The organism is Microbacterium commune, assembly GCF_014836945.1.
In the GTDB taxonomy this organism is placed as follows: domain Bacteria; phylum Actinomycetota; class Actinomycetes; order Actinomycetales; family Microbacteriaceae; genus Microbacterium; species Microbacterium commune.
Genome location: NZ_JACSPX010000003.1, coordinates 295,079 through 409,083, shown reverse-complemented (window position 1 = coordinate 409,083; position 114,005 = coordinate 295,079). Strand labels below are relative to the sequence as shown.

Genomic DNA, 114,005 nt, shown 5'->3' with positions numbered 1-114,005 from the left:
ATCAGGTGCTCACGGCACTGCGTCAGCACCTGGATCGTGACGTCGTCGGGGATGAGGTCCTCTTCGATCAGCTGCCGCACGAAGTCGAAGTCGGTCTGGCTGGCCGACGGGAAGCCGACCTCGATCTCCTTGTACCCCATGCTCACGAGCAGCTCGAACATCACGCGCTTGCGCTCGGGCGACATGGGGTCGATGAGCGCCTGATTACCGTCGCGCAGATCCACCGCGCACCAGCGCGGCGCTTCGGTGATCCGCTTCGACGGCCAGGTGCGGTCTTCGAGATCGATGCGGATCTGCTCGTGGAAGGGACGGTACTTGTGCACCGGCATCGAGGAGGGCTTCTGGTTGTTCTTCATGATGGGGCTGCTTCTCTTCGTCGGAAAACGTGCTCGGGCCAACACAAGCGCCGCGACGAGAGAGGCCCGATTGTCAGGACTCGTCGCGGCAGCTAAGAAGAAGCAGACCGCCCAGAGGCATGCATCGATGCTAACACCCCGCTTGGCAGGATGCTCACCCGGGAGGCGATTCAGGCGATCGACGCGAGCTGCCCGCCCGGATGCCCCTCAGAACCCGAGCCGCCCCAGCTGCTTCGGATCGCGCTGCCACTCCTTCGCGACCTTCACATGCAGCTTCAAGAACACGCGCGTGCCGAGGAGCTCCTCGATCCCCGCGCGTGCAGCCGCGCCGACGTCGCGCAGGCGAGCGCCCTTGCGCCCGATGATGATCGCCTTCTGGCTGTCGCGTTCGACGACGATCGATGCGTGGATGTCGGTGAGGTCGCTGTCCTCCCGGGCTGCCACGTCATCGACGACGACCGCGATCGAGTGCGGCAGCTCGTCGCGCACGCCCTCCAGCGCCGCCTCGCGGATGATCTCGGCGATGCGGTCCTCATCCGACTCGTCGGTGACGATCCCCTCGTCGTAGAGGCGCGGACCGATGGGCATCAGCTGCAGCATCTCGTCGGCCAGCACGTCGAGCTGCTCGCGGGTCAGTGCCGACAGCGGGATCACGGCGGCCCAGTCCTCGCGCAGCGAGTCGACCTCCATGAGCCGCTCGACGATGTCGTCGCGGTGCGCGGCATCGGTCTTGGTCACGATCGCGACCTTCTTCGCACGAGAGTAGCCGTCCAACGACGCGGCGATGCGCCGGTCTCCTGGGCCGACCTTCTCGGTGGCCGGCACGCAGAATCCGATCACGTCGACGTCGCCGAGCACCTGCTCGACCAGGTCGTTCAGCCGCTCGCCGAGGAGCGTGCGGGGCTTGTGGATGCCGGGTGTGTCGACGATCACGAGCTGACCGTCGGGGCGGTTCAGGATGCCCCGGATCGCCCGTCGCGTGGTCTGCGGCTTCTCGCTCGTGATCGCGATCTTCTCACCCACCAGGGCGTTCGTCAGCGTCGACTTGCCGACGTTCGGTCGCCCGACGAAGGTCACGAATCCGCTGCGCGTCTTCTCTCGATCAGTCATCGCCCTGTCCTCCATCGCGTTCATCATCCCAACCCGCCGCCGCCCGCTCGACGAACACCGTCGCGATCCCGCGCCCGCGGCCGCGCGACGCCCCGCCGGTGAGCACGAGGCCCTGCACGGTCACCGTGGCACCCGGCTGCGGGATCCGACCGAGCTCCTTCGCCAGCAGGCCGCCGATCGAATCGACGTCGTCGTCTTCGAGCTCGAGCCCGAACAGGTCGCCCACGTCTTCCAGACCGAGGCGGGAGTTGACGCGGTAGCGGCCGTCGGGCAGCTCCACCACCTCGGCCGGTCCCCGGTCGTACTCGTCCGCGATCTCGCCGACGAGCTCCTCGATGAGATCCTCGAGCGTGACCAGGCCCGAGATACCGCCGTGCTCGTCGATGACCATGCACACGTGCACCGCGTCGCGCTTCATCTGCTGAAGCAGCGTCTCGGCGCGCATCGACTCGGGCACGTAGACCGCCGGTCGCGCGATCGGCCGCACGGGCCGCCCACGCCACGCGCTCTCGTCGCGGTACGCGAACTGCACGAGGTCCTTCAGGTACAGCACACCGACGACGTCATCCGCGTCGTCGTCGACGACCGGCATGCGCGAGACGCCGGTGCGCAGGAAGAGCTCCATCGCCTCGGTGGTGGTCGCCTCGGCATCCACCGTCATCATCTCGGTGCGCGGCACCATCACCGCGCGCACGAACTGGTCGGTGAAGTCGAACACGGAGTGGATCAGGTCGCGGTCGTCCTCCTCGATAAGCAGGTTCGACGCCGCCTCGTCGACCATGCTCAGCAGCTGCTCCTCAGAGGCGAAGCTGCTGCGGCCGGTGCCCGGTGTCACGCGCTGACCGGCCGAGACGAGAGCCTGGGCGAGCGGCCCGAGCAGGATGCGCATGCCGCGCACGACGGGCGCCCAGGTGCGCAGCATCGACGTCGCGTGCAGCCGGCCGAACGAGCGGGGGCTCGATCCGACGAGCACGAACGTGATGGCCGTCATCAGCACCGCGGCCGCCAGCATCGCCCACCAGATGCTCGGCAGCAGGGCGTCGAGCGCGACGGTGACGAGCACCGCGGCCGTGGTCTCGGAGAGCACGCGCATGAACGCCACGGCGTTCACGTGCGGCGCGGGATCGGCGGCGATGCGCGCGAGGGCCTCGGCGTTGCGGCCATCGGCCGACATGTTCTCGAGGTCGCTGTTCGAGCTGACCGAGAAGGCCGCGTCGACCGCGGCCATCAGGCCGCCGAAGGCGACCAGCAGCACGGCGGCCGCGAGGAGTATCGCGGGGGTCATCGACCGCGTTCGACGCGCGCGAAGCCCTCGATCAGCGACTTCTGCAGCCCGAACATCTCACGCTCCTCGTCGGGTTCGGCGTGGTCGAAGCCGAGCAGGTGCAGCAGACCGTGCGTGGTCAGCAGGATGAGCTCGTCCATCAGCGAGTGACCGGCGGTCTGCGCCTGAGCCTCCGCGACCTGCGGGCACAGCACGATGTCTCCGAGCAGGCCGGGAGGCGTCGGGTTCTCCGGACTGCCCGGACGCAGCTCGTCCATCGGGAAGCTCAGCACGTCGGTGGGGCCCGGCTCATCCATCCACTGCACGTGCAGCGACTCCATGGCGCCCTCGTCGACGAGCACGATCGCGACCTCCGCGTCGGGGCTGACGTGCAGCTGCGCGAGGTTGAAGTCGGTGAGCCGCTGCAGCACGGTCTCGTCAACGGCGATCGCCGATTCGTTGTTGATCTCGATCACTTCAGGCCTCGCTTCGGCGTGCGGTCTCGGGGTTTCTGCGGCTGTCCGCTGCGGCGCTCGGCGCGGTTCGCGAACTGGTGCGCCTGCTCGCGCTCGACCCGCGCCGCGGTGCGCTGCTCGTCGTATTCGCTGTACGCGTCGACGATGCGGCCGACCAGCGAATGCCGCACGACGTCGTCGCTCGTCAGTCGTGAGAAGTGGATGTCGTCGATGTCGCCGAGCACCCGGGTGACCAGGCGGAGTCCGGACGCACCCTGGGGCAGGTCGATCTGGGTGATGTCACCGGTGACCACCATCTTCGTGCCGAAGCCCAGGCGGGTGAGGAACATCTTCATCTGCTCGGGGGTGGTGTTCTGCGCCTCGTCGAGCACGACGAAGGAGTCGTTCAGCGTCCGGCCGCGCATGTACGCGAGAGGGGCGACCTCGATGGTGCCGGTCGCCATCAGGCGCGGCACGACCTCGGGGTCCATCATCTCGTTGAGCGCGTCGTACAGCGGGCGCAGATACGGGTCGATCTTGTCGGTCAGCGAGCCCGGCAGGAACCCGAGCCTCTCCCCCGCCTCCACAGCCGGCCTGGTGAGGATGATGCGCTGCACCTCCTTGCGCTGCAGCGCCTGCACGGCCTTCGCCATCGCCAGGTAGGTCTTGCCCGTGCCGGCCGGACCGATGCCGAACACGATGGTGTTCTGCTCGATCGCGTCGACGTACTCCTTCTGACCGAGGGTCTTCGGGCGGATCACCCTGCCGCGGGTCGACAGGATCGCCTCACCGAGCACCTCGCTGGGTCGGGGCCCGTCGTCGCGACGGAGGATGCGCGCGGAGTGCTCGACGTCGCTGGGCGCGAGGTCGTGGCCGGAGCGGGTCATCTCGATCAGCTCGTCGACGAGCCGCTTCGCCGCCGCGACGTCGGCGCTCGATCCGCCCAGCGTGATCTCGTTGCCGCGCACCATCACCTGCACGCTCGGATGCTGCTTCTCGAGCATCCGCAGCAGGCGGTCCTGCGGGCCGAGCAGCTGCACCATGGCGACGCCGTCGGCGAAGATGCGCTCGACGCGCTCGGGCTGCGCGGGGAATCGCGGGGGGCCGCTCTCGGCGGGTGCGCTGTCGTCAGAAGCCAACGAGCTTGCCCTCCTCGATGTTCCCGAGCACGTGCGCGTGCACGTGGAACACCGACTGCGCGGCGCTGGCGCCGTTGTTGAAGATCAGGCGGTACTCGCCGTTGGCGTGCTCGGTGGCGATCTGCTTGGCGACGGCAACCATGTCGGCCATCAGGCCGGGGTCGCCGGCGGCGAGCTCGGTGACGTCGCGGTACTGCTCGGTCTTGGGGATCACGAGTGCGTGCAGCGGAGCCTGCGGATCGATGTCGCGGATCGCGAACACGCGGTCGTTCTCGGCGAGGATGTCGCCGGGGATCTCCCCGTTCAGGATGCGGGTGAAGATCGAGGGTTCGCTCATGCCTGCAAGTCTATTCACCAGCGGCCCAGGTTGGCCGAGAGCACCGCGATCGCGGCGGGGCCGGCGGTCGAGGTGCGCAGCACCGTGTCGCCCAGGCGGACGCGTTCGGCGCCCGCCGCCTCGAGACGCTCCAGCTCGTCGGGGGCGATGCCGCCTTCGGGGCCGACCACCAGCACGAGATCGCGCCCGTCGGGACGGATGCCGGTGAGCGGCGTCTCGGTCCACGGATCGAGCACGAGCAGTCGCGCGTGCGCCGCTCGCTCGGCGAGCTGGGCGGTGGACTGCACCGCCGAGACATCGGGAACCCAGGCCCGGTGCGCCTGCTTGGCCGCCTCGCGCACGATCGCCGCCCAGCGCTCGCGGCCCTTCGCCGCCTTCGGTCCCTCCCAGCGCGACACGCTGCGCGCGGCCTGCCACGGGATCACCTCGTCGACCCCGAGCTCGCACGCGGCCTGCACGGCCAGCTCGTCGCGGTCTCCCTTCGCGAGAGCCTGCGCGAGCACGATGCGGGTCTCGGGGCCGTCGTGCACGCGGCGCTCGGTGATCCGCACGCTCACCTGCGATGCGGTGACGTCCTCCGCCGCGCCCTCGAGCCACACACCGCGGCCGTCGCCGATCGTCACGGTCTCGCCGACACGCACACGGCGCACCAGCGACGCGTGCTTCGCCTCGGCGCCGGTGAACCGGACGAGTTCTCCGATCGCGGCGTCGGTGCAGTCGGGTACGACGAAGTGCAGGGCCATGGGGCTCCGATCGGCTGTGGTGCGGGAGTCGGTCAGTGGCTGCGGAAGCGGTCGCGCAGCTTCGAGAACAGCCCCTGCTGGAACTGGGCGAGTCTGGGGGCCGGGGCCTTCGCCTTCTTCGCGAAGTCCTCGATGAGCTTGCGCTGCGCGCCGTCGAGCTTGGTCGGCGTGATCACCTGCACGCCGACGCGCAGGTCACCGCGCTGGGATCCGCGCAACGGGGTGATGCCCCGCCCGCCGATGGTGAGCACGTCGCCGGACTGCACGCCGGAGCGCAGCTCGAGGTCGACCGAGCCGTCGAGGCCCTCGATCGTCGTGGTGGTGCCCAGGATGGCATCCGTCATCGACACCTCGAGAGTCGCCAGCAGGTCGTCGCCGTCCCGGCTGAAGACCGGATGCGGCGCGACGGCCACCTCGACGTACAGGTCGCCGTGCGGGCCGCCCGCGCGGCCGACCTCGCCCGAGCCGGGCAGCTGCAGGCGCAGGCCGGTCTCGACGCCCGCCGGGATGTCGAGGGCGACCGTGCGACGCGAGCGCACCCGGCCCTGCCCGGCGCACGACCCGCACGGGTTCGGGATGACGGTGCCGTAGCCCTCGCAGGAGCCGCACGGCTGGGTGGTGACGACGTTGCCGAGCAGGCTGCGCACCTGGCGCTGCACGTGGCCGCTGCCACCGCAGACATCGCAGGTGACCGGAGACGTCCCTGGCTGGCAGCAGCTGCCCTGGCAGGTCTCGCAGAGCACCGCGGTGTCGACCTCGATGTCCCTGTGCACGCCGAAGACGACGTCACCGAGCTCGAGGTCGATGCGCACCAGGGCATCCTGGCCCCGCTCCCGACGCGACCGCGGACGCGCAGATCGGGCGCCGCCCGCCGCGCCGAAGAACGTCTCGAAGATGTCGCCGAAGCCGCCGAACCCTCCGCCGAAGCCGCCGTTCTGGTCGCCACCCATGTCGTAGCGACGCCGGGAGTCCTCGTCGCTGAGCACGTCGTAGGCGTGCGTGACGAGCTTGAACCGCTCCGCCGCGTCCTCCCCCGGGTTCACATCGGGGTGCAGCTGCCTGGCGAGCTTGCGGTAGGCCTTCTTGATCTCGTCCTGGGAGGCGTCCTTCGACACCCCGAGGACCTCGTAATGATCCGCCACGGTCACCTTTCTTCGTGTGCGTTCGTGTGTGCGGCCGCCCGCATCAGCGGGCCGCCTCGTCTTCGTCGAGCATGCGCGACAGGTAGCGGGCCACGGCCCGTGCCGCAGCGAGGTTGCTCGGGTAGTCCATGCGGGTCGGCCCCATCACGCCGACGCGGGCCGTGCCCCCGGGGGCGGCGTAGTTGCTCGCGACGATCGATGCCTCACCGAGCCCGAACGGGGCGTTCTCGGTGCCGATGCTGGTGGCGAGACCGTGCTCGTCGGTCACCATCTCGCTCATCAGCCGCAGCAGGGTCACCTGCTCCTCGATCGCCTCGAGCAGGGGGTGGATGCTGCCGCGGAAGTCCTGTTCGCGTCGCGCGAGCGTGGCCGCCCCCGCCATCACCAGCCGCTCCTGCCGGAACTCGGCCAGCTCCTCGGCGATCACCCCGGCCAGTGCGGACAGGGCCGGCTGCAGCCGGGAACCGGTCTGCAGCTCGACGGCGGATGCGATCCGCTCGGAGGCCTCGCCGACGGCACGGCCGGTGATGAGCGCGGCGAGCTGGGCGCGCAGCACAGCCAGGTCGGTGTCGTCGATGTCCATGGGCAGCGGGCAGATGCGCTGCGACACGCCGCCGGCGTCGGTGACCAGCACGACCAGCACGCGATTCGGTGCCAGCGCGACGAGCTCGACGTGGGTGATGCTCGCCCGCGCGAACGACGGGTACTGGGCGAGCGCGACCTGACCGGTGAGCTGGGTCAGCACGCGCACCGTGCGTGCCATGAGGTCGTCCAGGTCGCTCGGCGCGGCGAGGAAGGATTCGATGGCCGTGCGCTGCGGCGCCGAGAGGGGCCGCAGCTGGGCGAGGTGGTTGACGAAGACCCGGTAGCCCTTGTCGGTCGGCACCCGCCCCGACGAGGTGTGCGGCGCGGTGATGAGCTCCTCGTCCTCGAGCTGGGCCATGTCGTTGCGGATGGTCGCGGCGGAGACGCCGAATGCGTGCCGCTCGACGATCGACCTGCTCCCGACGGGCTCGTGGGTCGCGACGTAGTCCTGCACGATCGCACGGAGGACCTCAAGGCCTCGTTGTGTGACCATCATCCCTCCCGCTGGCACTCGAACGTTCCGAGTGCCAATCCTACCCGTTCGCGCCCGGCACTCGGCCCGCGCGCCGTGTTCCTGCCTCGCCCGCTAGTCGGTGAGCGCGCGCACGACGGCATCCGCCAGCAGCCGACCCCGCAGGGTGAGGCGCACGCGACGCTGGCGCAGAGCCGCTGCCGCATTGACGAGTCCGTCCGAGATCAGCTCCGCGACCCGGTCGCGACGCCCTTCGGGGATGTCGTCGATCAGCAGGCCCTCCGCAAGACGACTCTGCAGCAGCACGCGCTCCAGCGTGCGCGCCTCGAGGTCTGGCCGCTCGCGGCCGGCCGCCGGAGACTCGCCGAGCGCGAGCCGCTGCGCGTACGCGGCCGGGTGCTTCAGGTTCCACCAGCGCAGGCCCGCGACATGGCTGTGCGCCCCGGGCCCGAAGCCCCACCAGTCCGCGCCCCGCCAGTAGGCCATGTTGTGCCGCGAGCGGTGGTCGTCGCCGTCGGCGCGGGCCCAGTTGCTCACCTCGTACCACTCGAAGCCCGCGGCGCCCAGCCGCTGATCCGCGCTCTCGTACATGTCGGCCTGCAGGTCGTCGTCGGGCGCCAGCACCTCACCCCGCCGGATCTGCCTGGCGAGCTTGGTGCCGTCCTCGATGATCAGCGCGTACGCCGAGATGTGATCGGGCTCGAGGGCGAGAGCCGCGTCGAGCGAGCGCTCCCAGTCGGCCAGCGACTCCCCCGGAGCGCCGTAGATGAGGTCGACGCTCACGTCGAGGCCCGCATCGCGTGCGGCGTCGACGGCCGTGCGGACGTTCTCGGGCCGGTGGGTGCGGTCCAGCGCCGCCAGCACGTGAGGCACCGCGGACTGCATCCCGATGGACAGCCGAGTGACTCCCGCATCGACCAGCGTCCGCACCACCTCGGGGGTCACGGTGTCGGGGTTGGCCTCGACGCTAACCTCCGCGCCGTCGCGGATGCCGAACGCCGCCGTCGCCGCGGTGAGCATCCGCGCGAGGTCGCCGGCGGGGAGCAGGGTGGGCGTGCCGCCGCCGAAGAAGACGGTGTCGAGCGGGCGGATGCCGTCGGCGTCGCCGAGCACCTTCCCCGCGAGCGCGATCTCGCGGATCAGCGTGTCGGCGTACTCGTCCTGCTTCGCTCCGCGCAGCTCGGTCGCGGTGTAGGTGTTGAAATCGCAGTAGCCGCAGCGCACGCGGCAGAACGGCACGTGCAGGTACGCCGAGAACGGCGTGGAGCGGTCGAGGGCGAGATCATCGGGGAGACGGCCGTCGGCCGGCGCCGGATCCCCGATCGGGAGGGGCCCGGCCATCAGAGCGCGAGTGTCATCGGAGTGCGAGCGCCATCAGATCGGGGTCGCGTACAGGGGTGAGATGGCACGCAGGTAGAGGGAGAACAGCTCGCGCCGTCGACGACGCACCATGCCGGGCAGCCGGTACAGCAGCGCCACGGGAGCGTCGAACGCCCGCACGGTGAACCACACCTCGTCGGTGTCCTCACGCCACTCGATGTCGAACGACTCCTCGCCGCTGACCACGGAGCCGCCGACGGTGCCGAGGACGAACCCGACGCGACGGCGCTCCTCGGTCACCGAGATCACGCGCAGCTCGGCGTCCGCTCTCATGCCCTTGACCCTGCCGTGCAGCTTGAGCGTCATGCCGGGCGCGACGAACGGCATCCCGTCGGCGGCGAAGCGCTGCTCGACCTGGGTGCGGTTCGGGGCGATGGGCGCGCCCTCGGCGTCGAAGCTGACGCCGGTGTAGGCGGAGCCTGCGGCCGGGCGCACGTCGCGCAGCTCGAGTCCGGCGGCGCGCTGCGCGGTCCACGACAGCAGCGACTCTCCTGCGGTGCGGAAACGCTCTTCGCCGCTGCCGAGACGCCAGGATGCCTCCGCGGGAATGCTGCGCTCCGGCGGGTACTGCATCAGGTCGGGCGCGTGGGTCGCGCCCACCGCGGCATAGTCCACCGTGCCTTCTCGGAAAGTCCCCCGACGCATGATCTCCAGCCTAAGCGACCTGTCTGAACAGTCTCCGAACGACACCGCGTCCCGAGCGACCTACTTCTTGTCCTTGCCCTCGACGTCACCCGACAGCGCGGCGATGAACGCCTCCTGGGGCACTTCGACGCGACCGACCATCTTCATGCGCTTCTTGCCCTCCTTCTGCTTCTCGAGCAGCTTGCGCTTGCGGCTAATGTCACCGCCGTAGCACTTGGCCAGCACGTCCTTGCGGAGGGCGCGGATGGTCTCGCGGGCGATGATGCGCGCGCCGATGGCGGCCTGGATGGGCACCTCGAAGTTCTGCCGCGGGATGAGCTTGCGCAGGCGCTCGGCCATCATCGTGCCGTAGGCGTACGCCTTCTCGCGGTGCACGATCGCGCTGAACGCGTCGACCTTGTCGCCCTGGAGCAGCACGTCGACCTTGACCAGGTCGCCCTCCTGCTGGCCGTCCGGCTCGTAGTCCAGGCTCGCGTAGCCCTGCGTCTTCGACTTCAGCTGGTCGAAGAAGTCGAACACGATCTCACCGAGCGGCATGCGATAGCGCAGCTCGACGCGCTCCTCGGAGAAGTACTCCATGCCCAGCAGCGCACCGCGGCGCGACTGGCAGAGCTCCATGACCGTGCCGACGTAGTCCTTCGGCAGCAGGATCGCGGTCTTCACCATCGGCTCCGAGACGGAGGCGACGCGGCCGTCGGGGTACTCGCTCGGGTTGGTCACGATCACCGTCTCGCCGGTGTCGGTGAGGACCTCGTAGATCACGCTGGGCGCAGTGGTGATCAGGTCGAGCCCGAATTCGCGCGAGAGCCGTTCGGTGATGATCTCGAGGTGCAGCAGCCCGAGGAATCCGCAGCGGAAGCCGAAGCCGAGTGCGACGGACGTCTCGGGCTCGTACTGCAGCGACGCGTCGGACAGCTTGAGCTTGTCCAGTGCCTCGCGCAGGTCGGCGTAGTCGCTGCCGTCGATCGGGTAGATGCCCGAGAACACCATCGGCTTCGGGTCGGTGTAGCCGGCGAGGGCCTCGGTGGCGGCGCCCCTGGCGGTGGTGACGGTGTCACCGACCTTCGACTGGCGCACATCCTTCACACCCGTGATCAGGTATCCCACCTCGCCGACGCCGAGCCCGTTCGACGGGATCGGCTCGGGGCTGGACACCCCGATCTCGAGAAGATCGTGCATCGCCCTGGTCGACATCATCTGGATGCGCTCGCGCGGGTTCAGCTTGCCGTCGACCATGCGCACGTAGGTGACCACGCCACGGTACGAGTCGTACACCGAGTCGAAGATCATGGCCCGCGCCGGAGCATCCGGATCGCCGACCGGCGCCGGGATGTCCTGCACGATCCGGTCGAGCAGCTCCTCGACCCCGACACCCGTCTTGCCCGAGACGCGGAGCACGTCGTCGGGGCTGCCGCCGATCAGATCGGCGAGCTCCTTCGCGAACTTCTCGGGGTCGGCGGCCGGGAGATCGATCTTGTTCAGCACCGGGATGATGTGCAGGTCGTTCTCGAGTGCCAGGTACAGGTTGGCGAGGGTCTGCGCCTCGATGCCCTGCGCTGCATCGACGAGCAGGATCGCGCCCTCGCAGGCGGCGAGGGATCGGGACACCTCGTAGGTGAAGTCCACGTGGCCCGGGGTGTCGATCATGTTGAGCGCGAAGGTCTCGCCGTCGGCCGACCACGGCATCCGCACGGCCTGGCTCTTGATCGTGATGCCGCGCTCGCGCTCGATGTCCATCCGGTCGAGGTACTGGGCGCGCATGTCACGATCCGCCACCGAGCCGGTGACCTGCAGCATCCGATCGGCCAGGGTCGACTTGCCGTGGTCGATGTGGGCGATGATGCAGAAGTTGCGGATCTGCGTGGCGGGCGTCGCGGCAGGCGACAGCGGGGTGTGAGCGCGGGGTGACATGTGGTCCTTGGGGCGTCCGAGAGGGTTCAGGCAAGTCTACGTTCAGCCCGGCTCAATCCCCCATTCCGGTGAGCCGGTGATAGTCTCGCGAAGTTGTCCGAGGCGACCTGGTGACACTGGGTCTCATCGGCTATACGACTCCGTCACAGCCTCCTTGCGGGTGTCGGCGTAGGCTGGAGGCGGAATGACCCAGAAAGTCATCCCGACTCAGCGTCGCGTCGGAGATCCCGGGCACGGCTGTAGAAGAGAAAGACCCTTCACCTTGATCAAGTATCTCGTGCGCCGGACACTCGGCTGGCTGCTCATGATCGTGGTCGCGACGAATGTCACCTACTTCCTTGCCTGGTCATTCCTCGATCCGCGAAGCAACTACGTCGGCCGCAAGCCCCCCTTGAGCCCTGAGCAGATCGAAGGTCTGCTCGGGCCGCGAAACCTCAGCGAGAGCACGCCGCTGCTCGAGAGGTGGTGGACCTGGCTCACCGGCATCCTGCTCCGGTGGGACTGGGGCCTGAGCCCCACCGGCGGCTCGGTGAACAACGAGATCGGCTACCGCATGTGGGTCAGCGCCGAGCTGGTGCTCGGGGCGACCATCATCATGACCGTCCTCGGCATCTGGATCGGCGTGTACACGGCATCCCACCAGTACAAGCTGGGTGACCGCATCTGGCAGGCCGTGTCGATCATCACGATGAACATCAACATCATCGTCGCGGCGCTCGCCGTCGTCATCCTGGCCATCAACTTCAACAACTGGATCGGCACCCGCGTCTTCTACGTCACCGGCTCCTCGAGCCAGGGGGTGACCGGGTTCTTCCCGGTGCTCGTCGATGCGCTGCAGCATCTGATCCTGCCGACCATCGCGCTCGTCGTGACCGGATACGCCGGAACGCACTTCCTGCAGCGCTCCCTGCTGCTCGACAACATCAGTGCCGACTACGTGCGCACCGCTCGCGCGAAGGGCCTGACCAAGTCCCAGGCGATCCGGCGGCACGCGCTGCGCACGTCGCTGATCCCCGTCGCCACGCAGGTCGCGTTCTCGATCCCGGCGATCTTCACCGGCGCCATCCTGACCGAGACGATCTTCGCCTGGCAGGGCATGGGCCGCTACTTCCTGACCACGATCAACGGCAACGACGTGCACGGCGTGGTCGCCGTCGCCGCCTTCGGCGCCGTCCTGACCGCGATCGGCGCCGTGCTCGCCGACATCGCCGTCGTGGTCCTCGACCCGCGAGTGAGGGTGAGCTGACATGACCAACCAGATGATCGACTCCCAGATCCAGCCGCCCGTCGGGCCCGACACGACCGCCGAGCGGGTGCCGGCCAAGCAGATGTCGAAATGGACGCTCTACACGCGCCGGTTCATGCGCAACAAGCCGGCCGTGTTCGGCATCGTCGTCTTCGTCCTGCTCGCGCTGGCATCCGTCGTCGTCCCGCCGCTGTCCGGCTGGGATGTCAACGAGATGGACTTCCTCAACCTCTCCACCGGCCCCTCGTCCGACCACTTCTTCGGCACGAACGCCTCGGGCAACGACACGTTCACGCAGACCTTCGTCGGCCTGCAGCGATCGCTGATGATCGCCCTCGTCGTCTCCATCGGTGTGACGGTGATCTCCGCGATCGTCGGCACCGCGGCGGCCTACTTCGGCGGATTCGTCGAGCGGACGACCCTCATCGTCATCCACTTCTTCATGGTGGTGCCCACCTTCCTCATCCTCGCCCTGGTCTCGAACAACGCCGGCGGTGACTGGCGGGTGATCTCGCTGGCGCTGATCTTCATCGGCTGGTTCTTCCCCGCTCGCGTGATCTGGACGATGGCGCTGTCGCTGCGCGAGCGCGAGTACGTGCACGCCGCGCGCTACATGGGCGTGCCCGGAATGCGCGTGGTGCTGCGTCACCTGCTGCCGAACGTCGGCTCGCTGCTCGTGATCAACTTCACCCTGGGGGTGGTCGCCGCGGTGATGACGGAGACCGGTCTGTCGTTCATCGGCTTCGGCGTGAAGATCCCCGACGTGTCGCTCGGCTCGCTGATCGGCGAGGGAGCGGCCAGCGTCACCAGCGCGCCGTGGCTGTTCTACTTCCCCGCGCTGGCCCTCACCCTGCTGACCGTGTCGATGGCGCTCGTCGCCGACGGTCTGCGGGATGCCCTCGATCCCACCTCTGCGGCAGGAGGCCGTGCATGAGCAACGTACTCTCCGTCCGTGACCTCAGGGTCAGCTTCGCGTCCGAAGCCGGCCGCGTCGACGCCGTGCGCGGCGTCTCCTTCGATCTCGAGGCGGGCAAGACGCTCGGCATCGTCGGCGAGTCCGGCTCGGGCAAGTCGGTCACCTCGCTGGCCATCATGGGGCTGCTCGACGAGAACGCCCGCGTGACCGGATCGATCCAGTTCGAGGGCGAGGAGCTGCTGGGCAAGACCGACAAGCAGATGTCGGTCATCCGCGGTAACGGCATGGCGATGGTCTTCCAGGATCCCCTCACCTCGCTCACTCCCGTGTTCACCATCGGCGACCAGCTCATCGAGGCGCTCACCGTGCACCGCAGCCTCTCGCGCAGCGATGCATGGGAGCGGTCGCTCGAGCTGCTGCGCCTGGTCGGCATCCCCGAGCCCGAGAAGCGGATGAAGTCGTTCCCGCACGAGTTCTCCGGCGGTATGCGTCAGCGCGTGGTGATCGCCATCGCCATGGCCAACAACCCGCGCCTCATCATCTGCGATGAGCCGACGACCGCCCTCGATGTGACCATCCAGGCGCAGATCCTCGATCTCATCGAGAAGGCGCAGAACGAGACGGGCGCCGCGGTGATCATGATCACCCACGACATGGGAGTGGTCGCGCGCACCGCCGACGACGTCATGGTCATGTACGCCGGCAAGCCCGTCGAGCACGCCCCGGCGCACGAGCTGTTCCACCGCACGCGGATGCCGTACTCGATCGGCCTTCTGGGAGCCATTCCGCGAGTCGACAAGGTCGAGAAGGAGCCGCTGATCCCCATCAAGGGCAATCCGCCGCTGCTGATCGATCTGCCTGACGCGTGCCCGTTCGCCGCGCGCTGCCCGATCGCCGTGGCCGCCTGCGTCGAGCGGGAGCCCGAGCTGCTGCCCGTGGCCACCGGCGGTGGACAGGCGCATCTGGCTGCCTGCATCCGAGCCGACGAGATCGACGACGACGGACGCATCGGCGGGCTGCCGGTGTACCCGGTCGAGCCGATCCCGGAGAGCGACCTGACCCGCACGCCGCGCGAGCAGCGCCCGGTGACGCTCGAAGTGCGCAACATGGTCAAGACCTTCCCGCTCACCAAGGGCGCCTTCCTCAAGCGCAAGGTCGGCGAGGTGCACGCGGTCAAGGGCGTCAGCTTCGACGTGCGCGAGGGCGAGACCATGGCCATCGTGGGCGAGTCCGGATCGGGCAAGACCACGACGCTGCTGCAGATCATGGACTTCGAGAAGCAGGCCGACGGCGACATCATCATCGCCGGCACGAGCGTGAACGAGCTGCACGACCGCAAGCTGGAGCGCCGGCTGCGCCGCGACATCCAGATCGTGTTCCAGGACCCGATGGGTGCACTCGATCCGCGCATGACCGTCACCGACATCATCGCCGAGCCGATGCGCGCCATCGGGATGGCGAAGGACGACGTCAATGCCCGGGTGCAGGAGCTGATGGACCTGGTGGGGCTGAACCCTGCGCACCGCGACCGCTTCCCCGGTGCGTTCTCGGGTGGTCAGCGTCAGCGCATCGGAATCGCCCGTGCGCTGTCGACCAACCCGAAGATCATCGTGCTCGACGAGCCGGTGTCGGCGCTCGACGTGTCGATCCAGGCCGGCGTGATCAACCTGCTCGACGAGCTGAAGGTGAAGCTCGGGCTGTCGTACCTCTTCGTCGCCCACGACCTGTCGGTGATCCGCCACATCGCCGACCGTGTCGCGGTGATGTACCTCGGCGAGTTCGTCGAGCACGGCGACGTCGACGAGGTCTTCGACAACCCCCAGCACCCGTACACGCAGGCGCTGCTGTCGGCCATTCCCGTGCCCGATCCCGATGTCGAGCGCACCCGCCAGCGGGTCGTGTTCGACCCGGAGACGATGTCGACGCGTCCGGCGACTGTCTGATCACCGTCCGATAACAGTTAGTCCCGATTCACTGTCGCGCCCGCCGCATGCGCACGAGCGCAACTATTCTCCCCATATGACACGCCGCAAGGCGAAAGGAGCACCATGAAGCAGCAGAAGCTGATGGGAGCGCTGGCACTCACCGGCGCTTTCGCACTCGTCCTCACCGGGTGCGCCTCTGACACCGGAGACAACGGTGGCAGCGGCGATGACGGCAGCGCAGCCGAGACCTCGGCCGCGGACTACAACCCGCAGCCGCGCGAGAACCTCAAGGAGGGCGGCACGGTCAACTTCCCGATCAACGAGATCCCGGAGCAGCTGAACTCCTTCCACGGTGACGGCAGCGCCGACACCGCCCGCGTCGCCGCGTGGTACATGCCGCAGATCCTGCTGCAGAAGCCGGACGGCACGCCCTACAAGCACGACGCGTACCTCGACGAGTGGAAGATCGACACGGTCGACGGCAAGACGCAGATCACCTTCACGTTCACCGACGAGGCCACCTGGAACGACGGCACGCCGATGGACTGGACGGCGATCGACGCGACGTGGAAGGCCAGCCGCTCCACCGAGGAGGGCTTCGTCCCCAACGCCACCGACGGCTACAAGGAGATCGAGAAGGTCGAGCAGGGCGACACCCCCAAGACCGCGATCGTCACCTTCAAGGGCGAGTTCGCCTGGCCGCAGATGCCGTTCCTGACGGGCATCATCCACCCGGCGCTGGCCGACCCGGACACCTTCAACTCCGCGATGATCGACGACCCGCACGCCGAGTGGGGCGCAGGCCCGTACACGGTCGACGAGTTCGACGCGAACAAGGACTTCATCTCGTTCAAGCCGAACGACAAGTGGTGGGGCGACAAGCCGCTGCTCGACACGGTCACCTTCAAGGGCATGGACTCGCAGGCCTCGATCAACGCGTTCAAGAACGGCGAGATCGACATGGTCGGCGTGGGCACCAAGGACCGCCTCGCGCAGGTCAAGGACATGAAGGACATCGAGATCTACCGCGCGCAGCAGACCGCCAACACGCTGCTCGAGGTCGACGCCGAGAAGCCGCAGTTCGCGGACGTCAAGGTGCGCGAGGCGTTCTTCAAGGCGATCGACATCGACCAGCAGAAGAAGATCGCGTGGAACGGCCTGGACTACGAAGAGGAGCCGGCGGGCTCGCTGACCCTCTTCTCGTTCCAGCCCGGCTACAGCAACGCGCTCGAAGAGGCCGGCTACAAGTTCGACGTCGAGGGCGCCAAGAAGCTGCTCGACGAGGCGGGCTGGAAGGAGGGCTCCGACGGCATCCGCGAGAAGGACGGCGTCAAGCTCTCGGTCACCTACCCGATCCACAACGACGACCCGACCCAGAAGGCCCTCGCGCAGTCGATCCAGGCTCAGGAGAAGGCCATCGGCATCGATGTCAAGGTGGACGTCCGCCCGGCGAACAAGTTCGCCGAGGACTACAACTCCAAGAACTGGGACATCTTCAGCCTCCGCTTCACCTCGTCCGACCCGTTCGGTGCGGCCTGGTTCTGCCAGCTGTACTGCCAGGACATGGGCCTGAACCTCTCGGGCGTGCAGACGCCGGAGATGGATGAGCGCATCCACGAAGAGGTCGAGTCGATCAACGACCCCGAGAAGCAGACGGCCGCGGCCATGAAGCTCGAGGCCGAGATCTTCCAGGACTGGGGCCTCATCCCGCTGTACAACGGACCGTCCATCTCGGCGGCCAAGACGGGACTCGCCAACCTGACGCCCGAGCCCTACGTGGGCCTGGACCTCTTCGGCGTGCAGCCGGTTGAGAACGTCGGCTGGGAGAAGTAAGCACCGCATCATGTGAGCGGGGCCGGTGGGTGATCCACCGGCCCCGCTTTCTTCATATGCTGATGGGGTGAGCGTCCAGGTCGTCTTCGTGCACGGCATCCGCACGTCATCGACCATGTGGCGCTCGCAGATCGACTGGCTGGCCGAGAACGGCATCCCGGCGACCGCGATCGATCTTCCCGCGCACGGCATGCGGATGGACGAGGACTTCACCCTGCACGAGGCACTGCACACCATCGATGCCGCGGTGCGGGATGCGGCCCGGCACGGACCCGTGCTGCTCGTGGGCCACTCGATGGGCGGGCTGCTCTCGCTCGCCTACGCCGGCGGCGAGGACGCGCCGCCGATCGCGGGAGTCGTGGCCGCGTCGTGCACGGCGCTCCCCCGCGGCGCGGCGCTACGCGCGTACCGTGTTCTGGCCCGGGCGATGAACTCGCTGCCGCAGCGAGGGCAGTGGCTCACCGATCGGGTGCTGGCCGCGACCCTCCCGGTCGACACCCGCGGCGACTTCGCCGCCGGCGGCTACGCGTTCGACGCGCAGGATGCCGCGCTGAGCAGCCTCGCCGCTCTGGATCTGGAGGCCGCTCTCCCGCGCATCCGCGTGCCGCTGTGGTTCGTGAACGGGCAGTTCGACCAGCTGCGGGTGAACGAGGCGCTGTTCCAGCGTCTCGTTCCGCATGCCGAGCTGATCGTCGTGCCCCACGCCACGCACCTGGTGACGGCGATGCGCCCGACGGTGTTCAACGCGGTGCTGCGACTGGCGATGGCCGTCGTGGACGCCAGGAGCCGAGGTCGGGCGGATCGGGCGCACCCGCGGCGGAGTGCTGCACCAGCCCCTGACTACTGGTAGCATTGACTCTTGGCTTGCGTGTGGGTTCGTCCCTCACGACCGCTGTGCGACGTCCCTCTACCGTCGGCAGCACACCGAATCCATCCAGACAGAAAGTGTCCACACGTGGCAAACATCAAGTCGCAGATCAAGCGCAACAAGACCAACCTGAAGGCTCAGGAGCGCAACCGCGCCGTCAAGAGCGAGCTGAAGACGCTGGTTCGCAAGACCCGCGAGGCCATCGCCTCCGGCGACAAGGAGGCCGCAGAGGGCGCCCTCAAGATCGCGTCCGTGAAGCTCGACAAGGCCGTCAGCAAGGGCGTCGTGCACAAGAACCAGGCGAAGAACCGCAAGTCGGCCATCGCCAAGAAGGTCGCCGCTCTCTGAGCCCCCGCATTCTGCTTCGAAGGCCCGTCCCGTTCGCGGGGCGGGCCTTCTGCTGTGTCGGGAAGCGCCTGTCCTGAGCGCCCTTCGATTCGCTGCGCTCGCTCGGGAGCCGCGTCAGCGGGTCGACGCGAACGCGTCGCGGGTGGCGACCACCGTCACCATGCGCTCGAGCGCGAAGATCGGGTCGCGCGCGGCGCCCTTGACCTCCGCGTCCGCCCGCGCGGTCGCCTGGATCGCCATGCCGAGCGAGCGCTCGTTCCACCCCGCGAGGTCTTTTCTGGCGCGGTCGACCTGCCAGTCCTTCATGCCGAGCTGCTGCGCGAGCTGACGGCTGGGCTCTCGACGGCCGGCGACGCGCGCCATGGTGCGCAGCTTCATGGCGAACGCCGCGACCATCGGCACGGGGTCGGCTCCGGATGCCAGGGCGTGACGCAGCGCGACGAGGGCCTCGCCGTAGCGACCGGCGATGGCCGTGTCGGCGACGACGAACGCCGACACCTCGACGCGACCGCCGTAGTACTTCGTGATGACGTCATCGGTGATGTCGCCCTCCACGTCGCCGATCAGCTGCTGACAGGCGGCAGCGAGCTCGGTGAGGTCGTCGGCGAAGGCCGAGACGAGAGCGCGCAGCGCGGTGGGCTGGATCCGCTTCTTCACGGCCTTGAACTCGCCGGCGGCGAAGTCGACGCGATCGGAGTCGCGCTTGACCGCTGTGCACGGGATCTCGATGCCGCCGCCGGTGCCTGCGCGGACAGCGTCGAGAAGCTTCTTGCCGCGCACCGTCGCGCCGGTGTGCCGCAGGATGACGGTAGCCCCCTCTTGAGGGGCCTCGAGGTAGCGCACGGCCTCCTGCAGGAAGGCGTCGGTGCACTTCTCGACGCCGGCGACGCGCACCAGTCGCGGCTCGCCGAACAGCGACGGCGAGGTAAGGGTGAGCAGCGTGCCCTCGGCGTAGTCGTCGGCGCGGATGTCGCTGACCTCGAGCGCCGGGTCCTCGGCGCGCAGGTAGTCGCGCACCCCGGCGATCGCGCGCTCGGCGAGCACCTCCTCGGGCCCGGAGACGAGGACGATCGGCGCCGGGCGCGGCTCGCGCCACGACACCTGCGGGATCTTGGTGCCCTTCGCGGCCGTGCTGCGTGCCGAAGAACGAGGAGCTGCCATGCTCTCAGCCTACCGGCGGGTGCCGACCCTGCTTCCTGGTGCTGTCGCTCCTGGTGCTGTCACTCCTGGCGCTCCGTCCACACCACGAGTCGCCCACCCTGCTCGCCGAGCAGCACGAGGCCGCGCCGATCGGTGCGCAGGGCACGCGAGCCGGCCGCCTCGAGCATGATCAGCGTCTCCTTGCGCGGATGCCCGTAGTCGTTGTCCTCCCCCACGCTGATCAGCGCTGCGGGTGCCGCGATCTGCGCGTACAGTGCGGGCTCCTGGTCGCGGCTGCCGTGATGCGCGACCTTGACCACCGCGTACTCGCCGCCGACCCGACCGCTCGCCAGCAGCTGACGCTGAGGAGCGGCGGAGAGGTCGCCGAGCATCAGCATCCGGGGCACTCCCCCGCCGGCGATGTCGACGACGATGCTCGCGTCGTTGCCGCTGGGGAACGCCGCCGAGTCAGGCGGCGGCCAGACGACGCGCCACTCGGCCGATCCGAGCAACCCGTGCGTGCCCACCGCTCCGCCCCGCAGAGCGGCGCCGCCTGCGGCGAGCTCATCCAGGATCCGCTGGTCCGCAGGCTCGGCGACGGGCCCGTGCAGCACCGTGTCGACGCGGCCGGCCAGCGAAGTCGCCGCTCCCACGTGGTCGAGGTCGAAGTGCGAGAGCACGAGCAGATCGATGCGGTCGGTGCCGGTCTGTGCCAGGCATCCGGTGAGGGCATCCGGATCCGCACCCGTGTCCACGAGCGCGGTCTGCGACCCCGAGCGGATGAGCACCGCATCGCCCTGCCCGATATCGCACGCGGCGATCGTCCATGCACGCGGAGTGGTCATCGATGCGAGCGGCCCGCGCAGCAGCATCCCTGCGACCGAGGCGGCCGACGCGATGACCACTACGGCGGCCGCGACAAGACGCAGCCGCCGTGAGCGCGGGCGCACGAGCACGAGCGTCGCAGCCGCGCTGATCACGGCGACCACGGTGGCCGCGAGCGGACCGGCCGGCACCGCAGCCGTCGCACCGGGCAGCGACGCCGACACCGTCGCGGTGGTCTGGATCCAGGCGGCGGGCAGCCAGGCAGCCGCCGCGAGCAGATCGGCCAGCGGCGGCACCGGGGAGGTGAGACAGGCGAGCAGCCCGATCACCGTCGCGATGGGGGCGGCGGGGGCGGCGAGGAGGTTCGCGACGACACCCACCACCGACTGCGTCTCCGAGAACAGGGCGACGATCGGTCCGCACACCAGCTGGGCCGCGAGGGGCACCGACAGGGCGAGGGCGAGCGGCACGGGCATCCAGCGCCCGAGCCCGCGCAGCAGCGGACGGGACAGCACCAGCAGCGCGGCGGTCGCCGCAGCCGACAGCGCGAACCCCGGTGTCGCGGCCAGCCACGGGTCGGCGATCAGCAGTCCGCAGACCGCCAGCGACAGCATGGCCAGCCCCGCGCTCGGCCGCCCGATCAGCAGAGTGAGCATCGCGAGCGCGGCCATCACCGAGGCGCGGACCACGCTGGGCTCGGGGGTGACCAGCACGACGAAGGCACCCAGGGCGAGAAGCGAGAGCGCCACGCGCAGCGCGCGACCGCCGCCGAGCAGCGAGACGAGCCAGAACACCACCGCGACCACGATCGCGCAGTTCGCCCCGCTGACGGCCGTGAGGTGGCTGAGTCCGGATGCCAGCATCGCCGCGCTCACCTCTTCCGACACCGCCCTCGTGTCGCCCACCGCGAGACCAGGGAGCAGCCCTGCGCCCGGTTCGGGAAGTCCGCTCGCGCGCTGGATGAACTCGGCGCGCGTGGTCGCGGCGACCGCGAAGGCCCCCGAGGCCGGCGCCGTCACCTCGGCGCGGGTGCCGAAGAGAACCAGAGCGGCGCGCTCACCGGCATCCGTGCGCTTGCCCTGACCCGTGACGCGCAGCACCGCACCGAGATCCGCTCCGTCGATCGGTGCGACGCCGACCCGGATCGGGCCGGCGACGCGCTGCGGGTGCCCGGGCGGACCGATCGCGATGGTCTGCGCGTCGAACCAGAGACGCCCATCGCTGCCGAGGGATGCGGATGAGCTCACCTCGACGAGCGCCTCGACGACGTGCCCGTCCTGCGCCGTGAGGGCGTCGCGGGCCGGCTGTGCGGCCGCGACGGTCGCGGCGAGACCCGCACCGCACAGCAGCACGAGCACGACGAGACCCGCTCGACGACGACGGAGGATCACCAGCAGCACCGCTCCGATCAGCGCGATCGGGATGGTGGGCCCGGCCAGGCGAGGCACGTGGATGAGCAGCAGTGCCGCGCCCCAGAGCACGACCGCCACCACGCTCGTGCGCAGGTCGGTCACACCCGCACCTTCTCGCGCATGCCGGCGAGCAGCTTCTCGCCGATCCCCGGCACGGCAAGCAGGTCGTCGACCGACCGGAAGCGCCCGTTCTCGTCGCGCCAGTCGATGATCCGCTGCGCGAGGGCCGGACCGATGCGCGGCAGCGTCTCGAGCGCCGTCTGGTCGGCGGTGTTGAGGTTCACGATCCCGTCCGCCGCCCCGGCACCGACGCCGGTCCCCGCGCCCCCGTCGCCCGCCGAGGCGCCGGGCGGCTGCTCCGCGCCCATCTTCGGCACGACGATCTGCTCGCCGTCGCTCAGCGGACGCGCGAGGTTCACGGCCTGCAGGTCGGCGGATTCGAGCGTGCCGCCGGCAGCCGCCAGAGCGTCGACCAGCCGCGCGTGCGGATCGACGATGTACAGGCCGGGGGCGGCGACCTCGCCGAGCACATGCACGTACAGCCCCTCGGGCGGCGCGACGGCAGAGCCGCCACGCGTGTCGTCACCGGTGGCCGCCGACGCCGACGCTGCGCCGTCCAGCGCGATGCTCTCGGTGGGGGCAGCCTGGCCGCGCAGGATCCCCCAGCCGACCGCGGCCGACAGCACCACGAGCCCCAGCGTCACCGCGGCGCCGACGCCGAGCCTCAGACGCGGGCGCGCACGGGCATCCGGCTCTGCGGACTCGTCGGCTGACACCCTGTCACGCTAGGGCGCGCGGCACGGACGACTGCAGACGGATCCCGGCGACTGTGCACAACTCGCACGAGACGGCGAGCTGTGCACAGCCGCCGTGAAGAGTCGATCAGCCCTTGACGGCGAAGTTGACGATCTTCGGCGCACGCACGATCACGCGCACGATCTCCTTGCCCTCCAGGGCGCGCTGCACCTTCTCGTCGGCGCGGGCGGCGGCTTCCAGATCGGTGTCGGAGATGTCGGCGGCGACCTCGAGGGTCGCGCGCACCTTGCCGTTCACCTGCACGGCGGTGGTGACGGTGTCCTCCACGAGCAGGGCGGGGTCGGCATCCGGCCACTGCACGGCGCTGACCGACGGCTCGTGACCGAGGCGGGCCCACATCTCCTCACCCGTGTGCGGCGAGATGAGCTCGAGGATCATCGCGACGGTCTCGGCGGCCTCGCGCACGGCGGGGTCGGCGGCTCCGGCGCCGGTGTCGATCGTCTTGCGGATGCCGTTCACCAGCTCCATCAGACGCGCGACGACGACGTTGAACTTCGTCTGCTCGACGAGCGCCGGCGCATCGGCAAGCAGACGGTGCGTGATGCGGCGCAGGGCCGCGTCACCGGCATCCGGTGCCGTTCCCGGCTCGCTCGCCACCTCGTCGGCGACGCGCAGCGCGCGAGAGAGGAACTTCTGCGCGCCCGACAGCGACACGCCGTTCCACTCCTTGTCGTCCTCCACCGGACCGGCGAAGGCGAGGCCCAGGCGCAGAGCGTCGGCACCGTACTGCCCGAGCAGGTCGGACAGCTCGACGAGGTTGCCCTTGCTCTTCGACATCTTCGCGCCGTCCATGATGACCATGCCCTGGTTCACCAGGTTCGAGAACGGCTCCTCGAAGTCGATCAGGCCGAGATCGAAGAGCACCTTCGTGATGAACCGGGCGTACAGCAAGTGCAGGATCGCGTGCTCGACACCGCCGAAGTACCCGTCGACCGGTGCCCAGCGCTTGGCCTCGGCGGGGTCGAACGCGAATTCGGAGCTGTTCGGCGACAGGAAGCGCAGGAAGTACCACGAGCTGTCGACGAAGGTGTCCATGGTGTCGGCGTCGCGCAGCGCGGGCTCACCCGATGCGGGATCGACGGTGCGCACCCACGACTCGGCCGCGCCCAGCGGCGACGAGCCCTTCGGGCGCAGGTCGAGGCCGTCGACGCTCGGCAGCTGCACGGGCAGACGGTCTTCGGGCACGGGCACGACGCTGCCGTCGTCGAGGTGAAGCATCGGGATCGGCGTGCCCCAGAAGCGCTGGCGCGAGATCAGCCAGTCGCGCAGGCGGTAGTTCTTCGCCGCGCGGCCGGTGCCCGCCTTGCCGAGCGTGGCGATGGTGCGGGCGATGGCCTCGGCCTTGTCGACGCCGTCGAGGTCGCCGGAGTTGACCAGGCGCCCGTTGCCGATCAGCGCGGTGCCGGTCACGGCGGGATCGAGCTCGGCGAGGTCGTCTCCCTCGTTCGCACCGCCGGTGACGGTCGTGTCGACGACGACCCTGACCGGCAGGTCGAACGCGCGAGCGAAGTCCAGGTCACGCTGATCGTGCGCGGGCACGGCCATCACCGCGCCGTGGCCGTAGTCGGCCAGCACGTAGTCGGCGGCCCACACCGGCATCCGCTCGCCGTTCACCGGGTTGATCGCATAGCGCTCGAGGAACACGCCGGTCTTCGGACGGTCGGTCGACTGCCGCTCGATCTCGGTCTGCTTCTGCACCGTCTCGAGGTAGTCCTGGAAGCGCATCCGCACCTCCGACGACGACCCGGATGCCAGTTCCGCCGCCAGGTCGGAGTCGGGGGCGACCACGAAGAACGTCGCCCCGTGCAGCGTGTCGGGCCGCGTCGTGAACACGGTGACCGGCTCGTCGCGACCCTCGATCACGAAGTCGACGTCGGCACCGGTGGATCGGCCGATCCAGTTGCGCTGCATCTGCAGCACCTTGTGCGGCCAGTGCCCCTCGAGAGTGTCGAGGTCGTCGAGCAGACGGTCGGCGTACTCGGTGATCTTGAAGTACCACTGCGTGAGCTTCTTCTTCACGACCTCGGCACCGCACCGCTCGCAGCGGCCGTCGACGACCTGCTCGTTGGCGAGCACGGTCTGGTCGTTCGGGCACCAGTTCACGGCGCTCTTCTTGCGATACGCCAGCCCGCGCTCGTACAGCTTCAGGAACAGCCACTGGTTCCAGCGGTAGTACTCGGGGTCGGAGGTGTGCAGCACGCGCGACCAGTCGTACGACATGCCGTAGCCGCGGAACCCGGCCTTGTGCTGGTCGATGTTCTTGTAGGTCCACTCCCGCGGGTCGGCGCCGCGCTTGATCGCCGCGTTCTCGGCGGGCAGCCCGAACGAGTCCCAGCCGATCGGGTTGAGCACGTTGTGCCCGCGGTGCCGCCAGTACCGCGCGACGATGTCGGGATACAGGTAGTTGATGGCGTGACCCATGTGCAGGTCGCCCGACGGGTACGGGAACATGCCGAGGATGTACTTGCGGGGCCGCTCGTCGCCGTCGCCGCCGGCCACGAACGTCTCGTTCTCGGCCCAGTACTCCTGCCACTTGAGCTGGATGTCGTGCGCGGACATCACTTCAGGGGACTCGGCGTGGGACGCGTGCTCGGTCAAGGAACGGCCAATCTGACGATGCGGAACGGCCCGGAAATCGGGCCCTTCCAGGGTATCGCGAGCGGCATGCGGTCAGGAAACCGGCAGCAGGTCGCGCCAGGGCTGCGGCAGCGCGGCGCCGAGCGCGGCGAGTGGAGCGCGTGCCTTCGTCGCGACCTCCGCGACCTCGGCGTCCGGTCGGGAGAGCCAGGTGATCCCCCCACCGGCGCCGACGGATGCCGAATCCGCGTCGATCACGATCGTGCGGATGACCATGGCGAGGTCGACTCTGCCGTCGAGGCCGACGTGACCGAAGCAGCCGGAGTAGATGCCGCGGGGCCCCTTCTCGAGGCGGTGCAGGATCGTCATCGCCGACAGCTTCGGCGCACCGGTCATGCTGCCCGCCGGGAAAGCGGCGTCACAGAGATCCCCGAACGTCGTTCCCCAGCGCAGCCGTGCGCTGACGGTGCTCACCAGCTGATGCACCGCCGGGTAGGTCTCGACGTGCCACAGGCGCTCGACCTGGACCGAGCCAGGAACACCCACATGCGAGAGGTCGTTGCGCATGAGGTCGACGATCATGACGTTCTCGGCGCGCTCCTTGGCATCCGTCCGCAGCTCTTCGGCGAGCCGCACGTCGTCGGCCGGTGTGACACCGCGCGGTCGGGTGCCCTTGATCGGACTCGTCGACACGCGCCCGGCTCCCGTGGCGAGGAACTGCTCGGGACTGGCGCTGAGCACGTGCTGCTCCCCCACCCGCAGGTAGCCGCCGTGATGCGCAGGCGTCGCCGCGCGCAGCCGCAGGTACACGGCGAAGGGATCGTCGGGACGGGCGGCGGTGAACCGGGTGGTGAGGCACAGCTGGTACGCATCGCCGCGCCGGATCGCCGCGCGGCACTCCTCGACGAGGGCGCTGTACTCGGCCACCCCGTGCCGCGCCGCGGCGGCGCGCGTCGGTGCCGCCAGCGGGGGCGGCTCGATCGGCATCGCGGCGAGCGCGTCGTGCACCTCGGCCGACCACGCCTCGATGTCGGTCTCCGGCGCGAGGGCGTGCACCGCACCGGTGGCGTGGTCGAGGGCGACGGCGCGGGTGACGGCTATCCACGTGGGCGCCGCGGGGCTGTCGGCGATCGGGGCGCCGTTCGCCGCCGCGCCGTGCTCGTAGGGCAGCCACCCCACCCAGCCGCCGAGGAACGGGATCCCGGATGCCTCCGCCGCACCGCTCAGGTCGACGCGGCGCACCGCCTCGGGGTCGTCCTCCACGGGGCCGGTGCCGATGATGCTCCACCCCTCGCGCGGGTCGGTTCCGGCATCCAGCCAGAACGCCGCCCCGGCATCGTCGAACAGGTGCGCGAAGAGAGAGCCGACGTCGGAACGGTGCGCGTCCACCGGCCGCGCCACGACGTGTGCGGTGAGGGGAAGCGGTGCGGGCACCTTCACAGCGTATGGCTCCGCCGCAGGCTTTACGCTCGTGGGGTGAACGACATCGTGCTCTGGGTCATCGAGGCCGTTCAGGCCGTCGATCCTGTGCTGCGGACGGTGCTGGCCGGTCTGGCGATCATGCTCGAGACGAGCATCCTGATCGGCCTGGTCGTGCCGGGCGACACGGTCGTACTCGTCGCGGCGATCGGCGTCGACGGCTGGGTGGAGGGCATCGCCCTGGGCGTGACCGTGGTGATCGGCGCGCTGATCGGCGAGTCGATCGGATTCTGGCTCGGCACGTGGGCGGGTCCGTACATCCGCGCGTCGTGGCTGGGGCGCCGGATCGGCGAGGAGCAGTGGCGGCGATCGGAGCGGTACCTGCGTCGACGTGGTGGGGTGGCGATCTTCCTCTCCCGGTTCCTGCCCGTGCTGCACTCCCTCGTTCCGCTGACGGTCGGCATGAGCGGATACGCATATCGCCGGTTCATCGCCTGGACGCTGCCCGCCTGTGTGCTGTGGGCCGCGCTGTACGTGGGTGTCGCAGCGACCGCGGCGGGCAGCTACCCCGAGCTGTCGGAGAGGGTGCACTACGCCGGGTACGTGTTCGTCGGCGTGATCGTCGTGCTGCTCCTGGTGCTGCTCGTCGGCAAGAAGCTGCTCGCCCGCCGCGAGGAGCGCCACATGCTCCGGATCAGCGACACCGATGAGGGCGGGCAGCAGAGCGGACAGTGACCGTCGCGTGCGAAGCGTGAAAGACTGGAGCCGATGACTCCTGCGTCACCGGCCAAGATCCACTGGTTCGCCCGCCTCGAACACCGCCTCCACGTCTGGCGCGAGCGCCGCGCTCGCCGACGAGGACGTTCGGCGACCGTCGTCCCGTTCCCCGGCTACGGCAGCACCGGCTGGGTGCGCGTCGTCGGTCGGGCGCTGATCGTCCCGACGCCGCGGAAGAACGCTCGCGGGGAGGGCGGCGTGCGCGGGTGGCGTTCGTTCGTCAGCATCCCGGTCAGCTTCGCCTCCGTCGTCGTCGAGATCGGCGGGCGCACGCACACGGTCGTCGCCGACCGCGGCGGGGTTATCGACTCCGTCATCGAGGCGGAGCTGCCGCCGGGCTGGCAGACCTTCTCGATGTCGGTCGAGGGAGAGGAACCGGTCGACGCCACCGCGTTCATCGTCGATGAGAGCGTCGACTTCGGCGTGGTCTCCGATGTCGACGACACCGTGATGGTCACCGCGCTGCCACGGCCGTTCATCGCCGCGTGGAACTCGTTCGTCGTCGACGAGCACGCCCGCACTCCCGTGCCCGGGATGGCGGTGCTGCTCGAGCAGCTGCGACGGGACAACCCCGGCTCGCCGATGATCTACCTGTCCACGGGCGCGTGGAACGTCGCTCCCACGCTCACCCGCTTCCTCAGCCGTCACCTCTTCCCCGCCGGAGCGATGCTGCTCACCGACTGGGGGCCCACGCACGACCGCTGGTTCCGCAGCGGCCAGGCGCACAAGACGGGCAACCTGCGCCGGCTGGCGGAGGAGTTCCCGAACGTGCGCTGGCTGCTGATCGGCGACGACGGCCAGCACGACGAGGCCATCTACTCGCAGTTCCTCGAAGAGCACCCCTCCTCCGTCGCGGCTGTCGCGATCCGTCGCCTGCTGCCGGCCGAGGCTGTGCTCGCCGGCGGGCGTGCCTCGGGCGAGCACGCCGAAGGCAGCGTGCCGTGGGTGAGCGCTGAGGACGGCGCGGGGCTGCGCGAGCGGCTCACCGAGGTCGGCATCCTGGCGGAATGAGCAGCTCGCTCACGCGCACCGAGTGGGCGGCCCGTGCGCAGACGCACGCCGAGCGGGCCGACGCCCTGACCGCGGCGCATCGCGCGCGGCAGCAGCGCGGCGAGAAGCATCCCGTCGAGGACTTCCTGTTCACCTACTACTCGTACAAGCCCGCGCAGCTGCGGCGGTGGCATCCGGGTGCCGGTGTGACGCTTCAGGATGCCGGGGAGCGCGCCGAATGGCGCTGGTACTCCCCCGGCGTCGAGCCAGGCGGACACGCTCCGGATGCGGAGGCGTTCCGCGGCGAGAAGCCTCAGCTGGCGTCTCTCGTGGAGCGGATGCTGCGGCTCACCGCCGCCCGCCCCGGCCAGTTCGGATGCTTCGGGCTGCACGAGTGGGCGATGGTCTACCGCACGGACGAGCACCGGCACGCCGTGCCGCTGCGCCTCGGCGGCGCCGGGACGGACGCCGTCGTCGAGGCCGCCGAGCTGCGCTGCACGCACTTCGACGCGTTCCGCTTCTTCACCGACGATGCCGTGCCGCGCAACCGTGTGCCGTTGACCCGGGAGAGTCAGCCCGATCTCGAGCAGCCCGGCTGTCTGCACGCGGGGATGGACGTGTACAAGTGGGCGGTCAAGCTCGGCCCGCTCGTTCCCGGCGAGCTGCTGCTGGATGCCTTCGAGCTCGCCTCCGACATCCGCCGCCTCGACATGGAGGCCGCGCCCTACGACCTGTCAGCGTGGGGCGTCCGGCCCGTGCGGATCGAGACGGCCGAGGGCAAGGCCGAGTACGTGCGCCGGCAGCGTGTGTTCGCCGAGCGCGGCAACCTGCTGCGCGAGGCTCTGCTGACGGCGTGGCTCGGTCGCGATCAGCGGCCCTCAGACGGCCGCGATGAGCCGTCGTCTGCGGGTCGCGCTCGGCGGTCGTCTGCCCCCGTCGCGACTAGCGGTCGTCTGCCAGCTGCATCCGCAGTCGCATGACGTGCTCGGCGGCGTCCCGCAGGCGGTCGGGGCTGAGTCTCCCGTCGTCGACGGCGCCCACGATCCCGGAGACCATCTGGGGCGCGGTCTGCGCCGTCGACCCGGCGACCATGAGCACCATGTCGTTGCCCGCCTGCAGTGCCGTCACGGCGTTCGCCACGGGATCCTGGTACTCGGCGATGCCCGATCCGCTGAGCATGCCCAGGTCGTCGGTGATCATCACCCCGTCGAAGCCCAGCTCATCCCTCGCGATCTCGTGCCAGCGGGCCGACAGCGACGCGGGGGCCGTATCAACGGCCGTGTACGCCAGGTGCCCGAACATGAGCAGCTCCGCGCCGGCGTCGATGCCCGCGACGAACGGGCGCGACTCGCCCGACTGCCATTGCTGCAGGGTCATCGCGGTCGCGGGGATGCTGTGGTGGGAGTCGCCGGGCGCTGCACCGTGACCCGGAAAGTGCTTCAGCGTCGAGAGCACCACGCCCTCCTCGCCGCCGACGGCGGCCGTCACCCGTGTCGACGCGGCGTCGGGGTCGGGGCCCAGCGCACGAGAAGCGATGAAGGACGAGGCGTCGGCCGGCACGTCGGCGACGATCCCGAAGTTCACGTTGGCACCCGTCTCGGCGATGAGGGCGGCACGCTGGGCGAACACCTGCTCGGTGTGTGCCGCATCGAGTCCGTGCAGGCCCCGCCCGCCCGGCAGCGTGTCCCACGGCAGGCGCCGCACGACGCCGCCCTCCTGATCGATCGCGATGAGCGGTGGCAGCGCGGGATCGAGGGTGAGCGCATCGCTCAGCGCTCTGACCTGGGATGCGTCAGCACCGATGTTCCCGCCCATCAGGATGAATCCACCCAGAGGCGCGCCCTGCGGCGCCGACTGCATGTATGCGCGCAGGGCGGCGGGGTCGGTGCCGGAGATGTGCCCCATCACGACGCTGGCGGCTTGCTCGGTGATGCTCATCGCCGCGACCGCGTCGACGGCCGGATCCCTCGACGGGCGGGGTTCGGGCGACGGCACGACGGTGGGAGCATCGGGGCTCGCGGGGCTCGATGTTGCGGGCGCGGCGGGAGTGCACGCGGCCAGCAGGCACACGGCCAGGGCAGCGGCGAGGGCACCACGGATCGCTCGAGCACGCATGGTGTCGACGGTACTCGGCCACTCCGACCGTCGGCTGTGCGAGGTCGTGACGTCGGCGCCGGCGTTCGACGTCGACGTCGGCGGATTGCTACCCTGGTGCTGACGTGACCGGCGGGACGACCCGACGGAGTGATCGCAGGTGGGGACGGCCCCGCAGATTCGGATCGCACCGTGACCCGCTCCGCACTCATGCGCTCAGTCCTGACCCGAACCGCCGTCCTTCGGCTCCTGCTCGGCTGGGGCTCCTTCGGTGTTCTGCTCGCTTTCGCACCGGTGCTGCGGAATCGGCTGCCGTCGCCGCTGCTCTGGTTGATCCTGGCCGCGATCGTCGCTGTCATCATCGTGTGCGCCTTCGGCGTCGTCACCGAAGCCGAACACCTCGCGCACCGGCTCGGCGACCCGTACGGAACGCTCGTGCTCACCCTGTCGATCGCGGCCATCGAGGTGATCCTCATCTCGGCGGTCATGCTCGGCCCGGGCGAGCATCAGACGATCGCGCGCGACTCGGTGATGGCCGTGTCGATGATCATCATGAACCTCGTCGTCGGCGTCGCCCTGATCGTCGGCGGACTGCGGCATCGCGGTCTGCGCGCGAACCGCGACGGAGTGTCCGCTTATCTCGCGATGCTGATCGTGCTGCTGGCGGTCGCGTTCGCGTTCCCCGCGTTCCTCGGCGAGAGCGGATCGTACGCCCCAGCCGCGGCGATCGCCATGGTCGTGCTCGTCGTGCTGCTCTACGCGTTCTTCCTGCAGAGGCAGATGGGGCCGCAGAAGACGGACTTTCAGGAGCCGGGGGCTCGCTTGAATGCGGGTGCAGGGCCCTCTCACGCCTCGGTGCGAACCGTGCTGACCGCGCACCGGCGCGAGCTCGTCGCCCGCACGCTGCTGCTGCTCGCGCTCGTGCTGCCGATCGTGCTGCTCTCGCACGACATGGCCAGGCTGCTCGATGTCGGCCTCGACCACCTCGGTGCTCCGGTGGCGCTCTCGGGCATCCTGATCGCGATGATCGTCTTCCTGCCCGAGACGATCACCACCGTGCGCGCGGCCCTGGTCGGCGAGATGCAGCGGGTGAGCAACCTGTGTCACGGTGCTCTCGTCTCGACCGCCGGTCTCACCATCCCCGCCGTGCTGACGATCGGCCTCGTCACCGGCGAGAGGGTGTTGCTCGCCGAGAGCCCGATGAACCTGCTGCTGCTGGGTCTCACTCTGCTGCTGACCATGGCGACCTTCTCCGCACGGCGGGTGAATCCCGTGCACGGCGCCGCGCACCTGCTGCTGTTCGTGGTCTACGGGATCAGCGTGTTCGTCTGACCCCCGTCGAGGGCGTTGGTCGGCTACTGTCTCAGTGCACGACGCCGGCTGCTATGTGGTGATCAGCTCCCAGTCAGGCAGGCTGCTGGTGACCGTCCCCTCCGCGGCATCCGGCCCGGCTGTGGTGACGGAGATCGACACCCGCGCGGGACAGTACGTGACTCCGACACTATTTCCGGCAGCGGCGACGACGATGAAGCCATCGTCCTGAAGCTGTGTGACCGTCGTGCACAGCGGACAGTCGCCGGTGCATTCGGGGGTGCGACGCCCCGCCGAGACGTTTATGATCCGTCCACGCTCGCCGAGCATCTCTGCGGCTTTGCGCATGCCCAGAGACAGCCTGCCGACCGTGGCGGTCTTGTCCCGGCCGAGGGCCTTGACACTGAGCACTTCGGTGAACGGTGAGCTGTGCGCAAGGAGTATGGCCGCCACTGCGGTTCCGTGGCCGTGCTCGTCGCGAACTCCCTCGCCGGTCAGGTCCACCTGTTCCAGAACCTTGCCCACGAGGGGAGGATAGTCGTCGCAGACGCCGGTGTCGACGACGGCGACGGTGATGCGGGAATCCGACCACGGTGCCGTCTCTACCCATTCGGGTCTGACAGGTCTGCTGCGCCACCGCCCGTCCGCTGAACGCAGAAAGTCCATCGTCAAGGATGTGCCGAGCGCCTCCACCGGGTCGTCGGCGCCGAACCCGGTGCCGAGGAGGGCGGCGTCACCTCTGTTCATCAGGTTTCTCCGTCGGCTCATCATCCCCCGCTGCGCGTGGCGGGGCCGTCGATCCTCCGTCTGACGTTCCTGCGGTTGCGACGGCGGTGGCGCCGACACCGAGCAGAGCTCCAAGAATTCCGATGCCGGCTTCTGCGCTGATGATCCGAGTCGACATGAGCGCAGCTATCACACCCACGCCGAACAGCACGATGACCAATCTGCCCCAGTTCTTCAGCACGAACGGGATGGTCACCGGCGTCGAGGCCGCGTTGCCTGTTGCGGTGCCGATGATCACTTCCCTCGTCAGTGATTCCGTCAGACCTTCCACCGTGGCCTTGACTGTGTAGCGTCCCGCCTTCGTGAACGTTGTCGTGAACGTATCGCCGCCCTGCGACGACGGCGTGGCCCCGACGGCGCCCCAATTGATCGTCTTTCCACTTTCGACTCCGACAAGGCCGAACAACAGCTCTTCATTCGGGGCACCCGACGTGGGCCCCTTGATGCGGGCGTCATCACCGAGCCCACGGGCAACCTCGTCAGACGTCGTTGCGACGGTCTGGCCTTTCCTCACTGCGGTCGCGATCACATTCAGGGCCCGGCGGTGGTAGAGATGCGCGAACACGAGCGCCACGACGATCACGAGGATCGCCGCGACCACGAAGATGATGGCCATGTAGTAATTCGACAGCGCGATATTCACCGCGGTAGATGCAGGGTCGAATGGTGTACTGCTCGGTTCCGGTGTCTCCATTGCGCACTCCCCAGTGTCCCAATGCGGCGGCAGCCCGCCCCCAGGCGATGCTTTGTCACACAGTGGCACCCCTGAGGTCCCGCGTCAATGGCCAGATGATCCGTTGAGCCTGATGGCCGTTTTCCGCAGCGACCTGTCGTGCACGGGGCGGAGGACGCAGGCTGCGGCGAAGGGCACGAGCGCCTGCGCAGCCCGCTTAGGCTGATCCGCCGCGGACAAGAAGAAAGTCCCACGATCACTCGCGGGACTTCTTATCGGTGGACCTGAGGGGACTCGAACCCCTGACCCCCTGCATGCCATGCAGGTGCGCTACCAGCTGCGCCACAGGCCCATCTTCGCTGCCTGACTCGGCAACCTGATCAGCATACTACGCACCGGCGGGCGGGTGCCAAATCGCCCCACCGGGCCGGGTGTGTCGCCTCGCCTAGCCCCTGAGACGTGCGCCGTCAACCGGATCCGACACCGGACCGGGGCGCGCTAGATTCGCCGGACACGGCGCGCACGACGTCGTCACGAAGAGGAGCGATCATGTCGAACCCCACCCCGAACATGCTTCCCGAAGACCCCGACCTCGAAGAGAACGAAGCCGTTCCGACCCGCGAGGTGGACGGCGAGGTCGAGCTGGATCCGGACGCCGATCCCGACGGGATCGACAGCATCGACGCCGACCGCCTGGCATCCGGCGCCGCAGACGCTGACGACGCCTGGTCAGGCGACGAGCGCGTCGACTGACGCTGGGCGGCGACGCCCGCGATCACTCCCCCGCGGCGGGCGCGGGGAGCTCGATGGGAACGACCGGGCAGTCCTTCCAGAGACGCTCGAGACCGTAGTACACCCGCTCCTCGGAGTGGAAGACGTGCACAACCAGGTCGCCGAAGTCCAGCAGCACCCAGCGCGACTCGGCACGGCCCTCGCGGCGCACTCGACGGTGCCCGGCTTCGAGAAGCTGGTCCTCGATCTCGTCGGCGATGGCGGCGACGTTGCGCTCGCTGTTTCCGGTCACGAGCAGGAAGATGTCGACGAGCGGCAGCGGCTCGGAGACGTTCAGGGCAAGGAGGTCCTCGCCCCCCTTCGCGTCAGCTGCACGAGCGGCGATCTGCAGCATCTCTGCGGCGGTTTCTGGGGATTGCATCAACCGAGGACTCCTGTGGTGAAAGCGATGATCAGCGACGCGGCCAGCGCGAGCGCGAGACCCCCGGCGACGATCGCGAGGGTGAGAGTGAGCTTGCTGCCCTTGTCGGGCACGGGGGGCCGGATGACTTCACCGGCGGGCTTGGAGGTGCTGATCGCCGAGCTCGCGGCGATGGGCGTCGGCGACGACGCCGGCGCGAGCTCGCCGTCGATGAGCACGGCATCGATGTCTTTGCCGTCGGTGGTGCCGAGCGCGTGACCCTGCGAGCCCATGCCGTCCGGCAGGGCGTAGGTGCCGGTGATCAGCAGCTCGCCGGTCGATGCTACGGGCCCCGAGAGCGACCCGGCGCCGGGCGACGGCGTGAAGATCAGCGTGCTCGCGGTCTTGTGCGAACCGCCCGATCCGGTATCGATCAGATCGTCGAATGCCGTGGGCGTGCCCGGCCCGGACGGGGACCGCTTGACGCCGATGCCGAACGCGGCTCCGACCATCGGGCGCTCGGGCTCGACATCCGCATCGCCATCCGTATCCGCGTCCGCCTGGTCTTCTTCGACATCGCGGGCGGGTGACGCGCTCGGCAGGCCGGCGTCGGAGGTGGTCGACTGCGCCGGCTGCGGCGCGAAGACCGGGACGCTTCCGTCGCGGTCGGATCCCGCCGCAGCGGCCGCCTCGGCGACGGGTACGTCGACGATCAGCTCGGCCACGACCGGTTCCTGCACCACGGTCTCGTCGACCACCGGTTCTTCGACGACGGTTGCTTCGACGACCGGCTCGGCCACGACCGGCTCGACGACCGGCTCGGCGACGGGCTGAGCGGCGACCGGCTCTTCGGCAGCGGACTGCGGTGCGATGGAGTCGATGGGGCCGGAATCCGTGCGGCCGCGCTCCTTGGCACGCGCGGCGCGGCGGGTCAGCGGCGCCGACGAGGCGGCCGAAGATGACTGCACTGCTGCACCCGGCTCAGCTGCGGCGCGCTCCGCGGCGTGCGACTCGACCGAGTCCGTCTCGGCGGACCGGTCGCTCGGCGTCTCAGCCTGCGCCGCCTGCGCGGCGGCTGCGTCCTCACTGCTGACGACCGGTGTCGAGCCGGTCAGGCGGAGCTCACGCAGCTGCTTGCGCGTGAGGGTGTGCCCGTCCTCTTCAGTGCTCATGCCTTGCTCCGATACAGATGATGCTTCGCGATGTACTGGACCACGCCGTCCGGGACCAGGTACCAGACGGGCTGGCCGTCGGCGATGCGCTCGCGGCAGTTCGTCGACGAGATCGACAGCGCCGGCACTTCGAGCTGACTCACATCGTCGGTGGGCAGTCCGTCCGTGCTCAGCACGTGCCCCGGACGGGAGACGGCGACGAAGTGAGCGAGGTCCCACAGTTCATCATGGTCTCTCCAGCTGAGAATCTGCGCCACGGCGTCCGCGCCGGTGATGAAGAACAGCTCGGCGTTCGGACGCTGCGCCTTCAGATCGCGCAGCGTGTCGATGGTGTACGTCGGCCCGTCACGATCGATGTCGACGCGGCTGACCGTGAAGCCGGGGTTCGAGGCCGTCGCGATGACCGTCATCAGATAGCGGTGCTCGCTCGGCGAGACGTGCTGCTTCTGCCAGGGCTGGCCGGTGGGCACGAACACGACCTCGTCGAGGCCGAAGGAGTGCGCCACCTCACTCGCCGCGACCAGGTGACCGTGGTGAATGGGGTCGAACGTGCCACCCATCACGCCGATGCGCGGTGCCCGAGCGCTGGAATCGTGCATGCGGTCCTAGTGGCCGTGGCCGTCCTTGCCGTGCTTCAGGGCGTACGCCTCGGCCTTGGCCGCGTGGCGGTTCGCGACGTTGCGGAACGACAGCGTCACCAGGCCCATCGCGGCGAAGACGATCGCGGCGATGACACCGAAGATGAAGGTCTCGGCGGCCACGTTGCCGTGGTGCTCCGTCTCGGCTGCGGCCATCGCGATCTGGGCGATGAGGTTCATCCTGACTCCGTTCCTGACATGGCAAGCAAACGCCTGTCCATTCTAGTCCTCAGCCGCGGATCTGGCCGGACCCGCGCGCGAGCCACTTCGTGCTCGTCAGCTCGCCGAGGCCCATCGGGCCGCGCGCGTGCAGCTTCTGCGTCGAGATCCCGACCTCGGCGCCGAACCCGAACTCGGCGCCGTCGGTGAAGCGGGTGGAGGCGTTGACCATCACGACCGCGGAATCCACTTCGGCGAGGAACCGTTCCGCGTTGCGGGTGTCGGTGGTGATGATCGACTCGGTGTGTCCGGTGCTGTATCGGCGGATGTGCGCCAGCGCCTCGTCGAGATCGTCGACGACCTTGATCGCGATCTCCAGACCGAGGTACTCGGCCGCCCAGTCCTCCTCGGTGGCCGGGATCGTGCCCGCGACGAGACCGGCGACCATGTCGTCGCCGTGGATGGCGACACCCTCGCTGAGCAGCGCGCTCGCGATCACCGGGATGAGCTGGGGAGCGGCCTGGCGGTGCACCAGCACGGTCTCGACCGCGTTGCACACGCTCGGGCGCTGCACCTTCGCGTTCAGCACGATGTCGCGCGCCCAGTCCATCGGCGCCGACTCGTCGATCACGATGTGCACCACCCCGGCCCCGGTCTCGATGACCGGCACGGTGGATTCGGTGACGACGGTCTCGATCAGCGCGGCGCTGCCTCGCGGCACGAGCACGTCGATCAGACCGCGCGCGTGCATCATCGCCTTCGCGCCGTCGCGACCGAAGTCGTCGACGCTCTGGATCGCTTCGGGGTCGTGCCCGAGATCCGCCAGCGCCTGCCGCATCACGGCGACCAGCACCGTGTTCGATTCCCGGGCGGCGCTGCCGCCGCGCAGCACCACCGCATTGCCCGCGCGCAGGGCGAGGGCGGCGATGTCGACGGTCACGTTGGGGCGCGCTTCGTAGATCGCTCCGACGACCCCGAACGGAACCCGCACCTGCTCGAGGGCGACGCCGTTCGGCATCCGGTGCCCGCCGATCACCTGCCCGATCGGGTCGGGCAGGGTGGCGACGTCGCGGACGGCGGATGCCAGCGCGGCCACACGCCGCTCATCCAGGCGCAGCCTGTCGATGAGCGACTCGCCGATGGCATCCGCCCGCCCCCGCTCGATGTCGAGCGCGTTGGCCTCGACGATCCGAGCAGTGCTCGACTCGATCGCCTCGGCGATCGTCTCGAGCAGACGCGCCTTGTCGGCGCTGGTCAGCCGTGCGATCGACCGTGAGGCCTCCTTGGCGCGCACGAGGCGAGCCTGCGCGGTGTCCGCCTGGGCATCGAAGACGGGAGTTGTGCTCATCCGGTCAGTGTATCGACGCGCCGGCGCGGCCAGGGCCGCCATGACGCCGGCGGGTCAGCGACCGACGGAGGGGGCGAACCACGTGCCGATCGGCTCACCCTCGAGGGCCTTGCCGACCAGGTCGGCGCTGGTCACCAGCACGCCGATGCCGGATGCCGCGGCCATCCGCGCAGCCGAGACCTTCGTCGCCGCTCCCCCGGTGCCCACGCTGTTGACGACCGAGGCGCCGAATTCGAGACCGCTGAGATCGGCGTCGGCCGGGATCTCCTCGATCGGCACCGCCGTGGGGTCCGTCGGCGGCTTCGTGTACAGCGACTCGACGTCGCTGAGCAGCACGAGCGCATCAGCGCCGACGAGCTGCGCGACGAGCGCCGCGAGCCGGTCGTTGTCGCCGAAGCGGATCTCCTGCGTGGCGACCGTGTCGTTCTCGTTGACGATCGGCAGGATGCGCAGCGACAGCAGCCGGTCCATCGCTCGTCGCGCGTTGCTGCGCGACGTCGGGTTCTCGAGGTCACCGGTCGTCAGCAGCACCTGACCGGCCACGATGCCGAACGGCCGCAGGGCCTCCTGGTACCGGAAGACGAGGACGTTCTGCCCCACTGCGGCGGCAGCCTGCTGGGTCGCGAGATCGGTGGGCCTCGAGTCGAGGGCCAGGAACGGGATGCCCGTGGCGATCGCCCCCGATGAGACGAGGATGATCTCCGCCCCGCGCCGGTGCGCCGATGACAGCGCCTGCACGATCATCGGGATGCGCCACGACGACTCGCCGCTGATCGATGAGGATCCGACCTTGACGACGATCCGGTTCGCTGTCGCCAGCTCGGCGCGGCTGCTCGCGGTCATTCCTCGTCCTCGCGTGAGGCGAGGCGCTTCTCCTCGAGCTCGGCTCGGGCTGCGGCGCGCGCATCCATCATCTCGTGGTACTGCTCACGACGCTCGGCCGTGGTGCGGCGGTTCGAGCCGCCGATGCGGATGTCGGTGCCGCGCGGCGAGCCCATCAGCTCCGCCGTCGAGGCGATCGAGGGCTCCCAGTCGAAGACGACGCTGTTCTCTCCGGTGCCGATCATGACCGTCGCGCCGGCCACGGCGCCCGCCTTGAACAGCGCGGTCTCGACGCCGAGACGCTCGAGACGGTCGCCGAGGTAGCCCACGGCCTCTTCGTTCTGGAAGTCGGTCTGCTGCACCCAGCGCACCGGCTTCTCACCGAGCACGCGGTAGATGTTGCCGTAGGTGCCGCCCTCGACGCGGATGGAGAACTCCTCCTTCGCGCCCTTCGGCCGGATGACGACGCGTTCACGGGGAACCTCGACCGCGACCTCGGCGCGGTGCTGGTCGACGAGTTCGGCCAGCGCGAAGCTCAGCGCGCGCAGCCCCTCGCGTGCGACGGTCGAGATCTCGAAGACCCGGAAGCCGCGCGCCTCGATGTCGGGGCGCACCATCTCGGCGAGCTCGCGAGCTTCGGGCACGTCAACCTTGTTCAAGGCCACGATCTGCGGTCGGTCCAGCAGAGGGATCTGCCCCTCGGGCACCTCGTACGCGCCGAGCTCGGCGAGGATGACGTCGAGGTCGGACAGCGGATCGCGACCCGGCTCGAGGGTGGCGCAGTCGAGCACGTGCAGCAGGGCGCTGCAGCGCTCGACGTGGCGGAGGAACTCGAGGCCGAGCCCCTTGCCCTCGCTCGCGCCCTCGATCAGGCCGGGAACGTCGGCGACGGTGTACCTGCTGTCACCGGCCTGCACCACTCCGAGGTTGGGGTGCAGTGTCGTGAACGGGTAGTCGGCGATCTTCGGACGCGCGGCAGACAGTGCGGCGATCAGGCTCGACTTGCCCGCGGACGGGTAGCCCACGAGGGCGACATCGGCGACGGTCTTCAGCTCGAGCACGACCGAGCACTCCTGCCCGGGCGTGCCGAGCAGCGCGAAGCCGGGGGCCTTGCGCTTGGGCGAGGCGAGTGCCGCGTTGCCGAGCCCGCCGCGGCCACCCTCGGCGACCACGTACTTCTCGCCGGGGACGATCATGTCGTGCAGCACGTCGCCGTCGACGCTCTTCACCACGGTGCCGACGGGCACCGGAAGCTCGAGCGACTCGCCGTCGTACCCGGAGCGGTGATCGCCCATGCCGAAACCGCCGTTGCCACCGGTGCGGTGCGGTGAATGATGGTACGACAGCAGCGTCGTCACCTGCGGGTCGGCGACGAGGATGATGTCGCCTCCGTCGCCGCCCTTGCCGCCATCCGGACCGCCGAGCGGCTTGAACTTCTCACGATGCACCGAGACGCAGCCGTTGCCGCCCCTGCCGGCGCGGAGGTGCAGCGTGACGGTGTCGACGAACGTGACCATGTGTGACTGCTCCTTGAACTGGGCCCCGAGCCCGTCGACGGGCGGGGATACGAGGACGGGGCGAGCCGAAGCCCGCCCCGTCCAGGAAGTCTGCTGCTCTTACTGAGCGGCTGCGACGATGTTGACGACCTTGCGGCCGCCCTTGGTGCCGAACTCGACGGCGCCCGCCTCGAGAGCGAACAGCGTGTCGTCGCCGCCACGGCCGACGCCCGCGCCGGGGTGGAAGTGGGTGCCGCGCTGACGGACGAGGATCTCGCCGGCGCTGACGGTCTGACCGCCGAAGCGCTTCACGCCGAGTCGCTGTGCGTTGGAGTCACGACCGTTGCGGGTCGAGCTCGCGCCCTTCTTGTGTGCCATGTCCTGAGCCTCTTCCGTGCTTACTTGATGCCGGTGATCTTGACGCGCGTGAGCTCCTGACGGTGGCCCTGGCGCTTCTTGTAGCCGGTCTTGTTCTTGAACTTCTGGATGACGATCTTCGGGCCGCGGAGGTTGCCGATGACCTCAGCCGTGACCTTGACCTTCGCCAGCTTGTCGGCGTCGGTGGTCACAGAGGCACCGTCGACGAGAAGCACGGCGGGAAGCTCGATGTTCTCGCCCTGGGCAGCCTGAACACGGTCGAGCTGAACGATCGTGCCGACCTCGACCTTCTCCTGCCGGCCACCGGCGCGCACTACTGCGTAAACCACTTCATACCTGTTTCGTTGGGGAGCGGATCGCTCCGGGAATCTCACGGGAAGACTGTTGCTTGCGTTCATCGCCGGGGCGACGGATGCGGACGCAAGACTTCTCCTGCGATCGGCAAAGCCGCCAGGGGTCTCGCACCAAAGGACAACTTTACCGGATCAGCGCCGATGCCGCAAAGCGGCCCCGATCGCGTGTCCCCTCTAGGATCTCGACATGACCGTTCTCGTCGACGACGCCATCTGGCCCGCGCACGGCAGGCTGTGGGCGCACCTCGTCAGCGATGCGGATCTTGCCGAGCTGCACGCGTTCGCGGCGCAGCAGGGCATCCCTGCCCGCGCCTTCGACCGCGACCACTACGACGTGCCTGAGGAGGCGCTGCCGAGGCTCCTCTCCGCCGGTGCGGTGCACGTGGGCGGCAAGGAGCTCACCAGGCGGCTGATCCGCTCAGGACTCCGGGTTCGCGCCCGAGACCGGCGCTGACGCGTCCGAGGACGAGTTCGGAGTCAGCATGGCGGTCGTGACCCGACGCCGGTTGCGGCCCTGACCGGGCGCCTTCGGTTCGGGAAGGGCATCGAGCACCGAGTCGAGCAGCTGCTCGGTCTGCGTCTTCGGAGCGCCCTTGCGTTCGCCTCCGCGCTTCTTGCGCTTCTTCGGACGCTCGCTCTGCGCAGCGGCCTCGGACGACGCCTGCTGCTCTGCTGCGGGCTGATCCGGTGCGGCCTCGCCGTTCACGACGATGGTCGAGGCGGCGATCGCGGCGAGTGCCGACTTGGCGACCTCGGTGATGCTGTGCGTGCCGCCGCTGCCGGACTGCTGCTTGTCGGCTGCCGGTGCGGACTGCTGCGAGGAACCGCCGCGCGAACGACGGTTCTGCCCGCCGCCGTTCGACCCGCCGCCGTTGCTGCTGCGGTGCTTGACGACGGGATCGTGGTGCACGATCACGCCGCGCCCCGCGCAGACGTCGCACGCCTCGCTGAAGGTCTCCAGCAGGCCGAGGCCGAGCTTCTTACGGGTCATCTGCACGAGACCCAGCGAGGTCACCTCGGCGACCTGGTGCTTCGTGCGGTCGCGGCTCAGGCACTCCACCAGGCGGCGCAGCACGAGGTCGCGATTGGACTCGAGCACCATGTCGATGAAGTCGACGACGATGATGCCGCCGATGTCGCGCAGGCGCAGCTGGCGCACGATCTCCTCGGCGGCCTCGAGGTTGTTCTTGGTGACGGTCTCCTCGAGGTTTCCGCCGGAGCCGACGAACTTGCCGGTGTTCACGTCGACGACCGTCATCGCCTCGGTCCGGTCGATCACCAGCGAGCCACCTGAGGGCAGCCACACCTTGCGGTCGAGAGCCTTCTCGATCTGCTCGGTGATGCGGTACGCGTCGAACGGGTCGACCTCGTCGGTGTACGTCTCGACCCGCTCGAGCAGGTCGGGGGCGACGCTCTCGAGGTACGCGCGGATCGTCTGCCGGGCGTCGTCGCCCTGGATGGTCATGCGGGTGAAGTCCTCGTTGAAGACATCGCGCACGATCTTGACCAGCAGGTCGGGCTCGGCGTGCAGCAGCGCCGGGGCCTGCTGCGTCTGCACCTGCTTCTGGATGTGCTCCCACTGCGCGGTGAGCCGCTGCACGTCACGGGTCAGCTGCTCCTCGGTGGCGCCCTCGGCCGCCGTGCGCACGATCACGCCGGACGACTCGGGCAGCACCTCCTTGAGGATGCGCTTGAGACGAGCGCGCTCGTTGTCGGGAAGCTTCCGCGAGATGCCGTTCATCGACCCGCCCGGAACGTACACGAGGTAGCGGCCGGGAAGCGAGATCTGGCTGGTGAGTCGGGCGCCCTTGTGTCCGATCGGATCCTTGGTGACCTGCACCAGCACGCGGTCGCCCGCCTTGAGCGCCAGCTCGATGCGACGCGGCTGGTTGCCGGTCTCGACGCCGTCCCAGTCGACCTCACCGGAGTACAGCACCGCGTTGCGTCCGCGGCCGATGTCGACGAAGGCCGCCTCCATGCTGGGCAGCACGTTCTGCACGCGGCCGAGGTAGACGTTCCCGATCAGCGACGCGTCCTGGTTGCGGGCCACGTAGTGCTCGACCAGCACCTCGTCTTCGAGCACGCCGATCTGCGTGCGACCGTTCTTCGAGCGCACGACCATCATGCGATCGACGGACTCGCGGCGGGCGAGGAACTCGGCCTCGGTCACCACAGGGCGACGACGACCGGCGTCGCGGCCGTCGCGGCGACGCTGCTTCTTGGCCTCGAGGCGCGTCGAGCCCTTGATCGCCTTCGGCTCGGTGATGTACTCGACGTGGCGCTGGCGCTGACGCGGCTCGTCACGGCTCTCGTCGCCCTCGCCGCGTCGACGGCCACGTCCTCGGCGGAACGCGCTGTCGCGGTCGTCGCGGTCATCGCCCTCGTCGTCGCGTCCACCGTGTGCCGGCAGCGGGACGATCTCGGGAGCGTAGAAGTGCAGCTGCGTCGACACCTTCGACACGAACACCTCGGGCAGCAGCCCCAGGCTCACCGCGGTGACGGGCTGGGGCTCCTCGGGCGTCGTGGGCGAAGCGGCCGCAGGCTCTGCGGCCGGCTGCGCTGCGGCGGACTGATCCGTCGCGGCATCCGGCTCCACGGCATCCGGCTGCCCTGCGGCGGGCTGATCCGTCGCGGCGGTCGCGGTGTCCTCGCCTACCGGCTGCGCCGGCGTCTCGTCGAGGCTGGGGGTGGTGGTGTCATCGTTCTCATCGGCCATCTCTGGCTAGCTCCCTGCGCGGGCACTGCGTGCGCCGCGAAAACTCGTGCGGCGAAACAGCGGCCGCGAACTCGATCGGCTGGAGGTCGGCTCTCTGGCACGACCGCCTGGGGCACATCACCCCGAAGTCTTGTCGATTCCATCACGCGTGAGCGCGACGTCGTCTTCAGTCATTATCGCACTACCGCGGCCCGACGGCCGAACAGCGTTCGACTCGCGCGCCGCGATTCACCCGAGCCGCATAGCCGCCACTGGGATAATCGCGCCATGACCACCCCGCGCACCCGCCATGTCGGCTACGGAATCTGGCTCATCATCGCCGCGGTCCTCGGCTGGTGGGCGGCCTTCCAGCTGACGATCGAGAAGTTCTACGTGCTCGAGAATCCGGGCGAGACGACGAGCTGCTACGTGAGCGTCATGCTGCAGTGCGACAAGAACCTCGGATCCTGGCAGGGTGCCGTGTTCGGGTTCCCCAACCCCTTGATCGGCGTGACCGCGTGGATGGCCGTGCTCGTGATGGGCGTCGCCGTGCTCTCGGGAGTGCGCTTCCCGCGCTGGTTCTGGGGTCTGTTCGGTGTCGGCGTGCTCGGCGCATTCATCTTCGTGTGCTGGCTGATCGGCCAGAGCATCTACAGCCTGCACACCCTGTGCCCGTGGTGCATGGCCACGTGGGCGGTCACGATACCGACCTTCTTCGCGACGACGCTGCACCTCGTGCGCAACGGCACGCTCGGCCGCTCCACGGCCGCTCGGGAGCGTGCCGGACGCCTCATGGTGTGGGTGCCGCTGGCGACGATCCTGGCCTACGCCACCGTGATCGCGATGGCGCAGCTGGCCGGCCTCGATCTGCTCGGCGAGGTCATCGGCATGATCTTCTGACCACCCCACGAGAAGAGGGACGCCAGATCGGGTGTCCCTCTTCTCGTCTTCGGCCCGTGTTCAGTCGAACCAGATGCCGAGCTCACGCGCGGCGGACTCGGGGCTGTCCGAGCCGTGCACGAGGTTCTGCTGCACCTTGAGGCCCCAGTCGCGGCCGAAGTCACCGCGGATGGTGCCGGGCGCCGCCGTCGTCGGATCGGTGGTTCCCGCGAGCGAGCGGAACCCCTCGATGACGCGGTTGCCGGCGAGCCGGATCGCGACCGACGGGCCCGACATCATGAACTCGAGCAGGGGCTCGTAGAACGGCTTGCCCTCGTGCTCGGCATAGTGCGCCGCGAGCCGGTCGCGGTCGGGCTCGACCAGGCGCAGGTCGACGAGCGCGTAGCCCTTCGCCTCGATGCGGGCGAGGATGCTGCCGGTCAGGCCGCGGGCGACGCCGTCGGGCTTGACGAGGACGAGGGTTTCTTCAGTGGCCATGTCATTCGCTCTCTGTGTGAGGTTCTGCCGGCGGGCCCGCCGGCCGCTGTCGGTCGATGCGGGCCCCACCGATCGTCGCATACGCCCACATGCCGCCGAAAATCAGCACGACGAACGCGATCGCGGGCACCAGCAGCGCGCCCAGGGCGATGACGACCTGCAGCGCCCATCCGGCGGGGACCGCCCACGGCTTCGCGATCGCGCCGGCGACAGCGACGAGCGCGATCGCGACCGCCGCGCCGGCGACGATCCCCCACCACGGCGGAATGCCCGCGGGCAGAGCCTTGAGCCCGAAGATCACGAGTCCGGCGAGCAGGGCGCCGATCGCCTCGAAGCCGAGCACGATCGACCCGAGCTTCTGCACCAACGTGCGCGGGGCACGGGCGGCTCTCGCGGCACGGGCGCTCATGCGCGCCACCCCGACTTCCAGTCCTCCTCGTCCGAGAGGCGCAGGGCTTCGCCGGCCAGCACGATCGACCCGGCGATGACGACGGCGCGACGGTCGGCCGAGGCCGCCCATTCGCGAGCGGCGTCGACGGCGTCGGCGAGGGTGGGGTGCACACTCGCGCGGCGTCCGCGCTCCTCCACGAGGTCGGCGATGGCATCCGCATCCGCAGCCCGATCCGAATCGGGGGCCGTCGCGAACACCTCGGCGACCTGCGGGAGCAGCTGATCGACGATGCCGGCCGCGTCCTTGTCGGCGAAGACGCCGAGCACGAGACCCCACTCGTCGAAGTCGAAGCTGTCGTCGAGTGAACGCGCGAGGGCCGCGGCGCCGTGCGGGTTGTGCGCAGCGTCCACGACCACGGTCGGTGCGATGCCCACCAGCTGCAGACGTCCCGGAGACGTCGCGTTCTGCAGTCCGTCGGCGAGGATGTCGCCGACGATCCGCTGCGACGCACCGCCGATCAGCGATTCGACCGCGGCAACGGCGAGAGCGGCGTTGTGACCCTGATGCGCGCCGTACAGGGGCAGGTACTCGTCGACGTACTCGCCGGCGAGCCCGCGGATGCCGATCAGCTGGCCGCCCACCGCGAGCTTCTGGTCGCTGAGCCCGAAGTCCTCGCCCTCGAACGCGATCGTCGCGTCCTTCTCGGAGGCCACGCGGCGCAGCACCGCGGCGACCTCGGGTCGCTGCTCGGCCGACACGACGGCGGCGCCGTCCTTGATGATGCCGGCCTTCACCTCGGCGATGGCCTCGATGGTGTCGCCGAGGCGGTCGGCGTGATCCATGTCGATCGGCGTGAAGACCGCGACGTCGCCGTCGGCGGTGTTGGTGGAGTCCCACGACCCGCCCATGCCCACTTCGAGCACGAGCACGTCGACGGGCGCGTCCGACGCGGCGACGAACGCGAGCACGGTCAGCAGCTCGAAGAACGTCAGCGGCGCGTCGCCTGCGGACTCCAGCTCGGCGTCGACGATGCCCACGAAGGGCTCGATCTCATCCCAGGCATCCGCGATCGCCCCGTCGGCGATCGGCTCGCCGTCGATCATGATCCGCTCGGTGAAGCGCTTCAGGTGCGGGCTGGTGAACAGGCCCGTGCGCAGTCCGTGCGAACGCAGCAGGCTCTCGATCATGCGTGCGGTCGATGTCTTGCCGTTCGTGCCGGTGATGTGCACGACCCGATAGGTGCGCTGCGGGTCGTCGAGCAGCGTGAGGATGCGCGCGACTCGCTCCTTGCGAGGCTGCACCCACCGCTCCCCTGCTCGCTCGAGCAGCTTCTCGTAGACGACGTCGGCTCTCTGCACGTCGCTCATCGCGCTGCCTCCTGAGGGACGTTCGAATCGATCGTGACGATGATCGTCGCCTTCTGCGATCCCAGCGCCTTGGCGCTGGTGCGGAACACGCCGTCACCGGGACTGCCCAGGCTCTCGACCACCTGCTCGATCTCGTCTGTGGGCTGCACCGCGAATCCCACCGCGAGCGTCTCGCCCGCGATCAGGTCGGCGTGCCGGCGGAGAGCCTCCGCGTCCGCCGCGGAGACGTTCAGAGCCAGCACGATGCGATCGCTCACGTCGAGACCGGCGTTCTTGCGAGCCTCCTGCACGACGCGGATCGCATCCCGCGCCATCCCCTCGGCCTCGAGTTCCGGCGTGGTCACGGTGTCGAGCAGCATGAACCCGCCGCCGGGCACCAGGGCGAGGGCCTCGCCTTCCGGGCGCCCTGAAGTTTCGAGCACCAGGTCGTACTCGTGCGGCTCGAGGGCGATGCCGTCAGCGGTCACCACGCCGCCCTTCTCGCTCCAGAGGCCCTCCTTCGCGGCGCGGATGACCTTCTGCACCTCCTTGCCCAGGCGCGGTCCCGCGGCGCGGGCGTTGACGCTGAGACGGTGGCTGATGCCGTAGTCGGATGCCGTGTTCTGGGCCAGCTGCACGAGCTCGACCGTCTTGACGTTGAGCTCTTCGCGGAGGATGCCCTCGAACTGCGCGAGGTCGCCGGCCAGCGGTGACACGACGGTGAGGCGGGCGAGCGGCAGACGCACGCGCAGCTTCTCCTTCTTTCGCAGGGCGTTGCCGACGCTGGAGAGCTCGCGGACGGCATCCATCGCGTCGCGCACGTCGTCGGCTGCGGGGAACGCGTCGGCGTCGGGCCAGTCGGTCAGGTGCACGCTGCGCCCGCCGGTGAGTCCCTGCCAGACCCGCTCGCTGATCAGCGGCACGAGCGGTGCCGCGACACGGGACAGCGTCTCGAGCACCGTGTACAGCGTGTCGAAGGCCTCGCGGCTCTTCGGGTCGTCAGTGACGCCCTCCCAGAACCGGTCGCGCGAGCGACGGATGTACCAGTTGGTGAGCACCTCGGCGAAGTCGCGCAGCCGGGCGGATGCGGTGGTCGAGTCGAGCCCCTCGAGGTCGATGCGCACCTCGCGCACGAGGTCGCCCAGGCGCGCCAGGATGTAGCGGTCGAGCACGTCGGTGCTGTCGGTGCGCCACGTCGCCTCGTAGCCGCCGCCGGCGGCCCCCGCTGAGCCTGTCGAAGCGGCCCCCGCTGAGCCTGTCGAAGCGTTCGCATAGGTCGCGAAGAAGTACCACGAGTTCCACAGCGGCAGCAGGAACTCGCGGACCCCCGAGCGGATGCCCTCCTCGGTGACGGCGAGGTTGCCGCCGCGCAGCACCGAGCTCGACATGAGGAACCAGCGCATGGCATCCGACCCGTCGCGGTCGAGCACCTCGCTGACATCGGGATAGTTGCGCAGCGACTTCGACATCTTGTAGCCGTCGCTGCCGAGGACGATGCCGTGGCAGCTGACGCCCGTGAACGCCGGCCGGTCGAACAGGGCGGTCGAGAGCACGTGCATCACGTAGAACCAGCCGCGGGTCTGACCGATGTACTCCACGATGAAGTCCGCCGGCGCGTGCGAGTCGAACCACTCCTGGTTCTCGAACGGGTAGTGCACCTGCGCGTAGGGCATGGATCCCGAGTCGAACCACACGTCGAACACGTCCTCGATGCGACGCATCGTGCTCTTGCCGGTCGGGTCGTCCGGGTTCGGGCGCGTGAGGTCGTCGATGTACGGCCGGTGCAGGTCGACCTCCCCCTCGGGGTTGCGCGGCAGCGTGCCGAAGTCGCGCTCGAGCTCCTCGAGCGATCCGTACGCGTCGACGCGGGGGTACTCGGGGTCGTCGCTCTTCCAGATCGGGATCGGCGAGCCCCAGTAGCGGTTGCGGCTGATCGACCAGTCGCGCGCGCCCTCGAGCCACTTGCCGAACTGGCCGTGCTTGACGTTCTCGGGCACCCAGGTGATCTGCTCGTTGTTCGCGAGCAGGTCGTCCTTGATGTCGGTGACCCGGATGAACCAGCTCGAGACGGCCTTGTAGATGAGGGGGTTCCGGCAGCGCCAGCAGTGCGGGTAGGAGTGCACGTAGCTCTGCTCGCGCAGCATCCGCCCGCCGGCACGCAGCAGACGGATCAGCGGCGTGTTGGCGTCCATCCACAGCTGACCGGCCACGTCGGTGACCGACGGGAGGAAGCGTCCGCCGTCGTCGAGCGAGATGATCGTCGGGATGCCCGCGGCGTTGGTCACGCGCTGGTCGTCCTCACCGTAGGCGGGTGCCTGATGCACGATGCCCGTGCCATCGGTGGTGGTGACGTAGTCGTCGACGAGGATGCGCCAGGCGTTCTCGGTGCCCCAGGTCTCGGCATCCGCGTAGTAGTCGAGGAGCCGGTCGTACGCGACGTCCTCGAGCTCGGCGCCGAGCACGGTCTGCTGCACCGCGGCGAACGCGTCGTCCGCGGACTCGTAGCCGAGGTCCTTGGCGTAGCCGCCCAGCAGATCGCGGGCGAGCAGGTAGCGGTGCGCGTCGCTCTCGGCCGGGTCGTCCCCCGGCACGATGTCGGCGGCGCCGTTCGGCCCGCCGGGCAGCACCACGTACTCGATCTCGGGGCCGACGACGAGGGCGAGGTTGGTGGGCAGCGTCCACGGCGTGGTCGTCCAGGCCAGCGCGCGCACGGCGGTCAGGCCGAGCGTCTCGGCCTTGGCGCCGACCAGGGGGAAGGTCACGGTGACCGACGGGTCCTGACGGTCCTTGTACACGTCGTCGTCCATGCGCAGCTCGTGCGCCGACAGCGGGGTCTCATCGCGCCAGCAGTAGGGCAGCACCCGGTAGCCCTCGTACGCGAGGCCCTTGTCGTACAGCGTCTTGAACGCCCAGAGCACGCTCTCCATGTAGCCGAGGTCGAGCGTCTTGTACCCGCGCTCGAAGTCGACCCAGCGGGCCTGGCGGGTCACGTAGTCCTGCCACTCGCGCGTGTAGGTGAGCACGGAGTCGCGCGCCTTCGCGTTGAAGACGTCGATGCCCATCTGCTCGATCTCGCTCTTCTCGGTGATGCCGAGCTGCTTCATCGCCTCGAGCTCGGCGGGCAGGCCGTGCGTGTCCCAGCCGAAGACGCGGTCGACCTTCTTGCCGAGCATCGTCTGGAAGCGCGGGAAGACGTCCTTCGCGTAGCCGGTGAGCAGGTGCCCGTAGTGCGGCAGGCCGTTGGCGAACGGGGGCCCGTCGTAGAAGACCCACTCGTCGGCACCCTCGCGCTGCGCGATCGATGCCCGGAAGGTGTCGTCCGACTTCCAGAAGTCGAGCACCTCGGTCTCGATCTCGGGGAACCGCGGGCTGGGGACGACGGAGTCGGCGGCGGGTCCGACCCTTCGACTGTCGGCTTCGCCGCTGCTCAGGAACCGGAATGGCTGAGGATAGGTCATGTGCGCTCGCAGTGGTCGTGGGCGGATGCTGCTGCAGGGACGACCCGTGCGTTCACGGACCGCGGTACCACCCTGCGTGCTTCTCGCGAAGCCGCTCTCACTGCGGCGATGACGGGCCTGCCCCGCTCGGGTCTAGTTCCTGCGCCGAGGCGAAGGGTTCTTCCGAGAGCTCCCCGGTGATGGCCGGATCATTGCTTGTGCGTCCATTCTACGCGTCTTCCCGGCGAGCGCAGCACTCACGGCCAGAGCATCGCGATCACGAAGGCCGCGTAGCTGCCGGCCGCCAGCACCGCGACCACGTCGCGGATGCGCTTCGGTGCGGCGACGGCGATGAGGATGCCGACGATCGCGAGCAGAGCCCAGCACACCGGGTGCCCCCACCGGATCACGACCTCCTGCACGCCCGTCACCGTGTCGACACGGTCCGGCACGACGACGACCCACAGGGCGCTCATCCCGGCGGCGATGACCGCTCCCGCCGCGCCGAGCGGCCGACGGCGACGCCGCATCCACTCGACGAGGCCGGTCCTCGCGTCCTCACTCATCTCGCCCCCGTCCTCGACGTGGCCCCGCGGCGCCATGCGGGGAGGATATGTCCGACAGACGTCCGGCCACAAGATCTCCTGCGTCCGGCCTCGATCATCCGACGGCGGCGCACTCCAGCAGTCCGGCGAGCGTGGTCAGCGCCTCCGGTCCGGTCAGCTCCCCCGGCACGAGGGGGATCTCGAGCACCGGGGCATCCGGCACGGCGTCGCGCACGTGCTGCAGGTGTGCGTCCTCGACGGTGCGACGCGCCGCCAGCACCTCGCCGCCGTCGGCGGGCGAGCGCCGATTGGCCACCAGGCCGGCGACCGTGACGCCCATGCTCCGCAGGCTCTGCACGACTTCCAGGGTCTCCGCCACCGGCAGCGCCTCCGCCGTGAACACGACCACGAAGCCGGTGCGGGCGGGATCGGCGATGGCCTGCTGCATGCCGCTGAACCGGTCGCGGCGACGCTGCAGCGCGCGGCGGAGATCGGCCTGCGCCTCCGCCTGCGGGTCGGCGGTTCCGGCGAGCCCGCGCATCGCGGCCGAGAAGCGCTCCGAGCGGTCGCGGTTGCGCAGCAGGGTCTCGGTCCAGCCGGCGAGCTGACCCGGCAGCGCCAGCAGCCGCAGAGTGTGCCCGGAGGGCGCGGTGTCGAAGATGACGGCGTCGTAGTCGCGCTGCCCCGCTTCGGCGAGTTCGGCGATGCGCTCCAGCACCGCTGACTCATGGCTGCCGGGCGCGTGCCGCGCCCGCTCCAGATGCTCTCGGGCGGCGCGATGCTGCCGCTCAGGAAGCATGCGGGTCATGGTCTTCTCGACGGCGTCGAGGTGCCGGTCGATCGTCGCGTGCGGATCGACCTCGACGCCGTCCAGCGAGCCGCGGGCGAAGTCGGCCAGTCGCACCGGGGCATCCCCCACCTCGCGCCGCCAGAGATGGCCGAGGTTGTGCGCGGGGTCGGTGGACACCACCAGCACGCGCTCGCCGTCGCGTGCGCGGGCGACGGCGAGGGCGGATGCCAGCGAGGTCTTTCCCACGCCGCCTTTGCCCCCGACGAAGAGCATCGGTCTGCGCAGTGCGTCTAGCAGCATGTCATGTTGTCCAGCGGCGAGCGCGGCATGCCCATCCGGCGGTGCCAGCGGTGGAAGTCGTCGGCCGCGAGCGGCATGAGCTCGGCGCTGTAGTACGCCGCCGGGTCGGGCACGCCCAGCGCCTCGCCGAGCACGACCAGAGCGAACAGGTCGTCTTCATCGCGCTGCTCGCGAGCGAGCATCTGGCGGTACGGACCGGCGTAGTACTCCGCCATCCCGCGCCGCAAGGCGGCCCAGCGCCCGCGCAGGCGCCGGGCCGCCTCGGTGCGAACCATCGATCAGACCTCCTCGCGCACCGCTTCGAGCTGCGCATCCTCATCTTCGTGCTCGGGCTCGTCGCGTGCCGCGCGACGCATCGCGAGCACCGCTTCCACAGCGACCCAGACACTCGAGGCGATGATGATCACATCCAGCGCGAACAGCAGCCAATCGGCCTTCGCGGGGTCGGCGAACGAGGCGAGCTGCTCGAGCGCCGCCCAGAACGACAGCACGAAGACGATCACCAGCGGGATCACCGCCGGCAGCGGGTTGCGGCGCTTGCGGATGAGCATGACCGCGATGATCGACAGCGTCAGCGAGGCCATCAGCTGGTTGGTGGTGCCGAACAGCGGCCAGATGCGCAGCCCGCCGTCGCCGCCGAGCCCCTGCGAGAAGGTCAGACCGAGGCCGACCACGACCACCACGATCGTGGCGGGCACCTTGGTGACGCGCACCTTGACGGCATCGCCGATCTCCTGCACGACGAAGCGCAGCAGGCGCATGCCGGTGTCCATCGTCGTCGCCGCGAACAGCACCGCCATGGTGGCCAGCACCGTGGCGCTCAGCGACGCGGGCAGGCCGATGCCGGCCTGCATGAGCGCCCCGCCCCCGGTGACGAACGCTCCGACTCCACCCGCTCCGAACGCGCTGTAGACCTCGTTCCATTCGGCGACCGTGCGGAAGCCGGCGATCACGGCGAGGATCGTGCCCAGCGAGAGCAGACCCTCGCCGACGGCGCCGAAGTAGCCGACGAAGCGGGCATCCGTCTCCTTGTCGAGCTGCTTGGAGCTCGTGCCGGAGGACACCATGCCGTGGAAGCCGGAGATCGCCCCGCAGGCGATCGTGACGAACAGCAGGGGCACCATGCTGGGGGTGCCGTCCGGGACGGCGGTGTTGATCGCCGGGGCGACGATCTCGGGAGCGGTGCCCGAGAACAGCGTCGCGGTGAGCACCGACCCGAACAGCAGGATCAGTCCGACGAAGAGCTGCACGCCGTTGATGTAGTCACGCGGCTGCAGCAGCACCCAGACGGGCAGCAGCGAGGCGATCGCGCCGTAGACGAACAGCGCGAGGATCCAGAAGGTCGCGGGGCCCATCCCGAGGAAGTCGTCGGGCAGCACGACCGGAACCTGGTCGCCCAGCACGATCAGGGCGTATAGCGTGACGACGCCGACGACGGTCACCGGCAGCAGCGGCCAGCGCAGACGGTACACGGCCACACCGACGAGCAGCGCCACCAGGATCGCTCCCCAGGTGGGGATCACCGCGCTGGGCGTCGAGATCAGCAGGTTCTTGATCACGACGGCGAATGCGGCGATCACCATCAGCAGCAGCAGGAAGATGACGACGAGGAAGAGGCTCGCGCCGCGCTTGCCGATGTACCGCGCCGACAGGGCGCCGATCGATCGGCCCTTGTTGCGAGTCGAGGCCCACAGCGCGCCGAGGTCGTGCATGCCGGCGAAGAACACCGTGCCGATGGTGACCCACAGGAAGGCCGGAACCCAGCCCCAGATGACGGCGATCGCAGGACCGACGATGGGCGCGGCGCCCGCGACGGAGGTGAAGTGGTGGCCCCACAGGATGAACTTGTTCGTCGGCACGTAGTCGACGCCGTCGTTCAGCTCGTGCGCGGGGGTCTCGTACGACGCATCGAGTCGGTACACGCGCTGAGCGAGGTAGCGCGAATAGACGAGGTACCCGACGGCGAAGATCGCCAGTCCGAGGACCATGAGGAGAACAGGAGACATGGATGAGCTTCCTTTCGGCAGCGGCTTCGTCGTCGCTGTTGCGCCCCACCATAGCGAACCTGGTGTTTTGCTGTGAGAGGACGCGCCCCCGGGTCAGAGACCGGCCGCGATCAGCTCGCGCGTGAACGGATGCCGCGGTTCGGCGAACACCTCAGCAACCGCTCCCTGTTCGACGATGACACCGTCGCGCATCACCAGCACGTCATCGCACACCGCCGCGACGACCGCGAGATCGTGTGAGACGAACACCATCGTGAGCAGGCGCTCGGTCTGCAGCCGGGCGAGAAGCTCGAGCATCCGGGCCCGCACGGTGGGATCGAGTGCCGACACGGGCTCGTCGAGCACGAGCACCTGCGGGTCGGCGGCGAGCGCGCGAGCGATCGCCGCGCGCTGACGCTGCCCACCCGACAGCTCCCGCGGACGACGCAGGCTCAGCCGCTCATCCAGGCCCGCCTCCGCGAGCAGGGACGCCATGGCGCGGGGGCGCTCGCCGCGCGGAACCCCCGCCGCCTGCAGCGCCTCGGTGATCGACCGTCCGATCGTCCACCGCGGGTCGAGAGCGCCGAGCGGATTCTGGTGCACGAGCTGGATCCGCTGCGGGCTCGTCCACTGCAACCGGCCCGCATCGGGTGCCTCGACGCCGATCAGCATGCGGGCCAGGGTCGTCTTTCCCGAACCGGACTCGCCGACGATCCCGAGGGTGCGCCCGCGCTGCAGGGTGAACGACGCCCCCACCACCGCCGGCCGCTCGAACCGCTTGGAGACGTCGCGCACCTGCAGCAGCACGTCGCTGGGCTCACGTGGCGCCCGGTGCGCGCGCGGGGCGCTCGCGTCGACGAGAGCCTGCGTGTACGCGTCGCGGGGCGAGGACATCACCTCCGCGACCGGTCCTCGTTCGACGATGCGCCCCTCGCGCATGACCAGCACCCGGTCGGCGACCCTCCGCACCGCCGCGAAGTCGTGGCTGATGAAGAGCACCGCGCGTCCCTCGTCGGCGATCGAGCGCAGCAGCGTGAGGATGCGCGCCTGCACGGTGGCATCCAGCGCTGTGGTCGCCTCGTCGGCGACCAGCACAGCCGGGTCCGCGGCGAGCGCGGACGCGATCAGGGCACGCTGGCGCATCCCGCCGGACAGCTCGTGCGGGCGGTCACGTGCCCGACGCTCCGGGTCGGGCAGGGCGACGGATGCCAGCAGCTGGACGACGTGCTCCTCCCGGCGTCCGCGGTGCAGGCCATGGATCTGCATCGGCTCGGCGACCTCGCGTCCGATCCGGCGCAGCGGGTCGAGCGCGGCCAGGGCGTCCTGCGAGATCAGCGCGATTCGCCGGCCGCGCACCGACCGCCAGCCGGACTCGCTCAGGCCTGCGGTGTCGGCGCCATCGATCCGCAGCTCGTCGGCAGTCATGCGAGCGCCGTCCGGCAGCATCCCCAGCAGCGCGCGGGCGGTGAGCGACTTGCCGGCGCCGGACTCGCCGACGATGGCCACGCACTCCCCGGCGGCCACATCGAGGTCGATCCCGTCGACGAGGGTACGTCCGTCGATCGCGATGCGCAGCCCTCGTACGTGCACCGCGCTCATGCGCGCCTCCCTTCGGCTCTGGCGCGGAGGGTGCGGCCGACCACGGTCGCGCTGATCACGGTGAGCGTGATGGCGAGGCCGGGGAACACCGAGATCCACCAGGCGCGTCCCAGCACGTTGCGCCCGCCCGAGAGCATGAGCCCCCACTCCGGATCCGGCTCCGCAGGCCCGAGTCCGAGGAAGCTGAGCCCGGCGGCGGCCAGAATGCTCGAGCCGATGCCGATGGTGGCGAGCACGCTCAGCGAACCGAGCACCCCGGGCGCGACGTGGCGGGTGAAGGTGCGCACCGGGCCGACCCCGAGGATGCGCGCCGCCTCGACGTGCTCGGCGATGCGCAGCGTGCGGGTCTGCGTTCGGGCTAGACGGATGTACACCGGCACGGCCGCGATCGTCACCGCGACGGCGACGTTCGTCGCGCCGGGTCCGAGCACCGCGACCACGATCAGCGCGACGAGGAACTCGGGGAAGGCGAGCAGGATGTCGGTGACGCGCATCGCCACGGCATCCACCACCCGCGGCGAGACACCCGAGAGCGATCCGAGCAGGAGCCCGGCGACCACGGCGAGCACGGTGGCCAACAGTCCGATGCCGACCGAGCGACCTGCGCCGTGCACGACACGGGAGAACACGTCGCGCCCCGACTGGTCGGTGCCGAACAGGTGCGCCGGTCCCGGCGCCTCGAGCGCCGAGCGCACGTCGGTGCGCAGCGGGTCGTGGGTCGCGAGCAGATCGGGGAAGACGGCGGCGAGCGCGACCACGGCAAGGAACGCCACGGCGCAGGTCAGCCCCACCCGTCGCGCGATCATCGGCGCTCCTCGATGGGCGGCGCCTCGAACACGGCCGGCCGCGCGCGCAGCCGCGGGTCGATGACCGGGTGCAGCAGCTCCACGATCACGTTGACGACGACGAACACCAGCGCGCTGAGCATGATCACCCCGGCCACGACCGGCAGGTCGCGGTCGACGATGGCGGTCAGCGTCACCCGGCCGAGCCCCGGCCGCGCGAAGACGGTCTCGACGAGCACCGCCCCGCCGAGCAGCGATCCGATCAGATATGCGGCGAGGGTGAGCGCGCCCGCGGCGCCGTGGCGCAGCGAGTGCCGCAGCACGAGGCGAGCCGAACCGGCGCCGCGGGAGCGGACGGTCTCGGCGAACGGCTGCCGCTCCGCCTCGTCGATGCCGTCGCGCAGCACCTGACTGATCAGCGCCGACACCGGAAGGGCGAGGGTGAGGGCGGGCAGCACGACAGTGGCGGGGCTGCGGGTGCCCGCCACCGGGAACCAGCCCAGGCCGAAGGCGAACACGGCCAGCAGCAGGATCCCGATCCAGAACACCGGAGACGACAGCACGATCAGCTCCCCCGCGACCACCACCGCCCGCGCCGGTCCGCGACGTGCGAGCAGCGCCACGGCGAGCGCGACGACCACTGCGATCAGCAGCGCCACCGCGGTCAGCTGCAGGGTGGCGCCGAGCTGCCGCCCGATGACCTCGGTCACGGGCATCCGGAGCTGATACGACGTGCCCAGGTCTCCTCGCAGCAGTCCGCCGATGTACGAGAGGTACTGCTCGAGCGCGGGACGATCGAGGCCGAGCTCGGCTCGCACGGCTGCCTTCACCGCCTCGCTCACCTTCGCCTGCGGGCCGAGCATCACCGAGACCGCATCGCCGGGGATGACCCGGAACGCCAGGAACGCGAGCGTCGCCGCACCCCACAGCACGAGGACGGCGGACGCCGCGATCCCCGCGAGCCGGATGAGGACGCGCCGCACGTCAGCGGCTGACGCTCGCGTCGTAGAACAGCGGGCGTCCGTACAGGTCGTACTCCAGCCCCTGCACGGTCGATGCGGACCCGGTGATCAGAGACGAGACGTACAGCGGCACGATCGCGACGTGCTCGGCGTTCCACTGCTGCAGTTCGGTGTAGATCTCGGCGCGCTCGCCGGTGTCGGAGGTGGACAGGCCCCGCTCCAGCAGGTCGTCGACGGCGGGGTCGCTCACCTGCGATGCGTTCTGGAAGCCGTCGGTGCCGAGGTGGCTGCGCAGCAGGTCGGCATCGACACCCGAGAAGTCCCAGTCGGTGATGTCGTAGGTCTTCGGGCCGTACTGCTCGTTGTAGGCGGCCGGCTCCAGCTTCTCCCGCACGATCTCGAAGCCGACGTCCTTCAGGTCGGACTGGATGGCGTTGGCGAGCGCGGTGCGGTCGTCGGAGATCGGCGTCCAGGCGATCCAGCGGGCCGAGAGGCGCTCGCCGTCCTTCATCCGGATGCCGTCGGCGCCGCGCTCGGTCCAGCCGGCCTCATCGAGCAGGGCGTTCGCCCTGTCGGCGTCGAAGGCCCAGGTGCCTTCGAGCGACGCGTCGTAGCCGGGGGTGGTCGGACCGAGGATGCTCCAGGCGCGGGGGAACTCGCCGAAGAAGATCTCCTCGACGGCCACGTCGATGTCGATGGCCAGCGAGAACGCCTGGCGCACCTTCTGGTCGGCGAAGACGCCGTGCTTCTCGTTGAGGAACAGCGAGTACGGCAGACCCGGGTACTCCTTCGCGGTGACGGCGATGTCGTCGCCGAGGTCGGCGACGACATTCGGCGGCAGCTGGGTCGCGACGTCCGCCTCGCCGGAGGAGAGCACGCCGGCGCGGACGGATGCCTCGGGCAGCAGCTCCACGCGCAGGGTCTGGATCTTCGGCGCCTGGGCGCCGTCGGGCCCCCAGGCGTAGTCGTCGTTGCGGGTGTAGACGATCTCCTGATCGGCGGTGTACTCGCTGAGCACGAACGGGCCGGTGCCGACGGTGACGTCGGGTCCGCCCGCCGCGAGCTGGTCGGCGGACGTCTCGAGCACCTTCGGCGACCAGAAGCCGAGCTGCGCGGTGCTCGCCGCCTGCAGGAAGGGCGCGTACGGCTGGGTGAAGCTGACCTCGACGGTGTGCTCGCCGGTGACCTCGGTGCCCGCGTACAGCTCGCCGCCGAGCATGCTCGCCGCCTGTGCGGACTTCGTCGCCGGGTCGACGATGCGATCGAAGTTGGCCTTCACCGCGGCGGCGTCGAACGGCGTGCCGTCCGAGAAGGTGACGTCGTCACGCAGGTCGAAGGTGTATGTCCTCCCGTCGTCGGAGACCTCCCAGCTCTCGGCGAGCCACGGGGAGAACGACCCGTCGGCCTCCTGGAAGACGAGCGAGTCGAGCACCTGACGCTGCACCATGCCCGACACGTCGAGCTGACTGGTCTGCGGGTCCATGTGGCCGGCCGACAGGTTGGCGCCCTCGATGGCCCAGACGAGCTCGGCGTCGGCGTCGCCCCCGCTGCCCCCATCGGCGGGGCCCGCGCAGGCGCTCAGCACAAGAGCGGATGCGGTGGCAAGGACGGCCAGGGGCAGAAGTCGGCGCGCGGGACGAGACGGCATTCGGAACCTCGATGAGTGCAGGAAGGGGAACGCTCCATCCTATCGGTGATTGTTGGACGCGGTCGATCTAGGAGTGGCCGTGGGGTGACCGGTAGACTCGCGGCACAACCCACACTCAGGCACGCTCACACAGTGCCGCACACATCGCTCGAGGAGACTCCATGTCCAGCATCCCTGACAAGCCCGCGCTCGAAGGCCTCGAAGCGAAGTGGGGTGAGCGGTGGTCCGAGGAGGGCACGTTCCTCTTCGACCGCGCCCTGGCCACGGCATCCGGACGCGACAGCGTCTACTCGATCGACACTCCCCCGCCGACGGCCTCCGGAAGCCTGCACATCGGTCACGTGTTCTCCTACACGCACACCGATATCAAGGCCCGCTTCGAGCGCATGCGCGGCAAGAACGTGTTCTACCCGATGGGCTGGGACGACAACGGCCTGCCCACCGAACGCCGCGTGCAGAACTACTACGGCGTGCGCTGCGATCCCACGCTGCCCTACGACCCCGACTTCACGCCTCCGTTCGAGGGCGGCGACAACAAGTCGTCCCGCGCGGCCGACCAGCAGCCGATCAGTCGCCGCAACTTCATCGAGCTGTGCGAGAAGCTGACCGTCGAGGACGAGAAGCAGTTCGAGGCGCTGTTCCGCCAGCTCGGCCTCAGCGTCGACTGGACGCAGACCTACCGCACGATCTCCGACGACACGATCCGCCAGAGCCAGCTCGCCTTCCTGCGCGGACTCGAGCGCGGCGAGGCCTACCAGTCGATGGCGCCCACCCTGTGGGACATCGACTTCCGTTCTGCGATCGCCCAGGCCGAGCTCGAGGACCGCGAGCAGCAGGCCGCGTACCACCGCGTCGCGTTCCACAAGACCGACGGGTCCGGTGACATCGAGATCCAGACGACCCGTCCCGAGCTGCTGCCGGCGTGCGTGGCCCTGGTCGCGCATCCCGACGACGAGCGCTACCAGCCCTACTTCGGCAAGACCGTGCGCACCCCGATCTTCGACGTCGAGGTGCCCGTTCTCGCCCACCACCTCGCCCAGCCCGACAAGGGCTCGGGTATCGCCATGATCTGCACCTTCGGCGACGTGACCGACATCATCTGGTGGCGCGAGCTCGACCTGCCCAACCGCTCCATCCTGGGCAAGGACGGCCGGGTGCTCGCCGACGCTCCCGACGCGATCACGTCGGATGCCGGCCGCGCTGCGTATGCCGAGCTCGCGGGCAAGACGGTGTTCAGCGCGCGCAAGAGCATCGTCGAGCAGCTGCAGGCCTCGGGAGACCTGCTAGAGGTCGGCAAGCCCTTCAGCCACGCGGTCAAGTTCTTCGAGAAGGGCGATCGTCCGCTCGAGATCGTCTCGACGCGCCAGTGGTACATCCGCAACGGCGCCCGCGACGAGCAGCTGCGCGAGCAGCTGCTCGAGAACGGACGCGAGCTTCGGTGGCATCCCGACTTCATGCGCGTGCGGTACGAGAACTGGGTCGGCGGGCTGACCGGCGACTGGCTCATCTCGCGCCAGCGCTTCTTCGGCGTGCCGATCCCCGTCTGGTACGCCCTCGACGAGAACGGCGAGCGCGACTACGAGCGCGTGCTGACCCCGTCGCCGGCGACCCTGCCCATCGACCCCACCACGGACGTGCCCGAGGGGTACACCGAGGATCAGCGCGGCGTGCCCGGCGGGTTCGACGCCGAAGCCGACATCTTCGACACCTGGGCCACCTCGTCGCTCACCCCGCAGCTGGCCGGCGGCTGGCAGCGCGACGAGGAGCTGTGGAACGCGGTCGCCCCGTTCGACCTGCGCCCGCAGGGCCAGGACATCATCCGCACCTGGCTGTTCTCGACCATGCTGCGCTCGACGCTCGAAGACCAGCGCTCGCCGTGGCACAACGCGGCCATCAGCGGCTTCATCGTCGACCCCGACCGCAAGAAGATGTCGAAGTCGAAGGGCAACGTCGTCACCCCGGCAGACATCCTCGATAAGCACGGCTCCGACGCCGTGCGCTACTGGTCGGCGTCCAGCCGCCTCGGCATGGATGCGGCCTTCGACCCGCAGAACCCCACGCAGGTAAAGATCGGGCGGCGGCTCGCGATCAAGATCCTCAACGCGGCGAAGTTCGTGCTGTCGTTCCCCGTGCCCGAGGGCGCAGAGGTCACGCACGCCCTGGACGCATCGATGCTCACCGCCCTCGATCAGGTCGTGCGTGAGGCGACCAGGGCGTACGAGAACTACGACCAGGCCAAGGCGCTCGAGATCACCGAGGCGTTCTTCTGGACGTTCTGCGACGACTATCTGGAGCTCGTCAAGGAGCGCGCGTACGACCAGACCGACGTCAACCAGGCCTCGGCGGCGCTCGCGCTGCGCCTGGCACTGTCGACGCTGCTGCGCCTGCTCGCCCCGATCGTGTCGTTCGCGACCGAGGAGGCGTGGTCGTGGTTCGAGGAGGGCTCGATCCACACGGCGACCTGGCCGGAGCCGCTCGGCATCGACGGCGACCCTGCGGTGCTCGCGACGGCGAGTGAGGCCCTGATCGGCATCCGACGGGCGAAGACCGAGGCGAAGGCCTCGCAGAAGACCCCGGTCGCGACCGCGACCATCTCGGCTCCGGCGGCGAAGATCGACGCGCTGCGCGCCGCGGCCGACGACCTGCGCGCGGTGGGCCGGATCGCCGAGCTGGAGTTCGCCGAGGCCGACGAGCTCGCGGTCACCGCGATCGAGCTGGCACCGGTGGAGGGCTGATGCAGCTGGGCACGCGCTGGGCGACGGGGGCTGAGCCGCCGGCCTCCGTCCCCGCCTCCCTGCGTCCGGCCATCGCCGAGATCGAGGCTCGCGAGCTGAGCGGCCACTGGACACTCACCTGGCTCGAGGGTCGGCCGATCGCTGAGCTGGATGCCGGGTGGGAGGTCGTGCTCACCGCATCCGGCGAGGTTCTCGCCCGGCCTTTCCAGGACTGAACCCCGGCGCATCGGAGGGCGTTCAGGGCCGGGGCCTGGATCCGATCGCGAGCAGGGCGATGTCGAGCGCTCGCGGATCCTGCCGCCTGGCGTGCTGCTCGCGCAGCAGGTCGAGCGCGAGCTCGCGGCGCTCGGCGCGCCGCGCGATGCGGCGTTCGACGTAGCGGGCCAGGGCGATCGAGAGACGCTGCAGGGCGCGCTCCACCGCGGTGGGCGTGGCGAGACGAAGAGTCGCGCTGGTCATGGTCACTCCTGTTCGGGAGTCCTGCGGCGCGGCGCCGCAGGAAGGTCGAATACCTCGGCGCGCAGGGTCACGCGCCGGGTGCCTGGCTGGGCCTCCTGCCCGCGGTAGCGCTCGATGGCGGCATCCACCACGGCGCTGAGCTCGTTCTTGAGCTCCGTCATCTGCTCGGCGGTGATGTCGAGCATCGTCGTCATGACCAGGCCGGCGTCCTGCCACCCCTCGGGCTGATCAGACTCCGGCCGGTTGATGTACTCCATCAGAGTCTGGTGACGCAGACGCAGAAACTCGGTGGTGACGATCTGGGCTGCCGCGCGGTTCGACGGCGACATCGCCTCTGCCGGGCCGGGCATGTTGATGCGTCCCTTGGGCCGCTCCCACCAGCGCTCACGCGCCGTGCCGCGGTCCGGTACCTCCCGGATGAGATCGTGGGCTGCCAGGGCGCGCAGGTGATAGCTGGTCGCCCCGGAGGTCTCGCCGATCAGCGCCGCGAGACTGCTGGCGGTCTGCGGACCCCGCTCGCTGAGGAGATCGTAGATCCGCACGCGCATCGGATGCGCGAGCGCCTTCAGCGCGCTCGGCTCGAGAGTGCGGCCGTAGGTATCGTTCGCGGTCATGAATGCAAAGATATCCTTGCAAACATCCCTTTGCAAGTATTTCTTTGCACCTGCTCCCGGCCGGTCGTGCTCTCCGCGGGTCAGGTCAGCTCACGGCCTCCCGAGCCGCGACGAAGGCCGCCACGCAGCGCTCCACCTGCTCCTGTGTGTGCGCTGCCGAGAGCTGCACGCGGATGCGCGCGTGGCCGCGCGGCACCACCGGGAAGCTGAATGCCGTCACGTACACACCCTGGCGCTGCATCTCGTCGGCGATGCGCGCGGTGAGCGCGGCGTCTCCGAACATCACGGGCACGATCGGATGCTCGCCGGCCAGCAGCTCGAACCCCTCCTCGGCCATGCGCCGACGGAACAGCTCCGCGTTCTCGCGGAGGCGAGACCTCAGATCGGCCGAGCTCTCGACCAGGTCGAGCGCGGTCAGCGTGCCGGCGACGATCGACGGCGCCAGGGTGTTCGAGAAGAGATAGGGCCGGGAGCGCTGGCGCAGCAGGGCGACGATGTCGCGGTGTGCGGCGACGTAACCGCCCGAGGCGCCACCGAGGGCCTTGCCGAACGTGCCGGTGTAGATGTCGACGCGATCGGACACGCCGCACAGCTCGGGCGTGCCGCGTCCGCTCTCCCCCACGAAGCCGACGGCGTGCGAGTCGTCGACGAACAGGAGCGCGTCGTAGCGTTCCGCCAGGTCGCAGATCTCGCGCAGCGGCGCGATGTAGCCGTCCATCGAGAAGACCCCGTCCGTGACGATGACGCGGAATCGGGCATCCGCCGCGGCCTTCAGTTGCTCCTCGAGATCAGCCATGTCGCGGTTGCGGTAGCGCAGACGACGCGCCTTCGACAGACGGATGCCGTCGATGATCGACGCGTGGTTCAGCTCGTCGGAGATGATCGCATCCTCGGCCGAGAACAGGGTCTCGAACACGCCGCCGTTCGCATCGAAGCAGGAGGAGTACAGGATCGCGTCGTCCGTGCCGAGGAAGGCGGCGAGGCGCTTCTCGAGTTCGAGGTGCTGCTCCTGCGTGCCGCAGATGAAGCGCACACTGGCGAGACCGTAGCCCCACTCGTCGAGCGCCCGGTGAGCGGCGTCCAGGATGCGCTGGTCGTCGGCGAGGCCGAGGTAGTTGTTGGCGCAGAAGTTGAGCACCTCCGTGCCGCCCGTGACGATCTGCGCCTTCTGAGGTCCGCGGATGCCGCGCTCCCGCTTGGTGAGGCCCGCCTCTTCGATGCCCGCGAGCTCGGCCTGCAGGTGATCCTTGAATGTCGCGTACATGACAGCTCCTTACAGTTCGGTTCTCACAGCCCGGTTGTCACAGCTCGGTCCAGTCGAGGATGATCTTCGCCGTGCCTGCCGACTCGGCGGCGGCGAATCCACGCTCCCAGTCGCGCGCGGGGATGACATCCGCGATCACGCGGGTGATCGATTCGCGCAGGGTGGCGCTGGTCTGCAGCATGGCCCCCATCGCGTTCCAGGTCTCGAACATCTCTCGCCCGTAGACGCCCTTGATCGTGAGCATGTGGGTGACGAGTTTGCTCCAGTCGATGTCGAAGCCGGCGCTGGGCAGCCCCAGCATGGCGATCTGTCCGCCGTGGTTCATGTTGTCGATCATCGCCGGGAGCGCCGCGGGCGCACCGCTCATCTCGAAGCCGATGTCGAAGCCCTCGCGCATCCCGAGCGCGCGCTGCGCCTCGCGGATGTCCTGCGTCGAGACGTCGACGACGGCGTCAGCCCCCATCTGCCTCGCCATCTCGAGTCGCGGGATGCTGACGTCGGTGGCGACGATGAATCGCGCGCCGGCATGTCGGGCGACGGCGATCGACATCAGGCCGATGGGCCCGCACCCGGTGACCAGCACGTCCTCGCCGATCACGCGGTACATCAGCGCGGTGTGCACGGCATTGCCGAGCGGGTCGAAGATCGCGCCGAGCTCGGGGGTCACGTCGTCGTGATGCACCCACACGTTCGTGGCGGGGAGGGAGAGGTACTCGGCGAAGGCGCCGTCGCGCTGCAGGCCGAGCCCGACGGTGCGGATGCACATCTGCCGGCGCCCTGCGCGGCAGTTGCGGCAGGTGCCGCAGACGATGTGTCCTTCACCCGAGACACGGTCGCCGACGGCGATGTCGTGCACCATGTCGCCGACGTCGACGACTTCGCCGTAGAACTCGTGCCCGGGGATCAGCGGCGTCTGGATCGCCGACGCAGCCCACTCGTCCCAGCGGTGGATGTGCAGGTCGGTGCCGCAGATCCCAGTGCGCAGCACGCGGATGACGACCTCGCCGGCGCCGGCCGCAGGGTCCGGCCTGTCGACGAGCTCGAAGCCGGCGCGTGGTGCGCTCTTGAACAGTGCCTTCATGGTCTCGATCTCACCGCATCCGCCGTTGTAGAGCAACGCCCTCTTTCTGCATAGTGAATTAAGCAGCACTGAAAGATACGATCGAGGGGTGGAGCTTCACCAGCTGCAGATCCTGCGAGAACTAGGCGCCCTCGGCAGCGTGACGGCCGTCGCCGATGCGCTGCACGTGACGCCGTCGGCCGTCTCCCAGCAGCTCGCCGCCCTGCAGCGCGGCGTGCGCACCCCGCTCACCCGGCGACACGGTCGCACCCTCGCGCTCACCGCCGCCGGGCGGGTGCTCGCCGAGGCCGGGGCGGAGGCGCTGGACGCGATGGCCGCCGCCCGCGGCGCGCTGGACGCGTTCGAGCAGGATTCCGCCGGAGTGGTCACCGTGAGCGGCTTCCACAGCGCGGGGCAGGCACTGTTCGGCGCCCTGCTGCGCGACCTCGCTGGGAGCGACGATTCACCGACCGTGCAGCTGACCGATGAGGACGTCGCGCAGAGTGAGTTCCCCGCGCTCACCGCCCGCTACGACCTCGTGCTCGCGCACCGGATGGAGCACTCCGAGCCCTGGCCGTCGCAGGGTGTGCGCAGCCTCACCCTTGTCCGCGAGCCGCTCGACGTCGCGGTCGCCGCGTCGCACCCGCTCGCCGCGCGCCGCGCCGTGACTCCCGCCGACGTCGCCGGAGAGCGCTGGGTGACCAGTCGGATCGGCTACTCCCCCGATGACGTGCTGCGCGCGATCGCGGCCGTCGCGAACATCGCACCGCGCGTGCAGCACCGTGTCAACGACTACGCCACCGTCGCGGCGACCATCGCGGCGGGCGACGCGGTGGGCATGCTGCCCCGATACACCTCGCGCAGCGTCGACGATCGTGAGATCGTGCGCATCCCGCTGCTGGGCGTGAGCACGCACCGTCTCATCGACGTGCTGGCGCGCCCCGAGACACTGCGCCGCCGCAGTGTGCGGCTGGTCGTCGACGGACTCGAGCGCGTGATGAGTCGCCTCAGCGGGTGAACGCGCTCATCCGGTCAACTCGGGCGTGCGGCGCCCCGTCCCGCTCTGCCATCCGCGCGTGAGCCACGCGAGCGGATGGCAGGGGTGAACCGCTCGCGCTGCGCGGTCGCCCGGCGAATCAGGCGCTCTTGCGCTTGCGCGAGAGAACGACCGTGGGCGGCGCGCCCTCGTCGACCGCGGCCTTGGTGACCACGACCTTCGACACGTCCTCTGCCGACGGGATCTCGAACATGATCGGCCCGAGCACGTCCTCGAGGATCGCACGAAGGCCGCGGGCGCCGGTCTTGCGCAGCACCGCGAGGTCGGCGATGGAACGCAGCGCGTCCTCCTCGAACTCGAGCTGCACACCGTCGATCTCGAACATCCGCTGATACTGCTTCACGAGCGCATTGCGGGGACCGGTGAGGATGTCGATCAGGGCGTCCTGGTCGAGCGGCGACACCGAGGTCACGACGGGCAGGCGCCCGATGAACTCGGGGATGAGCCCGAACTTGTGCAGATCCTCCGGCAGCACCTCGCTGAACAGATCGAGGTCCTTGCCCTTGTCGTGCAGCGGAGCGCCGAACCCGACGCCGTGCTTGCCCACGCGGGCCGAGATGATCTCCTCCAGCCCGGCGAACGCTCCCGCGACGATGAACAGCACGTTCGTCGTGTCGATCTGCAGGAACTCCTGGTGCGGGTGCTTGCGCCCACCCTGCGGCGGCACCGACGCGACGGTGCCCTCAAGGATCTTCAGCAGCGCCTGCTGCACGCCCTCACCCGACACGTCCCTGGTGATGGAGGGGTTCTCGGCCTTGCGGGCGATCTTGTCGATCTCGTCGATGTAGATGATGCCGGTCTCGGCGCGCTTGGTGTCGTAGTCGGCCGCCTGCAGCAGCTTGAGCAGGATGTTCTCGACATCCTCGCCCACGTAGCCGGCCTCGGTCAGCGCCGTCGCATCGGCCACGGCGAAGGGCACGTTCAGCCGCTTGGCGAGCGTCTGGGCGAGATAGGTCTTGCCGCAGCCGGTCGGACCGAGCATGAGGATGTTGCTCTTGGCGACCTCGACCTCTTCCGCCTTCTGCTCGGCGGACTGGATGGTGCCGCGGGCGCGGACGCGCTTGTAGTGGTTGTAGACCGCTACAGCGAGCGAGCGCTTCGCGGCATCCTGACCGACCACGTACTCCTCGAGGAACGAGAAGATCTCACGAGGCTTCGGCAGCTCGAAGTCGGCGGCGGGGCCGCTGCCGGCCTCGGCCATGCGCTCTTCGATGATCTCGTTGCACAGCTCGACGCACTCGTCGCAGATGTACACACCGGGGCCGGCGATGAGCTGCTGGACCTGCTTCTGACTCTTCCCACAGAAAGAGCATTTGAACAGATCAGCGCTTTCACCGATGCGTGCCATGCGCGTCCTCCTCGAGCATTCGGCCAGGCAGGGTCCTGATGCCGTCAATCGAGCCTAACCGCAGGCACCGACACAGGGCGGCATTGGAGTCGGTCACGTGAGAGTCAGTACCCCGCCGCAGCCTCGGCTCCCTCGAGGATCGCGCGCGACGACGACAGGCCGAGGCGCGTCGCGCCCGCCTCGATCATCTGCTGGGCATCGGCGGCCGTGCGGATGCCTCCGGATGCCTTGACCTCGAGCCGGTCTCCGACGGTCTGCTTCATCAGCGACACGGCGTGCACGCTGGCACCGCCGGACGGGTGGAAGCCCGTGGACGTCTTCACGAAGTCGGCGCCCGCCTCCTCAGCGGCACGGCACACGGCCACGATGGCCTCGTCGCTCAGCGCGGCGGATTCGATGATGACCTTCAGCACGACGGGGCGGGGGGCCGCGTCGCGCACGGCGCGGATGTCGGCCTCGACGTCGGCGTAGCGTCCTTCGATCGCCGCGCCGATGTCGATGACCATGTCGAGCTCGTCCGCACCCTCGGCCACGGCCAGAGCCGCCTCGGCGGCCTTGATCGACGAGTGGTGCTTGCCACTGGGGAACCCGATGACGACCGCGAGCTTCAGCTCGCCCGGCAGGTCGACGGGCAGCGCGGACGGCGAAAGGCACACGCTGTAGGTGCCGAGGTCGGCGGCCTCGGCGATCGCCGCGGCGATCTCGGCGCTCGTAGCCTCGGGCTTGAGCAGCGTGTGGTCGATGTGCCGGGCGAGGGGTGCGGACACGAGGGCCTCCAGGTCGGAATGGTGGGAACTCCAGCGTACTCGCGGCGACGAGCGCCCGAGCACGCAAGAGCGGCCCGGACGAATGCCCGGGCCGCTCGTCGTGACGACGGGTCAGCTGCGCTTGCGCGAGGTGAGCACCTGGTCGACGATGCCGTACTCGAGGGCCTCGTTCGCCGACAGGATCTTGTCGCGATCGATGTCGCGGTTGACCTGCTCGACCGCCTTGCCGGTGTGCCGCGACATGGTCTCCTCGAGCCAGGTGCGCATGCGCAGGATCTCGGCGGCCTGAATCTCGATGTCGGATGCCTGGCCGTGGCCCGCCTCGCCCATCGCGGGCTGGTGCATGAGCACGCGGGCGTTCGGCAGCGCGAGCCGCTTGCCGGGGGCACCGGCCGCGAGCAGGACGGATGCCGCCGAGGCGGCCTGTCCGAGCACCACGGTCTGGATGTGCGGCGCGACGTACTGCATGGTGTCGTAGATCGCCGTCATCGCGGTGAACGAGCCACCGGGCGAGTTGATGTACATGGTGATGTCGCGCTCGGCATCCTGGCTCTCGAGAACCAGCAGCTGGGCCATCACGTCATCAGCCGAGGCGTCGTCGACCTGCACGCCGAGGAAGATCACGCGGTCCTCGAAGAGCTTGTTGTACGGGTCCTGGCGTTTGAAGCCGTAGGCGGTGCGCTCCTCGAACTGCGGGAGCACGTAACGGCTGGAGGGCAGGTTTCCGGCAGCGCGGAAGGTGGGGGTGTGCATGTGTGTGTTCCTTCCTTACTGGTCTGCGCCGGTGCCGCCGCCGCCGGTGACGTCGCTGGCGTGCTCGCGGATGTGGTCGACGAAGCCGTACTCGAGGGCCTCGTCTGCGGTGAACCAGCGGTCGCGGTCGCCGTCGGCGTTGATCTGCTCCACCGTCTTTCCGGTCTGACCGGCGGTGATCTCCGCAAGTCGACGCTTCATCGACAGGATCAGCTGAGCCTGCGTCTGGATGTCGCTCGCCGTGCCGCCGAAGCCGCCGTGCGGCTGGTGCAGCAGCACTCGCGCGTTCGGGGTGATGTAGCGCTTGCCCTTCGTGCCGCTGGTGAGCAGCAGCTGGCCCATCGACGCGGCCATGCCGATGCCGACGGTGACGATGTCGTTCGGCACGAACTGCATGGTGTCGTAGATCGCCATGCCCGCGGTGATCGACCCGCCGGGAGAGTTGATGTAGAGGTAGATGTCCTTCTCCGAGTCCTCGGCGGCGAGAAGGAGGATCTTCGCGCAGATCTCGTTCGCGTTCTCGTCGCGCACCTCAGAGCCCAGCCAGATGATGCGGTCCTTGAGCAGTCTGTCGAAGACGCTCGTCGCCATCAGGGGTTCAGCCATGTCAGCTCCTGCTTCCGTGTGTCGGTGATTCGAATCTACCGGCGGCGGCGCGCGTGCCCGGCCGTGTTCGCCGTCGGCATATCAGCGTGGCGGGGCGGCATCCATCCCCCGCCGCCCGTCCGCGGCCACACCGCCCCGTCGCCTCTCCTGATACGACGAGGGGCGGATGCCGCAGCATCCGCCCCTCGTTCGATCATGCGAGGATCACTCGGCCTTCTCGGCCTCGTCCTTCGCGGCGGCCTTCTTGGCCGGAGCCTTCTTCGCAGCCGGCTTCTTGGCGGCGGGCTTGTCAGCGTCCGCCTCGTCGGCGGCGTCCTTCTTCGCGGGAGCCTTCTTCTTCGCGGGAGCCTTCTTGGCCGGCTTCTCGTCGGCGGCAGGCTTCTCGTCGGCGGCGCCAGCCTCCTCGGTCTCAGCGTCGTCCTCATCCTCGGCGTCGCCGATGAACTCGGACAGGTCGACCTTCTTGCCGTTGCTGTCGACGATGTTCACCTTGCCGAGGGTCGCGGCCAGTGCCTTGTTGCGGGCGACCTCGCCGACGAGCGCGGGCAGCTGACCGGCGCCCTGCAGCGCCTCGACGAACTCCTGCGGAGCCATGCCGTACTGCGCGGCCGACTGGATGAGGTACTGGCTGAGCTCCTCCTGCGAGACCTGCACGTTCGCGTTCTCGGCGATCGTGTCGAGCAGCACCTGCGTGCGGAACTGCTTCTCGCTGGCCTCGGCCACCTCGGCACGGTGCTCGTCGTCCTCGAGGCGGTTCTCGTTCTCGAGGTGCGCGTGCACCTCGTCCTCGATGAGCTGGGCCGGAACGGGGATCTCGACCTGCTCGAGCAGCCTCTCGATGAGCTGGTCGCGAGCGGCGGCCCCCTGGGTGAAGACGCCCTGCTGTGCGACGCGCTCGGCGAGGCTGTCGCGCAGCTCGGCGACCGTGTCGAACTCCGACGCCATCTGAGCGAAGTCGTCGTCGGCCTCGGGCAGCTCGCGCTCCTTGACAGCCTTGAGCGTGACCGACACCTCGGCCTGCTCGCCGGCGTGGTCGCCGCCCACGAGAGTCGAGCGGAAGGTCGTCTCCTCGCCCGCGGTGAGCGAGTCGAGCGCCTCGTCGATGCCTTCGAGCAGCTCGCCGGAGCCGATCTCGTACGACACGCCTTCGGCGCGGTCGATCTCGGCGCCGTCGATGGTGGCGACGAGGTCGAGCTCGACGAAGTCGCCCGTGGCCGCCGGGCGGTCGACGGGGATCAGGGTGCCGAAGCGCGCGCGCAGGCTGTCGAGCTCGGCGTCGATCGCCGCCTCGTCGGCCTCGACGGCGTCGACGGTCAGCGTGATGTCCGAGAGCTCGGGAAGCTCGATCTCGGGGCGCACGTCGACCTCGATGTCGACGAGCAGGTCTCCCGAGAAGTCCTTCTCGTTCGGCCACTGCGTGATGTCGGCGGCGGGACGTCCGACCATGCGGACGTTGTGCTCGGCGGCCGCCTCGCGGAAGAAGCCGTCGAGGGCCTCGTTCACGGCGTGCTCGATGACGGCGCCGCGGCCGACACGCTGGTCGATGATCGGAGCGGGGACCTTGCCCTTGCGGAAACCGGGGATCTGCACATCCTGAGCGATGTGCTCGTAGGCGTGCGCGATGCTCGGCTTGAGGTCCTCAGGGGTGACCGTGATGGTGAGCTTGACCCGGGTCGGGGACAGCTTCTCGACGGTGCTGTTGGCCATGCTGGTGTGTCTCCTTGTGGTTTCCGCGTTGACGACGCGGTCGTGAAGTCTTCGGGCTGTGGTCGGGGCGACAGGATTTGAACCTGCGACCTCCCGCTCCCAAAGCGGGCGCTCTACCAAGCTGAGCTACGCCCCGGCTTGAACCCGCGCACACGGGAACGGCCCTGACGAGTCTAACGGACAGAACACGTCGCTCCGTCCGCTATGCTTTACGAGGTGCTCCGCTCGGCGGGGCGCCATGAGGGCGAGACACCGCCGGAATTCCGGGGATGTAGCTTAATGGTAAAGCCTTAGTCTTCCAAACTAATGACGCGGGTTCGATTCCCGTCATCCCCTCTCCTGACGAAGGCCCCCACCGCGAGGTGGGGGCCTTCTCGCATGCCGGGGCGTTCCCGGCATCCGACTCGATCGCCGGTCCGCCTAGAGCCCGAGACGCGAAGAACCCCCGGAGTCGCAGACTCCGGGGGTTCCTCGTGTGGTTCTCAGTTGCCGCCGCGGCGCTCGCGCAGCTGCGTGAGCGCGTCCTCGAGAAGCTGCTCGGCCTCTTCGTCGGTGCGGCGCTCCTTCACGTACGCGAGGTGCGTCTTGTACGGCTCGGGCTTGGCGAGCATCGGCGGGTTCTGCCGGTCGCGACCCGCGGGCAGCCCGCTCTGCGGGTGGTCGATGGTCTCGGGGATCTCGTCGTCGGGGAGCCCCGCCGCGAAATAGCGGACGGTCTCGTTGCCGAGTCCGTCCCAGTAAGACACGGGGATGCGGTCGGCGTGGTAGCCGTGGTCCTGCTCACCCATGGGACCCGAGCCGACACGTGTGCCGCGGATCGCGTTTCCTCCGGTAGCCATCAGATCACCTGGAACTTCGTGATGAGACCGAGCGCGACGATCGAGATGAACCAGATCAGGGCGAGCACGATCGTGAATCGGTTGAGGTTGCGCTCGGCGAGACCGGATGAGCCGACAGCGGCCGACATCCCCCCGCCGAACATGTCGGACAGGCCGCCACCGCGGCCCTTGTGAAGAAGAATGAGGAGCGTCAGCAGCACACTGGTCACGCCAGTGAGCACCTGCAGAACGAACTCGAGAACCTGCACGAGGAAAGCCTTTCGCCGGGGCCGGAATGCCCGTCTAGCGGTCAATTATAGGACGAGGCGCTCGCGCGCCCCGTCCCGACTCACACGCCGACGTGCTTCTGGAAGCGAACGATCGCCGCGAACTCGTCGACGACGAGGCTCGCGCCACCCACCAGCGCACCGTCCACATCCGGCTCGCGCATGAAGCTGGCGATGTTGCCCGATTTGACCGATCCGCCGTACAGCACGCGGGTGCGCGCGGCGGCATCCTCGTCGAGCACCTTCGCGAGCACGCCGCGCAGGGCGGCGCAGACGTCCTGCGCCTGAGCCGGAGTCGCCGCCTGGCCCGAGCCGATGGCCCAGACCGGCTCGTACGCCACGACGATGTCGGCCGACGCCGGCACACCCTCGAGCGCCTTCTCCAGCTGGCCGGCCGGCACCGCGCTGGCACCGAACTTCTCGAGATCCTCGGCGGTCTCGCCGACGCAGATCACCGGGACGAGACCGTGCTTCAGCGCGGCCTTCACCTTCGCGTTGACGACCGCGTCGTCCTCCCGGTGGTACTCGCGACGCTCGGAGTGACCGATGATCACGTAGCCGACGTTGAGCTTGGACAGGAATGCGCCCGACACCTCTCCGGTGTAGGCCCCGGAGTCGTGCGCCGAGAGGTCCTGCGCTCCGAGCGCGAACGGGATCTTGTCGGCGTCGATGAGGGTCTGCACGCTGCGGATGTCGGTGAACGGCGGGAAGACAGCCACCTCGACGGAGTCGCCCTCGTGCCCGGCGTCCTTCAGCGTCCAGTGCAGCTTCTGCACGGTCGCGACGGCCTGGAGGTGATCGAGGTTCATCTTCCAGTTGCCCGCGATGAGCGGTGTGCGGCGGTTCTGCGCGCTTGTCACAGGGTTCACTCCCATCCGAGGACCGTGAGGCCCGGTAGCTTCTTGCCCTCGAGGAACTCGAGGCTGGCGCCTCCGCCCGTCGAGATGTGACCGAACTGGTCGTCCGAGAATCCGAGCTGGCGCACGGCCGCGGCGGAGTCGCCGCCGCCCACCACGCCCAGGCCGTCGACCTCGGTGAGGGCCTGCGCGACGGCCTTGGTGCCCGCGGCGAAGGCCGGGAATTCGAACACGCCCATCGGCCCGTTCCAGAAGACGGTCGCGGACGATCGCACGGCATCGGCGAACGCCGCGGCCGTGTCGGGTCCGATGTCGAGGCCGATTCCGGATGCCCCGAACGAGCTCTGCTCGATGGCATCCGCCGGAACCGTCTCGTGGTCGGCGTCGGCGGCGAATCCGGACGCCACCACGACGTCGGTCGGCAGCACGAGTTCGACGCCGCGCTCCTTCGCCTCGGAGATGTAGCCGCGCACGGTCTCGAGCTGGTCCTTCTCGAGCAGGCTCGAGGCCACGGCGTGGCCCTCCGCGGCGAGGAAGGTGAAGAGCATCCCGCCTCCGACGAGCAGACGGTCGACACGCGGCAGCAGGTGCGAGATCACGCCGAGCTTGTCGCTCACCTTCGATCCGCCGAGCACCACGGTGTACGGGCGCTCGGGGTTCTCGGTGAGCCGGTCGAGCACGTCCAGCTCAGCGGCGATCAGCAGGCCCGCCGCGGACGGCAGCAGCTCGGCCAGGTCGTAGACGCTGGCCTGCTTGCGGTGCACGACGCCGAACCCGTCCGAGACGAAGGCGTCGCCCAGCTCGGCGAGCTGCCCGGCGAATGCCGCGCGGGTGGCGTCGTCCTTCGAGGTCTCGCCAGGGTTGAACCGCAGGTTCTCGAGGACGGCGATCGCGCCGTCCTCGAGGCCTGCGACGGTGTCCCGCGCGGAGTCGCCCACCGTGTCCGTCGCGAAGGCGACCGGCGCGTCGAGCAGCTCAGACAGTCGTTGCGCGACCGGCTCGAGGCTGTACTGGGGATCGGGAGCGCCGTCGGGGCGCCCCAGGTGGGAGCACACGATCACGCGCGCGCCCGCATCGGTGAGGGCCTCGAGCGTGGGCAGTGACGCCCTGACGCGACCATCATCGGCGATGACGCCGTCCTTCAGGGGGACGTTCAGATCGCAGCGGACGATGACCCGCCTGCCCGACAGCGACCCCAGTGACTCGAGAGTGCGCAGCGCCATGGTTCAGAGACGCTCGGCGACGTACTCGGTGAGGTCGACGAGGCGGTTGGAGTAGCCCCACTCGTTGTCGTACCAGCTGGACACCTTGACGAGGTTGCCGCTGACGTTGGTCAGCTCCGCGTCGAAGATCGACGAGTGCGGGTTCAGCTGGATGTCGCTCGAGACGATCGGGTCCTCGGTGTACTCCAGGATGCCCTGCAGACGACCGTCGGCTGCGGCCTCACGGTATGCGGCGTTGATCTCGTCGACGGTCAGGCCGTCGCGCTCGGCGATGATGGTGAGGTCGACGATCGAGCCGGTGGGAACCGGAACGCGGTACGACGAGCCGCTGAGCTTGCCGTTGAGCTCGGGGAGCACGAGGCCGATGGCCTTGGCGGCACCCGTCGACGCCGGCACGATGTTGATCGCTGCACCGCGGGCACGGCGCAGGTCGCTGTGCGGGCCGTCCTGCAGGTTCTGGTCTGCGGTGTACGCGTGCGCGGTCATCATGAACCCGCGCTCGATGCCGAACTTGTCGTTGAACACCTTGGCGAGCGGCGCGAGGCAGTTGGTGGTGCACGAGGCGTTGGAGATGACGTTCATCGTGGCGGAGTCGTAGGTGTCCTCGTTCACGCCCATCACGAAGGTGCCGTCGACGTCGGTGCCGGGCGCCGAGATGATGACCTTCTTGGCGCCGCCGGCGATGTGCTTCGAGGCGTCGGCGGCCTTGGTGAACCGGCCGGTGGACTCGATCACGATGTCGACCCCGAGCTCGCCCCACGGCAGCGCTGCCGGGTCCCGCTCCTCGAACACCTTGATGTCCTTGCCGCCGACGGTGATCACGTCGCCCTGGTGCGAGACCTCGACGCCGAGCGGACCGCCGACCGAGTCGTACTTGAGGAGGTGCGCCAGTGCGGCGTTGTCGGTGAGGTCGTTGACCGCGACGATCTCGATGTCAGCGTTCTGTGCGAGCGCCGCACGAAGGAAGTTACGTCCGATACGACCGAAGCCGTTGATACCGATCTTGACAGACACGAAAGTCTCCTGGTTCTTACTCGGGGAAATGCGTATTTCTTGCGGAATGCGCGGACAACGGCGTCCTAATGGGCCAGACGCCCATTAGGACGCCGGTCTTTTACGACAGTACCAGCAGACCGGAGGTCTTCTCGCGCGCGATCTCGAAGCGTGACGAGACGTTCTCCCAGTTGGCGATGTTCCACGCCGCCTTGATGTAGTCGGCCTTCACGTTGAGGTAGTCGAGGTAGAAGGCGTGCTCCCACATGTCGAGCTGGAACAGCGGGATGGTGCCTTGCGCGGTGTTGCCCTGCTGGTCGAAGAGCTGCTGGATGATCAGGCGAGCGCCGATCGGGTCCCAGCTGAGCACCGCCCAGCCCGAGCCCTGGATGCCCGCCGCGGCGGCGGCGAAGTGCGCCTGGAACTTCTCGAACGAGCCGAAGAACTCGTCGATCGCCGCCTTGAGCTCACCTTCCGGCTGTCCGCCGCCCTCGGGCGAGAGGTTGGTCCAGAAGATGGAGTGGTTGACGTGACCGCCGAGGTTGAACGCGAGGTCCTTCTCGAGCTTGTTCACGTTGGCGAGGTTGCCGCTCTCGCGGGCCTCGGCCAGGCCGTCCAGCGCGGCGTTCGCACCGGTGACATAGGCGGCGTGGTGCTTGTCATGGTGCAGTTCCATAATCTTGCCGCTGATGTGCGGTTCCAGTGCCGCAAAGTCGTAGGGAAGGTCGGGGAGCGTGTAGGTCGCCATGTCGATTTCATCCAATCCGCGCCGCGCCACGGCGCTTGCCGATCCTCTGCGACGCCGAAGTGCCTCGCAGAGCAGACGTTTTTCATCCTACTGACGACAACGCCACCGGCGGCCGGATGTTCCGAATGCCGGATCCGGCGGGCCATCCGGTCGGCCTCAGCCGTCGAGACCGGCGGGCACTGCGGCCTCGGTGCCCGGGATGCCCTCCTGCTGGGCGCGCTTGTCCGCCATGGCGAGCAGCCGGCGGATGCGCCCCGCGACGGCGTCCTTGGTGAGCGGCGGGTCGGCGTGGTGTCCGAGCTCGTCGAGGCTCGCGTCGCGGTGCGCGAGCCGGAGGCTTCCGGCGGTGCGCAGGTGCTCGGGCACGTCGTCGCCCAGGATCTCCAGCGCGCGCTCCACACGAGCGCACGCGGCCACAGCGGCCTGCGCCGACCGACGCAGGTTCGCGTCATCGAAGTTGACCAGGCGGTTCACGCCGGCGCGCACCTCGCGACGCTGACGCATCTCCTCCCAGGCGATCGCCGTGCGGCGGGCGCCCATGGCGGTGAGGATGGCACGGATCGCCTCGCCCTCGCGCACGACCACGCGGGGCAGGCCGCGCACCTCACGGGCCTTCGCCGCGACGCCCAGACGGTGGGCGGCCCCGACGAGCGCCATCGCGGCTTCACCGGACGGGCACGAGATCTCCAGCATGGCTGACCGACCGGGTTCGCTGAGGGATCCGGATGCCAGGAACGCACCGCGCCAGATCCCCGCGAGCTCCTCCGGTGAGCCGGTGGTGAGGCGGTTGGGCAGGCCGCGCACCGGGCGACGTCGCGCGTCGAGCAGACCGGTCTGGCGCGCCAGGGTCTCCCCCGCGGCGATGACCCGGACCGCCCAGCGGGCACCGCTCGGGGCACCACCGGAGGTCGCGACGCTGGCCTTGACCTGGGCGATCTCCGGACGCACGCCGTAGATCTCGGCGAGATCGCGGCTGACACGACGGGCCAGCAGCTCGGCATCCACCTCGGCCTCGACCGCGACACGACCGGCGATCGAGTGCAGACCGCCGGCGAAACGCAGGATGGTCGTCACCTCGGCGACGCGCACCGCCGGGGGTGCGTTCCGCACGCTGACGAGCTCGGCCTTGACGTCGGTGGTTAGTGCCACGGGACTCCTCACGATCCAGGCGTCGGATCGCGACGCAAGGGACTAGCCTACAAGGCCCGGGGCCCGCGCACCGACCCGATCGCGTGCCGGCGGCGGTCGACGCCCGTGGTCGGATGCCCGCTGGGCGGGCTGCCTCGGGTCGGGGGTCACTCCCGACCGAGGTCGCGATGGCGCACGTTGATGGCGACACCCGGCACATCCGCGAGGCGCCGAGCCAGCTCCTCGCTCATGGCCACCGAGCGGTGCTTCCCGCCGGTGCAGCCGATGGCGACCGTCGAGTGGCTCTTGTTCTCGCGCTGGTACCCCTCCAGCACCGGACGCAGCGCCGCGGCGTAGGCGTCGAGGAACTGCTCCGAGCCCGGCAGACCCAGTACGTAGTCGCGCACCGGCGCATCGCGTCCGGTGAAGTCGCGCAGCTCCTCATTCCAGAACGGGTTCGGCAGGAAGCGCATGTCGGCGACGAGGTCGACGTCGGTCGGGAGCCCGTACTTGAACCCGAAGCTGAGGATGGTGAGGCGATGACGCGCCGCACCCTCCTCCGAGAACATCTCCGAGACCTGCATCGCGAGCTGATGGATGTTCAGCGACGACGTGTCGATGAGCAGGTCTGCCGATTCGCGGATGGTGGCCAGACGCGATCGCTCGGTGCGGATGCCGTCGAGAAGGGTGCCGTCCCCCTGCAGCGGATGGGGGCGGCGCACGGACTCGAAACGGCGCACGAGCACGTCGTCGGACGCGTCGAGGTAGAGCACCTTCACCCCGCCGCGGGAGCGCAGGACGCGGTACACGTCCGGCAGCTCGTCGAACAGGCCGCGTCCGCGGACATCCACGACCGCGGCGATCTTCGGAAGGTTCCCGGCTCCCATGTCGGTGAGCTCGAGAAGGGGCCGCAGGATCTGCGGAGGCAGATTGTCGACCACGTACCAGCCGAGGTCCTCGAGTGCGTTCGCCGCGGTGGTGCGACCTGCTCCCGACATCCCGGTGACGATGAGGAACTCGCCCTCTTCTGCGGCCGCCATGCGTTGCTCCCTTCGCTGCTACCAGCCTACCGAGTCGCGGGTGCCTGTCCGCCAGCGAGATGCGCGTGGATGGTCGATGCGAGGACCGGTCCGATGCCCGCCACCTCGCCGATCTGCTCGGGACTCGATGCGCGCAGTGCCGTGACCGATCCGAAGTGGGTGAGCAGCGCCTTGATGCGGGCGTCGCCGAGGCCGGGGATCTCGCGGAGCACCGTCTGGATGTCGCGACGGCGGCGCTTGCGCTGGTGGGTGATCGCGAAGCGATGCGCCTCGTCGCGCAGGCGCTGCACCAGGTACAGCGCCTCGCTGGTGCGCGGGAGGATGACCGGGAAGTCGTCGTCGGGAATCCAGATCTCCTCGAGCCGCTTGGCGATGCCGCACAGCGCGATCTCGGTGCGCCCGCTGTCGCGCAGCGCCCTCGCGGCCGCCTGCACCTGGGGCTGGCCTCCGTCCACGACCAGCAGCTGCGGGCGGTAGGCGAAGCGCGGTCGCCGCTTCCCCTCGCCCTCGCCCTCGCCCTCGCCCTCATCCTCGTCGGCCCGCTCCGGCCCGGAATCCACCCGCGCGAGCCGGCGCATGAGCACCTGGTACATCGAGTCGGTGTCGTCCGTCGTCTCGGCGATGTTGAACGAGCGGTACTGATCTTTGCGCGGCAGTCCGTCTTCGAAGACGACCATCGAGGCGACGACGTTCGTGCCGCCGAGGTGCGAGATGTCGAAGCACTCGATGCGCAGCGGGGCCTCGTCCATGCCGAGCGCCTCCTGCAGGTCGGTGAGCGCCTGCGTGCGCGCGACGTAGTCGCTGGTCCGCCGCGTCTTGTGGCGCAGCAGTGTCTGCTGGGCGTTGAGCGTGGCGGTGCGCATGAGATCGGCGCGCTGCCCGCGCTGGGCGACGGCGATCTCGACGCGACGCCCACGGCGCTGGCGCAGCCACTCCTCCAGCTCGGCGGCGTCGTCGGGCAGGGTGGGCACCAGCACACGGCGGGGGATGTCGGACGAGTCGCCGTAGACGCGCTGCAGGATCTGGTCGACCAGCTCCCCGCGGCTGATGTCGAGCTCCTTGTCGACGGCGAGCGAGCGCACACCGCGCACTCGACCGCCGCGGATGACGAAGTGGTGCACGGCCGCCGACAGCTCGTCCTCGGCGACGCCGAACAGGTCGGCGTCCTCGTCGGACGGCAGCACGAGGGCGCTCTTGCCCAGCACGGCGTCGATCGCGGTGAGCTTGTCGCGGAACCGCGCCGCCGCCTCATAGTCCATCGCGGCGGACGCCGCCTGCATGCGCTTCGTGAGATCGCGCGTGAAGCGCTCGTCACCGCCCGCCATGAAGGCCACGAAATCGTCGACCATTGCGCGATGCTCGTCGATGGTGACCTTCATCGAGCAGGGTCCGCCGCACTTCCCGATCTGGCCGGGGAAGCACGGTCGTCCGGTCTGCATGGCGCGCCGGTAGCTGGAGTCGCTGCACGTGCGGATCGGGAAGGCCCGCACCATCAGGTCGATTGTCTCGTGCACCGCCCAGACCTTGGGGTACGGTCCGAAGTACCGCGCACCGGGGATGCGCCGGTTGCGCGTCACCATGACACGCGGAGCCTCGTCTGCGAGGGTGATCGCCATGAACGGGTAGGACTTGTCGTCCCGGTAGCGCACGTTGAACGGCGGATCGAACTCCTTGATCCACATGTACTCGAGCTGCAGCGAGTCGACGTCGGTCGCGACGACGGTCCACTCGACGGATGCCGCGGTCGTGACCATTCGCCGGGTGCGCTCGTGCAGGGTGCGCAGCGGCGCGAAGTAGTTCGACAGGCGCTGGCGCAGGTTCTTCGCCTTACCGACGTACAGCACCCTGCCGTCGGCGTCGCGGAAGCGATAGACGCCGGGGTCGGTGGGGATCTCCCCCGCGCGCGGCTTGTACGGGAGGACGTCCGCCATCAGCCGGCCTTGCGCGAGCCGCGCTCCTGCCCGAGGACCTCGGCGAGGAACGCACCCGTGTGACTCTCCGCCACCCCGGCGATCTGCTCGGGCGTGCCGGCGGCGAGGATCTGCCCACCACCAGATCCGCCCTCGGGGCCGAGATCGATCACCCAGTCGGCCGACTTGATGACGTCGAGGTTGTGCTCGATGACGATGACGGTGTTGCCCTTGTCGACGAGTCCGTTCAGCACCTCGAGGAGTTTGCGCACGTCCTCGAAGTGCAGACCGGTGGTCGGCTCGTCGAGCACGTAGATGCTCCGCCCGTTGCTGCGGCGCTGCAGCTCGGTGGCGAGCTTGACGCGCTGCGCCTCGCCACCCGAGAGCGTCGTCGCCGCCTGGCCCAGCCGCACGTAGCCGAGGCCGACGTCGACGAGCGTCTTCATGTACCGGTGGATCGCCTGGATCGGCTCGAAGAACTCCGCCGCCTCGGCGATCGGCATCTCGAGCACCTCGGCGATGTTCTTGCCCTTGTAGTGCACCGTGAGGGTGTCGCGGTTGTACCGCTTGCCGTGGCAGACCTCGCAGTCGACGTACACGTCCGGCAGGAAGTTCATCTCGATCTTGATCGTGCCGTCGCCCGAGCAGGCGTCGCAGCGCCCGCCCTTGACGTTGAAGCTGAACCGCCCGGGCTGGTAGCCGCGGACCTTCGCCTCGGGTGTCTCGCTGAAGAGCGTGCGGATGCGGTCGAAGACACCCGTGTAGGTCGCCGGGTTCGATCGGGGCGTGCGCCCGATCGGCGCCTGATCGACGTGCACGACCTTGTCGAGGTTGTCCAGGCCGGTGACCCTGGTGTGCTTGCCCGGCACCGTGCGCGCGCCGTTGAGCCGGCCGGCGAGCACCTGGTACAGGATGTCGTTGACCAGCGAGGACTTGCCCGAGCCGCTCACACCGGTGACGGCGGTGAGCACCCCCAGCGGGAAGTCGGCGGTCACGTTCTTGAGGTTGTTCGCCTTGGCGCCGACGACGCTCAGCATCCGCTTCCGGTCGATCTTGCGACGCGTGTCGGGCACGGCGATCTCGCGGCGACCGGCGAGGTAGTCGCCGGTCATCGACCCGGTCTCGGCCAGCAGCGCGGAGTAGGGGCCGGAGTGCACGACCTCACCCCCGCCGACGCCGGCGCCGGGCCCGATGTCGACGACCCAGTCGGCAGCCTCGATGGTCTCTTCGTCGTGCTCGACGACGATCAGGGTGTTGCCGAGGTCACGCAGCCGGACCAGTGTCTCGATGAGCCGGCGGTTGTCGCGCTGGTGCAGGCCGATCGAGGGCTCGTCCAGCACGTAGAGCACACCGGTGAGACCGGAGCCGATCTGGGTCGCGAGCCGGATGCGCTGCGCTTCTCCTCCGGAGAGGGAGCCCGCCGAGCGACCGAGGTTGAGGTACGACAGGCCGACCTGCAGCAGGAACTCCAGGCGCAGGCGGATCTCACGCAGCACCTGGGCGGCGATCTTCGCCTCGCGATCGGTGAGCTCGAGCTCGTGCATGAAGGTGCTGGCGTCGGCCAGGCTGAGATTCGACACCTCGGCGATCGAATGACCGTGCACCTTGACCGCCAGGACCTCCGGCTTGAGACGGGCGCCGTCGCACACCGGGCACGGCACCTCGCGCAGGTACTCGCCCCAGCGACCACGCTGCGTGTCGGACTCGGCCTGCAGGTACTGCCGTTCGATGTACGGCACGACACCCTCGAAGCCCGACGTGTAGCGCATCTCGCGCCCGTAGCGGTTCTTCCATTTGACGCTGACCTTGTAGTTGTCGCCGCGCAGCACAGCCTCGCGCACGTCGGAATGCAGCTTGTTCCATGGTGTGTCGAGGGAGAAGTCGAGATCGCGCGCCAATCCTTCGAGCAGGCGCTCGTAGTACTGGAACAGGCCCTTGCCCTGGGTCGTCCAGGGCAGGATGACGCCTTCGCGGATCGACAGGTCCTCGTCGCCGAGCATGAGGTCGACGTCGACCGACATCCGCGTCCCCAGACCCGCGCACGCGGGGCACGCACCGAACGGTGCGTTGAACGAGAACGTGCGGGGCTCGATCTCGGTGAGCGCGATCGGGTGACCGTTCGGGCAGGCGAGCTTCTCGGAGAAGGACTGCCACGCGGCGTCACCCTCTTCGTCGACGAAGTTGACCTGCATGATCCCGCCGGCCAGTCCCAGCGCGGTCTCGACCGAGTCGGTGACCCGCCCGAGGATGTCGTCCGACGCCACGAGCCGGTCGACCACGACGGCGATGTCGTGCTTGTAGCTCTTCTTCAGCGTCGGCGGCTCGGCCAGCTGGATCAGCTCGCCGTCGACGATCGCACGCGAATAGCCCTTCGCGCCGAGCTCCTTGAAGAGGTCGACGAACTCGCCCTTCTTCTGCGTCACCACCGGTGCGACGATCTGGTAGCGCGTGCGCTCGGGCAGCTCGACGAGCTGGTCGGCGATCTGCTGCACCGTCTGGCGCTGGATCCGCTCGCCGCATTCCGGACAGTGCGGGATGCCGATGCGCGCCCACAGCAGGCGCATGTAGTCGTGGATCTCGGTGATGGTGCCCACCGTGGATCGCGGGTTGCGGTTGGTCGACTTCTGATCGATCGAGACCGCGGGGCTCAGCCCCTCGATGAAGTCGACATCGGGGCGGTCCACCTGGCCTAGGAACTGGCGCGCATAGGCGCTGAGCGATTCGACGTAGCGTCGCTGCCCCTCGGCGAAGATCGTGTCGAACGCGAGGCTGGACTTGCCCGACCCGGAGAGCCCGGTGAAGACGACCAGCGAGTCACGGGGGATGTCGATGTCGACGTTCTTCAGATTGTGGACGCGGGCACCGCGGACACTGAGTTTTGCGGAGGAGGCGACAGGAACGATGGGCACCGTTCAAGTGTAGGAGCGGCCACCGACACCGGGCTCCGCGTCAGCCGAGGGCGAACGCGGGGCCCGTCCGGCGAACGGCTTCAGCGCGTCCCGGAGCGAGGCGACCTCGTCGATTCCGGTGCCGACGGCCGCCATGACGGCACGCGGCACATCGACCGCCCTGTCTCGAAGCGCGCGACCGGTGTCGGTGAGGGTGATGTCGAGACGGCGCTCGTCGGCCGTGCTCCGCGCGCGCTGCACCAGACCGTCCTTCTCGAGCCGCTTCACCAGCGGCGAGGCGCTGGCGGGCTCGAGAGCGAGTTCGGCGGACAGGTCGGTGAGCGAGCGCGGCGAATGCTCCCACAGCGCGAGCATCACGAGGTACTGGGGGTGCGTCAGACCCAGCGGCTCGAGGATCGGCCGATAGACGGCGACGACGTTCCGAGCGGCGGTGACCATGGCGAAGCAGAGCTGGTTCTCGAGTCGCAGCAGCTCGTCGTCAGTCATCATGCGTCTGATTCTATGTGCACAGATATTACGTACACTAAAGGTATGTCCGAGAACCCCGCCCGTGTTCCGCTGCGCACCCGCATCCGAGAGGCGGGCGGTCTGTACGCCTGGTTCAACTCGAATCTGATCCGCATCGCCGGACCCGCGTCGGTCGGGCCGTACGAGCCGACGCTGCCACCGAGCGCGGCGGAGCGCGCCGAGCGCGCGTGCCCGCTGTGCGGTGCGCCCATGAACCAGCACAGCATCGACCGCACCGGCCCGAAGCCGCTGATGCACTGCCCGTGACGCGCTGCCCCTGACGCGGCCAGGCTCTCGCCCCGGCCCGGACCCTCCGTCGAGCCATGCGCCCCGCGCGAAGGATCAGGCGTGTCCGGCCCGCTCCATCGCCCGCAGCTCCTTCTTCAGGTCCTGCACCTCGTCGCGCAGGCGCGCGGCCAGCTCGAATTTGAGCTCGCCGGCAGCGGCAAGCATCTGATCCGACAGATCCGCGATCGTGTCCTCGAGCTGCGCCGCGCCCTCCGCCGCGATGCCCGTGCGCCGCAGGTTCGGCGTCGGCGACTTCCCCTTGCCGCTCTTGCTGCGCGCCGATCGCATGTCGGCCGTGTCGGCAGCCTCTCGGGCGAGCACCTCGGTGATGTCGGCGATGCGCTTGCGCAGCGGCTGCGGGTCGACGCCGTTCGCCTTGTTGTACGCGATCTGCTTCTCACGACGGCGCTCGGTCTCGTCGATGGCCTTCGCCATCGAGTCGGTCATGTTGTCGGCGTACATGTGCACCTCACCCGAGACGTTTCGAGCCGCACGTCCGATCGTCTGGATGAGCGACGTTCCCGATCGCAGGAAGCCCTCCTTGTCGGCGTCGAGGATCGCGACCAGCGACACCTCCGGCAGGTCGAGTCCCTCTCGCAGCAGGTTGATTCCCACCAGCACGTCGTACACACCGGCGCGCAGCTCGCTGAGCAGTTCGACGCGGCGGAGCGTGTCGACGTCGGAGTGCAGGTAGCGCACGCGCACACCGTGCTCGCCGAGGAAGTCGGTGAGCTCTTCGGCCATCTTCTTCGTGAGCGTCGTCACCAGCACGCGCTCGTCGCGCTCGACGCGGAGACGGATCTCCTCGAGCAGGTCGTCGATCTGGCCCTTGGACGGCTTCACGATGATCTGCGGGTCGATGAGACCGGTGGGACGGATGATCTGCTCGACGACGCCGTCGGCGATGCCCATCTCGTACTTGCCAGGCGTCGCCGACAGGTACACGGTCTGCCCGATGCGGTTCTTGAACTCGTCCCAGCGCAGCGGACGGTTGTCCATCGCGCTGGGCAGGCGGAATCCGTGCTCGACGAGCGTGCGCTTGCGCGACGCGTCGCCCTCGTACATCGCACCGATCTGCGGCACCGTCACGTGCGACTCGTCGATGACGAGCAGGAAGTCGTCGGGGAAGAAGTCCAGCAGTGTGTGCGGCGGCTCGCCCGGCATGCGGCCGTCCATGTGCCGTGAGTAGTTCTCGATGCCCGAGCAGAAGCCGAGCTGCTGCAGCATCTCGATGTCGAACGTCGTGCGCATGCGCAGCCGCTGCGCCTCGAGCAGCTTGCCCTGGCGCTCGAGCTCGGCCAGCCGCTCCTCGAGCTCGTGCTCGATCGTGCCGATCGCGCGCTGCACGACGTCCGTGCCCGCGACGTAGTGCGACGCCGGGAAGATCGGGACGGAGTCGAGCTTGGCGATGACCTCGCCGGTGAGCGGATGCAGCGAGTACAGCGCTTCGATCTCGTCACCGAACAGCTCGATCCGGATGGCGTGCTCCTCGTACACCGGGATGATCTCGATCGTGTCGCCCCGCACCCGGAAGTTGCCTCGCGAGAAGTCGACGTCGTTGCGGTTGTACTGCATCGCGATGAACTGGCGGATGAGCGCGTCGCGGTCGTACCGCTCCCCCACCTGCAGCGCGACCATGGCGCGCAGGTACTCCTCCGGGGCGCCGAGGCCGTAGATGCACGACACGGTCGAGACCACGACGACGTCACGTCGACTGAGCAGCGAGTTCGTCGTCGAATGACGCAGCCGCTCGACCTCGGCGTTGACCGAGGAGTCCTTCTCGATGAAGGTGTCGGTCTGCGGGACGTAGGCCTCGGGCTGGTAGTAGTCGTAGTACGAGACGAAGTACTCGATCGCGTTGTTCGGCATGAGCTCGCGGAACTCGTTCGCCAGCTGCGCGGCGAGCGTCTTGTTGTGCGCCATGACCAGGGTCGGCCGCTGTACCTGCTCGATGAGCCAGGCGGTCGTCGCCGACTTTCCCGTACCGGTGGCACCGAGCAGCACCACGTCGGTCTCGCCGGCGTTGATGCGCGCCGCGAGCTCGGCGATGGCCTGCGGCTGATCGCCGGCGGGCATGTACTCGCTGACGACCTCGAAGGGGCGGACGCTGCGCGTGGGTTGCATCCCACCAGCCTACGAGCACCCTCCGACACCGGGCGCGAGCGGGGGGCTCAGCAGTCGATCACGGTGACGCGGTCAGCGAACGCCACAGCGCGTCGACCTGCTCGAGCGTGTGCTCGACGCTTCCCGACGTGTCGATGACGACGTCGGCGATCGCCCGACGCTCCTCATCCGAGACCTGCGCGCCGATCCGGCGGCGCGCATCGTCCTCTGACATGCCGCGCAGTCGCGTCATCCGCTGCACGCGCACCTCGGCCGGGGCATCCGCCACCACGATGAGATCCCACGGGTCGTCGACGCGCGCCTCGACGAGCAGCGGCACGTCGTACACGACGACGACGGCGGGGTCGGCGGCGAAGGCGGCGTCGAAGCGACGCTGCGACTCCGCGCGCACGGCCGGATGCACGATCGCATTCAATCGCTGCAGCGCGGCCTCGTCGCCGAAGACCCGCGCCCCGAGCGCTGCGCGATCGAGTGATCCGTCCGCGGCGATCATCTCCGCACCGAAGGCGTCGGCGATCGCCTCGAGCACGGCGCCGCCAGGCTGCTGCACCTCACGTACGATCGCGTCGGCATCGATCACCGTCGCACCGTGCTCCGCGAGGCGCGCGGCGATGGTCGACTTGCCCGAGGCGATGCCCCCGGTGAGCGCGATGAGTGGCATCCGTCCATCCTGGCACGCGACGTCCGCTGGTCCGGATACGCGGAACGGGCCGCCACCCGAAGGTGACGACCCGTTCCTGACGTGATCCGTGATCAGCTGTTGCCGCCCGAGAGCTTCTCGCGCAGAGCCGCGAGAGCCTCGTCGTCGGCCAGCGTGCCGGCACCGGTGGAGTCGGTCGAGAACGTCTGAGCGCCGAAGTCGTCGCCCGCGGCAGCCTCGGCCTCGGCGGCCTTGACGACCTGAGCCTTGTGCGCCTCCCAGCGAGCCTGCGCAGCGGCGTACTCCTGCTCCCATGCCTCGCGCTGAGCGTCGAAGCCTTCCTTCCAGGCGCCGGTCTCGGCGTCGAAGCCCTCCGGGTACTTGTACTCGCCGTTCTCGTCGTACTCGGCGAGCATGCCGTACAGGGCCGGGTCGAACTCGGTGCCGTTGGGGTCGACCGACTCGTTGGCCTGCTTCAGCGACAGCGAGATGCGGCGACGCTCGAGGTCGATGTCGATGACCTTGACGAAGACCTCTTCGCCGACCGACACGACCTGCTCAGCCAGCTCGACGTGCTTGCTGGAGAGCTCGGAGATGTGCACGAGGCCCTCGATGCCGTCCGCGACGCGCACGAACGCACCGAACGGAACGAGCTTGGTGACCTTGCCCGGTGCGATCTGGCCGATCGCGTGGGTGCGGGCGAAGACCTGCCACGGGTCCTCCTGGGTCGCCTTCAGCGACAGCGAGACGCGCTCGCGGTCAAGGTCGACCTCGAGGATCTCGACGGTGACCTCCTGTCCGACCTCGACGACCTCGGAGGCGTGCTCGATGTGCTTCCACGACAGCTCGGAGACGTGCACGAGACCGTCCACGCCACCCAGGTCGACGAACGCACCGAAGTTGACGATCGACGAGACGACGCCCTTGCGGACCTGACCCTTGTGCAGGTTGTTCAGGAACGTGGTGCGCGACTCGGACTGCGTCTGCTCGAGCAGGGCGCGGCGGCTGAGAACCACGTTGTTGCGGTTCTTGTCGAGCTCGAGGATCTTCGCCTCGAGCTCCTGGCCGAGGTACGGGGTGAGGTCGCGGACACGGCGCAGCTCGATGAGCGACGCGGGCAGGAAGCCACGCAGGCCGATGTCGACGATGAGGCCACCCTTGACGACCTCGATGACGGTGCCGGTGACGACCCCGTCGTTCTCCTTGATCTTCTCGACGTCGCCCCAGGCGCGCTCGTACTGTGCGCGCTTCTTGGAGAGGATCAGACGGCCTTCCTTGTCCTCCTTCTGGAGAACGAGGGCCTCGACCTGGTCGCCGACGGCGACGACCTCGTTGGGGTCGACGTCGTGCTTGATGGAGAGCTCGCGGGAGGGGATGACGCCCTCGGTCTTGTAGCCCACGTCGAGCAGAACCTCATCGCGGTCGATCTTGACGATCGTGCCCTCGATGATGTCGCCGTCGTTGAAGAACTTCAGGGTCTTCTCGACCGCGGCCAGGAAGTCCTCAGCAGAGCCGATGTCGTTGATCGCGACCTGCTTGGTGGCCGGGGCGGTCGTTGCGCTAGTCATGTAGTGGGTTGTCCTTGTGAATGGAAGATCGGGCTTCGAGGCCCGACGCGCACGCCGGGATGGATGTTCGAAGCAGGTGGATGTCGATTGCGATGCCACGAGGGCAGGCACAGGCCTGCCACGAGTGACGCTTCAGATTATCAGATCCGCCGCCGGGACGCTCCCCCTCTGCTCCTATGCTGGGGCGGTGACCGAACGACTGATGCTGCTCGACACCGCCAGCCTCTATTTCCGGGCCTTCTTCGGCGTGCCGGACAGGGCGAAGGCGCCCGACGGATCGTCGGTGAACGCCGCCCGCGGACTGCTCGACATCATCGCCAAGCTGGTGACGCTCTACCGCCCGTCGCAGCTCGTCGCCTGCTGGGACGACGACTGGCGTCCGCAGTGGCGCGTCGATCTCATCCCCAGCTACAAGGCGCATCGCGTGGTCGAGCAGATCGCCGACGCGCCCGACGTCGAGGAGGTTCCGGATGCCCTGCAGCAGCAGATCCCACTGATCCGGGAGGCGCTCGGCGTCCTCGGCGTCCCGATCATCGGCGCGGCCGAGCACGAGGCGGACGATGTCATCGGCACGCTGGCCACACGGGCATCGCTCCCGGTCGACATCGTCACGGGCGACCGCGACCTGTTCCAGCTCGTCGACGACGGCCGGGACGTGCGCGTCATCTACACCGCACGCGGCATGAGCAACCTCGAGATCGTCACCGACGAGACCGTCGTCGCGAAGTACGGCGTGCTCCCCTCTCAGTACGCGGACTTCGCCACCCTGCGCGGCGACGCGTCGGATGGTCTGCCCGGAGTGAAGGGCGTCGGCGAGAAGACCGCGGCGACCCTGCTGCTCTCCCACGGCGACCTCGCGGGCATCCGCGCCGCCGCCGAGGAGGGGCAGCTCACGGCGACCGCGGCACGGCGGTTCGCCGAGGCGTCGGATTACCTCGATGTGGCCCCCACCGTGGTGAAGGTCGCGACCGACCTCGACATCTCCGCTCCCGGCGTCGTCCTGGCTGAGCTCGACGATGCGGCGCGGGATGCCGCCGAGGCCTTCGCCGAGCGATGGAACCTGGGCTCATCGATGACGCGCGCGCTGGGCGCTCTGGCATCCGCGGGGAATGCCGGCTGACTCAGCCGCGCGCCCAGGCGCGCAGGCGCTCGAGCCCCCACGACGTGACGATCCGCTCCACCGGCACCCCGGCCGCCTCCGCGCGCTCGGCTCCATGGTCGAGCAGCGAGAGCTGACCAGGGGCGTGCGCGTCCGAGTCGATGGAGAACAGGCATCCCTCCTCGAGGGCGACGGCGATCAGGTCGTCGGGAGGGTCCTGACGCTCCGGTCGTGAGTTGATCTCGACCGCGACGCCGTTCTCGGCGCACGCCGCGAACACCGCTCTGGCATCGAACTGCGACGACGGGCGCGTGCCCCTGGATCCCTCGACGAGGCGGCCCGTGCAGTGGCCGAGCACGTTGACCCGGGGATCCGCGACGGCCGCGAGCATCCGCCTGGTCATCGGCTCCGCATCCATCCGCAGCTTCGAGTGCACCGAGGCGACGACGATGTCGAGCTCGTCGAGCATCTCCGGGGTCTGATCGAGCGCGCCGTCCTCGAGGATGTCCACCTCGATGCCGGCGAGCATCGTGAGTCCGTCACCCGACTGCGCACGCACCAGCGGGATCTGCTCGCGCAGCCGCTCCTGCGACAGTCCGCGCGCCACTTTCAGCCGGGGCGAGTGGTCGGTGACAGCCAGGTACTCGTGACCGAGCGCTCGTGCCGCAGCCGCCATGGTCTCGATCGGGGTCGTCCCGTCTGACCAGTCGGTGTGACTGTGCAGGTCGCCCTTCAGGCGCGCGCGAAGCGCGGAGCGCCGCTCGGGCTCGACCTCGCCGCGGAGCTCGACGAGATAGTCCGGCACCCGCCCCTGCTGCGCCTGCCGGATCACGGCGAACGTCGAATCGCCGATGCCCTTCTGCGCCTTGAGACGCGCGGGGTCGCTCAGCACGTCAGCCGGAAGGGCCGCCACCACGGCTGCCGCCTGCCGGAACGCCTTCGCACGGTAGCGCGACGCGCGCTCGCGTTCGAGCAGCGCGGCGATCTCGAGGAGGGCGTCGGCGGCTTCCACGATTGCTCCGCTCCGCTCAGGCGGGCAGCGGCTCCCTGGTGACCTGGACCCACTGATCGAGCTTGGCTGAGGCGCGTCCGTCGTCGATCACTTCGGCCGCACGCGTGTACGCGTCGCGGAGCCGCTCGACGATCGGGACCTGCGTCAGCGTCGAATCGTGCGAGAGCTCGTAGGCGACGATGCCGGCGGCGGCGTTCAGCAGCACGATGTCGCGCACGGCTCCCCTCTCGCCCGCCAGGGTGCGCCGCAGGACGGACGCGTTGTGCTCGGGAGACCCGCCGACCAGGTCGTCGAGCTCGGCGAGCGGGATGCCCAGGTCGCGCGGATCGAGGTCGTGCTCGTGGATGTCTCCGCGCGTGACCTCCCAGATGCGGCTGTGTCCGGTCGTGGTGAGCTCATCGAGTCCGTCGTCGCCGCGGAACACGAGCGCCGTGGCGCCGCGGGTGCGGAACACCCCCGTGATCAGCGGCACGCGGTCGAGCTGCGCGACACCGACGGCGTTCGCCTCGGCGCGCGCCGGATTGCACAGCGGACCCAGCATGTTGAACACGGTCGGCACGGCGAGCTCGGACCGCGCGACGCCGGCGTGCTTGAAACCGGGGTGGAAGGCGGCGGCCCACGCGAACGTGATCCCCGTGCGCTCGAGCGCGTCGGCGACCCGCGTGGGGTCGAGCGAGATGTCGAGGCCGAGGGCGGCCAGGACGTCGGACGACCCGGACGAGGAGCTCGCGGCGCGGTTTCCGTGTTTGACCACCGGGATCCCGGATGCCCCGATGATGACCGCCGCGGTGGTGGAGATGTTGACGGTGCCGATGCGGTCGCCACCGGTTCCGACGATGTCGAGCACATCCGACGACACCGGCAGCGGCACGGCGGCCTCGAGGATGGCATCGCGGAAGCCGACGATCTCGTCGATGGTCTCGCCCTTGGCGCGCAGCGCCACCAGGAAGCCGGCGAGCTGGGCATCCGTCACCCTTCCCCGCATGACCTGGCGCATCGCCCAGGTCGACTCCCACACGCTGAGATCACGGCGATCCAGCAGCGTCGAGAGCAGATCGGGCCAGGTGAGGGTGTCAGCCATGACTGCGATCCTAATCGCGCGGAGGATGATGCCGTTTCGAGATGACGTGTGCCCCGTCGTCATCGCACACCCCGCTGGACGTGGGAACGCGGCACATTCGCAGGTGCTTCTTAGGTCTTCCTTAGTCGCAGGACAGCGAGACAGGCCACGTCGGTGCGAGAATCCCCGCGCGGAATCGGCCATAATGGTCTGGTGACCACCTCAGCGACGTATGCCCCGGCGGCAAGAACCATCAAGCGCCCCAATCCGGTCGCTGTCGGCACCATCGTGTGGCTCGGCAGCGAAGTCATGTTCTTCGCGGGACTCTTCGCGATCTACTTCACGCTGCGCAGCACCTCCCCCGAGCTCTGGGCGGACCGCACCGAGCTGCTCAACGTGGTGTACGCCTTCGTCAACACCGTCATCCTGGTGGCGTCGTCGTTCACCTGCCAGATGGGCGTGTTCGCCGCTGAAGACCTGCAGCCCTATCGCATCGACAAGGGCAAGGTGAACGCCTTCGGCCGTCGTCGCCTGTTCGGCTGGGGCATGGTCGAGTGGTTCTGGCTCACCTTCATCCTCGGCGCGATCTTCGTCAGCGGCCAGGTGTGGGAGTACGCGCAGCTCGTCGCCGAGGGCCTTCCGATCACCGCCGACTCGTACGCCTCGGCGTTCTACATCACGACCGGCTTCCACGCTCTGCACGTCACCGGCGGTCTCATCGCCTTCGTGCTGGTCATCGGCCGCGCATACGCGGTCAAGAACTTCGGCCACAAGGAGGCGACCTCCTCGATCGTCGTGTCGTACTACTGGCACTTCGTCGACGTCGTCTGGGTCGCCCTGTTCGCCGTCATCTACTTCCTGAAATAAGAGCGGAGCGATTTCCCGAAATGGCACGAGTGAAGAAGCACCGCTCTCGCGGTCGCCGCAGTCCCCTCGCCGCTGCCGCGCTGATCGGCGCCGGCCTGCTGCTCACCGGCGGCGTGTACGCCGGTGCGTCCGCTGCTATGGCATCCACCGCTGACACGCAGACCAGTGCTGCGGCAGAGCTGACCGTCGAGGACGGCCAGAAGCTGTTCACCGCGAACTGCGCGACCTGCCACGGCATCGACATGCAGGGCACGAGCGAAGGACCGAGCCTCATCGGCGTCGGCGAGCTGTCCGTCGAGTTCCAGGTGGCGACCGGCCGCATGCCGCTGCAGATGCAGGGCCCGCAGGCGCCGCAGAAGCCCGTGCAGTTCACCGACGCGCAGATTCGCGCGATGGCCGCCTACGTGCAGAGTGTCGCTCCCGGCCCGAGCTACCCCGACAAGTGGGTGACCGCAGGCGAGGAGAACCCCGACAACGCGAGCGACGAGGTCGACATCGCACACGGCGCGGAGCTGTTCCGCATCAACTGCGCGATGTGCCACAACGTCGCCGCCGCCGGTGGTGCTCTGACGGAGGGCAAGTACGCCCCCGCGCTGACCTCCACCAGCCCGCTGCACATCTACGCGGCCATGGTCACGGGCCCGCAGAACATGCCGGTCTTCGGCGACATGAACCTGAGCACCGAGGACAAGCGCGACATCATCGCCGCCCTCGCCTACCAGCAGGAGGCCGTGCAGATCGGCGGCTTCACGCTCGGATCGCTCGGTCCCGTGTCGGAGGGCCTGTTCATCTGGATCTTCGGAATCGGCGCGCTGGTCGCCCTCACCGTGTGGATCACGGCGAAGTCCAACTGACGCACTTTCATCGAAGAGTTACGTACGAGGAGCACCATGGCACACGACGACGACACGCAGGCTCTCGACAGGGCCTACGAGCCCTCGCGGGGGCTGGGCGTCGCAGTCAGCGATCCTGCGGAGAACCCGGGACTGCCGCCACACCGTGAGCGGATGACCGACAAGGACCCGCGCGCCGAGAAGGCTGCGGTCCGCACGGTCTACACCCTGTTCTACCTGTCGCTCGCCGGCAGCATCTGGGCGGTCGCCGCATACATGCTGTTCCCGATCGAGAGCGGCATGGCGATCGACATCCGCCACAACAACATGTACATCGGCATCGGCATCGCGTTCGCGCTGCTGGCGCTCGGCATCGGCGCGATCCACTGGTCGAAGGCGCTGATGTCCGACAAGGAGTACATCGAGCACCGCCACCCGACCCGCGGCAAGGACGCCACTCGCGCCGGCGCCGTCGAGGCGTTCGCCGCGGCCAACGAGGACTCGGGCTTCGGGCGCCGCGCGATCATCCGCAACTCGCTCATCGCCGCGGTCGTGGCCTCGATCCTGCCCGGCCTCACGCTGTTCCGCGGTCTCGCACCGCACAACAACTCGCACGGCAACCCCATCGCCGGTGACCCGGTCGCACTTCTGAAGCACACCATGTGGGAAGAGGGCATGCGCCTGGCGCGTGACCCCGAGGGCACCCCTATCCGCGCCGCGGACGTCACTCTCGGTTCGGCCTTCCACGTCATCCCCGAGCCGCTCGCCGAGCTCGGCCACAGCGAGGGATACATGGAGGAGAAGGCCAAGGCCATCGTGCTCCTCATGCGTCTGCGACCCGAGCAGCTGATCGAGGCCGAGGACCGCAAGGACTGGTCCTACGACGGCATCGTCGCCTACTCCAAGGTCTGCACGCACGTGGGCTGCCCCGTCGCGCTGTACGAGCAGCAGACCCACCACCTGCTGTGCCCGTGCCATCAGTCGCAGTTCGACGTCACGGACCACGCCAAGGTCATCTTCGGCCCGGCAGCGCGACCGCTGCCGCAGCTGCCCATCGCCGTCGACGATGAGGGCTACCTCATCGCGCAGAGCGACTTCACCGAACCCGTCGGCCCGAGCTTCTGGGAGCGTCATTGAGCACCGCAACTCTTAAAGAGGACACCAAGCAGAAGCCCCTGGGCGGACGCTTCATCGGCGCGACGGCGAACTACCTCGACGAGCGCACCAGCCTGTCGGGGCTCGTCAAGGAGCTCGGCCGCAAGATCTTCCCCGACCACTGGTCGTTCATGCTCGGCGAGATCGCGCTCTGGGCGTTCGTGGCCGTGTTCCTGTCGGGAACGTTCCTGACGTTCTTCTTCCAGGCCTCGATGGCCCCCACGCACTACACCGGCGCGTACGCGCCGCTGCGCGGCGTGGAGATGACGGCGGCCTTCGAGTCGGCGCTGCGCATCTCGTGGGACATCCGCGGTGGCCTGCTGGTTCGCCAGATCCACCACTGGGCGGCACTCGTGTTCATCGCCGGCATCGGCATCCACATGCTGCGTGTGTTCTTCACCGGCGCGTTCCGCAAGCCGCGCGAGCTCAACTGGGTGATCGGCTTCGTGCTCTTCATCCTCGCCCTGGCCGAGGGATTCACCGGCTACTCGCTGCCCGACGACCTGCTCTCGGGCAACGGTCTGCGCATCATCGACGGCATGATCAAGGGTCTGCCGCTGATCGGCACCTGGACCTCGTTCCTCATCTTCGGCGGCGAGTTCCCCGGCGACGACATCGTCGGCCGCCTGTACACGATGCACATCCTGCTGCTGCCGCTGCTGGTGATCGCGTTCATCGTGCTGCACCTGATGCTGATGGTGATCAACAAGCACACCCAGTTCGCCGGCCCCGGCCGCACGAACGACAACGTCGTCGGCTACCCGATGATGCCGGTGTACATGTCGAAGATGGGCGGCTTCTTCTTCATCGTCTTCGGTGTGATCGTCCTGATCGCCTCGTTCTTCCAGATCCTGCCGTTCTGGGATTACGGTCCCTACGACCCGTCCCCGATCTCGGCCGGCACGCAGCCTGACTGGTACATCGGCTTCGCCGACGGCGCCCTGCGTCTCGCTCCCCCGCACCTCGACGTCATGCTCGGCAACTTCACGCTGTCGCTCGGCATCGTCATCCCGGTGCTGGTGCTCGGACTGTTCATCGTCGCCGTTGCGATCTACCCGTTCCTCGAGGCGTGGATCACGGGCGACAAGCGCGAGCACCACATCGCCGACCGTCCCCGCAACGCCCCGACCCGCACCGCCATCGGTGTCGCCGGGATGATCTTCTACGCGGTGCTCTGGGCTGCGGCCTCGTCCGACCTCATGGCCACGCACTTCATGCTGACCATGGAGGGTGTCATCCACGCCCTGCAGGCCCTGCTCTTCGTCGGCCCGATCCTCGGGTACTTCGTGACGAAGCGCATCTGCATCGCGCTGCAGAAGAAGGATCGTGAGATCGTTCTGCACGGCTACGAGTCGGGCCGCATCGTGCGCCTGCCCGGTGGCGAGTTCATCGAGGTGCACCAGCCCGTCGACGTGTACGACCGCTGGAAGCTCATCGACTACGCCACCTACGAGCCTCTCGTCGTGCGCCCGAACGCGAAGGGCCGCATCCCATGGCACGAGAACCTTCGCAGCTCGATCTCGCGGTGGTTCTACGAAGACCGCCTGCAGCCGCTCACCCAGGCCGAGATCGCGGCAGCCGACGCGCATCAGCAGCACACGCTGGCGCACGACGCCGAGATCGAGGCGGCCGAGATCGCCGGGGCACACGCCCGCGCGGGTGTCACCTCCGAAGACCAGATCGCCGCAACCGACCTGCACGTCGACGAGACGCCGAACACCCCCAGCTCGGTGATCGCGAAGGACCCGGCCAAGCCGCGCAGGAAGAAGAAGTCGGAGGACGGCGAGTAAGCCGCACTCCCCCACGACAGAGGGCCCGTCCGAATCCGGACGGGCCCTCTGTCGTCTCCCCGCTCTCCGACGCCCTCGGCGTCCGTCCGTCGCCCTCGGCGTCCGTCCGTGCGGTCCGAGCAGGTGCGACAAGCGACGAGACGAGTTCGCACGCTCCTCGGCAGGATGTCATCAGCGCGTAGGCGCGATACCGGCGCGCTACCCTGTGACCATGATCGACCGACACGAGTTCTTCGCCGCCAAGCTGCAGTACGAGACCGATGCGAGCGACGTGCACGCGGCGCGGAAGGCGGGGACAGACCTCGTGGTCATCGATGTGCGCTCCGACGAGGCGTGGGCACAGGGTCGCGTTCCCGGGGCCGTGCACATGCATTACAGCGAGATCGCCGAGCGAGCGCCGGTGGAGATCCCGTCCGACGCCTCCGTCGTCGTCTACTGCTGGAGCCCCGGGTGCAACGCCGGCGCCAAGGGCGCTCTGGAGTTCGCCGCTCTGGGCTACTCGGTGCGCGAGATGATCGGCGGTTTCGAGTACTGGGTTCGCGAGGGATATCCCGTCGAGGATCACGACGGCATCCACCGCCGTCCGATCGACGCCCTGACCGGCGTCCCCCGCATCCGAACCCGGCCGTGATGCCGCGCAGCGCAGACGCACACCACGCCGCAGTGATTCGCGCGCACCCCGGTGCAGCGGGGCGCGCACGACTCCCCTGACGACGCCTCCCGCTGACCGCTGCAGCCCGTCCCCGCCGACGACGAAGGCCCCCTGGACGGATCCAGGGGGCCTAGACGGGGGTGTCAGCGTGCGAAGTGCCCGCGGTAGTACTCGTACACCCAGCCGACGATCGCGACGAGGAAGATCGCCACACCGATCGGCAGCAGGAACTGACCGACCGCGAGGCCGAGCAGGAAGACACCTGCGGACGCGGCGAGGACCAGCGGCCACCACGACCACGGCGAGAACTCGCCGAGCTCGGGGTCACCGTCGTCGATGTCCGCCGTCAGGACGTCCTCGGGGAGCTCGCCACCCTGCGCCTTGTACGTGCGCTGCAGGTAGACGGCGATCATGGCACCCATGAAGGCGACGAACAGGAGCGCCACCGTGCCCACCCATTCCACGTAGCCGTGGAAGGGGTCGACCAGGTTCCAGATCGTGTAGACGATGGACGCGATCGTGAAGAAGACCGCGATGATCCACCAGAGGATGACATTGCTGCGCATGACTTACTTGACCTCTCCCGCTGCGACGCCCACCGGGTGCTCTGCGGCCTCGGGGTGGTTCAGATCGAACGCCGGACGCTCACTGCGGATGCGCGGGATCGACGTGAAGTTGTGACGCGGCGGCGGGCACGAGGTGGCCCACTCCAGCGATGCACCGTAGCCCCACGGGTCGTCGACGGTGACCTTCGGCGCCTTGCGGGCGGTGATCCACACGTTGAGGAAGAAGGGCAGCATCGAGGCGCCGAGAATGATCGCACCGATCGTGGAGACCTGGTTGCCCCACTCCCAGTTGTCATAGGTGGAGTAGTCCGCGTAACGACGGGGCATGCCGTCCACGCCCAGCCAGTGCTGCACGAGGAAGGTCATGTGGAAGCCGATGAACAGCATCCAGAAGTGGATGTAGCCCAGGCGCTCGTTGAGCATGCGGCCGGTCCACTTCGGCCACCAGAAGTAGAAGCCGGCGAACATCGCGAACACGACGGTGCCGAACACCACGTAGTGGAAGTGGGCGACGACGAAGTACGAGTCGCTCAGGTGGAAGTCCAGCGGAGGAGCCGCGAGGATCACGCCGGTCAGACCACCGAAGACGAACGAGACGAGGAAGCCGAGGGCGAACACCATCGGCGTCTCGAAGGTGATCGAGCCTCGCCACATGGTGCCGATCCAGTTGAAGATCTTCACACCCGTCGGCACCGCGATGAGCATCGTCATCAGGGCGAAGAACGGAAGCAGCACGCCGCCGGTGACGTACATGTGGTGAGCCCACACGGCCACCGAGAGGGCCGCGATCGCGATGGTCGCGTACACCAGCGTCTTGTAGCCGAAGATCGGCTTGCGGCTGAACACGGGGAAGATCTCGGACACGATGCCGAAGAACGGCAGCGCGATGATGTACACCTCGGGGTGACCGAAGAACCAGAACAGGTGCTGCCACAGCAGCACGCCACCGTTCGCGACGTCGTAGATGTGCGAACCGAGCACGCGGTCGGCCGCTGCGGCGAGGATCGCCGCGGCGAGCACCGGGAACGCCATCAGGATCAGGAGGCTGGTGATCAGCGTGTTCCACGAGAAGATCGGCATGCGCCACATGGTCATGCCGGGTGCGCGCATGGTGATGACCGTGGTGATGAAGTTCACCGCGCCGAGGATGGTGCCGAAACCGGACATGCCGAGGCCGAGCATCCAGAGGTTGCCGCCCACGCCCGGCGAGAACGACGAGTTGGCGAGCGGCTGGTACGCGAACCATCCGAACGAGGCCGCGCCCTGCGGGGTGAGGAAGCCGGCGATGGCGATGATCGAGCCGAAGGTGAACAGCCAGAAGGCGAACGCGTTCAGACGCGGGAACGCCACGTCGGGCGCGCCGATCTGCAGCGGCAGGATCGCGTTGGCGAAGCCGGCGAACAGCGGCGTCGCGAACATCAGCAGCATGATCGTGCCGTGCATCGTGAACAGCTGGTTGTACTGCTCCTTGGTGGGCACGATCTGCATGCCGGGAGCGAAGAGCTCGGCGCGGATGATCAGCGCCATCACACCGCCGAGGAGGAAGAAGAGCACCGAGGCGATCAGGTACATGTACCCGATCGTCTTGTGGTCGGTGGACGTCATCCACTTGACGATGATGTTGCCCTTCTGCTCCACGCGGGAGGAGGTGAGCAGGGCTGCCTGACGCGGCGGCAGCGTGGTCGGGCGGGCGCCCGGCGCTGTCGTGGGTTCAGCTGTGGTGGTCATGGCTTACTCCTCTTCCTCGGACTGCGTGCTCGCGCCGGTGCCGGGGAGATTGCTGAGTCGGTCGTAGGCGTCGGTGATGTCGCCCGTGTTGCCCTGCTCGCGCAGGGTCTCGAGGTATGCGTCGTACTCGTCCTGCTCGACGACCTTCACGTTGAAGAGCATCATCGAGTGGTACTCACCGCAGAGCTCGGCGCACTTGCCGTCGTACTCGCCGACGCGCGTGGGGATGAAGGACCAGGAGTTGTCCTTGCCGATGTACATGTCCTTCTTGTACAGGAAGTCGATGATCCAGAAGGAGTGGATCACGTCGCGCGACTGCAGGTCGATCGTGACCTTCTTGTCGACGGGCAGCACGAGCGTCGGAAGCTTCTCGCGCTCGATGTCGCCGTTCTCGTCGGGGTCGGCCTGCACGCCCATGGTCCACACGGCATCGTCTTCGCCGCCGTACTGGAAGTCCCAGGCCCACTGCTTGGCGATCGCCGTGACCTCGACGTCGGGCTCATCCCACTGCGTCTCGATGTCGGCCTGGTCGCGCGCGGTGAAGAAGAACATGCCCAGCACGAGGATCAGCGGGATCACCGTGTACAGGATCTCGATCGGCATGTTGTAGCGCAGCTGGACCGGGAGTCCGGTCTGACCGGTGCGCCGACGGTACATCACGAGCGCCCATCCCATCAGGGCCCAGGTGATGACGCCGACGGTCAGCAGAACGACCCACGAGGTGACCCAGAGACCGGAGACCGTCTCGGTCTGGTTGGTCGCGGGGGTGCCGTCTTCGACGAAGCCCGGAAGGAATCCATTGAGTTCGGTGGGAGTACATCCCGCCAGGGCCACAGCTGCCGCTGCTCCCAGCGGGAGCGCGGCCCAACGAAGGCGGCGTTTCGAGGGCACGATGCACCTTTCAGATCTCGGACAGGAGCAGACTCAAGTCTAGGGCAACCTCACACGCGATTCATGCCAACCACGCAGGTAGGCGCGCCTCAGTGGAAGCTGTCACCGCACGCGCAGCTGCCTGCGGCGTTGGGGTTGTCGATCGTGAAGCCCTGCTCCGAGATGGTGTCCTTGAAGTCGATCGACGCGCCGTCCAGGTAGGGGACGCTCATGTTGTCGATGATGACCTCGACGCCGTCGAAGTCGACGGTCTCGTCGCCTTCGAGGTAGCGCTCGTCGAAGTACAGCTGGTAGATCAGGCCCGAGCATCCGCCGGGCTGCACGGCCACGCGAAGACGCAGGTCGTCACGGCCCTCCTGCTCGAGCAGGCTCTTGACCTTGAGCGCCGCAGCGTCGGTCAGCGAGACGCCGTGGGCGGGGGCGGCGGTGGGCTCTGAGGTCAGGGTGGTGTCGCTCATCTCAACTCCTTGCAACGGCAGCGCGGTCTCGCTGCTCGTGCACGATTCTACCGCCGTCGCCGCACGCCGGGCCGATCGCGTGCGCGCATCGATCCCCCTGCTCAGGACTCCCCGGCGCGCTCGTTCATCCTGGCCAGCAGCAGTGCCTCGGTGCGCACGGCGTTGCGGAACGTGTCGAGGTGCAGCGACTCGTTCGGGCTGTGGGCCCGGGAGTGCGGGTCCTCGACGCCCGTGACGAGGATCTGCGCGCCGGGGAACTCGCGGACCAGGTCGGCGACGAAGGGAATGGATCCGCCCACGCCGAGGTCGACGGCCGCGACGCCGTAGCCGTCTCCCATCGCGGCGCGGGTGAGCTCGACAGCCCACCCCGAGGTGTCGACGAGGAAGCCGTCGCCGAGGTCGATGTCGGAGAACGTGAGCTCCGCGCCGAACGGCGCGTGCCGGCGCAGGTGTCGTTCCAGCGCCGCGTACGCGTCGGCGGCACTCTGACCGGGGGCGACCCGGGCGCTGATGACGAGGCTCACCTCGGGCAGCAGGGTGTTGGACGCCTCGGCCACGCTCGTCACGTCCATCCCGGTGATCGTGATGGAGGGCCTGTTCCAGATCCGCCCGTAGATGTCGTCGCGACCGATCGGGCTGACACCGTCGAGCAGGCCCGCCTCGTCTCGCAGAGTCTCCTCGGAGTACTCGGGCGTCTGCGCGTCTCTGCTGGTCATCCCGTCGACCGCGACCGCGCCGTCGGAATCCCACAGTGTGGCGAGGAGGGTGACGGCGGCCATCATGGCATCCGGAACCGCTCCCCCGAACATGCCGGAGTGGGAGGCGTGCTCGAGGGTGCGCACGGTGAGAGTGAAGCGGGCGTTGCCGCGCAGCGACACCGTCAGTCCCGGGGTGCGGGAGTCGAGGTTGCCTGAGTCCGCCACGACGATCGCATCGGCGCGGAGCGCGTCGGCGTTGTCGCGCAGGAACCGCGCGAAGGAGCGCGACCCGTATTCCTCCTCGCCCTCGATGAACAGCGAGACGCCGAGATCGAAGTCGTCGCCGAGCACCCCCGCGACCGCGCGCAGCGCCGCGATGTGCGCCATGATGCCGGCCTTGTCATCCGCTGCGCCCCGGCCGTACAGGCGCCCGTCGCGCACGGTCGGCTCGAACGGCGGCGTCTCCCACAGCTCGTCTGCCCCCGGAGGCTGCACGTCGTGGTGGGCGTAGAGCAGGATGCTCGGGCGTCCGTTGCGCGCGGCGCGAGTGGCGAGCACGGCGGGCTGGCCGAGCTCGTCGGTGTCGTCGACGTGCGCACGCAGCACGCGCACGTCGTCGAAGACGCCGGTGCCGCGCGCCAGCTCGGCGACCGCGTCCGCCGAGCGCTCCAGCTGCGTCTGGTCGAACGCGGGCCACGCGATGCCGGGGATGCGCACCAGCGCGCCCAGGTCGGCCAGGGCGGACGGGATGCCGAGGGCCACCGCCTCGAGGAGCGCGGTCTCCGCGGCGGATGAGGCGGACGGTGCAGGGGATGTCATGCGAGTAATCTTAAGGCGAACCCGATTCCGAACTGAGGTCGAACGTGTCCAACCCCACCCCTGCCGCCGACGACGCCCGCGAGACGCCCGCCGTGGGCAAGGGCCGCGCCACCCCCACCCGCGCCGAACGCGAGGCGGCCAATCGCCGTCCCCTCGTCGCGAACACGAAGGAGGCCCGTGCTGCGGCGAAGGCCGTCCTGCAGGCGCGCCGCCAGCGGGCCCGCATCGGGATGGAGAACGGCGAGGACAAGTACCTTCCCGCACGTGACCGCGGTCCTCAGCGCCGGTGGGTGCGTGACTACGTGGACGCCGGCTGGCACATCTCCGAGTGGCTGATGGCCGCGATGCTGCTGGTCATCGTGCTCAGCCTCGTCGAGATCCCCGCGGTGCAGCTGTGGGCGATGGTCGGTCTGTGGGGCTACATGCTGCTCGCGGTCGGCGACATGGTGCTGCTGAGCATGCGGGTGAAGAAGAAGACCGCCGCGAAGTTCGGTCTCGAGCGTCGCGAACGCGGACTCGGCTGGTACGCGGCGATGCGGGCGCTGCAGATGCGCTTCATGCGTCTTCCGAAGCCCCAGGTCACGCGCCGTCAGTACCCGGACTGACCCGCGGCTCGGTCGTGCGGAGGCCTGTGTCGCTCAGCGACGCAGGCCTCTGTTGATCTGCCTGGCCCACAGCGGTCCGCGATACAGGAATGCTGTGTAGCCCTGCACGAGCGTCGCACCGGCGTCCAGTCGTCGCAGCACGTCGTCTGCGGTCTCCACTCCCCCGACGGCGATCACGCAGAAGTCGGCCGGCACGGCGCTGCGGACCACGGCCAGCACCTCCAGCGAGCGCTGCTTCAGCGGCGCGCCGGAGAGTCCGCCCGCCCCGGCCGCCTCGACGACCGCCGGGTCGGTGATCAGGCCGTCGCGGGAGATGGTCGTGTTGTGGGCGATGATCCCGGCGAGCCCCTCCGCCACCGCCATGCGGGCGATGGCCTCGATCTCGTCGTCGGGCAGGTCGGGGGCGATCTTCACGAGCAGCGGCGTCTCGCCCGCCGCCTGCTTCACCGCGCGCAGCAGCGGAGCGAGAGTCTCCACGGCCTGCAGGCCGCGCAGACCTGGAGTGTTCGGTGACGACACGTTCACGGCGAGGTAGTCGGCGAGCGGCGCGAGCCGCGTGGCGGACGTGACGTAGTCCCCGACCGCATCCTCGACCGCGACCACCCGGCTCTTGCCGATGTTCACCCCGATGACCGCGCGAGGAGCACGCCGCCGCAGCGCGGCGAGTCGGCGTGCCGCGGCATCCGCCCCCTCGTTGTTGAAGCCCATCCGGTTGATGACGGCCCGGTCGGGGATCAGGCGGAACAGGCGCGGCTTCGGGTTGCCCTCCTGCGGGATGGCGGTGATGGTGCCGATCTCGATGTGCCCGAAGCCCAGGGCATCCAGACCGCGCACGCCGACGGCGTTCTTGTCGAACCCCGCGGCGACGCCGAAGGGCGACGGGAAGACCAGACCGAGCGCGCGCACCTGCTGCTGCGGTCGCGGGGCGGTCAGCGCGCGCGCCGCCCACGAGAACGGCGGCACGCCGAGCGCGCGGATGACCGCCATCGCGGCGTGGTGCGCGAATTCGGGGTCGAAGCGCGCGAGGACGTGGCGGAAGAGCAGTGAGTACATCACTGCCCAAGGCTACCGGTCGTGGGAATCCGGTTCCGACGCATCGTGGTCGGCGCGCAGGTCGCGGATGGCGCGTTCGAAGTCGTCGAGCGAGTCGAAGGCCTGATACACGCTGGCGAAGCGCAGATACGCGACCTCGTCGAGCTCACGCAGGGGGCCCAGGATCGCGAGTCCGATCTCGTTGGTGTCGAGCTGCGAGACACCCGTCTGCCGCACGGCCTCCTCGACCTTCTGGGCGAGGAGCGCGAGGTTCGCCTCGGTGACGGGCCGACCCTGGCACGCCTTGCGCACCCCGGAGATCACCTTGTCCCGGCTGAACGCCTCCATGACGCCCGAGCGCTTGATCACCATGAGACTCGCCGTCTCGGTCGTCGAGAATCGTCCGCCGCACTCCGGGCACTGTCGTCGGCGTCGGATCGACAGGCCGTCGTCACTGGTGCGGGAGTCGATGACGCGGGAGTCCGGATGCCGGCAGAAGGGGCAGTGCATGATCGGTCAGCCTACTCGCTCGCTCTCGGCTCACCGGGAGGTGTCGGCGAAGCGCGCCTCGACGGCGTCGCCGTGTGCGGGCAGGATCTCCGCGTTCGCGAGGGCGACGACCCCGGCCCGCACCTCGGCGAGGGCGGCGTGGTCGTACTCGATGACCTGCTGCGGTCGCAGGAACGTGTACGCGCCGAGTCCGGCCGCGTACCGGGCCTGTCCCCCGGTGGGCAGCACGTGATTGCTGCCGGCCATGTAATCGCCGAGACTCACCGGCGTCTGGTCGCCGACGAACACGGCGCCGGCGCTCGTGAAGCGCTCGGCCGCGGCGGACGCGTCTGCGAGGTGCAGCTCGAGGTGCTCCGGCGCGTACGCATTGCTGAACGCCTCCGCCATCGCCCGATCGTCGACGAGCACGATGGCCGACTGCGGCCCGGCGAGGGCCTCGGCGACGCGCGCGGCATGCGCGGTGGTCGCGGCGAGGTCGGCGACGGCTGAGGCGACCTGCTCGGCGAGCTCGACCGAATCCGTCACCAGCACCGCTGACGCCTGCTCGTCGTGCTCGGCCTGGCTGATCAGGTCAGCCGCGATGAGGGCGGCATCCGCCGACGCATCGGCGACCACGAGGATCTCGGTCGCGCCGGCCTCGGAGTCGGTTCCGACGACGCCGGCGACGACCCGCTTCGCCGAGGCGACGTAGTTGTTGCCTGGCCCGGACACGACATCGACCGGGTCGAGTCCCAGGTCGGCGACGCCGTGAGCGAGCGCGCCGATCGCGCCGGCACCGCCGATCGCGTAGATCTCGTCGATGCCGAGGAGGGATGCCGCCGCGAGGATCGTGGGGTGCACCCGTCCGCCGTGCGCGGCCTGGGGCGGGGAGGCGAGGGCGATCGAGGTGACGCCCGCGACCTGTGCGGGCACGACGTTCATCACGACGCTGGATGCCAGCGGCGCCTTGCCACCGGGGATGTACACCCCCGCGCGGGTGACGGGCTGCCACCGCTGGGTGATCCTCGCGCCCGGCCCGATGTCGGTGGTCTGCGAGGCGGGGACCTGCGCCGCCGAGCCACGGCGGACGCGGTCGATGGCGGCTTCGAGGGCGGAGCGCACCGCCGGATCCACCGAGGCCGCGGCTTCGGCGACGTGCTCGGCGGGGACGCGGATGGCGTGACCGCTCACCCCGTCGAAGCGCTCGGCCTGCTCACGCAGGGCGGCCTCACCCGTGGTGCGCACGGCCTCGACGATCGCGGCAGCGGCCTCGAGCGCCTCGGCGCGGGCCTGGGTGGCACGCGGCACGGCCGCGAGCATGTCGGAGGGTGAGAGGGACTGCCCTCGGAGATCGATCGTGCGCACGCGCTCAGCCTTTCGTGATGTCGAAGATGTCGTGGAGGTAGCCGATGCGGCCGTCCTCATGTCGCACGACGAACGCCCCGCCCCGATCCTCGATCGCGAGCGCCCACGCCGTCGGCCCGATCCGGAACAGCGGATGGCCTCGCTCGTCGAGCACGTCGCGCTCGGTGGGCGCCAGGATCCAGAACGGCTCGGGCTGACCGAGGTGGTCGGGCTCGGCGGACTGCTCGCCGCGCGTGCGCCGCAGCGGCTGCTCGTCCGCATCGTCGACCGCCGACGTGGCCGGGCCGGCCACGCCGTCTGGCGCGGTGTTGTGCTCGACCGTCCGATTTGAGTCGGGAGTGTCGTCGGCGAAGATGCTCTGCAGCGCTTCGACAGCGGCGGTGTTGTACAGCACCTCGGTGTCGTCGTCTCGGTGGTCGGACACGACGGGCTGCGGCGCGGGTGCCGCCGGCTCCGACGTCGAGGTCGCTTCCGGCTCGACAGACGCCGGCTCGTCGGGCGCCGGCTCGACAGGCGCCGGCTCGACGGGCTGCGACTCGACGGGCGCCGGCTCGACAAACGCGGGCTCGACGGCCGCCGGCTGGACCGGCGCCGGCTGGACAGGCACCGGCTGGGCAGGCTGCGCGATCGGCGCGGCCGCGGTCAGCGTGGAGTCCGCGTCCTCGGCATCCGGAGCGGAGAGGTGATCCGATGCGGATGCCCGATCCAGGGCATCCGCATCCGACGCCGTGCGCGGGATGACCATCGTCAGTGCGGTCTCCACCCTCGGCTCGGCGGCTGCGGGCGGCGCCGCTGCGGGGCCGTCAGCATCGTCCGGTCGGACGGCGCCGGCCGGGGGCACCGCTGACGGAACGGCTTCGCGCTCCGCGCGCGGACGCGCGATGACGGGTCGGACGGGGTTCGCGTTCCGGTGCGCGAGCGTCTCCAGGCGGCCGTGGAAGTCCTCTCGCAGCCGAGGCAGCAGGGGGGCGAACACCGTCGCGGCCACCAGCACGAGCGTGGCCAGCTGACCCACCACGGCGACCCAGCCGATGAGCAGCACGCCGGTCTCGATGGTGGCGGCGACCTGCTGCCAGAGCACCTGGGCCCACGAGACGGCGGCGACAGCAGCCGCGACGGACGCGAACTGGTCGATGCCCAGAGACCCCACCCGGCGGATCCCGTCCGGTGAGAATCGGCGCAGCACGACGAGGAAGACGGCCACCGTCGGCACTCCCATCATCAGGATCCAGTGGATGCCCGATGTCCACACGGTGTCGCCGATCGGACCGATCGGGAAGAACGAGGCCACGAAGCCGATCAGCCAGGCGCCGATGATGATGATCTCGCGCAGCGTGAAGCCGAGGATGCCGTACTCCGGCTGGACCTGGTCCTCGTAGAGGACTCCGTCGTCATCCCGGTCGATGCCGTCCGGGTCGATGTCGGCCCCGGTGCGCGCGTCGGCGCGCAGGCGAGGCTCGTCTGCCGAGGCGTCGCCGGGGGCGCTGCCGGGACTGTCGAAGCTCATCGAGGGTCCTTTCGTTCGTGGTGGGTGGCCACGCGAGTCACGATCCTACTCACCGCACCCGGGAGTTCGATGCGTCGCCCCGAGGCCGTGCGCTCAGCCCAGACAGGCGGGGCCCAGCAGCGATTTGAGGTCGCCGAACAGGTCGGCGGACACCTTCACGGGCATCGGCACCTCGAACACCTTCGCGGCGCTGCCGCGGTGCACGCGCAGCAGCACCTCGGTATCACCGGCATGGCGGCGCAGCACGTCGGCCAGGTCCGTCATGACCCGTTCCGTCGCCCGCTGCTCGGCGACCAGCAGCGAGAGGGGGCCGGCGGCGTCGAACGAGCCGACGTCCGGCGCGAAGGCCGACTGCGCATGCAGATTGAGCCCGTCGTCACGGCGGGAGACGCGGCCTCGCACGGCGAGGATGGCATCCTGCTGCAGGGTGTGCTGGAACTCGGTGTACGTCTTGCCCATGAACATGATCGTCACCTCGCCGTTGAAGTCCTCGACGGTGATCATGCCGTACGGATTGCCGCTGGCCTTGGCCACGCGGTGCTGCACGCTGGTCACGAGCCCGGCCACGGTGACCTGGTCGCCGTCCTGCAGGTCCTCCGAGGTGAGCAGTCCGTTGATCGAGATCGAGGCGTGCTTGGCGAGCGGGACCTCGAGCCCCGCCAGCGGGTGATCGGAGACGTACAGTCCGAGCATCTCGCGCTCGAAGGCCAGCTTGTCCTTCTTCGTCCACTCTGGACGATCGGGCACCTTCGCGGGCGCCGCCTCCTCCATCTCGTCGTAGAGGCTGTCGAAGTCGAAGCCGATCGCGCCCTGCGCCTCGTTCCGCTTGCGGTCGACGGCGGCCTCGACGGCGTCTTCGTGGATCTCCATCAGCGCGCGGCGGGTGTCGCCCATCGAGTCGAACGCGCCCGCCTTGATCAGCGACTCGACGGTGCGCTTGTTCGAGACATGCAGCGGCACCTTGCCCAGGAAGTCGTGGAACGAGGTGAACGGCCCGTCCTTGCGGGACGCGACGATCCCGTCGACGACGTTGCTGCCGACGTTGCGCACCGCGCCGAGACCGAAGCGGATGTCCTCGCCGACGGCCGCGAAGAAGTTGATCGACTCCGACACATCCGGCGGCAGCACCCGGATGCCCATGCGGCGGCACTCGTTCAGGTAGAGCGCCATCTTGTCCTTCGAGTCGCCCACGCTGGTCAGCAGAGCCGCCATGTACTCAGCCGGGTAGTGCGCCTTGAGGTACGCGGTCCAGTACGACACGAGTCCGTACGCGGCGGAGTGCGCTTTGTTGAAGGCGTAGTCGGAGAACGGCAGCAGGATGTCCCACAGCGCCTTGACGGCTCCTTCGCCGAAGCCGCGCTCCTTCATGCCGCCGGAGAAGCCCTCGTACTGCTTGTCGAGTTCGGACTTCTTCTTCTTGCCCATCGCGCGACGCAGGATGTCGGCCTGGCCGAGGCTGAACCCGGCGACCTTCTGCGCGATGGCCATGACCTGCTCCTGATAGATGATCAGACCGTAGGACTCCTGCAGGATGTCGGCCAGCGGCTCTTCCAGCTCGGGGTGGATGGGCGTGATCTCCTGCAGACCGTTCTTGCGCAGCGCGTAGTTCGTGTGCGAGTTGGCGCCCATCGGTCCCGGTCGGTACAGCGCGATGAGCGCCGAGATGTCGGCGAAGTTGTCGGGCTTCATCAGCCGCATCAGCGAGCGCAGCGGCGGGCTGTCGAGCTGGAACACGCCCAGCGTGTCGCCGCGGGCCAGCAGGTCGTAGACGGCGCGGTCCTCGAGACCGAGGTGCTCGAGATCGAGCTCCTCTCCCCTGTTCATGCGGATGTTGTCGAGCGCGTCCGAGATGATCGTGAGGTTGCGCAGCCCCAGGAAGTCCATCTTGATCAGACCGAGCGACTCGCACGACGGGTAGTCGAACTGGGTGACGATCTGACCGTCCTGCTCGCGCTTCATGATCGGGATGATGTCGATCAGCGGGTGCGATGACATGATCACGCCGGCCGCGTGCACGCCCCATTGCCTCTTCAGCCCCTCGAGTCCGAGAGCGCGATCGAAGACCCGCTTGGCGTCGGTGTCGGTGTCGATCAGCGCGCGGAACTCGCTCGCCTCCTTGTAGCGCGGGTGCGCACTGTCGTACATGCCGCTGAGCGGCATGTCCTTGCCCATCACCGCGGGCGGCATCGCCTTGGTGAGCCGGTCTCCCATGCTGAACGGGTAGCCGAGCACGCGCCCGGCGTCCTTCAGCGCCTGCTTGGACTTGATCGTGCCGTAGGTGACGATCTGGGCGACGCGCTCGGAGCCGTACTTCTGCGTCACGTACTCGATCACCTCACCGCGGCGCCGGTCGTCGAAGTCGACGTCGAAGTCGGGCATCGAGACGCGGTCGGGGTTGAGGAAGCGCTCGAAGATGAGGCCGTGCTCGAGCGGATCGAGGTCGGTGATCTTCATCGCGTACGCGACCATCGACCCGGCACCGGAGCCACGGCCGGGACCGACCCGGATGCCGTGGTCCTTGGCCCAGTTGATGAAGTCGGCGACGACGAGGAAGTACCCGGGGAACCCCATCTGCAGGATGATCCCCGTCTCGTACTCGGCCTGCTTGCGCACCCTGTCGGGGATGCCGTTCGGGTACCGGTAGTGCAGGCCCTTCTCGACCTCCTTCACCAGCCAGCTGTCCTCCGTCTCGCCGTCCGGCACCGGGAAGCGGGGCATGTAGTTGGCCTTGGTGTCGAATTCGACCTGGCAGCGCTCAGCGATGAGCAGCGTGTTGTCGCACGCCTCGGGGTGGTCGCGGAACATCTGGCGCATCTCCTGCGCCGTCTTGATGTAGTAGCCGTCGCCGTCGAACTTGAATCGATTCGGATCGTCCATCGTCGAGCCGGACTGCACGCAGAGCAGCGCCTCGTGCGCATCCGCCTCGTGCTGGTGCGTGTAGTGGGAGTCGTTCGTCGCGACGAGAGGGATGTCCAGGTCTTTCGACAGCCGCAGCAGGTCGCTGATCACCCGACGTTCGATGGAGAGGCCGTGGTCCATGATCTCGGCGAAGTAGTTCTCCTTGCCGAAGATGTCCTGGAACTCGGCGGCCGCAGCCCGCGCCGCGTCGTACTGCCCGAGTCGCAGGCGGGTCTGGATCTCGCCCGACGGGCATCCCGTGGTCGCGATCAGGCCCTTGCCGTAGGTCTGCAGCAGCTCGCGGTCCATGCGGGGCTTGAAGTAGTAGCCCTCGATGCTCGAGAGCGAGCTCAGTCGGAACAGGTTGTGCATCCCGGCGGTGGTCTCGCTCCACAGCGTGGTGTGCGTGTACGCACCCGATCCGGAGACGTCGTCGCTCTTCTGATCGGCCGTTCCCCACGCCACGCGCGACTTGTCGCTGCGGTGCGTTCCCGGGGTGACGTAGGCCTCGAGTCCGATGATCGGCTTGATGCCCGCGGCGTTCGCGGCGTTGTAGAACTCGAACGCCGCGAACGTGTTCCCGTGGTCGGTGACGGCGATCGCCGGCATCCCGTAGTCGGCCGCGGCCTGCGTCATCGAGTTGATCTTCGCCGCACCGTCCAGCATGGAGTACTCGCTGTGGACATGCAGGTGCACGAAGGAATCGGAGGCCATGCATCGAGTCTACGAGGCCCCTCCGACGCCCGCGTCGACGCGCCCTCGATACGCTGAACGGCATGGCCACTCCTGAATTCGTCCTCGCGCTGCGGAAGCACATCGGCACCGCACCACTGCCCCTGGTCGGCGCCACCGCGATCGTCTTCCGCGACGAGAAGGTGCTGCTGGGCAAGCGCGCCGACAACGGTGCCTGGCAGGCGATCTCGGGCATCGTCGAACCCGGGGAGGAACCGGCCGACGCCGCCGCGCGCGAGTGCCTCGAAGAGGCCGGCGTCGTCGTCTCGGTGGACCGTCTTGCGCTGGTGCAGCAGATGCCGCGGGTGACCTACGCCAACGGAGACCAGGTCGACTACCTCGATCTGGTCTTCCGCTGCACCTGGGTCTCGGGCGACCCGTACCCAGCCGACGGGGAGCTGACCGAGGTGGGCTTCTACGACCTGGCGGCGATGGGTGACGTCGACCATGCGCATGTGCGCAGCATCGCTCTGGCGATGGCGGAGGACGACCCGGCGACCTTCCGCGGCGGTCGCGTCAGAGCCTGAGGTCGAGTCGCGTCAGTCCGCGTCGCGACCCGGATCCAGCACGTCGAGCGCGTGACGGAAGTCCGCGGGATAAGGCGAGTCGAACCGCACCCACTGACCGGTCGTCGGATGCGTGAAGGCGAGCTGATGCGCGTGCAGCCACTGCCTGGTGAGACCGAGTCTGGCCGACAGGGTCGGGTCGGAGCCGTAGAGCGGATCGCCGACGCAGGGATGCCGGTGCGCGGCCATGTGCACGCGGATCTGATGCGTGCGGCCCGTCTCGAGATGGATCTCGAGCAGGGAGGCGCCGGGGAACGCCTCGAGCGTCTCGTAGTGGGTGACCGACGGCTTGCCGTCCGGCACGACGGCGAACTTCCAGCTGTGGTTGGGGTGGCGGCCGATCGGCGCATCGATCGTGCCCGCGAGCGGATCCGGATGCCCCTGCACCACAGCGTGGTAGATCTTCTCGACCGTGCGGTCCTTGAACGCGCGCTTGAGAACGGTGTACGCGCTCTCGGTCTTCGCCACGACCATGAGACCGCTCGTGCCCACGTCGAGGCGGTGCACGACCCCCTGACGTTCGGGCGCTCCGCTGGTCGCGACGCGGAATCCCGCCGCGGCGAGAGCACCGACCACGGTCGGCCCCTCCCACCCGATCGAGGGATGAGCGGCGACGCCGGTCGGCTTGTCGACCACGACGATGTCGTCATCGTCGTGGACGATCCCGAGCTCGGGCACCGCGATGGGCTCGATCCTCGGCTCCTCCTTCGGCGACCAGCTCACATCGAGCCAGCCGCCCGCACGCAGTCGATCCGACTTTCCGAGCGAGACGCCGTCGAGGGTGACACCGCCCGCTTCCGCGACCTCGGCCGCGAAGGTGCGCGAGAAACCGAGCATCTTGGCCAGGGCGGCGTCGACGCGCTGACCGTCGAGCCCGTCGGGGACGGGAAGACTGCGGGACTGCACGGTCAGATCTCCGCTGACGCGGCGGCGCCCTCGTGGCCGTTCTGCGTCGCGTCATCCGCACTCTGCGCATGATCGCGCTCGCGCGTACCGTCGAGACGCAGCCCGAAGACGACGAGCAGGGCGACCGAGATCATCCCCGAGACGATGAAGATGTCGGCGACATTGAAGATCGCGGGCAGCATCCACGGCATCGAGATCATGTCGACGACGTGGCCCACGGCGAATCCGGGTTCGCGCAGCACCCGATCCGTGAGATTGCCCAGCACACCGCCGAGCAGGCACCCGAGCACCACCGCCCAGAGGCGGGAGTGGACCTGGAACGCCTTCCAGACGATGATCCCGGCCACGACGGCCATGGCGATCGTGAAGATCCAGGTGACCTCCGCGCCGATCGAGAACGCGGCGCCGGAGTTGCGGATGTAGTAGAGCTGCAGGAACTCACCGAGCACGGGCACAGCCTCATGCTTCGGCAGGTTCTCGATGGTGAGGTGCTTCACAGACTGATCGGCGACCAGCACGACGGCCGCGAGAGACGCGACGATCATGCCGGCCGCCGACCGACGAAGGGGACGACGTCCTGCCAAAGGTGACCTACAGGCCGATGGCGGAGACGGGCGTCGAGTCCGTCGAGGACTTCTGGTCGAGGTCGCGCAGCTGCCCCTCGATCATCGCGCGGAGCTTGCCGCGGTAGTCGCGCTCGAACTCGCGCAGCTCGGTGATGCGACCCTCGAGCATGTTGCGCTCGCGCTCGAGTCGCGCTGCTTCCTCGCGCTGCTTCGCCTCGGCCTCGGTGCGGATGCGTGCGACCTCGGTCTCGGCTTCCTCGATGAGCTGCTTGCGCTTGGCCTCACCCTCGGCGACGTGCTCGTCGTGCAGACGCTGGGCGAGCTCGATTATGCCGGCGGAGGTGCCGACGGGCGATCCCTCGGCGGCCTGAGCGGGAGCGGGCGTCGGCGCTGCGGCGGGAGCCGGGGCGTTCTCGCCGGACTCGTACGCCGCGAGCTTGGCCTTCAGCTCGTTGTTCTCCTCGATGGTCTTGCGCCATTCAACGACGATCTCGTCGAGGTAGTCGTCGACCTCTTCGGGGTCGAAGCCATCCTTGAATCGGACGTGCTGGAACTCCTTGTGGACGACGTCATCCGGGGTAAGTGCCATGGGTGGCTCCTCTTTCGATGAGTTCGGTTGCCAGTCGCTGAGAGCCGGCGGTGTGGTTCATTCGACGCGTACCCGGGGCGCGCGTCTGGGAGCCAAGCATAGTCCCCCAGTCTGAGCGGCGCGACGCTCGCGCGCTCAGTCGCTCAGGTCAGCGCCCGGACGACCGCCATCAGGATGAACACGCTGAGCATGGTCAGCATGAACCCGAAATCCAGCGCGATCGTCCCGAGGCGCAGCGGCGGCACGAGCCTGCGGAAGAAGCGGATCGGCGGGTCGGTCACGGTGTACACGAGCTCCGCCGCGACCAGCCCGGCCCCCTTCGGACGCCACGACCGGTTGAACAGCGGGATGTACTCGAGCACGAGCCGCGCGATCAGCACGAGCACGTACAGAGTCAGCACGAGCTCGGCGATGCCGCCGATGATGCTGAGTATCGCTCCCACGGATCAGGAGTCGAACGAGGCGGAATCCGCCTGCGCGAGGCCGCCCTGGCCGGATACTGCGATGTTCTCCGGCGAGAGCAGGAAGACCTTGCTCGTGACGCGCTCGATGCGGCCGTACAGACCGAGCGAGAGCCCGCTGGCGAAATCGATGAGACGGCGCGCGTCGGCGTCGCTCATCTGCGACAGGTTGATGATCACCGGCACGCCCTCGCGGAAGTTCTCGGCGATGATCTGCGCGTCGCGGTACTGCTTGGGGTGCACGGTGAGGATCTCGTTGACCGAGCCCGCCGCGGGCTGACGAACAGCCGTCGGACGACGCAGCGGCGTGACGGGGGCCGGTGCGGTCTCGTCGCGTTCGATCACCTCGTGCTTCTCACGCGTGGCTCGGGCCGGCGTCGGCGCGGCCTCCTCCTCAT

At 69.0% G+C, this 114,005-nt stretch carries 106 protein-coding genes, 3 tRNA genes and 1 pseudogene (2 of these 110 running past the window's edge); 26 read left to right on the top strand and 84 right to left on the bottom strand.

The window, feature by feature from the left end; translation table 11 throughout:
* The 12 genes from leuA to lepA form a co-directional block, all read right to left on the bottom strand.
* Window positions 1–356: the beginning of a 2-isopropylmalate synthase gene (leuA, locus tag H9633_RS12120; protein WP_191713320.1), read on the bottom strand. It extends 1,399 nt beyond the left edge of the window; the window shows 356 of its 1,755 coding nt (coding positions 1–356); it begins with the start codon at window positions 354–356; its stop codon lies off the left edge, out of view.
* A 207-nt stretch (window positions 357–563) separates the two neighbouring features.
* Window positions 564–1,466, bottom strand: a complete 903-nt coding sequence (gene era / locus H9633_RS12115; protein ID WP_083428810.1) for a GTPase Era — start codon at window positions 1,464–1,466, stop codon at window positions 564–566.
* Window positions 1,459–2,751 (bottom strand): hemolysin family protein, encoded by a 1,293-nt coding sequence (locus H9633_RS12110; protein WP_071644746.1) that lies wholly within the window; start codon window positions 2,749–2,751, stop codon window positions 1,459–1,461. Before H9633_RS12110 ends, era begins: the two co-directional genes overlap by 8 nt.
* Entirely contained in the window at window positions 2,748–3,206 is a 459-nt protein-coding gene (gene ybeY, locus H9633_RS12105; protein ID WP_071644745.1) for an rRNA maturation RNase YbeY, read from the bottom strand. Before ybeY ends, H9633_RS12110 begins: the two co-directional genes overlap by 4 nt.
* A complete protein-coding gene (locus H9633_RS12100) occupies window positions 3,203–4,228 on the bottom strand; it encodes a PhoH family protein (RefSeq protein WP_191713435.1) in 1,026 nt (341 codons plus the stop codon). The genes ybeY and H9633_RS12100 overlap by 4 nt, the downstream gene beginning before the upstream one ends.
* A gap of 85 nt (window positions 4,229–4,313) precedes the next feature.
* On the bottom strand, window positions 4,314–4,661 hold the full coding sequence (locus H9633_RS12095; RefSeq protein WP_071644744.1) for an HIT domain-containing protein: 348 nt from the start codon (window positions 4,659–4,661) through the stop codon (window positions 4,314–4,316).
* Window positions 4,662–4,675: 14 nt separating this feature from the next.
* Window positions 4,676–5,404, bottom strand: coding sequence for a 16S rRNA (uracil(1498)-N(3))-methyltransferase (locus tag H9633_RS12090; RefSeq protein WP_191713319.1), 729 nt, complete (start codon window positions 5,402–5,404; stop codon window positions 4,676–4,678).
* 32 nt (window positions 5,405–5,436) lie between these two features.
* Complete coding sequence (dnaJ, locus tag H9633_RS12085) at window positions 5,437–6,546, bottom strand: molecular chaperone DnaJ (protein ID WP_191713318.1); 1,110 nt, start codon at window positions 6,544–6,546, stop codon at window positions 5,437–5,439.
* Between the two features lie 43 nt (window positions 6,547–6,589).
* Window positions 6,590–7,624 (bottom strand): heat-inducible transcriptional repressor HrcA, encoded by a 1,035-nt coding sequence (hrcA, locus tag H9633_RS12080; RefSeq protein WP_191713317.1) that lies wholly within the window; start codon window positions 7,622–7,624, stop codon window positions 6,590–6,592.
* A gap of 93 nt (window positions 7,625–7,717) precedes the next feature.
* Window positions 7,718–8,944: a radical SAM family heme chaperone HemW gene (gene hemW / locus H9633_RS12075; RefSeq protein WP_191713316.1), complete on the bottom strand. Its 1,227-nt coding sequence runs from the start codon at window positions 8,942–8,944 to the stop codon at window positions 7,718–7,720.
* A gap of 33 nt (window positions 8,945–8,977) precedes the next feature.
* A complete protein-coding gene (locus H9633_RS12070; RefSeq protein WP_191713315.1) occupies window positions 8,978–9,628 on the bottom strand; it encodes a DUF1990 family protein in 651 nt (216 codons plus the stop codon).
* Between the two features lie 60 nt (window positions 9,629–9,688).
* A complete protein-coding gene (gene lepA / locus H9633_RS12065) occupies window positions 9,689–11,539 on the bottom strand; it encodes a translation elongation factor 4 (protein WP_071642932.1) in 1,851 nt (616 codons plus the stop codon).
* A gap of 262 nt (window positions 11,540–11,801) precedes the next feature.
* Between lepA and H9633_RS12060 the strand changes: the two genes are divergently transcribed.
* From H9633_RS12060 to rpsT, 6 genes are all read left to right on the top strand, one after another.
* A complete protein-coding gene (locus H9633_RS12060) occupies window positions 11,802–12,785 on the top strand; it encodes an ABC transporter permease (RefSeq protein WP_071642930.1) in 984 nt (327 codons plus the stop codon).
* A gap of 1 nt (window position 12,786) precedes the next feature.
* A complete protein-coding gene (locus tag H9633_RS12055; RefSeq protein ID WP_071642927.1) occupies window positions 12,787–13,719 on the top strand; it encodes an ABC transporter permease in 933 nt (310 codons plus the stop codon).
* Window positions 13,716–15,644, top strand: a complete 1,929-nt coding sequence (locus H9633_RS12050; RefSeq protein ID WP_191713314.1) for an ABC transporter ATP-binding protein — start codon at window positions 13,716–13,718, stop codon at window positions 15,642–15,644. The genes H9633_RS12055 and H9633_RS12050 overlap by 4 nt, the downstream gene beginning before the upstream one ends.
* Window positions 15,645–15,749: 105 nt before the next feature.
* Window positions 15,750–17,459, top strand: coding sequence for an ABC transporter family substrate-binding protein (locus H9633_RS12045; RefSeq protein WP_071642923.1), 1,710 nt, complete (start codon window positions 15,750–15,752; stop codon window positions 17,457–17,459).
* A gap of 67 nt (window positions 17,460–17,526) precedes the next feature.
* Window positions 17,527–18,309, top strand: coding sequence for an alpha/beta fold hydrolase (locus H9633_RS12040; RefSeq protein WP_191713313.1), 783 nt, complete (start codon window positions 17,527–17,529; stop codon window positions 18,307–18,309).
* A 105-nt stretch (window positions 18,310–18,414) separates the two neighbouring features.
* Window positions 18,415–18,675 (top strand): 30S ribosomal protein S20, encoded by a 261-nt coding sequence (rpsT, locus tag H9633_RS12035; protein ID WP_071642921.1) that lies wholly within the window; start codon window positions 18,415–18,417, stop codon window positions 18,673–18,675.
* A 114-nt stretch (window positions 18,676–18,789) separates the two neighbouring features.
* Here rpsT and holA read toward each other — a convergent pair whose 3' ends face one another.
* The 5 genes from holA to pabB form a co-directional block, all read right to left on the bottom strand.
* On the bottom strand, window positions 18,790–19,836 hold the full coding sequence (gene holA, locus H9633_RS12030) for a DNA polymerase III subunit delta (RefSeq protein ID WP_191713312.1): 1,047 nt from the start codon (window positions 19,834–19,836) through the stop codon (window positions 18,790–18,792).
* Window positions 19,837–19,895: 59 nt separating this feature from the next.
* Window positions 19,896–22,154 carry a ComEC/Rec2 family competence protein gene (locus H9633_RS12025; RefSeq protein WP_318247275.1) on the bottom strand — a complete coding sequence of 753 codons (2,259 nt, stop codon included), beginning with the start codon at window positions 22,152–22,154 and terminating at the stop codon, window positions 19,896–19,898.
* Window positions 22,151–22,828, bottom strand: coding sequence for a helix-hairpin-helix domain-containing protein (locus H9633_RS12020; protein ID WP_191713311.1), 678 nt, complete (start codon window positions 22,826–22,828; stop codon window positions 22,151–22,153). The genes H9633_RS12025 and H9633_RS12020 overlap by 4 nt, the downstream gene beginning before the upstream one ends.
* A gap of 106 nt (window positions 22,829–22,934) precedes the next feature.
* On the bottom strand, window positions 22,935–25,427 hold the full coding sequence (gene leuS / locus H9633_RS12015) for a leucine--tRNA ligase (RefSeq protein ID WP_191713310.1): 2,493 nt from the start codon (window positions 25,425–25,427) through the stop codon (window positions 22,935–22,937).
* Window positions 25,428–25,538: 111 nt separating this feature from the next.
* Entirely contained in the window at window positions 25,539–26,846 is a 1,308-nt protein-coding gene (pabB, locus tag H9633_RS12010) for an aminodeoxychorismate synthase component I (RefSeq protein WP_191713433.1), read from the bottom strand.
* Between the two features lie 75 nt (window positions 26,847–26,921).
* Between pabB and H9633_RS12005 the strand changes: the two genes are divergently transcribed.
* Genes H9633_RS12005 through H9633_RS11995 form a run of 3 tightly spaced genes read left to right on the top strand, consistent with a single transcriptional unit; the run spans window position 26,922 to window position 29,611 of the window.
* Window positions 26,922–27,599, top strand: coding sequence for a DedA family protein (locus H9633_RS12005; protein WP_071642999.1), 678 nt, complete (start codon window positions 26,922–26,924; stop codon window positions 27,597–27,599).
* 33 nt (window positions 27,600–27,632) lie between these two features.
* On the top strand, window positions 27,633–28,652 hold the full coding sequence (locus tag H9633_RS12000; protein ID WP_071643003.1) for an App1 family protein: 1,020 nt from the start codon (window positions 27,633–27,635) through the stop codon (window positions 28,650–28,652).
* Window positions 28,649–29,611, top strand: coding sequence for a 3-methyladenine DNA glycosylase (locus H9633_RS11995; RefSeq protein WP_225211427.1), 963 nt, complete (start codon window positions 28,649–28,651; stop codon window positions 29,609–29,611). Before H9633_RS12000 ends, H9633_RS11995 begins: the two co-directional genes overlap by 4 nt.
* On the opposite strand, the gene H9633_RS11990 is transcribed toward H9633_RS11995, so the two are convergent.
* Window positions 29,574–30,746 carry a glycoside hydrolase family 3 N-terminal domain-containing protein gene (locus H9633_RS11990; protein WP_225211426.1) on the bottom strand — a complete coding sequence of 391 codons (1,173 nt, stop codon included), beginning with the start codon at window positions 30,744–30,746 and terminating at the stop codon, window positions 29,574–29,576. The genes H9633_RS11995 and H9633_RS11990 overlap by 38 nt on opposite strands.
* Before the next feature lie 171 nt (window positions 30,747–30,917).
* On the opposite strand from H9633_RS11990, the gene H9633_RS11985 reads away from it, so the two are divergent.
* A complete protein-coding gene (locus tag H9633_RS11985) occupies window positions 30,918–32,057 on the top strand; it encodes a calcium:proton antiporter (RefSeq protein WP_404802971.1) in 1,140 nt (379 codons plus the stop codon).
* A 51-nt stretch (window positions 32,058–32,108) separates the two neighbouring features.
* On the opposite strand, the gene H9633_RS11980 is transcribed toward H9633_RS11985, so the two are convergent.
* From H9633_RS11980 to H9633_RS11970, 3 genes are all read right to left on the bottom strand, one after another.
* Window positions 32,109–32,807: a S8 family serine peptidase gene (locus H9633_RS11980; protein WP_191713309.1), complete on the bottom strand. Its 699-nt coding sequence runs from the start codon at window positions 32,805–32,807 to the stop codon at window positions 32,109–32,111.
* Window positions 32,770–33,438 (bottom strand): hypothetical protein, encoded by a 669-nt coding sequence (locus tag H9633_RS11975; RefSeq protein ID WP_071643009.1) that lies wholly within the window; start codon window positions 33,436–33,438, stop codon window positions 32,770–32,772. Before H9633_RS11975 ends, H9633_RS11980 begins: the two co-directional genes overlap by 38 nt.
* A 336-nt stretch (window positions 33,439–33,774) precedes the next feature.
* Window positions 33,775–33,847: transfer RNA gene (locus tag H9633_RS11970), tRNA-Ala, on the bottom strand.
* A 197-nt stretch (window positions 33,848–34,044) separates the two neighbouring features.
* Between H9633_RS11970 and H9633_RS11965 the strand changes: the two genes are divergently transcribed.
* The gene (locus H9633_RS11965) at window positions 34,045–34,248 is read left to right on the top strand and encodes a hypothetical protein (RefSeq protein WP_071644944.1); all 204 of its coding nucleotides are present in this window, start codon (window positions 34,045–34,047) and stop codon (window positions 34,246–34,248) included.
* Between the two features lie 22 nt (window positions 34,249–34,270).
* Here the strand turns inward: H9633_RS11965 and rsfS are convergent, their stop codons facing one another.
* The 9 genes from rsfS to rplU form a co-directional block, all read right to left on the bottom strand.
* A complete protein-coding gene (gene rsfS / locus H9633_RS11960; protein WP_071644945.1) occupies window positions 34,271–34,648 on the bottom strand; it encodes a ribosome silencing factor in 378 nt (125 codons plus the stop codon).
* Entirely contained in the window at window positions 34,648–35,799 is a 1,152-nt protein-coding gene (locus H9633_RS11955) for a hypothetical protein (protein WP_225211425.1), read from the bottom strand. Before H9633_RS11955 ends, rsfS begins: the two co-directional genes overlap by 1 nt.
* Window positions 35,796–36,398 (bottom strand): nicotinate-nucleotide adenylyltransferase, encoded by a 603-nt coding sequence (gene nadD / locus H9633_RS11950; RefSeq protein WP_071644947.1) that lies wholly within the window; start codon window positions 36,396–36,398, stop codon window positions 35,796–35,798. Before nadD ends, H9633_RS11955 begins: the two co-directional genes overlap by 4 nt.
* Window positions 36,399–36,404: 6 nt before the next feature.
* Window positions 36,405–36,617 (bottom strand): hypothetical protein, encoded by a 213-nt coding sequence (locus H9633_RS11945; protein WP_191713308.1) that lies wholly within the window; start codon window positions 36,615–36,617, stop codon window positions 36,405–36,407.
* Window positions 36,618–36,666: 49 nt separating this feature from the next.
* Complete coding sequence (locus H9633_RS11940) at window positions 36,667–37,944, bottom strand: glutamate-5-semialdehyde dehydrogenase (protein WP_191713307.1); 1,278 nt, start codon at window positions 37,942–37,944, stop codon at window positions 36,667–36,669.
* Window positions 37,945–37,998: 54 nt separating this feature from the next.
* On the bottom strand, window positions 37,999–38,787 hold the full coding sequence (proB, locus tag H9633_RS11935) for a glutamate 5-kinase (RefSeq protein WP_191713306.1): 789 nt from the start codon (window positions 38,785–38,787) through the stop codon (window positions 37,999–38,001).
* Window positions 38,784–40,283, bottom strand: a complete 1,500-nt coding sequence (gene obgE, locus H9633_RS11930) for a GTPase ObgE (RefSeq protein WP_191713305.1) — start codon at window positions 40,281–40,283, stop codon at window positions 38,784–38,786. Before obgE ends, proB begins: the two co-directional genes overlap by 4 nt.
* A 99-nt stretch (window positions 40,284–40,382) precedes the next feature.
* Window positions 40,383–40,640, bottom strand: a complete 258-nt coding sequence (rpmA, locus tag H9633_RS11925) for a 50S ribosomal protein L27 (protein WP_071643174.1) — start codon at window positions 40,638–40,640, stop codon at window positions 40,383–40,385.
* Window positions 40,641–40,660: 20 nt separating this feature from the next.
* On the bottom strand, window positions 40,661–40,969 hold the full coding sequence (gene rplU, locus H9633_RS11920; protein WP_071643172.1) for a 50S ribosomal protein L21: 309 nt from the start codon (window positions 40,967–40,969) through the stop codon (window positions 40,661–40,663).
* A 211-nt stretch (window positions 40,970–41,180) separates the two neighbouring features.
* Here rplU and H9633_RS11915 point away from each other — a divergent pair, with 211 nt between their 5' ends.
* On the top strand, window positions 41,181–41,447 hold the full coding sequence (locus H9633_RS11915; RefSeq protein WP_191713304.1) for a DUF4031 domain-containing protein: 267 nt from the start codon (window positions 41,181–41,183) through the stop codon (window positions 41,445–41,447).
* Here H9633_RS11915 and H9633_RS11910 read toward each other — a convergent pair.
* Window positions 41,412–43,709: an Rne/Rng family ribonuclease gene (locus H9633_RS11910; protein ID WP_191713303.1), complete on the bottom strand. Its 2,298-nt coding sequence runs from the start codon at window positions 43,707–43,709 to the stop codon at window positions 41,412–41,414. The two genes, H9633_RS11915 and H9633_RS11910, sit on opposite strands and share 36 nt — an antisense overlap.
* A 267-nt stretch (window positions 43,710–43,976) precedes the next feature.
* Between H9633_RS11910 and H9633_RS11905 the strand changes: the two genes are divergently transcribed.
* Complete coding sequence (locus H9633_RS11905; RefSeq protein ID WP_191713302.1) at window positions 43,977–44,588, top strand: vitamin K epoxide reductase family protein; 612 nt, start codon at window positions 43,977–43,979, stop codon at window positions 44,586–44,588.
* Window positions 44,589–44,648: 60 nt separating this feature from the next.
* On the opposite strand, the gene ndk is transcribed toward H9633_RS11905, so the two are convergent.
* The 12 genes from ndk to H9633_RS11845 form a co-directional block, all read right to left on the bottom strand.
* Window positions 44,649–45,065, bottom strand: a complete 417-nt coding sequence (gene ndk, locus H9633_RS11900; protein WP_071643142.1) for a nucleoside-diphosphate kinase — start codon at window positions 45,063–45,065, stop codon at window positions 44,649–44,651.
* Between the two features lies 1 nt (window position 45,066).
* Complete coding sequence (locus H9633_RS11895) at window positions 45,067–45,474, bottom strand: DUF4233 domain-containing protein (RefSeq protein WP_225211424.1); 408 nt, start codon at window positions 45,472–45,474, stop codon at window positions 45,067–45,069.
* Window positions 45,471–46,823 (bottom strand): bifunctional folylpolyglutamate synthase/dihydrofolate synthase, encoded by a 1,353-nt coding sequence (locus tag H9633_RS11890; RefSeq protein WP_191713300.1) that lies wholly within the window; start codon window positions 46,821–46,823, stop codon window positions 45,471–45,473. Before H9633_RS11890 ends, H9633_RS11895 begins: the two co-directional genes overlap by 4 nt.
* Entirely contained in the window at window positions 46,820–50,260 is a 3,441-nt protein-coding gene (gene ileS, locus H9633_RS11885; RefSeq protein WP_191713299.1) for an isoleucine--tRNA ligase, read from the bottom strand. Before ileS ends, H9633_RS11890 begins: the two co-directional genes overlap by 4 nt.
* A gap of 236 nt (window positions 50,261–50,496) precedes the next feature.
* The gene (locus tag H9633_RS11880) at window positions 50,497–50,841 is read right to left on the bottom strand and encodes a hypothetical protein (RefSeq protein WP_191713298.1); all 345 of its coding nucleotides are present in this window, start codon (window positions 50,839–50,841) and stop codon (window positions 50,497–50,499) included.
* Between the two features lie 58 nt (window positions 50,842–50,899).
* Window positions 50,900–51,847: an ArsA family ATPase gene (locus H9633_RS11875; RefSeq protein WP_318247273.1), complete on the bottom strand. Its 948-nt coding sequence runs from the start codon at window positions 51,845–51,847 to the stop codon at window positions 50,900–50,902.
* A gap of 17 nt (window positions 51,848–51,864) precedes the next feature.
* A complete protein-coding gene (locus tag H9633_RS11870; RefSeq protein ID WP_191713297.1) occupies window positions 51,865–52,149 on the bottom strand; it encodes a cory-CC-star protein in 285 nt (94 codons plus the stop codon).
* 3 nt (window positions 52,150–52,152) lie between these two features.
* Window positions 52,153–53,880: a carbon starvation CstA family protein gene (locus tag H9633_RS11865; protein ID WP_071643129.1), complete on the bottom strand. Its 1,728-nt coding sequence runs from the start codon at window positions 53,878–53,880 to the stop codon at window positions 52,153–52,155.
* 93 nt (window positions 53,881–53,973) lie between these two features.
* A complete protein-coding gene (locus tag H9633_RS11860; RefSeq protein ID WP_191713296.1) occupies window positions 53,974–55,458 on the bottom strand; it encodes an ATP-binding cassette domain-containing protein in 1,485 nt (494 codons plus the stop codon).
* On the bottom strand, window positions 55,455–56,264 hold the full coding sequence (locus H9633_RS11855) for an ABC transporter permease (protein ID WP_191713295.1): 810 nt from the start codon (window positions 56,262–56,264) through the stop codon (window positions 55,455–55,457). Before H9633_RS11855 ends, H9633_RS11860 begins: the two co-directional genes overlap by 4 nt.
* Window positions 56,261–57,226: an ABC transporter permease gene (locus tag H9633_RS11850; protein WP_191713294.1), complete on the bottom strand. Its 966-nt coding sequence runs from the start codon at window positions 57,224–57,226 to the stop codon at window positions 56,261–56,263. Before H9633_RS11850 ends, H9633_RS11855 begins: the two co-directional genes overlap by 4 nt.
* 1 nt (window position 57,227) lies before the next feature.
* Entirely contained in the window at window positions 57,228–58,853 is a 1,626-nt protein-coding gene (locus H9633_RS11845) for an ABC transporter substrate-binding protein (protein WP_191713293.1), read from the bottom strand.
* 161 nt (window positions 58,854–59,014) lie between these two features.
* Between H9633_RS11845 and valS the strand changes: the two genes are divergently transcribed.
* Together valS and H9633_RS11835 are read left to right on the top strand one after the other, a co-directional pair.
* Window positions 59,015–61,588: a valine--tRNA ligase gene (gene valS / locus H9633_RS11840; protein ID WP_191713292.1), complete on the top strand. Its 2,574-nt coding sequence runs from the start codon at window positions 59,015–59,017 to the stop codon at window positions 61,586–61,588.
* Window positions 61,588–61,803, top strand: coding sequence for a hypothetical protein (locus H9633_RS11835; RefSeq protein ID WP_191713291.1), 216 nt, complete (start codon window positions 61,588–61,590; stop codon window positions 61,801–61,803). The genes valS and H9633_RS11835 overlap by 1 nt, the downstream gene beginning before the upstream one ends.
* Window positions 61,804–61,825: 22 nt before the next feature.
* Here H9633_RS11835 and H9633_RS11830 read toward each other — a convergent pair whose 3' ends face one another.
* The 4 genes from H9633_RS11830 to tdh all read right to left on the bottom strand — a co-directional run bounded on the left by H9633_RS11830 (window position 61,826) and on the right by tdh (window position 65,006).
* Complete coding sequence (locus H9633_RS11830) at window positions 61,826–62,047, bottom strand: hypothetical protein (protein WP_071643114.1); 222 nt, start codon at window positions 62,045–62,047, stop codon at window positions 61,826–61,828.
* A 2-nt stretch (window positions 62,048–62,049) separates the two neighbouring features.
* A complete protein-coding gene (locus tag H9633_RS11825; RefSeq protein ID WP_071643112.1) occupies window positions 62,050–62,661 on the bottom strand; it encodes a winged helix-turn-helix domain-containing protein in 612 nt (203 codons plus the stop codon).
* A gap of 85 nt (window positions 62,662–62,746) precedes the next feature.
* Window positions 62,747–63,925, bottom strand: coding sequence for a glycine C-acetyltransferase (locus H9633_RS11820; RefSeq protein ID WP_191713290.1), 1,179 nt, complete (start codon window positions 63,923–63,925; stop codon window positions 62,747–62,749).
* Between the two features lie 37 nt (window positions 63,926–63,962).
* Window positions 63,963–65,006, bottom strand: coding sequence for an L-threonine 3-dehydrogenase (gene tdh / locus H9633_RS11815; protein WP_191713289.1), 1,044 nt, complete (start codon window positions 65,004–65,006; stop codon window positions 63,963–63,965).
* 88 nt (window positions 65,007–65,094) lie between these two features.
* On the opposite strand from tdh, the gene H9633_RS11810 reads away from it, so the two are divergent.
* Window positions 65,095–66,003, top strand: a complete 909-nt coding sequence (locus tag H9633_RS11810; protein ID WP_071643108.1) for a LysR family transcriptional regulator — start codon at window positions 65,095–65,097, stop codon at window positions 66,001–66,003.
* Window positions 66,004–66,121: 118 nt separating this feature from the next.
* Here H9633_RS11810 and clpX read toward each other — a convergent pair whose 3' ends face one another.
* From clpX to H9633_RS11780, 6 genes and pseudogenes are all read right to left on the bottom strand, one after another.
* On the bottom strand, window positions 66,122–67,390 hold the full coding sequence (gene clpX / locus H9633_RS11805; RefSeq protein ID WP_191713288.1) for an ATP-dependent Clp protease ATP-binding subunit ClpX: 1,269 nt from the start codon (window positions 67,388–67,390) through the stop codon (window positions 66,122–66,124).
* 104 nt (window positions 67,391–67,494) lie between these two features.
* A complete protein-coding gene (deoC, locus tag H9633_RS11800) occupies window positions 67,495–68,157 on the bottom strand; it encodes a deoxyribose-phosphate aldolase (RefSeq protein WP_318247272.1) in 663 nt (220 codons plus the stop codon).
* Between the two features lie 111 nt (window positions 68,158–68,268).
* Window positions 68,269–68,910, bottom strand: coding sequence for an ATP-dependent Clp protease proteolytic subunit (locus tag H9633_RS11795; protein WP_071643104.1), 642 nt, complete (start codon window positions 68,908–68,910; stop codon window positions 68,269–68,271).
* A gap of 15 nt (window positions 68,911–68,925) precedes the next feature.
* A pseudogene (locus H9633_RS11790) lies at window positions 68,926–69,528 on the bottom strand (ATP-dependent Clp protease proteolytic subunit); the annotation flags it as partial.
* Between the two features lie 192 nt (window positions 69,529–69,720).
* On the bottom strand, window positions 69,721–71,223 hold the full coding sequence (tig, locus tag H9633_RS11785; RefSeq protein ID WP_191713287.1) for a trigger factor: 1,503 nt from the start codon (window positions 71,221–71,223) through the stop codon (window positions 69,721–69,723).
* A gap of 59 nt (window positions 71,224–71,282) precedes the next feature.
* Window positions 71,283–71,359: transfer RNA gene (locus H9633_RS11780), tRNA-Pro, on the bottom strand.
* Window positions 71,360–71,488: 129 nt separating this feature from the next.
* Between H9633_RS11780 and H9633_RS11775 the strand changes: the two genes are divergently transcribed.
* Window positions 71,489–71,559 (top strand) — tRNA-Gly (locus tag H9633_RS11775).
* 146 nt (window positions 71,560–71,705) lie between these two features.
* Here H9633_RS11775 and H9633_RS11770 read toward each other — a convergent pair.
* The 11 genes from H9633_RS11770 to H9633_RS11720 all read right to left on the bottom strand — a co-directional run bounded on the left by H9633_RS11770 (window position 71,706) and on the right by H9633_RS11720 (window position 83,625).
* Entirely contained in the window at window positions 71,706–72,062 is a 357-nt protein-coding gene (locus tag H9633_RS11770; protein WP_191713286.1) for an RNA polymerase-binding protein RbpA, read from the bottom strand.
* Window positions 72,062–72,310 (bottom strand): preprotein translocase subunit SecG, encoded by a 249-nt coding sequence (gene secG, locus H9633_RS11765; protein ID WP_071643096.1) that lies wholly within the window; start codon window positions 72,308–72,310, stop codon window positions 72,062–72,064. Before secG ends, H9633_RS11770 begins: the two co-directional genes overlap by 1 nt.
* 80 nt (window positions 72,311–72,390) lie before the next feature.
* The gene (gene tpiA, locus H9633_RS11760) at window positions 72,391–73,203 is read right to left on the bottom strand and encodes a triose-phosphate isomerase (RefSeq protein ID WP_071643094.1); all 813 of its coding nucleotides are present in this window, start codon (window positions 73,201–73,203) and stop codon (window positions 72,391–72,393) included.
* Window positions 73,194–74,408, bottom strand: a complete 1,215-nt coding sequence (locus H9633_RS11755; protein WP_191713285.1) for a phosphoglycerate kinase — start codon at window positions 74,406–74,408, stop codon at window positions 73,194–73,196. Before H9633_RS11755 ends, tpiA begins: the two co-directional genes overlap by 10 nt.
* 3 nt (window positions 74,409–74,411) lie before the next feature.
* The gene (gene gap, locus H9633_RS11750) at window positions 74,412–75,422 is read right to left on the bottom strand and encodes a type I glyceraldehyde-3-phosphate dehydrogenase (protein WP_071643090.1); all 1,011 of its coding nucleotides are present in this window, start codon (window positions 75,420–75,422) and stop codon (window positions 74,412–74,414) included.
* Window positions 75,423–75,522: 100 nt separating this feature from the next.
* Window positions 75,523–76,149, bottom strand: a complete 627-nt coding sequence (locus tag H9633_RS11745) for a superoxide dismutase (protein ID WP_071643088.1) — start codon at window positions 76,147–76,149, stop codon at window positions 75,523–75,525.
* A 156-nt stretch (window positions 76,150–76,305) separates the two neighbouring features.
* Window positions 76,306–77,298, bottom strand: coding sequence for a DNA-binding protein WhiA (gene whiA, locus H9633_RS11740; protein WP_191713284.1), 993 nt, complete (start codon window positions 77,296–77,298; stop codon window positions 76,306–76,308).
* Window positions 77,299–77,444: 146 nt separating this feature from the next.
* On the bottom strand, window positions 77,445–78,317 hold the full coding sequence (gene rapZ, locus H9633_RS11735) for an RNase adapter RapZ (protein ID WP_071643084.1): 873 nt from the start codon (window positions 78,315–78,317) through the stop codon (window positions 77,445–77,447).
* Between the two features lie 26 nt (window positions 78,318–78,343).
* Window positions 78,344–80,248, bottom strand: a complete 1,905-nt coding sequence (uvrC, locus tag H9633_RS11730; RefSeq protein ID WP_191713283.1) for an excinuclease ABC subunit UvrC — start codon at window positions 80,246–80,248, stop codon at window positions 78,344–78,346.
* Window positions 80,248–83,136: an excinuclease ABC subunit UvrA gene (uvrA, locus tag H9633_RS11725; RefSeq protein ID WP_071643080.1), complete on the bottom strand. Its 2,889-nt coding sequence runs from the start codon at window positions 83,134–83,136 to the stop codon at window positions 80,248–80,250. The genes uvrC and uvrA overlap by 1 nt, the downstream gene beginning before the upstream one ends.
* 3 nt (window positions 83,137–83,139) lie before the next feature.
* Window positions 83,140–83,625 (bottom strand): MarR family winged helix-turn-helix transcriptional regulator, encoded by a 486-nt coding sequence (locus H9633_RS11720; protein ID WP_191713282.1) that lies wholly within the window; start codon window positions 83,623–83,625, stop codon window positions 83,140–83,142.
* 42 nt (window positions 83,626–83,667) lie between these two features.
* Here H9633_RS11720 and H9633_RS11715 point away from each other — a divergent pair, with 42 nt between their 5' ends.
* Window positions 83,668–83,910 carry a hypothetical protein gene (locus tag H9633_RS11715; RefSeq protein ID WP_071643076.1) on the top strand — a complete coding sequence of 81 codons (243 nt, stop codon included), beginning with the start codon at window positions 83,668–83,670 and terminating at the stop codon, window positions 83,908–83,910.
* Window positions 83,911–83,985: 75 nt separating this feature from the next.
* Here the strand turns inward: H9633_RS11715 and uvrB are convergent, their stop codons facing one another.
* The 3 genes from uvrB to rpsA all read right to left on the bottom strand — a co-directional run bounded on the left by uvrB (window position 83,986) and on the right by rpsA (window position 88,263).
* Window positions 83,986–86,055 (bottom strand): excinuclease ABC subunit UvrB, encoded by a 2,070-nt coding sequence (uvrB, locus tag H9633_RS11710; RefSeq protein WP_191713281.1) that lies wholly within the window; start codon window positions 86,053–86,055, stop codon window positions 83,986–83,988.
* 58 nt (window positions 86,056–86,113) lie between these two features.
* Window positions 86,114–86,716, bottom strand: a complete 603-nt coding sequence (coaE, locus tag H9633_RS11705; RefSeq protein ID WP_071643072.1) for a dephospho-CoA kinase — start codon at window positions 86,714–86,716, stop codon at window positions 86,114–86,116.
* A 92-nt stretch (window positions 86,717–86,808) separates the two neighbouring features.
* Window positions 86,809–88,263 carry a 30S ribosomal protein S1 gene (rpsA, locus tag H9633_RS11700; protein WP_071643070.1) on the bottom strand — a complete coding sequence of 485 codons (1,455 nt, stop codon included), beginning with the start codon at window positions 88,261–88,263 and terminating at the stop codon, window positions 86,809–86,811.
* Window positions 88,264–88,450: 187 nt separating this feature from the next.
* Between rpsA and H9633_RS11695 the strand changes: the two genes are divergently transcribed.
* Window positions 88,451–89,383: a 5'-3' exonuclease gene (locus H9633_RS11695; protein ID WP_191713280.1), complete on the top strand. Its 933-nt coding sequence runs from the start codon at window positions 88,451–88,453 to the stop codon at window positions 89,381–89,383.
* A gap of 1 nt (window position 89,384) precedes the next feature.
* Here H9633_RS11695 and H9633_RS11690 read toward each other — a convergent pair whose 3' ends face one another.
* Both H9633_RS11690 and trpD read right to left on the bottom strand, forming a co-directional pair.
* Complete coding sequence (locus H9633_RS11690) at window positions 89,385–90,374, bottom strand: PHP domain-containing protein (protein ID WP_071643066.1); 990 nt, start codon at window positions 90,372–90,374, stop codon at window positions 89,385–89,387.
* 16 nt (window positions 90,375–90,390) lie between these two features.
* Window positions 90,391–91,455, bottom strand: a complete 1,065-nt coding sequence (gene trpD, locus H9633_RS11685) for an anthranilate phosphoribosyltransferase (protein WP_071643064.1) — start codon at window positions 91,453–91,455, stop codon at window positions 90,391–90,393.
* Window positions 91,456–91,644: 189 nt separating this feature from the next.
* On the opposite strand from trpD, the gene ctaE reads away from it, so the two are divergent.
* The 5 genes from ctaE to H9633_RS11660 all read left to right on the top strand — a co-directional run bounded on the left by ctaE (window position 91,645) and on the right by H9633_RS11660 (window position 96,710).
* Window positions 91,645–92,301, top strand: a complete 657-nt coding sequence (gene ctaE / locus H9633_RS11680) for an aa3-type cytochrome oxidase subunit III (protein WP_191713428.1) — start codon at window positions 91,645–91,647, stop codon at window positions 92,299–92,301.
* Between the two features lie 20 nt (window positions 92,302–92,321).
* The gene (gene qcrC, locus H9633_RS11675) at window positions 92,322–93,155 is read left to right on the top strand and encodes a cytochrome bc1 complex diheme cytochrome c subunit (protein ID WP_191713279.1); all 834 of its coding nucleotides are present in this window, start codon (window positions 92,322–92,324) and stop codon (window positions 93,153–93,155) included.
* Window positions 93,156–93,191: 36 nt separating this feature from the next.
* The gene (gene qcrA / locus H9633_RS11670; protein ID WP_191713278.1) at window positions 93,192–94,271 is read left to right on the top strand and encodes a cytochrome bc1 complex Rieske iron-sulfur subunit; all 1,080 of its coding nucleotides are present in this window, start codon (window positions 93,192–93,194) and stop codon (window positions 94,269–94,271) included.
* The gene (qcrB, locus tag H9633_RS11665; protein ID WP_071643058.1) at window positions 94,268–96,079 is read left to right on the top strand and encodes a cytochrome bc1 complex cytochrome b subunit; all 1,812 of its coding nucleotides are present in this window, start codon (window positions 94,268–94,270) and stop codon (window positions 96,077–96,079) included. The genes qcrA and qcrB overlap by 4 nt, the downstream gene beginning before the upstream one ends.
* 211 nt (window positions 96,080–96,290) lie before the next feature.
* Complete coding sequence (locus tag H9633_RS11660; RefSeq protein WP_191713277.1) at window positions 96,291–96,710, top strand: rhodanese-like domain-containing protein; 420 nt, start codon at window positions 96,291–96,293, stop codon at window positions 96,708–96,710.
* A 164-nt stretch (window positions 96,711–96,874) separates the two neighbouring features.
* On the opposite strand, the gene H9633_RS11655 is transcribed toward H9633_RS11660, so the two are convergent.
* The 5 genes from H9633_RS11655 to H9633_RS11635 form a co-directional block, all read right to left on the bottom strand.
* Complete coding sequence (locus tag H9633_RS11655) at window positions 96,875–97,297, bottom strand: cytochrome c oxidase subunit 4 (protein WP_071643056.1); 423 nt, start codon at window positions 97,295–97,297, stop codon at window positions 96,875–96,877.
* Window positions 97,298–97,300: 3 nt separating this feature from the next.
* The gene (ctaD, locus tag H9633_RS11650; RefSeq protein ID WP_191713276.1) at window positions 97,301–99,025 is read right to left on the bottom strand and encodes an aa3-type cytochrome oxidase subunit I; all 1,725 of its coding nucleotides are present in this window, start codon (window positions 99,023–99,025) and stop codon (window positions 97,301–97,303) included.
* Window positions 99,026–99,028: 3 nt separating this feature from the next.
* Window positions 99,029–99,916, bottom strand: coding sequence for an aa3-type cytochrome oxidase subunit II (ctaC, locus tag H9633_RS11645; RefSeq protein WP_191713275.1), 888 nt, complete (start codon window positions 99,914–99,916; stop codon window positions 99,029–99,031).
* 89 nt (window positions 99,917–100,005) lie between these two features.
* Complete coding sequence (gene erpA, locus H9633_RS11640; RefSeq protein ID WP_071643050.1) at window positions 100,006–100,374, bottom strand: iron-sulfur cluster insertion protein ErpA; 369 nt, start codon at window positions 100,372–100,374, stop codon at window positions 100,006–100,008.
* A gap of 101 nt (window positions 100,375–100,475) precedes the next feature.
* A complete protein-coding gene (locus H9633_RS11635) occupies window positions 100,476–101,891 on the bottom strand; it encodes a dipeptidase (protein WP_191713274.1) in 1,416 nt (471 codons plus the stop codon).
* A 44-nt stretch (window positions 101,892–101,935) separates the two neighbouring features.
* Here H9633_RS11635 and H9633_RS11630 point away from each other — a divergent pair, with 44 nt between their 5' ends.
* A complete protein-coding gene (locus H9633_RS11630) occupies window positions 101,936–102,496 on the top strand; it encodes a DUF3043 domain-containing protein (RefSeq protein ID WP_191713273.1) in 561 nt (186 codons plus the stop codon).
* Window positions 102,497–102,529: 33 nt separating this feature from the next.
* Here H9633_RS11630 and H9633_RS11625 read toward each other — a convergent pair whose 3' ends face one another.
* The 5 genes from H9633_RS11625 to dnaE form a co-directional block, all read right to left on the bottom strand.
* Entirely contained in the window at window positions 102,530–103,549 is a 1,020-nt protein-coding gene (locus H9633_RS11625) for a quinone-dependent dihydroorotate dehydrogenase (protein ID WP_191713427.1), read from the bottom strand.
* Window positions 103,550–103,561: 12 nt separating this feature from the next.
* Window positions 103,562–104,038, bottom strand: coding sequence for a transcriptional regulator NrdR (nrdR, locus tag H9633_RS11620; protein ID WP_191713272.1), 477 nt, complete (start codon window positions 104,036–104,038; stop codon window positions 103,562–103,564).
* A gap of 30 nt (window positions 104,039–104,068) precedes the next feature.
* The gene (gene hisD / locus H9633_RS11615; RefSeq protein WP_318247271.1) at window positions 104,069–105,382 is read right to left on the bottom strand and encodes a histidinol dehydrogenase; all 1,314 of its coding nucleotides are present in this window, start codon (window positions 105,380–105,382) and stop codon (window positions 104,069–104,071) included.
* 4 nt (window positions 105,383–105,386) lie between these two features.
* Entirely contained in the window at window positions 105,387–106,889 is a 1,503-nt protein-coding gene (locus H9633_RS11610) for a hypothetical protein (protein ID WP_225211422.1), read from the bottom strand.
* A gap of 93 nt (window positions 106,890–106,982) precedes the next feature.
* Window positions 106,983–110,501, bottom strand: a complete 3,519-nt coding sequence (gene dnaE / locus H9633_RS11605) for a DNA polymerase III subunit alpha (RefSeq protein WP_071642560.1) — start codon at window positions 110,499–110,501, stop codon at window positions 106,983–106,985.
* Window positions 110,502–110,563: 62 nt separating this feature from the next.
* On the opposite strand from dnaE, the gene H9633_RS11600 reads away from it, so the two are divergent.
* A complete protein-coding gene (locus H9633_RS11600) occupies window positions 110,564–111,046 on the top strand; it encodes an NUDIX hydrolase (RefSeq protein WP_071642558.1) in 483 nt (160 codons plus the stop codon).
* 12 nt (window positions 111,047–111,058) lie between these two features.
* Here the strand turns inward: H9633_RS11600 and H9633_RS11595 are convergent, their stop codons facing one another.
* The 5 genes from H9633_RS11595 to H9633_RS11575 all read right to left on the bottom strand — a co-directional run.
* Window positions 111,059–111,991 carry an RluA family pseudouridine synthase gene (locus H9633_RS11595; protein WP_071642555.1) on the bottom strand — a complete coding sequence of 311 codons (933 nt, stop codon included), beginning with the start codon at window positions 111,989–111,991 and terminating at the stop codon, window positions 111,059–111,061.
* Between the two features lie 2 nt (window positions 111,992–111,993).
* Window positions 111,994–112,536: a signal peptidase II gene (gene lspA, locus H9633_RS11590; protein WP_191713270.1), complete on the bottom strand. Its 543-nt coding sequence runs from the start codon at window positions 112,534–112,536 to the stop codon at window positions 111,994–111,996.
* Window positions 112,537–112,582: 46 nt separating this feature from the next.
* Window positions 112,583–113,146: a DivIVA domain-containing protein gene (locus H9633_RS11585; protein ID WP_071642551.1), complete on the bottom strand. Its 564-nt coding sequence runs from the start codon at window positions 113,144–113,146 to the stop codon at window positions 112,583–112,585.
* A gap of 143 nt (window positions 113,147–113,289) precedes the next feature.
* The gene (locus H9633_RS11580; RefSeq protein ID WP_071642549.1) at window positions 113,290–113,589 is read right to left on the bottom strand and encodes a YggT family protein; all 300 of its coding nucleotides are present in this window, start codon (window positions 113,587–113,589) and stop codon (window positions 113,290–113,292) included.
* Window positions 113,590–113,592: 3 nt separating this feature from the next.
* A protein-coding gene (locus tag H9633_RS11575; RefSeq protein ID WP_071642547.1) for a cell division protein SepF crosses the window boundary here: on the bottom strand, window positions 113,593–114,005 show its 3' portion. Its footprint extends 61 nt past the window's final position; 413 of the gene's 474 nt are visible here — the last part of the coding sequence; the start codon falls outside the window, past its right edge — the gene reads right to left on this strand; it ends in the stop codon at window positions 113,593–113,595.

Excerpts from the sequence above, each read along its gene's own strand:
- H9633_RS12000 (WP_071643003.1), top strand. The coding sequence starts at position 27,633 with ATGACTCCTGCGTCACCGGCCAAGATCCACTGGTTCGCCCGCCTCGAA.
- rsfS (WP_071644945.1), bottom strand. The coding sequence starts at position 34,648 with ATGCAATCCCCAGAAACCGCCGCAGAGATGCTGCAGATCGCCGCTCGT.
- H9633_RS11660 (WP_191713277.1), top strand. The coding sequence starts at position 96,291 with ATGATCGACCGACACGAGTTCTTCGCCGCCAAGCTGCAGTACGAGACC.
- H9633_RS12055 (WP_071642927.1), top strand. The coding sequence starts at position 12,787 with ATGACCAACCAGATGATCGACTCCCAGATCCAGCCGCCCGTCGGGCCC.
- ndk (WP_071643142.1), bottom strand. The coding sequence starts at position 45,065 with ATGGCCACTGAAGAAACCCTCGTCCTCGTCAAGCCCGACGGCGTCGCC.
- H9633_RS11820 (WP_191713290.1), bottom strand. The coding sequence starts at position 63,925 with ATGTACGCGACATTCAAGGATCACCTGCAGGCCGAGCTCGCGGGCATC.
- H9633_RS12045 (WP_071642923.1), top strand. The coding sequence starts at position 15,750 with ATGAAGCAGCAGAAGCTGATGGGAGCGCTGGCACTCACCGGCGCTTTC.
- H9633_RS11610 (WP_225211422.1), bottom strand. The coding sequence starts at position 106,889 with ATGAGCTTCGACAGTCCCGGCAGCGCCCCCGGCGACGCCTCGGCAGAC.
- H9633_RS11860 (WP_191713296.1), bottom strand. The coding sequence starts at position 55,458 with ATGAGCGCGGTGCACGTACGAGGGCTGCGCATCGCGATCGACGGACGT.
- H9633_RS11965 (WP_071644944.1), top strand. The coding sequence starts at position 34,045 with ATGTCGAACCCCACCCCGAACATGCTTCCCGAAGACCCCGACCTCGAA.
- holA (WP_191713312.1), bottom strand. The coding sequence starts at position 19,836 with ATGGCAGCTCCTCGTTCTTCGGCACGCAGCACGGCCGCGAAGGGCACC.
- H9633_RS11890 (WP_191713300.1), bottom strand. The coding sequence starts at position 46,823 with ATGAGCGACGTGCAGAGAGCCGACGTCGTCTACGAGAAGCTGCTCGAG.
- H9633_RS11895 (WP_225211424.1), bottom strand. The coding sequence starts at position 45,474 with ATGAGCGCCCGTGCCGCGAGAGCCGCCCGTGCCCCGCGCACGTTGGTG.
- H9633_RS11945 (WP_191713308.1), bottom strand. The coding sequence starts at position 36,617 with ATGAACCTCATCGCCCAGATCGCGATGGCCGCAGCCGAGACGGAGCAC.
- H9633_RS11910 (WP_191713303.1), bottom strand. The coding sequence starts at position 43,709 with ATGGCCGATGAGAACGATGACACCACCACCCCCAGCCTCGACGAGACG.
- erpA (WP_071643050.1), bottom strand. The coding sequence starts at position 100,374 with ATGAGCGACACCACCCTGACCTCAGAGCCCACCGCCGCCCCCGCCCAC.
- H9633_RS11875 (WP_318247273.1), bottom strand. The coding sequence starts at position 51,847 with ATGCTCTTCGTCGGGGGCAAAGGCGGCGTGGGAAAGACCTCGCTGGCA.
- H9633_RS11625 (WP_191713427.1), bottom strand. The coding sequence starts at position 103,549 with ATGTACTCACTGCTCTTCCGCCACGTCCTCGCGCGCTTCGACCCCGAA.
- rapZ (WP_071643084.1), bottom strand. The coding sequence starts at position 78,317 with ATGGCGGCCGCAGAAGAGGGCGAGTTCCTCATCGTCACCGGGATGTCG.
- hrcA (WP_191713317.1), bottom strand. The coding sequence starts at position 7,624 with ATGGTCACACAACGAGGCCTTGAGGTCCTCCGTGCGATCGTGCAGGAC.
- dnaE (WP_071642560.1), bottom strand. The coding sequence starts at position 110,501 with ATGGCCTCCGATTCCTTCGTGCACCTGCATGTCCACAGCGAGTACTCC.
- rpsA (WP_071643070.1), bottom strand. The coding sequence starts at position 88,263 with ATGACTAGCGCAACGACCGCCCCGGCCACCAAGCAGGTCGCGATCAAC.
- H9633_RS12070 (WP_191713315.1), bottom strand. The coding sequence starts at position 9,628 with ATGCGTCGGGGGACTTTCCGAGAAGGCACGGTGGACTATGCCGCGGTG.
- tdh (WP_191713289.1), bottom strand. The coding sequence starts at position 65,006 with ATGAAGGCACTGTTCAAGAGCGCACCACGCGCCGGCTTCGAGCTCGTC.
- H9633_RS11995 (WP_225211427.1), top strand. The coding sequence starts at position 28,649 with ATGAGCAGCTCGCTCACGCGCACCGAGTGGGCGGCCCGTGCGCAGACG.
- H9633_RS11855 (WP_191713295.1), bottom strand. The coding sequence starts at position 56,264 with ATGATCGCGCGACGGGTGGGGCTGACCTGCGCCGTGGCGTTCCTTGCC.
- ileS (WP_191713299.1), bottom strand. The coding sequence starts at position 50,260 with ATGACCTATCCTCAGCCATTCCGGTTCCTGAGCAGCGGCGAAGCCGAC.
- leuS (WP_191713310.1), bottom strand. The coding sequence starts at position 25,427 with ATGTCCGCGCACGACATCCAGCTCAAGTGGCAGGAGTACTGGGCCGAG.
- obgE (WP_191713305.1), bottom strand. The coding sequence starts at position 40,283 with ATGGTCACGTTCGTCGACACCGTCACGCTGCACCTCCGCGCCGGCAGG.
- H9633_RS11825 (WP_071643112.1), bottom strand. The coding sequence starts at position 62,661 with ATGACCGCGAACGATACCTACGGCCGCACTCTCGAGCCGAGCGCGCTG.
- H9633_RS11975 (WP_071643009.1), bottom strand. The coding sequence starts at position 33,438 with ATGGCCATCATCTTCGTGGTCGCGGCGATCCTCGTGATCGTCGTGGCG.
- hemW (WP_191713316.1), bottom strand. The coding sequence starts at position 8,944 with ATGGCCGGGCCCCTCCCGATCGGGGATCCGGCGCCGGCCGACGGCCGT.
- H9633_RS11715 (WP_071643076.1), top strand. The coding sequence starts at position 83,668 with ATGTCCGAGAACCCCGCCCGTGTTCCGCTGCGCACCCGCATCCGAGAG.
- H9633_RS11655 (WP_071643056.1), bottom strand. The coding sequence starts at position 97,297 with ATGCGCAGCAATGTCATCCTCTGGTGGATCATCGCGGTCTTCTTCACG.
- qcrA (WP_191713278.1), top strand. The coding sequence starts at position 93,192 with ATGGCACACGACGACGACACGCAGGCTCTCGACAGGGCCTACGAGCCC.
- nrdR (WP_191713272.1), bottom strand. The coding sequence starts at position 104,038 with ATGCACTGCCCCTTCTGCCGGCATCCGGACTCCCGCGTCATCGACTCC.
- nadD (WP_071644947.1), bottom strand. The coding sequence starts at position 36,398 with ATGCACGATTCCAGCGCTCGGGCACCGCGCATCGGCGTGATGGGTGGC.
- H9633_RS11635 (WP_191713274.1), bottom strand. The coding sequence starts at position 101,891 with ATGACATCCCCTGCACCGTCCGCCTCATCCGCCGCGGAGACCGCGCTC.
- H9633_RS11755 (WP_191713285.1), bottom strand. The coding sequence starts at position 74,408 with ATGGCGCTGCGCACTCTCGAGTCACTGGGGTCGCTGTCGGGCAGGCGG.
- rpmA (WP_071643174.1), bottom strand. The coding sequence starts at position 40,640 with ATGGCACACAAGAAGGGCGCGAGCTCGACCCGCAACGGTCGTGACTCC.
- clpX (WP_191713288.1), bottom strand. The coding sequence starts at position 67,390 with ATGGCACGCATCGGTGAAAGCGCTGATCTGTTCAAATGCTCTTTCTGT.
- H9633_RS11905 (WP_191713302.1), top strand. The coding sequence starts at position 43,977 with ATGACCACCCCGCGCACCCGCCATGTCGGCTACGGAATCTGGCTCATC.
- tig (WP_191713287.1), bottom strand. The coding sequence starts at position 71,223 with ATGGCCAACAGCACCGTCGAGAAGCTGTCCCCGACCCGGGTCAAGCTC.
- H9633_RS12090 (WP_191713319.1), bottom strand. The coding sequence starts at position 5,404 with ATGGCCCTGCACTTCGTCGTACCCGACTGCACCGACGCCGCGATCGGA.
- H9633_RS11770 (WP_191713286.1), bottom strand. The coding sequence starts at position 72,062 with ATGGCTACCGGAGGAAACGCGATCCGCGGCACACGTGTCGGCTCGGGT.
- H9633_RS12100 (WP_191713435.1), bottom strand. The coding sequence starts at position 4,228 with ATGGTGCAGCTGCTCGGCCCGCAGGACCGCCTGCTGCGGATGCTCGAG.
- lepA (WP_071642932.1), bottom strand. The coding sequence starts at position 11,539 with ATGTCACCCCGCGCTCACACCCCGCTGTCGCCTGCCGCGACGCCCGCC.
- H9633_RS11600 (WP_071642558.1), top strand. The coding sequence starts at position 110,564 with ATGGCCACTCCTGAATTCGTCCTCGCGCTGCGGAAGCACATCGGCACC.
- H9633_RS11585 (WP_071642551.1), bottom strand. The coding sequence starts at position 113,146 with ATGGCACTTACCCCGGATGACGTCGTCCACAAGGAGTTCCAGCACGTC.
- uvrC (WP_191713283.1), bottom strand. The coding sequence starts at position 80,248 with ATGGCGGACGTCCTCCCGTACAAGCCGCGCGCGGGGGAGATCCCCACC.
- H9633_RS11845 (WP_191713293.1), bottom strand. The coding sequence starts at position 58,853 with ATGCCGTCTCGTCCCGCGCGCCGACTTCTGCCCCTGGCCGTCCTTGCC.
- ctaD (WP_191713276.1), bottom strand. The coding sequence starts at position 99,025 with ATGACCACCACAGCTGAACCCACGACAGCGCCGGGCGCCCGCCCGACC.
- H9633_RS11990 (WP_225211426.1), bottom strand. The coding sequence starts at position 30,746 with ATGCGTGCTCGAGCGATCCGTGGTGCCCTCGCCGCTGCCCTGGCCGTG.
- H9633_RS11915 (WP_191713304.1), top strand. The coding sequence starts at position 41,181 with ATGACCGTTCTCGTCGACGACGCCATCTGGCCCGCGCACGGCAGGCTG.
- H9633_RS11720 (WP_191713282.1), bottom strand. The coding sequence starts at position 83,625 with ATGATGACTGACGACGAGCTGCTGCGACTCGAGAACCAGCTCTGCTTC.
- H9633_RS11955 (WP_225211425.1), bottom strand. The coding sequence starts at position 35,799 with ATGAGCACTGAAGAGGACGGGCACACCCTCACGCGCAAGCAGCTGCGT.
- H9633_RS11870 (WP_191713297.1), bottom strand. The coding sequence starts at position 52,149 with ATGGTTCGCACCGAGGCGGCCCGGCGCCTGCGCGGGCGCTGGGCCGCC.
- H9633_RS11835 (WP_191713291.1), top strand. The coding sequence starts at position 61,588 with ATGCAGCTGGGCACGCGCTGGGCGACGGGGGCTGAGCCGCCGGCCTCC.
- trpD (WP_071643064.1), bottom strand. The coding sequence starts at position 91,455 with ATGGCTGACACCCTCACCTGGCCCGATCTGCTCTCGACGCTGCTGGAT.
- H9633_RS12110 (WP_071644746.1), bottom strand. The coding sequence starts at position 2,751 with ATGACCCCCGCGATACTCCTCGCGGCCGCCGTGCTGCTGGTCGCCTTC.
- H9633_RS11745 (WP_071643088.1), bottom strand. The coding sequence starts at position 76,149 with ATGGCGACCTACACGCTCCCCGACCTTCCCTACGACTTTGCGGCACTG.
- H9633_RS11795 (WP_071643104.1), bottom strand. The coding sequence starts at position 68,910 with ATGCACACCCCCACCTTCCGCGCTGCCGGAAACCTGCCCTCCAGCCGT.
- lspA (WP_191713270.1), bottom strand. The coding sequence starts at position 112,536 with ATGATCGTCGCGTCTCTCGCGGCCGTCGTGCTGGTCGCCGATCAGTCT.
- valS (WP_191713292.1), top strand. The coding sequence starts at position 59,015 with ATGTCCAGCATCCCTGACAAGCCCGCGCTCGAAGGCCTCGAAGCGAAG.
- proB (WP_191713306.1), bottom strand. The coding sequence starts at position 38,787 with ATGACCGCGAGCAGCCGCGCCGAGCTGGCGACAGCGAACCGGATCGTC.
- H9633_RS11940 (WP_191713307.1), bottom strand. The coding sequence starts at position 37,944 with ATGAGCACAACTCCCGTCTTCGATGCCCAGGCGGACACCGCGCAGGCT.
- H9633_RS12050 (WP_191713314.1), top strand. The coding sequence starts at position 13,716 with ATGAGCAACGTACTCTCCGTCCGTGACCTCAGGGTCAGCTTCGCGTCC.
- H9633_RS11830 (WP_071643114.1), bottom strand. The coding sequence starts at position 62,047 with ATGACCAGCGCGACTCTTCGTCTCGCCACGCCCACCGCGGTGGAGCGC.
- H9633_RS11865 (WP_071643129.1), bottom strand. The coding sequence starts at position 53,880 with ATGTCTCCTGTTCTCCTCATGGTCCTCGGACTGGCGATCTTCGCCGTC.
- tpiA (WP_071643094.1), bottom strand. The coding sequence starts at position 73,203 with ATGGGAGTGAACCCTGTGACAAGCGCGCAGAACCGCCGCACACCGCTC.
- coaE (WP_071643072.1), bottom strand. The coding sequence starts at position 86,716 with ATGCCACTCATCGCGCTCACCGGGGGCATCGCCTCGGGCAAGTCGACC.
- uvrB (WP_191713281.1), bottom strand. The coding sequence starts at position 86,055 with ATGCAACCCACGCGCAGCGTCCGCCCCTTCGAGGTCGTCAGCGAGTAC.
- H9633_RS11880 (WP_191713298.1), bottom strand. The coding sequence starts at position 50,841 with ATGGCGCCGCGGGGCCACGTCGAGGACGGGGGCGAGATGAGTGAGGAC.
- qcrC (WP_191713279.1), top strand. The coding sequence starts at position 92,322 with ATGGCACGAGTGAAGAAGCACCGCTCTCGCGGTCGCCGCAGTCCCCTC.
- era (WP_083428810.1), bottom strand. The coding sequence starts at position 1,466 with ATGACTGATCGAGAGAAGACGCGCAGCGGATTCGTGACCTTCGTCGGG.
- H9633_RS12095 (WP_071644744.1), bottom strand. The coding sequence starts at position 4,661 with ATGAGCGAACCCTCGATCTTCACCCGCATCCTGAACGGGGAGATCCCC.
- H9633_RS11980 (WP_191713309.1), bottom strand. The coding sequence starts at position 32,807 with ATGATGAGCCGACGGAGAAACCTGATGAACAGAGGTGACGCCGCCCTC.